The organism is Mesorhizobium sp. M0698, from assembly GCF_040320455.1.
In the GTDB taxonomy this organism is placed as follows: domain Bacteria; phylum Pseudomonadota; class Alphaproteobacteria; order Rhizobiales; family Rhizobiaceae; genus Mesorhizobium.
In genome coordinates, this window is record NZ_JAMYPQ010000017.1 from 1 (window position 1) to 112,548 (window position 112,548).

Genomic DNA, 112,548 nt, shown 5'->3' on the forward strand with positions numbered 1-112,548 from the left:
CCCCCTCTTTTTTTTCACCCACCCCACCCCCCCACCCCCCCTGGGCGTTTGGGGGGGGGGCTCGTTTTTTTTAAAAACCCCCCGCCATACCCCCCCCCCCGGGGGGGGGGGGGGTATCCCCGCCCCCACCTTTTTTGTCCGAGCAGCGGATTGCCAAAACCGCTTTGGCCTTGGGTCCGCTACTCCTGGAATGACCGGAGACAATCATGTCGCGCATCGGAATCCACTCATTCGTCTGGTCGGCGAGCTCGGCGCAGGGCGACCTCGAGTGGACGCTGGCCAACACCAGGGAGGCCGGCTTCGACCTGATCGAATTCTCCTATCTCGACCCCGCCAATGTCGACATTGACGGATTGGCCAAGCGGATCGCCGATCTCGGCCTCGGCGTTGCGATCAGCATCGGACTGCCGGCCGACGGCGATATTTCGAGCGCCGACAAAACGATTGCGGCGCACGGCGTCGAAATCCTGGAACGTACGATCGCGCTGACCCGCGATCTCGGCGGCCAGAAGGTTGCCGGCATCCTCAGCACCAGCCACGGCTTGCAGAGCGAGGCGCCGACGCGTGACCAGTGGAACCGCAGCGCCGGCACGCTGGCCGAGGTGGCGGACATGGCAAAATCAGCCGGCGTCACCCTCAACCTCGAAATCGTCAACCGCTTCGAAAGCAATCTGCTCAACACCGCCGCGCAAGGCATGGCCTTCATCGCGGACAGCGGCTCCGACAATATCTTCCTGCATCTCGACAGCTTCCACATGAACATCGAGGAGGCCGATGTCGGCTTGGCCATTCGCAATGCGGTCGGGAAGATCGGCTATGTCCATATCGGCGAGAGCCATCGCGGTTTCCTCGGCACCGGCAATATCGATTTTGCCGCGATATTCGATGCGCTGACCGCCATCGGCTACAGCGACGACCTCAGCTTCGAATCCTTCTCCTCGGAAATCGTCGACGAGAACCTGTCGCGGAAAACCGCGATCTGGCGCAATCTGTGGACCGACAATATGGAGCTGGCCAAACATGCGCGCCGCTTCATTGCGCTGGGACTGGAGACGGCACGGCGCAAGGCCGAGCTTGTTTCCGCAACGCACCGGCCCTGAGCCCTCGCAGTTCCGAAATCGATCTGGTTAGGCCAGAGGCGCTATATTAGCCGGCAAAACGCGGCCCAAGTTCCTCGATGCGGCGGATCATCGCCTGGAAATCCTCCAAAATGCGCTGGTGCAAGTGAACCGCCAGTTCCGGGTATTCCTCGAGGATGCGGCGGAACATCTTGCGGCTGAGCCGCAGCACTTCCGAATCGATTTCGGCGGAGGCGCTGGTCAGCCGGTTGGTGTCGGCGATCAGCGCCAGTTCGCTGAGTATGGTGCCGGGGCCGGCGGTGCCGATCGGGATGCGCTCGCCATCGTGCTCGCGGTAGAGCACGATGCGGCCGCTGACCACGATGTAGGCCGAATCAGCCTCGTCGTCCTCGCGGTAAAGCTTGTGGTCGGCTTTCAACATGGTGGTTTCGGCGCCGAAGGCGAGCAGACGCAGCTGTTCCTGCGTAAAGCCCTCGAAGAGCCTCACGGTGGACAGGATGCGGATGTCGTCATCCAGCGCCATCTAGCTATGTCCCCGAACCGTCAGTCCGACTCCTCCCCTACGAGGCCGATCCAAAACCACCTCCAGCCTCAGGACCGTACCCGAAAAGCGCCCCGCCCGGATCGCTTATTTGAATAATGAAATGTTTAAGGAACCAGCTTGTAGCCGCCGCTTTCTGTCACGAGAATTTCCGCGTTGGAAGGATCGCGCTCGATCTTCTGGCGCAGCCGGTAGACGTGAGTTTCGAGCGTATGCGTGGTGACGCCGGAATTGTAGCCCCAGACTTCCTCCAGCAGCACGTCGCGGGTCACCACCTTCTGGTCGGCACGGTAGAGATATTTGATGATCGAGGCTTCCTTTTCGGTCAACCGCACCTTGGCGCCGCGCGGGTCGATCAGAAGCTTCTGGCTGGGCTTGAACGTGTAGGGGCCGACCGAGAAAGTGGCGTCCTCGCTCTGTTCGTGCTGGCGCAACTGCGCGCGGATGCGGGCCAGCAGCACGGCAAAACGGAACGGCTTCGTCACATAGTCGTTGGCGCCGGCCTCGAGGCCAAGGATGGTGTCGGAATCGGTATCATGGCCGGTCAGCATGATGATCGGCGCCTTGTAGCCGCCCTTGCGCAATATCTTTACCGCCTCGCGGCCATCCATGTCGGGCAGGCCGACATCCATGATGAGCAGGTCGATGAGCCCGCCACGCGCCGTGGCGACGCCTTTGGCGGCGGTCGCTTCCTGCAGGACATCGAATTCCTCATAAAGCGACAATTGCTCGACAAGGGTGCCGCGCAGGTCGTCATCGTCGTCGACGATCAGAATGGTGCGTGAAGTCATGGATCAATCCGTTGTTTTGAAAAGAGATTTCAGTTGACCGCTGCCTGTTTATGCGGAAGCTGACCGGCACAACAGCCGTTCACAGTGATTTGTTCCGTGGCACGATCATACAAGAAAAAACACGATCGCAATGCAGTCGGCGCAATTTTGCCGAAAGGGCTCACCGTGCTCACCGTGCGCGCGCGCCCCGGCCATGCCAGCCAGGGCTTTCTGCAGGCCGGCAAACTGGTGTTTCCATGTGCGCTGGGGCATGGCGGCATCTCGGCCGGCAAGCGCGAGGGCGACGGCGCCACGCCGCTTGCCTCGATGCGGATATTGTCGGGATATTTTCGCGGCGACCGTTTTGCCGGCGGCCGCCGGACGCCGCTGGCGATGACGCCGATCGGCCGCGACCTCGGCTGGTGCGAAGTGCCTGGGGACCGCAACTACAACCGCCCGGTCAAAATCCCCTATGGCGCCAGCCATGAGCGGATGCTGCGCACCGACGATCTCTATGACGCCTGCCTGGTGCTGGACTGGAACATTGTGCCGCGCCGGCGCGGGCGCGGCAGCGCCATCTTCTTCCACCTGGCGCGCCCCGGCTTCACGCCGACGCAAGGCTGCGTCGCGGTAACGGCCCGCACCATGGCACGGCTGCTGCCGCTGCTGTCGGAGCGGACGGTGGTGAGGGTGGTAAGGTAAGGGAGTAGGGGAATAAGGGGGTAGGGGAATAGGGCAGTAAGGGTAAGACAGGCGCGGGCGCGCCGCTTAGCTTTCCTACTCCCCTACTCCCCTACTCCTTTGCCACCCGATGTCGAGAAGCCCGAGCCGGCCGAGTTCGCGGTCCATGGCGCGTGCGATGTCCTTGCGTTCGCCGCCGATGTCGCGAAGCTGGCGATCGGAGAGATCCTCGACATTTTGGTAGGGAAGATTGACCGCGATTTTTGCGTGCCGAAGCCAGTCAAGCACGGCGCGCAGCCAGGCCGGGCGGAGGGTTACCGAGCGCAAGGCGATGTCAGACATGGTGCAATCCGCTTCTCCGGACATCAAATCCGGTTTGATGTTTCTTCGATGCTCAGAGCATGGCGGATTGAAATTCAAACGGGAAACGAGTAGTTTTTTCTGCATCTTCAAGTTCTTTTTGATGATTGGAATGCTCGACCGAACCCTCGACCGAACCCTCCTCGTCTGGCACTGATGGCGCGCCTGCTGCCTGGAACCCGTGCGCTGCGGACGCTGGAGGCAGCGGCACGGCACCTCAATTTCACCCGCGCCGCCGACGAGCTCGGCCTGACGCCGGCAGCGGTCAGCCATCAGATCAAGGAAATCGAGGATCAGCTCGGCATCGTGCTGTTCACACGCACCAGCCGCACGATCCGGCTGACCGAGGCGGGCGCGGTGCTGTTCGAAGCTTCGACCGATGCGCTCGACCTGCTTGGCCGGGCCGTCTCACGGGCGCAGAAGACGGCGCGCGGATCGGCGCTGCTGAAGGTCACCCTCGATGCGCAATTCGCGACGAAGTGGCTGATGCGGCGCGTCGACGATTTTCGCAAGCAGCATCCGGCAATCGAGCTGCGTTTCGACATCAGTTACGAGGTGCGCGACTTCGATCGCGACGACGTCGATCTCGGCATCCGTTTCGGCACCGGCAAATATCCGGGGCTTCGCTCGCACCGGCTGTTCGAAAACGTCATCATCCCCGTCTGCAGCCCGGCCTTGCTGCGGTCAGGGCCGCCGCTCAAGGAGCCGCGCGACCTGTTCCATCATACGCTGGCCCATATCGAGTGGTCGCGCCAGGGCGTCACCTGGCCCAACTGGAGCATGTGGATGGCGGCGGCGGGCGTCGACGATTTCGACGACAGCCGGACCATCGTGTTCGGCAATTCGACGGATGCCGTCCAGGCCGCGCTCGACGGCAACGCGGTCGCGCTCGCCGATTTCGCCATGGTGGCAAACGACCTTTCGGAAGGTAGGCTGATCCGGCCGTTCGAACTCGGCATCAAGGTCGCGCCCGAATTCGCCTATTTCCTAGTCTATCCGGAGACCGCGGCGAATGATGCGCGCATCGTCGCCTTTCGCGATTGGCTTCTCGAGGAAATCGCCAGGACCCCGAGCTGACGGTCAGCCCGCCGCCGCGCCGAACCAGCCGATCACCGCGCCGATGAGAAGCAGCACGCCGAGCCAGTGACCAACATCGATGAGCGTCAGATCCCAGCCGAAACCTTCGTAGCGATGGTTGACCGAAAGCGTGGTGGCGACGAACCCCAGCCAGAGAACGAAGCCGAAGATCACCCCGGCAAGCAGGCTCGGCTCGCCGCCGGTCACCGCGCCGATGATCAGCGACATGACGAGCGCCATGACGAGCTCCGCGATGAAGGAGACGACGAAGGGTAGCATCGATTTGCTCATCGTCGCCGGATCAAGCTTGGCGGCCTTCAGCCACGGCTTGCTCAAGCCCATGTACCAGGCCGCGCCGAACAGCCACGCCACGACGGCGGCGACGATTACCGCCAGCCAATTGATTGCTGAAAAATCCATGGTTCCCTCCGGTCGATTGCGCGATGGAACGCCTGTTCGGCGATGCCGTCAAGCAAGGCGCCAGACGGTGGTGCGCTTGACCTCGGCGTCCTCCAGCGCCCGGGTCACCGCCACTTCATAGACGGCAAGCGGTTCCAGTCCCGCCCTCGGCAGATAGGAACGGCCGGGATCGCCGACGAGGATGTCGGCGCCGCGCGCCTTCAATGCCGCGAACCACGGCATCAGCCTGTCGGCGAAAGTTTTGTCGTAGAAGACGTCGCCGGCCAGCACCAAGTCCCAGCCGGCATCGCTGCCGATGCAGTCGCCGATGAGGAATTTTATTTCGGTCCCATTTGCCTCGGCATTGAGGCGGATCGCGGTCGCGCAGAATGGGTCGATATCGGCGGCGATCACCTCGGCAGCTCCGGCCTTCGCCGCGGCAATGGCGACAAGGCCGGAGCCGGAGGCGAAGTCCAGCACGCGCTTGCCGCGCACCGCCGCCGGATTGTCGAGGATGTAGCGGGCAAGGCCTTGGCCGCCGGCCCAGGCAAAAGCCCAGAAGGGCGGCGGCAGGCCGATTTCGGTCAGCTCGTCCTCGGTCCGCCGCCACAGTTCGTGCGCCTCGTCGGCCAGGTGCAGGCGGATCTCCGGCACATGTGGCGGCGCCATCAGCGCCGTGTTGTCGAGGATGAATTTCCTGGCGCTGTCCGGCGTCAGCGCCGTCATGGCGCCGGCGTCAGGCCGCCCATGCGACAAACCTCTTGCCATTCGGCCGGCGTCACCGGCTGCACAGACAGCCGCCCGAGCCGCACCAGCGCCATGTCGGCCAGCTTTTGATTGGCCTTGGCCTGCTCCAGCGTCACCGGCTTCGGCATGGCCTTGAAGGCGCGGATGTCGACGCACTCCCAGCGGGGATCGTCGGTGGTGCTGTCCTGATGGGCCAGAGCGCAGACTTCGGCGATGCCGACGATGTCCAGCCCGTCATTGGAATGGTAGAAGAAGCCGAGATCGCCGATCTGCATCGCCTTCATGTTGTTGCGCGCCGCATAATTGCGCACGCCGTCCCATTGCGTGCCGGCCTTGCCCTTGGCCTTGAGGTCCTCGAAGGAGAAGACCGAAGGTTCGGATTTGAACAGCCAGTAGTTCATTGTGTTGCTCCTCCTCAGGGTGCCGCCGCGACTAAAAGCGCGTCGCGTTCGACCGGCCTCATGCGACGCGCTTTAGGTTCTTGTTGTATGCATGTCGTTATCACAAAACCGCTGCACACTTTTGCGCGACATGCATCAGATATCCGCCGGCTTGTTGAAGCTCCAGTTCCACTGCCGGATTTCGACGCTTTCGAACAGCCCTGCCTTGGTATAGGGATCGGCCGCCGACAGGGCTTTTGCCGCAGCCAGATCGGGCGCCTCGACAACGGCGAGAGTGCCGTTCGGCTTGCCGTCGGCGTCGAGGAACGGGCCGGCGAAGGCCAATTTCTTGTCGCCGTTCAGCCCTTCCAGGAAGGCAAGGTGCTTGGGCCGCGTATCGAGCCGCACCTGCAGCCTTCCTGGCTTGTCCTTGCAAATCAACGCAAACAGCATCTTCCATCTCCGCAATCGTTCGCGATTACATGTCGGTTTCGGTCTTGAGTGGCCTTGTCATCAACGCCGACACAGCCTGGTCTATGGTTATGGTGCCGTCCAGTATGGCGGCGACGGCGGCGATTATCGGCGCGTCGATCCGGCGCTCGCCGGCGATGCGGGCGGCGATTGCCGCCGTCGGCACGCCTTCGGCCAAAGGCAGGCCGGCTAGCGGCTTGCCTTGCCCCAGCGCCAGCCCATAGGCGAAATTGCGCGACTGCGCGGACGAGCAGGTGAGCAGCAGGTCGCCGAGGCCGGAAAGCCCCATCAGCGTCTCCGGCCTGGCGCCAAAGGCGGCGCCGATGCGGCGCAATTCGACGAAGCCGCGCGTCACCATCGCCGCCTGGGCGCTGGCACCGAGCCCGGCGCCGGTGACGGCACCCGCGGCAATGGCAAAGACGTTCTTCAGCGCGCCGCCGATCTCGACGCCGATTAGATCGTCGCTCGAATAACAGCGCAGATTTTCCGCCGAAAAGCGGGCGGCAAGGTCGGTGGCAAGAGCCTCGTCGCGGGCGGCGACCACGACGGCCGTCGGCAGGCCCCTGGCGACGTCGGTGGCAAAGCTTGGGCCGGACAAAGCGGCGACCGGATTTGCCGGCAGTATTTCCTCGGTGATGGACGATAGCAGCGCGCCGGTGTCGCGCTCGATGCCCTTGGCGCAGAGGACCAGCGGGACGCCTTTCGGCATATGGCTGGACGCGGCCGTCAGCATAATCCGCAACGATTGCGCCGGCGCTACCGCCAGAACGCAGTCGGCACCGTCGAGCGCCGCCTCGATGTCGCTCGTCGCCACGATGCCGGGATCGAGCGCGATGCCCGGCAGATAGCGCGGATTTTCGCCACGGTCGACCGCCGCGACGGTCTCCGGGTCGCGCGCATAGAGGCGGACGAAATGACCGGCGCGCAGCGTGGCAAGCGCCAGCGCCGTGCCCCAGGCGCCGCCGCCGAGCACGGCGACGCGCCAGCCGCTTGGCGCCTTGTGCCCGCTGCCGGTCATGCCTTGGCCCCACGCCGGCCCGAGCCGACCATCGGGGCCGAGACGCTGTCCAGCGGCCAGCGCGAGCGCGGCACGAAATCGGCGGCGTTTTCACCTGATATGCCGGCGCGCAAGCGCTCGATGCCGGCCCAGGCGATCATCGCCGCATTGTCGGTGCAGAGGTTAAGCGGCGGCGCGACGAAGCTGAACCCGGCCTGCTCGCACAGGCCCTGCAATGTCGCCTTGATGGTCCGATTGGCGGCCACGCCGCCGGCGACAACCAATGCAGGCTCGGCCTTGTCCGGGAATTGCTGACGGAACCGGGTCAGCGCCCGCGCAACACGGTCGCCCAGCGCATCCGCCACCGCCGCCTGGAACGAGGCGCAGATATCGGCAACATCCTGGTCGCTCAGCGGGGCGATCGCGGTGGCTGCCTGGCGGACCGCGGTCTTGAGGCCGGAGAAGGAAAAATCGGGCTGCACCGAGCCCTTCATCGGGCGCGGAAAGGCAAAACGGGCCGCATTGCCATTTGCCGCCGCCTTCTCGACATTCGGTCCGCCCGGATAGGGCAGGCCGAGCATCTTGGCCGTCTTGTCGAAGGCCTCGCCAAGCGCGTCATCGATGGTCGTCGCCCAGCGCTGGTAGTCGCCGACGCCGCGTACGGCGACGATCTGGGTATGGCCGCCGGAGACCAGCAGCAAGAGGTAGGGAAAGTCGAGCCCATCGGTCAATCTGGCCGTCAGCGCGTGGCCTTCGAGATGGTTGATGGCGATCAGAGGTTTTTTGGCTGCCGCGGCGATTGCTTTTGCCGTCATCAGGCCGACGATCAGCCCGCCGACAAGACCGGGACCGGCGGTGGCGGCAATCGCATCGATGTCGGCGAGGTCGACGCCGGAATCGGCGAGCGCTGCCTCGATGATGCCGTCGAGCGCCTCGACATGGGCGCGCGCGGCGATCTCCGGCACGACGCCGCCGAAAGCGGCATGCTCCTCGATCTGGCTGAGCACGATGTTCGACAGGATTTGCGGCGTGCTGCGACCGTCCAGCGCCACCACGCTGGCGGCGGTCTCGTCGCAACTCGTCTCGATGCCCAGAACGCGGATCAATTCGTCGCTGTCCAAAAATCGTACAGATTGTACTGTCGGCCTTTCCCCGATAGGAGAAAACCCGAAAACCTGCCGGGGGTTATCACGGACGGCGCGTCATGCAAACAACCTTGAAAATCGGAACACGCGGCAGCCCGCTGGCGCTGGCGCAGGCGCATGAAACGCAGGCGCGACTGATGGCGGCGCATGGCATGCCGGCGGAAGCTTTCGAGGTGGTCGTCATCTCGACCAGCGGCGACCGCATCCAGGACCGACCGCTGTCGGAAGCCGGCGGCAAGGGCCTGTTCACCAAGGAGATCGAGGAGGCGCTGCTGGCGCGCCGCATCGACATCGCCGTGCATTCGTCGAAGGACATGCCGACGCTGTTGCCCGAGGGGCTGGAACTGTCCGCGTTCCTGCCGCGCGAGGACGCGCGCGATGCCTTCATCGGCAAGGCGGCGCGAACGATTGCCGGCCTGCCGCAAGGCGCCAGGGTCGGTTCGTCGTCGCTGCGGCGCCAGGCGCTGATCCGGCGGATGCGGCCGGACGTCGAAGTGGTGATGTTTCGCGGCAATGTGCAGACGCGGCTGCGCAAGCTCGAAGACGGCATCGCCGACGGCACCATCCTCGCCTATGCCGGGCTGAAGCGGCTCGGGCTCGAAGACGTCGTCACCGACCTGATGCCGCTCGAGGTCTTTCCGCCGGCGCCGGGGCAAGGCGCGATCTGCATCGAAAGCCGCATCGGAGACCTCGACGTGGAACAGATGCTGGCAGCGATCCACGACGGGCCGACCGGCGAGGCGCTGGCCTGCGAGCGCGCCTTCCTGGCGGCGCTCGACGGGTCCTGCCGCACGCCGATCGCCGGACATGCGACGATATCGGGCGGAACGGTTTCCTTTGCCGGGCTGATCATCTCGCCCGATGGCACGCAGTCGCATGAAGTCAGGCTGCAAGGGCCGGCGCAGGAGGCGGCGCGCATTGGCGCGGAAGCCGCGGCGACCGTTCGGGCCAAGGCCGGCGAAACATTCTTCGATGGCTGGACCTGACATGCTCCGCGTCCTTGTGACGAGGCCCGAACCGGGCGCGTCGCGCACGGGGCGCCGGCTTGCGGATGCCGGCTTTCAGCCGATCCTGCTGCCATTGACCGGAACCGTGGCGCTGCCGGTCGATGCCGGCGCGCCCGCTGACGCCGCGGCGGTCGCGGTCACCAGCGCCAATGCCGTTCGCCATGCGCCGAAAGAGGTCATCGCGGCGCTCGCCGGCTTGCCGTGCCACGCCGTCGGCAGGAAGACGGCGGAAGCCGCCCGCGCTGCCGGGTTTCTGTCGGTCAGCGAAGGCCCCGGCAATGCCGAGGCGCTGGCCGATGCGCTTGCTGGCGGTTACGCGGGGCAGACGATCGTCTATCTCTGCGGGCGGGTGCGATTTCCCGACTTCGAGGAAGGGCTGTTGGCGTCGGGCGTTCAGGTCCGCGCCGTCGAGAGCTACGACACCGTTGTCCTGGATTACTCCGACGAGGCCGTTCTTGCGCGCCTGTCCGCCCGGCCGGTCGAGGCGGTGCTGCTCTATTCGGCCAAGGCGGCCACCGCTATGCAGGCCCTGGCTAGCCGGCCGGTGCTGCGCGGTGTTTTTGAAAAAACGCGCTTTTTCGGATTATCGGGGCGCATCGCCGCGGCCTTGGGCGATGTCGCCGAGATCCGGATTGCGCCTGAGCCCAGCGAGGACGCGCTGCTGGGACTTTTGCAGGCGTCGCGCTGACCGGCATCCGCCGCTGCTCTGTGCCAGCTTGTTCCAAAGGTTGGCGCCGCCCCTCACCTGCCTGCCGGCATCGTCTCCCCGTATAGTGACGGGGAGAGGGTGCCTTCGCCGAGGATTTCGCCAACCTCCAGCGTTGCAGAAGAAGCGTCTGGACTCGTGAGAGCCCTTCTCCCCGTCACTATACGGGGAGAAGTGCCCGGCAGGGTGATGAGGGGCAGTGCCAACGTGGATGACTGCGCTCGGGCACATTTTGTTCTTGCTTTGTGCCGGCAGCTATGCTACTAATCTAGTTATGGTGCTAATTGGCTCCAACGACCCGCCCGCCGAGGCGGGTTTTTTGTGTGCCGAGCATGGGCCTTGGCTTGAAACGTGGATTCGGCCCTGCGGCGTTTTGCCAAAACTGAACTCCAGGCCGTGGCGTCATCACGCCGCCCCTTTTCACCGCTTGGTGATGTGCTAGACCCTTCAAACCATCCCGAAGCGAATTTTGCGGAGCCCGAGCATGGTCAAGACGCCGAAGATGCGGCATTCCAAGAGCCGCCGTGAGCCGGTGACCATCGAGCTTGAGCCTGGCGCCGTCTCGCGAGTCGCCGACGAACAGGATGCCGTGACCTCGCAGACCGACGAGGCGCGGGCCGAGGAAGCGGCGAACGCCTCGCAGCCGGAGCCACCTGAAGAGCCGGTGCATGCGGACCAGACCGATCTCGAGCCATGGGAACATGCCGACGCAGCCGCGCCGGCCGGCACGCAAGAGCCGGCGGATGCCGGCGTCGATTCTGCCAGGGAAGCGGAAACCCCTTATCCCGCCGGTTCGGATGCGCCGGCCGGGCGCTCCACGGTTTCCGACTACAGTTTCGAAGATGCATCCAGCGGAACCGGGGCCAACGAACCGGGGATCCCAGGTTCCGGCGAGAAGACAGCTGAGACGAGGGACGACCATATGGCAGCGCTGCCGAAGCGAAGCGGCATCAACGGCATCGCCGCCGGTATTATCGGCGGCGTCATCGCCCTCGCCGCGGCCGGCGGGCTGCAATTTGCCGGCCTGCTCGGTGCGCCGGGGTCGGGCGGCGTGTCGCTCGACGCGGTCAATGGTGAGATCGTTTCGCTGAAACGCGAGGTCGCGGACCTCAGACAGGCGGGCGCCAACAATGACGCATCGGCCAAGGTGGACGGGCTGTCGTCGGCGCTGGATCAGGTCAGGGCGGACGTTGCGACGTTGAAGTCGGCGGTCGAGCAAGGCGGTTCCGGCGACAATGCCGGCCTGGCAGCACTTGGCGACAAGGTAAGGCAGATCGAGACGGCGGTTGCGGCCCTCGGCAAGGCCGGCGGTACGGCGCCGGTCGATCTCGGCCCGCTCAACGAAAGGCTGGCCGCGCTCGATGCGCTGGTGAAATCGGCCGGCGAGACGACAAAGGCGCAGGACAGCCGGCTTGCGGCCCTGGAACAGTCGGTTTCACAGATCTCGGGCAAGGTCGATGCACAGGCTTCGCAGCCGAAGATCGCACTGGCCATTGCCGCTTCGGCGCTCAAGGCAGCGCTCGACCGCGGTGCACCGTTCGCCGCCGAGCTCGAAACCTTTGCCGCGATCTCACCCGATGCACCCGAGATCGCGACGTTGCGCACCTATGCCGAAAAGGGCGTCCCGATGCGCTCCGAGATCGCCGCCGAAGCGGACGGCGCCGCCAACGCGATGGTCGCTGCCGCGACGCCCATCGACCAGAATGCCGGCATCCTGCAGAAGCTGCTGTCCAGCGCCGAATCGCTGGTCAAGGTCAGGCCGATCGGCGCCGTCGAAGGCACCGGCGTTCCGGAAACCGTCGCGCGCATGGAGGTCGCGGTCAACCAGGGCGACTACGCCAAGGCGCTCAGCGAATACGAAACCCTGCCTGAGGCGGCCAAGGCCGCCGGCGCCGACTTTGCCGGCAAGCTGAAAGCGCGGATGGAGGTCGAGACGCAGATCGATTCGCTCATCGCCGGCGCGATGAAGGCGTGAGGAACCCAATGATCCGCATCCTCGCCTTCCTTGCCGCCGTCTTTGCGCTCGGGCTCGGCTTCGCCTGGCTGGCCGACCGGCCGGGCGAAATGCTCGTCACCTTCAACGGCTATCAATACCAGGTCAGCCTGATGGTCGCGGCGGTGGCGGTCGTTGCCGTGGTTGCCGCGGTGATGATCGTCTGGTGGCTGGTCAAGGCGCTGTGGAACAGCCCCTATACGATCTCGCGCTATTTCCGCGTGCGTCGCCGCGACCGCGGCTACCAGGCGCTGTCGACCGGGATGATCGCCGCCGGCGCCGGTGACGGCGCGCTCGCCCGCAAGAAGACCAAGGAAGCGGCAAAGCTGATCCGCTCCGATCAGGAGCCACTGATCCAGCTGCTCGACGCGCAGGCCTCGCTGCTCGAAGGCGACCATGAAGGCGCCCGCGAAAAGTTCGAGACCATGCTCGATGATCCCGAAATGCGGCTGCTCGGCCTGCGCGGGCTTTATCTCGAGGCCGAGCGGCTCGGCGACCGCAACGCAGCCCGCCACTATGCCGGCCGTGCCGCGGCGGTGGCGCCGCAACTGGCCTGGGCGGCCGAATCGACGCTGGAAGACCTGACCGGACGCGGCGACTGGGATGGCGCGCTGAAACTGGTCGACGCCCAGAAGTCGACCCGGCAGATCGAGCGTGACGCCGCCAACCGGCGCCGCGCCGTGCTGCTTACCGCCAAGGCGCAGGCGCTGATCGACAGCGATGCTAATGCCGCCCGGACGGCGGCTCTGGAAGGCAACCGGCTGCGGCCGGATTTCGCGCCGGCGGCGGTCGTCGCGGCGAAATTGCTGTTTCGGCAGAACGACGTGCGCAAGGGCTCGAAAATCCTCGAGGCGGCGTGGAAGGCCGAGCCCCATCCGGAGATCGCCGAACTCTACATTCATGCCAGGCCGGGCGATGCCGTGCTCGACCGGCTGAACCGGGCAAAGAAGCTGCAGGAACTGAAGAAGAACCATGCCGAGGCCTCGCTGGCCGTGGCGCGCGCCGCGCTCGATGCCCAGGAGTTTTCAACCGCCCGTCGGGAGGCTGAAGCCGCCATCCGCATCGATCGCCGCGAAGGCGCCTATCTGCTGCTGGCCGATATCGAGGAGGCCGAAACCGCCGACCAGGGCAAGGTGCGGCAGTTGCTGTCGAAAGCGGTGAGAGCGCCGCGCGACCCGGCCTGGGTCGCCGACGGCGTCGTCTCCGAGCGCTGGGCTCCGATATCGCCGATCACCGGCAGGCTCGACGCATTCGAATGGCGGGCGCCGATGGAGCGGCTCGGACAGTTGATCGACGGTCATGAGGATACGCCGGAGGCGCCGGTGCCGGCCATCGCGGCTCCAGCCAGGCCGGTACAGGAAAGAGCCGGGACGATCGAGCACACGGCGGAGACACCGGGCACAGCGACCGAGGAGAAGACGGACGACCGTGCCGGCGAGGATCATGTGACACCAATCACCGCGGCGGCGTTTGCCCAAGTGCCGGAAGATGCCGAGGCCGTCGAGCCGGCGCAGGAGCTGACGCGGCTGCCCGACGACCCCGGCGTCGATCCAGACGACGCGGCGGATAAATCGACGCGCCGGTTTCGTTTGTTCTGATCAGGGTCGAGTGGACCCGGGCTTATTGGGAATGATTTGATGTTCGAACGCGTTTTGTCGTTTCTAAGGGATCTGCCGTCCGGTGGTGGCGCCAGCCCCAGCGCCGACGATCCGCGCATTGCCGCGTCCGCCCTGCTTTTCCACGTGATGAACGCCGACGGGGTGCGCCAGGATACCGAATGGGAACGGTTCAAGAAGGTGCTGGCGGAAAGCTACTCGATCAGCGGCGACGAACTCGACGCATTGGCGGCTGCCGGCGAGCGGGCCGACAATGAGGCGATCGACCTCTACGCTTTCACCAGCGTGCTCAAGCGCCATCTCGACGCCGAGGCGCGAAAGGCCTTCATCGGCCTGATGTGGGAGATCGTCTATGCCGATGGCGAGCTGCACGAGCTCGAGGACAATACCGTGTGGCGGGTCGCCGAGCTGATCGGCGTCGAACGTCGCGACCGTGTCGAGGCGCGCCTCAAGGCGGCCGCCGCGGCTCCTGGTGCTGCCGGAACCTCAAGCGACGAATAGACAGGATCCCGCCTTCCAATGCCGCCCAAGCCAAGTCCGAGACCAAAGATCCTGATCGTGCTGCATCAGGAGCATTCGAGCCCCGGACGGGTCGGCCATATGCTTATCGAGGAAGGCTTCGATCTCGACATCCGCCGACCGCCGCTCGGCGAGGCCTTGCCGCAGACGCTGGATGGCCATGCCGGCGCCGTGGTGTTCGGCGGGCCGATGAGCGCCAATGACGGCGACGAGTTCGTCCGCCGCGAGACCGACTGGCTCAAAATTCCGCTCAACGAGAACCGGCCGCTGCTTGGCATCTGCCTCGGCGCGCAAATGCTGGTCAAGCATCTCGGCGGCAGGGTCGAGGGCCATGGCGAGGGCCTCGTCGAAATCGGCTGGTATCCGCTGAAGGCGACCGAAGCGGGCAGCAGGCTGATGCATTGGCCGGAGATGGTCTATCAGTTCCATCGCGAAGGCTTTTCGCTGCCGAAGGACGCGACGCTTTTGGCGACGGCCGAAACCTATCCCAACCAGGCCTTCCGCTATGGCGACAATGCCTGGGGCATTCAGTTCCATGGCGAATTGACCCGGGCGATGATGCAGCGCTGGGTGGTGCGCGGCGCGCACCGCTTCGAACTGCCCGGCGCGCAGCCCGGTCGCGACCATCTCGGCGGCCGGCTGATCTGGGACATGCACCTCAAGCGCTGGCTCGGCGAGTTCCTGCCGATGATTTTCGGCAAGCCGGCGCTGCGGTAATCAGTTTCGCCCCCTGAGATGACGCACCTTGCGCAGCTGCGGGAACAGCACCGCCCACAGGCCGGCAACAGCGATCGCCCCGACACCCCCGACCACCACGGCCGGAACCGTGCCGATCAACGCCGCCATGGTACCGGCGCGGAATTCGCCGAGCTCATTGGAAGCGCCGACAAACACCTGGTTGACAGCGTTGACGCGGCCGCGAACGTCGTCCGGCGTCCACAGCTGGATCAGCGTCTCGCGGATATAGACGCTGAACATGTCGGTGGCGCCGAGCAGCGCAAGGGCCGCAATCGACAGCCAGGTGATGGTCGAGAGGCCGAACAGAACCGTGAACGCGCCGAACAGCGCGACGAAGCCGAGCATGACAAGGCCGGCATGGTTGCGGATCGGGTGTCCGGCCAGCCAGATGGCGACGCAGATGGCGCCGACGCCGGGCGCCGAGCGCAACAGGCCGAGCCCCCATGGGCCGAGTTCGAGGATATCGCGCGCGTAGACCGGCAGCAGCGCCGAGGCGCCGGACAGGAGCACCGCAAACAGATCGAGCGAAATCGCGCCGAGCACGATCTTTTCGCTCCAGATATAGCCGAAGCCGGCGAACAGGGTCTGTACCGTCGGCCTGTCGGTCCGGCTGCGCTGGGCAGGCTTAGGGATGGTGAAGATCAGCACGGCGGCAACCAGCATCAGCACGGCGGCGGTGGTGTACGCGGCTTCGGCTGAAAGCCCGTAGAGCAGGCCGCCGGCGACCGGCCCGACGATGGTTGCCGTCTGCCAGGCGGACGAGTTCCAGGCGATGGCGTTGGCGAAATCCTCGGGCGGCACCAGATTGGCGAACAGCGATGAGGAGGCCGGCCCGAAGAAGGCGCGCGCGATGCCGAACATGGCGAGCACGATGAAGACCGGCATCGGCCCGGAGAGGCCGCGTAGCGTCAGCAGCAGCAGGGCCAAGGCGCAGCCCGCCTCGACCAGCACCGCCAGCGCCATGATCAGCCGGCGCCCGAAACGATCGGCAACGTCGCCGGTGACCAGCACCAGCAGCAGCGAAGGCAGGAACTGCACGATGCCGACAAGGCCGAGGTCGAACGGGTCGCGGGTGAGATCGTAGATCTGCCAGCCGACGGCGACCGACACGATCTGGGTGGAGAATGTCGAGAGGAAGCGCGCCGCCCAGTAGCTCAGGAACGGCCGATGGCGAAAGGCGGCATAGCGCTGGTCGGATGGTACTTGGGATTCTGTGGTCATGGAATAAGGCCCCGTGGCGGCGATGTCGGCCGGCGGGGCACTTCCACGATGGGCGCTGGTCCGGCCAAAAGAGCCTTTAGCGCAGTTCGGCCGGAGGCGCGCGCAAAAATCCGGCCTGGATCAACAATTTCGTCCTGGCAGATAACAAGCGCATGGCAAATTGCAAACCTTCGAGACTAGCCGAAACACCTCTCGCTTCGTCATCCCAGGGCGGAGCAAGGAGCGAAGCGACGCGGCGCAGACCCTGGGATCCATGCCGTTACCTCAGTCGAAGAATGCAGCGGTTCAGAACGGCACTTGTGTCGGCATTGGCGTCAGCTACCCTTCAACCATGACCGGCTATGTCTACATGACCGCGAGCCAGAAGCGCGGCACGATCTATATCGGCGTTACCAACGATCTCGGCCGCCGCATGCCGGAGCACAAGACCGGCCAAGGCTCGCGCTTCACCAGCCGTTACGGCGTGCAGCGTCTGGTCTGGTACGAGGAACATTTCGACATTCGCGACGCCATCCAGCGCGAGAAGTCGCTGAAGCGCTGGCCACGCCAGTGGAAGATCGAGCTGATCGAGAAGACCAACCCTGAGTGGTTCGAGCTTTTTCGCGGGACGGGGTGGTAGCGTACGGTTCTGGTCCGCAGGCGCACTGCCGCGAGGTAACGGCATGGATCCCAGGGTCTGCGCCGCGTCGCTTCGCTCCTTGCTCCGCCCTGGGATGACGAAGTGGAGGGGTGTTCGGCCAATCTCGAGAGCTTGTAATTCGCCATCAATCGTCGTCCGATACACCGGACGCGCTGCCACTCTCCGATATCAGCGATTAGCCTTCAGCCATCCTACCTTCGTCCTAGGGCGGAGCAAGGAGCGAAGCGACGCGGCGCAGACCCTAGGATGCTATGCCGTTAGCTTCGAGCGTCGCAGCTTCCGCTGAACACCAACAGACCGATCAGCAGAACGCGTTCAATGTGCATCCCGCTCGATCCAATGGTATCAAGCCGGCGCCTTGGCCTTCCTGCCCCGGCCCTTGACGGGCGCGGGCGGGGGGGCTTTGCGGCCGAGGCCGATCGCCTTGGCCAGCTGCGAACGCGAGGCTGCGTAGTTGGGGGCGACCATCGGGTAGTCCGACGGCAGGCCCCATTTGGCGCGATAGGCGTCGGGCGTCAGCCCGAAATGAACGCCGATATGGCGCTTCAAGGATTTGAACTTCTTGCCGTCCTCGAGACAGATGATGTAGTCCGGCGTCACCGATTTCTTGGGATTGACGGCAGGCGTCAGCGGCGCGGCGACCGGCACAGCCGGTTGCCCGAGGCCGCCTATGGAAGCGCTGACGCTGGCGATGAGATCGCCGAGGCCGGAAGCCGGCAAGCGGTTCTTCTCGACGTATGCGGAGACGATATGGGCGGTCAGCTCGAGCAGGTCGATGTGTTTGCGAGCGTTGTTGTTGTCGTCGGTCAATCTATCTCTCCGTCCATGGGGGTCGCAGAAATTCCTAGTCGGCAAATCTGCGCAATGCAATGACGCCGCACCACGTCACACATTATTTTGAATAATAATACTAACGGCAGCGCGGGATTAACAACCCTGAGCCGGTGCTCGATAATATCAGACAATCAGCAATATCAAATAATCAGGGATTTGTCGCGCCATAGTCGAAATCCGCCCTCGAAGGCGCGTGTGTTGTCGCCGCGTCTGCAATCGGCGGGCAAGTCGGTGAGTTCGTCGACATTGCCGCCGCCGATGACCACGTAATCCGGCTGCATGGCGGCGCGAAGCCGGTCGACCACGTCGAAGACGTGTTTGCGCCATTTCTTCTTGCCGCGCTTTTGCAGGCCGCGTTCGCCGACATAGTCTTCGAAACTGCCGCGCTTCTTGTAGGGAAGATGGGCAAGCTCCATCGGCTGGGCAACGTTATCAACGATCATCGCGGCCCCCAGGCCGGTGCCGAGGCCAAGGAACAGCATGCGGCCGCCCTCATAACTGCCGATGGCCTGCATGAGCGCATCGTTAACGACCTTGACCGGTTTGCCGAACTCGGCGGCGAAATCGCAGCCGACCCAGCCCTTGCCGAGATTGGCGGGTTCGGTCAGCGGCCGGTTGTGGTGCACCGGGCCCGGATAGCCCATCGAGACGACATCGTAGTGCAGCCCTTCGGCGAGCGTCTTCACCGCCGCGACCATCTGCTGCGGCGTAAGCTCCGGTCCGGAAGCGGTCTTGCGCTCGTCGCCGCCGGCGCTGGTGCGGATCTTGACGTGCGAGCCGCCGATATCGATCGCAAGCACGATCTTTTCTTCCTCCGATGCCGGTTGCTTCACCGCCTTGGCCATCGCTTTCGCCTCCCAGAAATCATTTCGCTGGATTGATCCAGCCGTTCGGCGGCCCGAATCCAGCCATGGCTTCGGCCGGCCCCCACGTCTTTGGCGCGTAGACAGGGGGCGGCGTGGTGTCGCCGAGCACCGGGCCGACGATGCGCCAGGCGAGCTCGCTGGCGTCCTGGCGGGTGAACAGCTGGCCGTTGCCGTTCATGGCGTCGCCGATCAACCGCTCGTAAGGCGGCATGTCGCCCTTCGAATCGTCGAGCGCGGTGAGCTCGACCTGCTCACCGACCATGTCATCGCCGGGTGCCTTGCGCCGGGCGCCGATCGAGATCGCCACCTGCGGATCGATGCGGAAGCGCACGTGATTGCAGTCGCCGGGCTTGATCGGATCGAAGACGTCGAGCGGCGGCCGCTTCAGCCGCACGATGACCTCGGTGGCGTGCACCGGCAGGGATTTGCCGGCGCGAATGAAGAACGGCACATCCTGCCAGCGCCAGGTATCGACGAAAAAGCGCACCGCCGCGAAGGTCTCGACCGGCGAGTTCGGCGCCACGCCCGGCTCGTTGAGATAGCCGTCGAACTGGCCGCGCACCACATCGTCCCTGGTCAGCGTCCGGATCGCCCGCAGGACCTGCACCTTCTCGTCGATGAGATCGTCGGCCGAGCGGCCGACCGGCGGTTCCATGGCGAGCAGCAAGAGGATGTTGAGCAGATGGTTTTCGATGACGTCGCGAATGCAGCCGACCTCGTCATAGAAGCGGCCGCGGCCCTCGACGCCGAAATCCTCGGCCATGGTGATCTGCACGCTCTCGACGTAATTGCGGTTCCAAATCGGCTCGAGGAAGGAATTGGCGAAGCGGAAATAGAGCAGGTTCTGGATCGCCTCCTTGCCGAGATAATGGTCGATGCGGAAGATCGACTTTTCGTCGAAGACCAGATGCAGCACCCGGTTCAGCCAGCGCGCCGATTGCAGATCGTGACCGAACGGCTTTTCCACCATCAGGCGCGCGCCCTGGGCGGCGCCCGACTGCTCCAGCCCCTGGACGACCACCTCGAACATCGCCGGCGGCACCGCCAGATAGTGCAGCGGCCGCTCAGCGCTGCCGAGCGCGGTCTTCAGCTTCTCGAAGGTCGCAGGCGCCCGATAGTCGCCGCTGACATAGCGCAGCAGCGATGCAAGCCTGGCAAAGATCTTGTCGTCGATGCTGCCCAAGGCGTTGACGATGCCGTCGCGGGCGCGCGCCTGCAGCTTGGCGAGGTCCCAGGGGTCGAAGGCGACGCCGATCACCGGCTCGTTTAGCGTCCCTTTGGCCACCATGGCGTAAAGGGCGGGGAAGATCTTCTTGTGGGCGAGATCGCCGGTGGCGCCGAAAAGCACCAGCGTGTCAGATCGTTCCTGGCTCATGGGCGTGCCTCCCTGTCGTCCGTCACGAGCCGGCCTTGGGTTTTTCGACATGGCCGCCAAAGGCATAGCGCATGGCGGACAGAAGCTTGTCGGCGAATTCGGATTCGCCTTGCGAGGAGAACCTGTCGAACAGCGCCGAGGACAGCACCGGCGCCGGCACGCCGGTGTCGATCGCCGCCTTCAGCGTCCAGCGGCCTTCGCCGGAATCCGAGACCCGCCCGCCGAACTGCGTCAACGACGAATCGGCCTTCAGTACGCCGGCCGTCAGGTCGAGCAGCCACGAGCCGATGACGCTGCCGTGCCGCCAGACCTCGGCCACTTCAGCGATGTCGATGTCGAACTGGTAATATTGCGGGTTTTCCAGCGGGCTGGTTTCGGCATCGGCGGTGCGCTGCCGTTTGCCGGCATTCGCCGACTTCAGGATGTTCATGCCTTCGGCATAGGCGGCCATGACGCCATATTCGATACCGTTATGGACCATCTTGACGAAATGGCCGGCGCCGCTTGGTCCGCAGTGGAGATAGCCGAAGGGAGCGGTTCCGGCATCCTTGGCAGGGGCGGGCGAAGCGGCGTCGGCGCCCGGCGCCAGCGTTGCGAAGACCGGATCGAGATGCTGGACCGCGCTGTCGGGGCCGCCGATCATCAGGCAGTAGCCGCGCTCGAGGCCCCAGACGCCGCCGCTGGTGCCGACATCGACATAGCTCAAGCCTTTCAAGGCGAGGCGCGCGGCGTGGTCGACGGCCTCGTGATAATAGGAATTGCCGCCGTCTATGATGATGTCGCCCGGCTCCATCAGGGCAGCCACCTGGTCGACGATCTTGCCGGTGATCGCCGCAGGCAGCATCAGCCAGGCGCTGCGCGGCTTCGCCAGCTTGCCGACGAACTCCTCCATCGAGGCGGCTCCGACCGCGCCGGCGCTCACAAGCGCGGCGACGCTCGCCGGGTTGATATCGTAGACGACGCATTCGTGGCCATCACGCAGCAGGCGCCGAACCATGTTGGCGCCCATCCGGCCCAGTCCCATCATTCCTATCTGCATAGTCTCGTCCTGCCTTACTTGAGGGATCGATGATCTAGTGGCGCTGTGATTGAAGCATGATCTTTTCCGAAAACCGGTCTCCACTTTGCGGGATCATGCTCTATCCGGTATCGCCGATGCCGACAGAAAAGTCAGCATTCTCCCAATGGCCGCTATCGGGCCAGAAGAAAGTGAAGACAATGCTATTGCCCGGGCTATTGCCCGGAGCAATCTCGGCAACCGGCAATTCCGCAAGATGGATGCCGAAAGCATTCGCGGTGGTCTCGGTGTCATGGACGGTTGCCCAATTGTCGCTGCTCCAATGAACCAGCGCCCGGGCCAGAAGTTCGATGCGCAGCGCCTTGCCTGCCGGGATGGTACGGATCTTGTGGTTGAAGCGCCATGCCCTGAAGCGCGACACCGTCCTGCCCTCGATATAGCGCTTGACGCCTTGCGGCGGCATGTCGAACACCGTGCCGTCGCGCAGCGACCGCAGCAGCTTGATGTGCTCGGAATGCGCCCAGACCAGCGGCTTGGCGCTGCCGGAGGGCCCGCCATGCCGCAATTCGCGCTCCGGCATGTCGGGACCGTCCCAGACCTGCTCCGGTAGCAGGCCGCCCGATCCGGCAGAGTTCTCGAACGTCCTGAGCAGGCTTGCCGCACTATCCCTGCGGCCTGCCGCCAGCTCGTAATGAGCGCGCTCGCCGACCAGCAGCGGCCAGGGCCGGCCCCGGCCGGTTCCATCGAAGGGCGCGCCGTCGGCATGCTCGCCATAGCCATCGCCATTGTAGCGGTACCAGAGCGGGCCCTGCGGCAGTTCGCAGCGCAATTGCGCGTCGATGACCTTGACCGTGTCGAGGATGCGCGGATCGTCGGCTGCCCGCAAGCCGAAGCGGACCAGCGCCAGCGCATCGGGGCTGACGATCGCCTCGGCCGGCCGGTCCGTATCCGCCGGCGGGCGGTTCTTGATCGGGACGTAGCCGTCTTTCGGCGATGCCGCGCCGGCTTTGTCGGGCGGCGCAATGCGGACATAGTGGCCCTCGACGCCGGCTTCATCGCCTGAGGAGCTACCGGCGACGTAGGTCCAGCGTTCGATCTGATCGTTCCAGACATCGGCGGTTTCGCGCAGATAGTTTGCCGGCTCTGTTTTGCCGGCGGCATCGAAGATGTCCGCAGCCGCTAGCAATGCGGCGATCTCGACGGCAAGCGTGAACGGGCTGTAGCCGGCGTCTTCCTCCCAGCGGTCCTCGCCGGTGACGGGGCCGTTGCGCACGACATAGGCGGCAGCGCGCTCGATCATCGGCATGAAGGAGGAGAGTGCGGCAGGCGGCAAATGGCCGGCGCGGCGCAGTGCGTCGGCAAGCAGCAGCGGGAAGGCGCATTCGTCCATCTGGATGCCCGGCCAATAGGCCGATCCGTCGAGCCAGGCGTTCTGCGGCCAACGGCCGTCCGGCTCCTGGATCGCGCGCAGATAGCCAAGGATGCGCAAGGCTTCCGCCGGGTCGCCGGCGGCGAGGAAGCCGCCGGCGGTTTCGACCAGATCGCGCGGCCAGACCAGGTGATAGCCGCCGAGGTCGTCGTCGCCCTTGTTGAAGCCCCACGGGATCGACAGGCTGGCAACGGCTGCTCCGGCAGACGAGCGGTGTGCCGCCAGCACCGCCGTGCTGAGGCGGTAGCTGTTGAGGCCGGACGCCGCATGCCGGTCCAGCGGCAGCAATCCGGCCTGCCATTTGCGCCATTTGTCGACGTAGGATCTGGCTGCGGGCCCACAACCTTGCTTCAGGCTGGCGAAAGCAGTTTCCGCCGCCTGTTGCGGCGTCGTGCCGAAGCCCAGTGCCAGCAATATTTTGGGGTTCGCAGCCGAAAAGGCGATCTCGCCGGTCAGCGCGACATTGCCGTCCTCGGCCCTGCGGCAGGCCGGATCGAGCCGGCCGCCTTGACGAAGCTGCTGCCAGCCGTCGGAGACGCCGACATAGCCGGCCGAGCACACCTTCCACGGCAGCGACGAGGCGAGCGCCAGGCAGGTGCCGCGTCCCGATGCAAACAGGACAGGCTGTCCTTCATGGTCGTCGATCCAGGCGGTGTTGCCCATGCCGGCGTTGACGAGGTGCGGTGCCAGCAGCGCGTAGACGCGGTAGTCGGCGCCCGCGCCTTTGAGCGGCGTGAACATGATCTCCTGCAGCAAGACGGGACGTTCCGGATCCGTCAGGATGCGCTTGTCGATCCTGTAGGTTCCATCGCTTGCGGTGTTGACCAGCCGGTAGGCAGGCACCCCGTCCGCCAGGGGTTCGATACTGTGTTCGGCGTCGCGTTTTTCTTCCGAGAAATAGCCGTCGGGTCCGGTGACGATCAGCCCCAGGTCGCGGGTGCAGGCGCTATCGAGGCGCGGGTAGTAGATCTCGTTGAGGATACCGTGGCTGATGGTGAACCAGATCGGGCAGGCCGGCGACAGCGCGGTGCCGACGCCGCTCTTGGCGCTCGAGGTCCAGCGCGCCGGAATGCCGGGTGCACCCGGGGCAAGGTTCGTTGCCATTCGATCGGTCTCCAGTGCCATCCCTAGACCAGGAGCCGAACCGGTTTACAATGATTGCACCGCAAGTTGATCGCCGGCCATGGATTGCTGTTGACAGCTTGCCGCCTATCTGCATTTGTCTGATAATAGATAAAAAACAAGATTGTGAGCGTATCAGCCAATACCCACCAGCCAGCCATTAACCACCAGTAAGACAGCAACTCACGGGAGGAGTATGACATGAGGAAAATATTCGTTTTGGGGGCTCTTGCGGCGATGCTCGCCGCAGGTACAGCGCTTGCCGACACCAGCGGCAAGAAAATCGCCTTCTCCAACAATTACGCCGGCAATTCCTGGCGGCAGGCGATGCTGGACAGCTACGCCATCGTTACCAAGAAGGCGGTTGCCGACAAGGTGGTCGGCGCCGCGGACGTCTTCACGACGGCCGACAAGGAAGTGCCGACGCAAGCAGCCCAGGTGCAGAACCTGATCCTGCAGGGCTATGACGCGATCGTCATCAACGCGGCGTCTCCGGATGCGCTCAACGGCGCCATCAAGCAGGCCTGCGACGCCGGCATCGTCGTCGTCTCCTTCGACGGCATCGTCACCGAACCCTGCGCCTACCGCGTCGTTGTCGACTTCAAGGACATGGGCAAGCAGGAAGTCGAGCAGATGGCCAAGTTCCAGCCCAAGGGCGGCAACCTGCTGGAAATCCGCGGCCTCGCCGGCACCTCGATCGACGATGCCATCCATGCCGGCATCCTCGAAGGCGTCGCTGCCCATCCCGAGTTCAAGATCGTCGGCTCGGTGACCGGCGACTGGGACCAGACCACGGCACAGAAAGCCGTAGCGACGATCCTGCCTTCGCTGCCGGATGTTGTCGGGGTCGTCGACCAGGGCGGTGACGGCTACGGCGCGGCGCAGGCTTTCGCCGCCGCCGGCAAGCCACGCCCGACCATCATCATGGGCAATCGCCAGGACGAGTTGCAGTGGTGGAAGGAGCAGAAGGAAAAGGACGGTTACCAGACCTGGTCGGCATCGATCGCACCGGGCGTATCGACGCTTGCCTTCTGGGTGGCGCAGCAGGTGCTCGACGGCCGCACCGACGTGCCGCACGACCTGCTGGTGCCCTATCTTGCCTTCACCCAGGACGATTTCGAGGCCGCGCTGCCGAAGATTCCGAAGGGCGGCGTCGCCAGCCACGAATACACGCAGGAAGACGCCATCGCGGCGATCAAGGCCAACATCAAGTGAGCATGGCACTATTGTTGCCGCCACGGATAAACGGGTATCGTTGAGGGATGCCCGAGGCCAATGCAGACATCATCATGCCGGACGGCGCCGAAAAGCTTTTCGGCGCCGTCAGTTTGGACATCATAAGACTGGACGGAGCCGAAAAACATTTCGGCGCCGTCAGGGCGCTCGCCGGTGTCGATTTCAGCGTTTGTGCCGGAGAATGCGTCGGTCTCGTCGGCCATAACGGCGCCGGAAAATCGACGCTCATGCATATGGTGGCGGGCACGCTTGCCCCCGACAGCGGGCAGATCGCAGTCCGCGGCGGTGTCGAGGCAAGTTATTCGGTGCCGCGCGCGCAGCAGCTCGGCATACGCTGTGTGTTCCAGGAGCTGTCGCTCTGCCCGAACCTCAGCGTCGCCGAGAACACGCGGATCAACCACGCGTCGCTGCATGGCTTCGGCTGGCGGCGCAAGGCGGCCGATCTGATCGCCGCCAAGCTCGACGAGATCTTCCCCGGCCACAGCATCTCGGCATCCGACATCGTCGGTGATCTTTCCATCACCAGCCGGCAGATGGTGGAGGTGGCGCGCGCCTTCACGGTCACGCAGGAGCCGCTCGAGCTGGTTATCCTCGACGAGCCGACATCCTCGCTCGACGCGCATACCGCCGGCCAGCTGCTGGCGTTCGTGCGCCGCTTCATCGCCGCCGGCAAGAGCTGCATCCTGATCTCGCATGTGTTGGGCGAAGTGCTCGGAAATGCCGACCGCATCGTGGTGATGCGCGACGGCAAGGTGGTCGCCGCCGGGCAGGCCGACGCCTTCGACCGCGACAGGCTGGTGACGGCGATGGGCGGAGCGGAGGCGCGCGAGAAGACCGCCGCAGAGATTGCGAGCGGCAAGCCGGAGCCCGGCCCGCTGCGGGTCCGGGCGCGTCCGGCGCGACAGCAGGACGGCAACGAGCTTGTCGCCCGTGCAGGTGAAATCATCGGCCTTGCCGGGCTTGCCGGGCATGGGCAGACGGACCTTTTGCTGGCGATCTTTGCCGCGGCTTCCCGTGCCAAGACCGGCATCGAGGTCACCGCGCCGGTGGCGCTGGTTGCCGGCGACCGCCAGTCGGACGGGATTTTTCCGCAATGGTCGATTGCCGAGAACATTGGCATCCGTTCGCTGGCGCGATTGCGCAACGGCCTCTTGATCTCGCCGCAGCGCGAAGCCGAGCTCGCCGAGTTGTGGCAGCGGAAAATCGGCATCCGTACGCCCGACATGAACAACAACATCTTCTCGCTGTCCGGCGGCAACCAGCAGAAGGCGCTGTTCGCGCGGGCGCTCGGCTCCGACGCCAAGATCGTGCTGATGGACGATCCGATGCGCGGCGTCGACATCGGCACCAAGCTCGAAGTCTACGACCTGGTGCGCGAGGAGGCTCGCCATGGCCGCACTTTCCTCTGGTACACCACCGAAACCGAAGAGCTCGACAATTGCGACCACATCTATGTGTTCAAGAACGGCCGGATCGTCGCCAACCTTCGTCGCGACGAACTGACGGAGGAAAAGATCATCCAGTCGTCGTTCGGCGATGCGGCCTGAGATGACAGCGGTATCCGTCGAGAATGGGCTAAAATCTTCGGCTCGCGCCACCAGGCGGGCGCGCATGCTGCGCAGCCTGCTGCCGGCACTGTCGCTGGCGCTGGTGCTCATCGCCATCGCCTGGCTCAACCCGCGCGCCATCAGCTATTTCGGTTTCAGCCTGATGCTCAATCTGGCGATCCCGATCGCTCTGGCGACGATCGCGCAGATGTTCGTCATCGCCGGCAACGAGCTCGATCTGTCGATTGGCACCTTTGTCGGCTTCGTCGGCTGCGTGACGGCGACATGGCTGAAGGACGCGCCGCTGCTCGGCGTCGTGATCCTGCTCGGGTCGATCGGCGTCTACGCGCTGCTCGGCGCGCTGATCCATCTGCGCAACCTGCCCTCTATCGTGGTGACGCTCGGCATGAGTTTTGTCTGGCAGGGCATGGCCATCCTCATCCTGCCCAAGCCCGGCGGCAAGGCGCCGGACTGGCTGCTGGCGCTGATGGCCTTCAAGCCACCCTTCATTCCGTTCCCGATCATCGCGGCATTGCTGATCGCAGCCGTCGTCCACTTTGGCCTGATGCGCACCTCCTACGGCGTCATCCTGCGTGGATCGGGCGGCAATTCAGCCGCACTCAAGCGCGCCGGCTGGTCGCTGCTGCGCACCAAGATCGCGCTGTTTGCGCTGACCGGCCTGTTCGGCGTTTTGTCCGGCATGGCGCTGATCGGCATCACCACCTCGGCCGATGCCAATATCGGCAATGGCTATACGCTGCTTTCGATCGCCGGCGTCATCCTCGGCGGCGGTGAGTTCGTCGGCGGCCGGGTGTCGCCGATCGGCGCCGTCATCGGCGCGCTGACGCTGGCGCTGGCGGCATCGCCCCTCTTGACGTTCATGCACATTCCGCCCGACTGGCAGGTCGCCGCCAATGGCGCCATCCTGATCATCGTGCTGGCGGCGCGGGTGCTGATCAGCCGCAGGGAGAGGTGAGCATGGCATCGCTGCGGACACTGCTTGCCAGACCCTGGATCTGGTCGTTCTTCGGGGCGCTGCTGGTGTGGCTGGCGACCATCGCCTTCACCGGCGGCTACGGCGGCGGCGGCATGATCACGGCGGCGCTGTCGCTCGCCGTCTTCACGGTCATCGTCGGCGTCGGGCAGATGTTCGTCATCACGCTCGGGCCGGGCAATGTCGACCTGTCGCTGCCGGCCAATATCGGCCTTGCCAGCGCCGTCGCCATGAAGGTCATGGACGGCAATGATGCGATGATCGCGGTCGGCCTGCTGGCAGCGCTTGCCTGCGGCATGGCGATCGGCGCCGTCAACTATCTGCTGATCTGGGCGCTGCGCATTCCGCCGATCATCGCGACGCTGTCGGCCAGCTTCGTCATCCAGTCGGTCGATATCAGCTATGGGCGGGGCCTGCAGATCAAGCCGCCGCCGGGCTTTGCCGATTTCACCAACTGGCAGGTCTTCGGCATCCCGGTGCTGGCGATCCTCACCGTGCTGTTCACCATCGGCGCCGGCATCGTTTTGCAGCGCATGATCTACGGCCGCTCGGTGCTGGCGATCGGCCAGAACATCCGCGCTGCCTGGCTGGCCGGCGTCAATGTCGGCCGCACCCGCTTCCTCACCTACACGCTGTCGGGCGCGCTCGGCGGCCTCGACGGCGCACTGCTCGCCGGCTATTTCCGCGGCGCCAATGTCGATATCGGCAATGAATATCTGCTGGCCTCAATCGCGGTCGTCGTCATCGGCGGCACGTCGGTGGCGGGCGGCAAGGCCAATGTGCCGGGGGTCTGGGGCGCGGCGCTGTTCCTGGTGCTGCTGTTGACCATGCTCAACACATTCGGCGTCAGCGTCGGCGTCCGCCTGGTGCTGACAGGGCTGATCATCGTCGGCGTCATCACCGCCGCCGGTGGGCAGAAGGCGCTGCGCTAAGGCAAGGCCACCCGGCGGCGAGGGGATATCGATCCGGCCCGCAAAACACGTGGTTCCCATCCGCATGCCAGCGCTGTAAATCCCGTCGCGCTATTGGCCAACATCATTGCGTGAGGTTTGCGTGTCCGATTTCGTCAGCACTACAAGGCACGGCAACGTCGCGGTGGTGAGCATCGACAATCCGCCGGTCAACGCGCTGAGCTTCCATGTGCGCGAGCCGCTGATGCAGGCGCTCGTTTCCCTGCGCGACGAGCCGTCGGTCCGAGCAATCGTGATAGCATGTGCCGGGCGGACCTTCGTCGCCGGCGCCGACATCACCGAATTCGGCAAGCCGGCGCGGCAACCGGACCTGGGCGCCCTAGTCGCCATGCTGGAAACCATCGCCAAGCCGACGGTCGCGGCCATTCACGGCACTGCGCTCGGCGGCGGCCTGGAACTGGCGCTCGGCTGCCATTTCCGTGTTGCCGACCGAACGGCAAGGCTCGGCCTGCCGGAAGTCAAGCTCGGCCTGCTGCCGGGCGGCGGCGGCACGGTTCGCCTGCCGCGCTTGGTTGGTCCGCTGAAGGCACTCAGCATGATCGTTTCGGGAACGCCGATCGGTGCGGCCGAGGCGCTCGCCGCCGGCCTGGTGGATGCCGTCTTCGATGGCGACCTGACCGCGCAAGCGGTGAATTTCGCCAACGAAACGGCCGCGAAAGGCGGTCCGTTCACGCCGGTGCGCGACCGCAATGATCGCCTCGACCAGGCCGACTTGCCGGCGTTCGACAAGGAAGCGGCAGTGCTTGCCGGCAAAGCACGCGGCCTCGAGGCGCCGATCGCCTGTGCGCAGTCGATCCGCAACGCCCTGACGCTGCCCTTCGACGAAGCGCTGGCGGCGGAGCGCGACCTGTTCGTCAAGCTTGTCGCCGGGGACCAATCACGCGCGCAGCGGCATTTGTTCTTCGCTGAACGTGAGGCGGCAAAGATTGCCGGCAAGGACGTCGTCAGGCGCAAGATCGCCCGGGTCGGCGTCATCGGCGCCGGCACGATGGGCGGCGGCATCGCCATGGCGTTCGCCAACGGCGGCGTCCCCGTGACCTTGCTGGAAGCGACACACGAGGCCTTGCAGCGCGGGCTGGCGACGATCAACAAGAATTATGCCGTTTCCGTCATCCGCGGCTCGCTGAGCGAAGACGCCAAGCGCCAACGGCTTGGGTTGTTCAAGGGTTCCACCGACTATGCCGATCTTGCCGATTGCGACCTGATCGTCGAGGCCGTGTTCGAGGAGATGGTGGTCAAGAAGGATGTCTTCGGCAGGCTCGATGCCGTGGCCAAACCGGGCGCGATCCTCGCCACCAACACCTCCTATCTCGACGTCAACGAAATCGCCGGTTCGACGTCGCGGCCGCAAGATCTCCTCGGCATGCATTTCTTTTCGCCGGCTAACGTCATGAAGCTTTTGGAAATCGTCCGCGCCGACAAGACTTCGCCCGACGTGCTGGCGACCATCGTCGATCTGGCACGGCGGATCGGCAAGGTGCCGGTCGTTGTCGGCGTCTGCCACGGCTTCGTCGGCAACCGCATGCTGGCGGCGCGCGGTGCGGAACTGGAGACGCTTCTGCTGGAAGGCGCAATGCCGCGCCAGGTCGACCAGGTGTTCACCGATTTCGGCTGGCCGATGGGGCCGTTCGAGATGAGCGATCTCGCCGGCCTCGACATAGGCTGGCGCAACCGCAAGGCGCGTGGCCAGACGGCCGTGATCGCCGATGCGTTGTGCGAACAGGGACATTTCGGCCAGAAGACCGGCAGCGGCTTCTATCGCTACGAAGGCGGTTCGCGCACGCCGCTGCCCGATCCCGATGTCGAGGCGCTGATCCGCAACAAGGCTGCCGAGCGCGATATTGCACCGCGCGCGATCGGCGCCGAGGAGATCATCGAGCGGACGCTCTATCCGATGATCAACGAGGGCGCCAAAATCCTCAAGGAAAAGATTGCCGCCCGCGCCTCCGATATCGACGTCGTCTGGGTCAACGGCTACGGCTTCCCGGTCGGCAAGGGCGGGCCGATGTTCTGGGCGAGCCTCGAAGGCGTGGACAAGATCATCCGGCGGCTGGATCACTGGCACCAGCAGACCGGCAAGGATGTCTTTCGAGTGGCACCCCGGCTCAGGCAGATGGCCGAAACCGGTTCCTGGGACGGCGCTGCCGGCTGAACTTGGGACTACCGAATCCGTGCGTCCATGATCTCGACAAAACGCGCGAACAGACCCGCCTGCGACTTTATCTTGAGCTTGCGGTAAATGTTGCGGCGATGAACTTTTACGGTTCCCGGCACGATGCGCATCGCCCTGGCAATCGATTCCGTGGAATGGCCCTGAAGCACCAGATCGACGACATGCTGTTCGCGCGGCGTGAGTGAAAGGCTCTTCCAGATGTGAGCACGTTCGAAGTCACTGACCGGAGCAATCGCCTCGTCTTGCTTCGTCCCAACCGGTCCGTCAGCCGGAAGGGTAGGCCAGCGCAGCCTGACGAGGCTGATCACCGCAGGCGCCATGTCGCGCAGCAACCTGGCATCGGCGGTTCCGAACGGCCCCGAAGCGCGCAATCGCATTAGCGAGACCACCAGCGCGTCCTTTCCCGGCAGCGGCACGAAAAAGCCGACCTCCTCCGCAAGCCTGGTCTGGCTGTAATAGGAGCGGTAATATTCGCTGGCATAGAAGCGATCCGGCGCCAATTCGCGCATGCGCCAAAAGCCTTCCTTGCGCTCGACTGCCGCATGGTGGAACGGATCGAGCAGATAAGGCCCTTCCTGATAGAGCGCGACGAAGACGTGGCTTTCGGCCGGCGAGAATGTCTCGAACAGCAGCGGCGGGCGTGAGGCGCCGCGATAGCCGAAGATCACGCAATGATCGAAACTGACATGCTGGCGGAGCCAGGCGACCATCGCCTTGCCGAAAAGCTCGCCGCTCGTCTCCCGCGTCGCTGCGATGAGCGCAGCGAGCCGGCTGTATTCATCGCTGCGTGAAACGCCCAATTCATACCCCTCCAGACGAGAAAATAGACGAAATATACCACCTGGGAGGTATATACTAGCCGCCATTGGCTCTGATAGCGTTTCGAGACCAACTAGCCGCTGGAGCCCGCAGCTTTGACCGCAGTGCCCGACATCGAGTTTCGCGGGGTCACCAAACGCTACGGCAGCGTGATCGCGGTCAGCGGCATCGATCTTGCCATCCCGCCGTCTGCCTTTGTCGCGTTGCTCGGGCCGTCCGGCTGCGGCAAGACAACCTGTTTGCGCATGATCGGCGGTTTCGAACAGCCAAGCGAAGGTGTGGTATTCATCCGTGGCCGCGACATGGCCGGCACGCCGCCCTATCGGCGGCCGGTCAACATGGTGTTCCAGCAATATGCGTTGTTTCCGCATCTGGATGTGGCGGACAACGTCGCCTATGGCCTACGCCAGGCGCGGCCGCGCCTGTCGTCGCGGGAGATCAGCCTGAAGGCAGGCGAGGCGCTCGCCATGGTTCGGCTCGCCGGCTATGGACGCCGCAAGATCCATGAGCTTTCCGGCGGCCAGCAGCAGCGTGTCGCCCTGGCGCGGGCGCTGGTCAACAAGCCGGCGGTGCTGCTGCTCGACGAGCCCCTGGCGGCGCTCGACAAGAAGCTGCGCACCGACATGCAGATAGAGCTGCAGAACCTGCAGCGCGAGATCGGCATCACCTTCGTCCTGGTCACCCACGATCAGGAAGAGGCACTGTCGATGAGCGATTTCGTCTGCGTCATGAATGGCGGGCGCATCGTCCAGCTTGGGCAGCCGAGCGAAATCTACGACGAACCCGCCGACCTCTTCGTCGCCGATTTCGTCGGCAAGACCAATCTCTTGAGCGGCAAGGTCGTCGGGCTCTCGGGCAAGCTCGTCGAGGTAGCGCTTGCCGACGGCACCGTCATCGCCGCGCGCAAGCGCACTTCGCTAGCCCAGGGCGAAGCCGTCTCGGTCAGCCTGCGTCCTGAATCCTTAAGTCTCGGCGCGCCCGGAAGCGGCCGGCTGAACGGGCTTGTCCGCAACCGGATCTTTCTCGGTTCCACCGCGGAATATGCAATCGAGGTCCAAGGCATCGGGACACTGCTCGCCAAGGCCGACCATCTGGTTGGCGGTGGAAATCTCTTCAAGCCGGGTGAACCCGTCGCCGTCGGCTTTACAGCCGGAACGCCGCTGGCGTTTCCGGAGAATAACGGGACCAACCAGAGGGAAAACAAAAATGTCGAAATCGTATCGTGACGGACTGCCGATAAGCCCTGAAAAATTCATCGACCAGTTGATGCGCCTCAAGCGCGGTTCCATCGGCCGCCGCGAGTTCCTTGGCCTCACCGGCCTAGGCATCGCAACGGCAGTAATGGCCCGCGAACTCGGCATCATGCCGTCGCCGGCCTTCGCCCAGGAGGGGCTTGGCGACCGCATGTCGATTGCCACCTGGCCCAATTATCACGACCCGGCGACGTTCGAGAATTTCAAGGCCGAAACCGGCGTTGCCGTCGAGGTGAACGTGTTCGGGTCAAACGAGGAGATGCTGGCCAAGCTGCAGGCCGGCGCCTCGGGCTGGAGCCTTTTCGTTCCGACCAACTACACGATCTCGACTTACAAGAAGCTTGGCATCATCGAAGCGCTGGATATGGCCAAGCTTGCCAATTATGACGGCTCGCAAGAAGACCCGCGCTTCACTGGGGAAGGCACCATCGACGGGGTGACCTACGCTGTGCCGAAGAATTGGGGCACCACCGGATTTGCCGTCAACACCAAGAAACTGACCAAGCCGATGACGAGCTGGAAGGAATTCTGGGACACGGCCATGGCGGAGGGTGACGGCCGGACCATGGTTCATGATTACCAACTGACCACGATCGGCAACGCGCTGAAATATTTCGGCTTCTCGTTCAACTCGCTGAAGCCGGACGAACTCGCCAAGGCGGAGGAATTGCTGCTGAAGGTCAAGCCGCATCTGTTCGCGGTCTCCAGCGACTACCAGCCGTCGATGCGTGCCGGCGACGCCTGGATGACGATGTGCTGGACCAATGACGGGGCGCAGCTCCACCGCGACATCCCCGAAATCGCCTACGTGCTTGGCAAGGAAGGCGGCGAGATCTGGACCGACTTCTACGCAATACCCAAGGATGCGCCGAACAAGCCTGCCGGCTATGCCTTGCTCAACTATTTGATGAACCCGAAAGTCGCGGTCAAGGAGCACCTGGCCAACGGTGCGCCTTCCACCGATGCGCGGGTCAATGCGCTGCTGCCCAAGGAGGTGCTGGACAATCCGATCCTCTATCCGGCGGCGGATCTGCTGAAGCCGCTCGAATTCGGTGCGGCTGCAACGCTAACCGATCCGGGCCGGGCCGAATTGATGGCACGCTTCAAGTCGGCTTGAACCGGGCAGGCCACAGGCTCGATGCAGGCAACTCACCCGGCGGGCAGATGTCCGCCGGCACCGGGGCGGCTTTTTCAATGCGCAGCAATGTCCTTCGTCACAATCTCCTGACCGCCCTGCTGCTCGGTCCAGCAACGGCGTGGCTGGTGGTGTTTTTAGTTTTGCCGTTCGTGGCGATCGCCGTTTTCAGCGTCGGCGAGCGGGCGCCGGAAGGCGGCTATCAGGCCGCTTTCACCTTGGCGCAGTATGCCAATCTTCCGGCGCGGGCGACTGCCTTCTGGAACACCATGGTGCTGGCGCCGGCGGGCGCACTGGCCTGTCTTCTCGTTGCCTATCCGGTCGCCTATTACCTCGCTTTGCGCGCGCCGGAACGGTGGCGGCTGATCCTGCTGGCGCTTGTCGTCATCCCGTTCTGGACCAGCCTGCTGATGCGAACCTATGCCTGGATGTATGTGCTTGGCGGGCGCGGCATCCCAGCTCTGCTGGCCTATGTCGGGCTGGAGGACGTGCGGCTGATCAACACGCCGGGAGCGGTTCTGCTCGGTATCGTCTATGGTTATCTGCCGCTGATGATCCTGCCGATCTATGTCAGCCTCGAGCGGCTCGACCGCCGGCTACTGGAGGCCTCCGCCGATCTCGGCGCGACGCCGATCTCGACATTCCTCGGCGTGACGCTGCGGCTGTCGCTGCCAGGTGTGATGACCGGCTTCTCGCTGGTCATGATCCTGCTGCTCGGCGAATATCTGATCCCGACGCTACTCGGCGGCGGCAAGGTCTTCTTCATCGGCAACGCGCTGGTCGATCTGTTCCTGCAATCGCGCAACTGGCCATTTGGATCGGCAATCGCCATCACACTTGTGGCGGTTTCAGTGGTCGTGCTGCTTGCCGCGAACCGCATTTCGACCCGGCTTTCGGGTGCCCGCCGGGTGGACCTGATCTGATGCGTGCCTTCGTCGTTGCGGTCTTTGCCTTTCTCTACCTGCCGATCGCGCTGGTGGTGCTGTTTTCGTTTAACGCCGGCCACCACGCCAGCGAGTTCACTGGCTTCTCGGTGCAATGGTACGGCAAGGCCCTGGCAAACCCGTTCCTGGTCGAAGCGCTGAAGAACAGCCTGTTCATCGCCACGACCAGCGCCTTGCTGGCGGCGCTGTGCGGCACGGCGGCCGCGCTTGGCCTGGCGCGTGTCGGCGCGCGGACGCGAGCCGTCTTCGATGCGCTTTTGGGTGCTGCGATCGTCGTTCCTGGCGTCGTCATCGGCATCTCGACGCTGGTCGCGCTGGTCCAGCTATTCGGGGTGGTCAACCCGTTTGTCGCTTCGCTGTGGCCGAACGACCAGCCACCGCGCCTGGCGCTCGGCTATGGCTCGATCATCGCCGCGCACGGGCTGTTTTCGATGGCGCTGGTGGCGATGATTGTCGGCACGCGCCTCGGCAGCCTCGACCGCAATCTGGTCGAGGCCTCGAGCGATCTTTACGCTACCCCGCTGACGACGTTCCGCAGCATCGTGTTGCCGCAGATCATGCCGGCGGTGATCGCCGGCTTCCTGCTCGCCTTCACATTCTCCTTCGACGATTTCATTGTCGCTTTCTTCGTCGCCGGCGCACAGACGACATTGCCGATCTATGTCTTCGCCTCGATCCGGCGCGGGGTCACGCCGGAGATCAATGCCATCGCGACGATCGTGCTCGTCGCCTCCGTTTTGCTCGTGGTGCTTGCCCAATGGCAACTGCGCCAACGAAAACCATCACACTGAAAGATAAAAAAACATGATTCTGAGAGATCGCATCGCCGTGGTGACGGGTGCCGGGTCGGGGATCGGGCGTGCCGGCGCCATGATGATGGCCAGGGAAGGCGCGCTCGTGGTGATCGCCGACAGGGACCAGGCGGCGGGGGAAGCAACCGCTTCCGACATTCGTGCGGCCGGCGGTCGGGCCGAGGCCGTCGCCACCGACGTCGGCGAGGATGCGGCGGTCGAGCAGCTCATTGCGGGAACGCTGGGCCGGCATCGGCGGATCGACATCCTGCACAATCATGCCGGGATCCAGGTCGGCGGCACGCTGACCGAAGTCGGCGCCGACGGCATGGATGCCTCCTGGCGGATCAATGTGCGGGCGCAGTTCCTCGCGGCCAGGCTGGTCATGCCGTCGATGATCGCGCAAGGCGGCGGGGTGATCCTGAATACCGCCTCGAATTCGGGTGTGTTCTACGACCGCGAAATGATCGCCTACGCAACGTCAAAACATGCAGTGGTGGCGATGACCCGGCAGATGTCGCTCGACTATGCCAAACACAATGTCCGCATCAACGCGCTGTGCCCCGGCTGGGTCGATACGCCCTTCAACGAGCCGTTCATCGCGCAGATGGGCGGGCGGGCGGCGATCGAGAACTATGTCCGCACCAAAATTCCCATGCAGCGCTGGGCCAGCGCGGAGGAAATCGCCGAAGCGATCCTGTTCCTCGTCTCCGACCGCTCGTCCTTCATGACCGGTCAGGCGCTGGTGATCGACGGTGGAGAAAGCATCGGCTGATCCGCCGCTCCCGGCGGGCGGCAGCTGAAATTCTCTTTGGCCTAACGGCCGGCGGCGAGATGTGCTTTCGTCTCAAGGAGAATGCGGTCAACATGGCTGGGTCGGGAGCAGAAATCATCAGCGCAAACGGGAAGGCTGCATAATGGCCGAGGCCTATATCTGCGACTACATCCGCACGCCGATCGGACGCTTCGGCGGTTCGTTGTCGGCGGTCCGTGCCGACGATCTCGGCGCGATACCTCTGAGGGCGTTGGTCGAGCGAAATTCGGGCATCGACTGGGCCGCCATCGACGATGTCGTCTATGGCTGCGCCAACCAGGCCGGCGAGGACAATCGTAATGTGGCGCGCATGGCGCTGCTGCTGGCCGGCCTGCCCAAGGAGGTTTCGGGCTCGACCGTCAACCGTCTCTGCGGTTCGGGCATGGATGCGGTGATGATTGCTGCCCGCGCCATCAAGGCCGGCGAGGCGGAGCTGATGATATCAGGCGGCGTCGAATCGATGAGCCGCGCTCCGTTCGTGCTGCCGAAGGCAGAGACCGCCTTTTCGCGCAATGCCGAGATTTACGACACCACGATCGGCTGGCGCTTCATCAATCCGCTGATGAAGAAGCAATACGGCGTCGATTCGATGCCGGAGACCGGCGAGAACGTGGCGGAAGAGTTCGCTGTCTCCCGCGCCGACCAGGACGCATTTGCCGTGCGCAGCCAGGACAAGGCTTTAGCCGCACAAGCCAATGGCCGGCTGGCAAAGGAAATCACGCCGGTGACGATCGCGCAGCGCAAGGGCGATCCGGTCGTTGTCGACAGAGATGAGCATCCCCGCGGGGGCACGTCGATCGAAGCGTTGGCCAAGTTGCCGACGCCGTTCCGGCAAGGCGGCACGGTTACGGCCGGCAATGCTTCGGGCGTCAATGACGGCGCCGCGGCGCTGATCGTCGCCTCGGAAGCAGCCGCGAAAAGATACGGGTTGACGCCGATCGCCCGTATTCTGGGCGGTGCCACCGCCGGCGTCGCTCCGCGCATCATGGGCATCGGTCCGGTGCCGGCCACGCAGAAGCTGTGTGCCCGGCTCGGCCTGGAGCCGCAACAGTTCGACGTCGTCGAGCTCAACGAGGCCTTCGCCTCGCAAGGCATCGCCGTGCTGCGCCAGCTCGGCATTGCCGAGGATGCGGAGCACGTCAACCCGAATGGCGGTGCCATCGCGCTCGGCCATCCGCTCGGCATGTCGGGTGCGCGCATATCAGGCACGGCGGCGCTGGAGCTGCGTGAACGCGGCGCCAGATACGCGCTCGCCACCATGTGCATCGGTGTCGGCCAGGGCATCGCCGTGGCGCTCGAACGCGTTTGATCTTTTGGCCGCCCTGGGGCAGAGCCCTGGCGCCGCCTATCTCGTTTGCCCGATATGCGAAAGACGCTCTGGTCAATGGGCGATCCTTGCGAAATGATGGACACCGTTGCGCCTAGGCCGGGAAAGTGTGGCCCTTGCAAGAAAGCTGTTTGAATTGAGCGATCCTCAACCCATTACCAACGATACAATCCTCATAATTCTGCATTATGTTCTCGTCGAAATTCGAGGGACTGACAAACCGGAAAAGGCACGGATGCTCGCGGACGCCTTTCACAACGCGCCGAGCTTGATCGCAAATGGCCATGAACCGCAAAAAACGTGGGAAAGCATTCTTTCAACCGCGCGAAGGCTTGAAATAGAGCCTTACGTCCTTCGGCTATTGCGGCACGTTCAATCGCGTCAAATTTCAAACTGAGACATTACCCGAAATTTGACCATGTGGACAAAGGTCCGGCGTCGTTCCATAGTTCCCTGTCTTTATATTTTCCGAACAGCCGGCTCGACATGGCTGTCGAACAGAGGGGCATGCAATGGACAACAAAAAGAGCAGAATCCAATCGAAACGCGAAGGGCTTTCGCGCCGCAACGTGCTGGAGTTGGGCGCGCTCGGCCTGGCGGCGGCGATGCTGCCGGGCAGCGCCTTTGCCAAGACCAAGAAGCTGAAAGTGGCGGCGATCTTCGCCACGCCGATCGAGGAGCCGTGGGACAACCAGATCCACGTTGCCCTGCAGAAGGCCGAGAAGGAACTCGGCATCGAATACAAATGGTCGGAGAAGGTGCAGACGGCCGATTTCAGCCGCGTCATGCGCGAATATGCGCAGGGCGGCTATGAGCTGGTGCTGGGCGATGCCTTCGCCGCCGAGCGCGAATCGCGCAGGACCGCCAAGCAGTTCCCGAAGACCGCCTTCCTGTTCGGCTCCGGCGCCGGGCCGGCCGAGCCGAATTTCGGCGTCTTCGACAACTGGATTCACGAGCCGGCCTATCTGTCCGGCATGATCGCCGGAAAGATGTCGAAGTCAGGCACGGTCGGCGCCGTCGCGGCGATGGGCATTCCGGAAGTGAACCGGCTGGTCAACGCTTTCTTTGCCGGCGCCAGGGAGGTCAATCCCGACATCAAGAAGAAGGTCGCCTTCATCGGCTCGTTCTTCGATCCGCCAAAAGCAAAGGAAGCGGCCGTCGCCCAGATCGATGCCGGCGTCGACGTCATCTATGCCGAGCGCTTCGGCGTCATCGAAGCGGCGGCGGAGAAGAAGATCCTCGCCATCTCCAACATGTCGGACCAGTCGAGCCTCGGCCCCGACACGGTGATCACCGGGCCGGTCTGGGACATGTATCCGACCGTCGAGCAGGCGATCAAGCTGGTCAAGGCCGGCGTCTTCACCGCGCAGGATTACGGCGATTTCTCGCGCATGGCCAAGGGCGGCTCCTACCTCGCGCCCTACCACAAGTTCGACAAGACGCTGCCGGCCGAGGTCAAGGAACTGGTCGAGAAGAAGAAGGCAGAGATCCTCGACGGCAATTTCCGCGTCGACGTCGATGAGAATACGCCGGTCTCGGATTAGGGCTCTGTCTTTTGGGGTTGGTGCTTGTCGCACCCCCCTCTGGCCAGCCGGCCATCTCCCCCTCAAGGGGGGAGATTAGCAGCTTCGCCGACAGCACCTCGTCTTCAGCGCTGACGATTTGCGAAAGCCGAAGTGACATCCGATCTCCCCCCTTGAGGGGGAGATGGCCGGCAGGCCAGAGGGGGGTGCAGCGCATTCCCGTCGATCAAAGCTGAATCGTAAGCCAATTCCGATCGGGAGCACCCTTGTCAACGCCTGCCCCTCTCATCGAAATGCGCGGCATCTCCAAGAGCTTTGGCGCCGTCAAGGCGAACGAGGCCGTCGATCTCAGCGTCGCGCCGGGTGAAATCCTCGGGCTGCTCGGCGAAAACGGCGCCGGCAAGACGACGCTGATGAATGTGCTGTTCGGCGCCTATGCGCCCGATGCCGGCGAGATCCTGGTGCAGGGCCGGTCGGTGGCGATCAACAGTTCGGCCGATGCGCTGGCCGCCGGCATCGGCATGGTGCACCAGCATTTTCATCTCGCACCGCGGCTTTCGGTGCTGGAGAACCTCTTGATCGGCATTCCCGGCAGATCGGGCCGGATCGACCGCGCCGGCGGGCTGGCGCGGCTCGCCGAGATCGGCCGCCAGCACGGGCTGACGCTCGACCCGGACCTCCCCGTCTCGGCGCTGTCGGTCGGCGAGCAACAGCGGCTCGAAATCGTCAAGGCGCTGTTTCGCGGCGCAAGGCTGCTGATCCTCGACGAGCCGACGGCGGTGTTGGCACCAACCGAGGTCGACGGGCTGTTTTCGGCGCTGCGCTCGATGGCGGCACAAGGGCTCGGCATCATCTTCATCTCGCATAAGCTCAACGAGGTGCGAGCGCTGACGCATCGCTGCGTCGTGCTCCGGCATGGGCGCGTTGCCGGCCGCGTCGATGCGCCGGCCAGCACCACCTCCTCGGAGATGGCGCGGCTGATGTGCGGCCACGAGATCGTGCCGCCGGCCAGAGGACCGTCGATGCCCGGTGCGGCCGTGCTGACCCTCGACGGTATCTCGACATCTCATCATTCCGGCATGGCGCTGCGCGATGTTTCGCTGTCGGTTCGTGGCGGCGAGATCCTTGGCATCGCCGGCGTCTCCGGCAATGGCCAGCGCGCGCTTGCCGAGGTCATCTCCGGCGTGCGTGCGCCCGATGCCGGGAAGATGACCATAGCCGGCAAAACGGTTTCGCGGTTCTCGCCGAGCACAGTGCAGGCGCTCGGCCTCGGCCGCATCCCGGAAGACCGCATGACGACCGGGCTGGTCACCAATCTGCCGCTTGCCGATTCGATGGTGCTGCCGCGCATCGGCACGGCGGCGTTCAGCCGCAACGGCCTGATCAAGCCGGATGCGATCCGCGCCTTCGCCGAGGCGCAGATCAAGGCCTACGATATACGTTGCCCCGGGCCAATGACGCGCGCCGGGGCGCTTTCCGGCGGCAACCTGCAAAAGGCGCTTCTGGCGCGCGAACTCGCTTTCGATCCAAAGGTGCTGATCGTTTCGCAGCCGACTCGCGGCCTCGACATCGGCGCCGCGCGCTTCATCCACGAAAAATTCCTCGACATGCGCGCCAAGGGCTGCAGCATCATCGTCATCGGCGAGGATCTGGAAGAGTTGCTGATGCTCTCGGATCGTATCGCGGTGATGTATGAGGGCCGCATCGTCGGCACGCTGGACAGCGCCGACGCCAGCATCGCCAGACTCGGGTTGATGATGACCGGAGCGGAGGGCCATGCCTGATGTTCCGTCTCGAGGCCCGCACCTCAACGCCCGCCTGGTTCAATCTGGCGCTGCCGCTGCTCGCAATCGGCGCGACGCTGATCCTGTGCAGCGGCCTCATCGCACTGGCTGGCGCCGGCGTCGTCGAGGCTTATGGCGTTATGTTTTCGGCGTCTTTGGGCGACAGCTACGCCATCACCGAAACGCTGGTGCGTGCCGCGCCGATGATCTTCACCGGACTGGCCGTGGCGGTCGCCTTCCGCGCCAAATTCTGGAACATCGGCGCCGAAGGGCAATTGCTGGCTGGTGCGGTGGCGAGCTGTGCCGTCGGTGCAATCCCGATGCCGGGGCCGCTCGCCATGCTGCTGATGGCGCTGGCGGGCGCTGCCGCTGGCGCGGCCGTCGCCCTGATCCCCGCCACACTGCGGGTAAAATTCAGGGTCGATGACGTGGTCAGCTCACTGCTGCTCAACTCGGTCTTTTTCTATGCACTGATGGCGCTGATCGAGGGGCCATGGAAGGACAGTTTCAGCGGCTACCCGATCTCGCCGCCGATCGAGGATACGGCCAATTTTCCGGTGCTGCTCGAAGGCACGCGGCTGCATCTCGGGGTCGTCGCGGCGCTGGTCGCCGCACCGGTCATCTGGTTCGTGGTCGCGCGTACGACGCTCGGCTTCCGCATCAGGGTCACCGGCGAAAACCCCGAGGCGGCGCGCTATGGCGGCATCAATGTCGAGCGGGTGCTGATTTCGACGGCGCTGCTGTCTGGCGCATTGGCCGGCCTTGCGGGCGTCGGCGAGGTCGGCGGCGTGCATTTCCAGGTGATGAGCGACATCTCGCCGGGCTATGGCTATTCCGGCATCGTCGTCGCCATGCTGGCGAGGCTCAATCCGCTCGGCGTCGTGCCGGCGGCGATCTTCCTTGCCGCGGTGATGACCGGCGCCGAGGCGATGTCGCGGGCGACCGGCGTTCCGGCCTTCCTCAGCGATGTCATCCAGGGAACTGCGCTGCTCGCCATGCTGGCGGCGCTGCTGTTCACCGCCTATCGCATTCGCCGCGTCGGAGCCACCAAATGAGCGTGGTACTGGAGCAGATATTCCAGGTCGGCTTCCTGGCCGCGATCATCCGCATCGCCACGCCCCTGGCCTTTGCGACGCTGGGCGAAATGTTCTCCGAGCGCGCCGGTGTGCTCAATCTCGGCATCGAAGGCATCATGCTTTTGTCGGCCATGACCGGCTTCACCGCGGCGAGCCTCAGCGGCAGCCTTTGGCTTGGCGTGCTCGCGGCGGTGCTGACCGGGGCGCTGATGGGCGCCGTGCACGCGCTGTTCACTGTAGCGCTCGGCCTCAGCCAGCATGTCTGCGGCATCGGCGTGACGCTGTTCTCGTCGGGCCTTGCCTATTTCCTCTACCGGCTGATCTTCGGACAGCAATCGGTGCCACCGAACATCAAGGGGTTCGAGACGCTGCCGATCCCGATCCTATCCGACATACCGGTGCTTGGGCCGGCGGTGTTCAACCAGTTTTCGCTGGTCTACATGGCGATGCTGGCCATACCGCTGGCCGCCTTCGTGCTCTACCGCACGCCTTGGGGCCTAGCGGTGCGCATGGTCGGCGAAAACCCGCGTGCCGCCGATTCTGCCGGCGTCAGCGTCATTGCAACACGCTTCCAGGCGGTGATCCTCGGCGGTGCCTTGATGGGGTTGGCCGGTGCCTTCCTGTCGATGGCGCAATTCAACGCCTTCACCTTCGGCGTGGTTTCGGGGCGTGGCTGGGTGGCAATCGCGCTCGTCGTTTTCGGCCGCTGGGATCCGTGGCGATCGGCAGGTGCTGCATTGCTGTTTGCCTTCGTCGACGCCTTGCAGTTGCGCATGCAGGCGAGCGGGCTTGGCCATATCCCCTACGAGGCGTTCCTGATGCTGCCGTTCATCTTCACCATCGTCGCTATGGCGGTGATGTCGCGCAATGCGGTGGCCCCGTCGGCGCTGCTCAAGCCGTTCCGGCGCGAAGAGCGGTAGCGGCGCTTCGCCCTTCACATCGCGGTAAAGCCGTTATCGACGAACAGATGGGCGCCGTTGACGAAGCTGGCCTCGTCGCTGGCCAGGAACAGGGCTGCCTTCGCGACCTCTTCCGGCTCGCCGATCCGCCCTTGTTGCGCCGCCATTGCCGCGTCGGAGACATCGACGCCGAGTTTGTCGAGATCGGCGACCTCGCGCAGGCCATGCGGTGTCCTGATGAAGCCTGGACAGACCGCATTGCAGCGGATGTTGCGGTCGCGGAACTCGACGGCGATGGCACGCGCGAACATATGGCAGGCGCCCTTGGTGGTGTCGTAAAGCACCTCCATCGGCGTCGCCGCCACCGCCGAGATCGACGAGGTGCAGACGATGGAACCGCCGCCGGCGGCGATCATGCCGGGCAGCACGGCACGCGTCATCAGGAACATCGAACGCACATTGACGGCATGCAGCCAGTCCCATTCCTGCAGCGTGGTCTCCAGGAAGGGTTTGATGACGAGGGTGCCGGCGTGGTTGAACAGAACCGTGACCGGGCCGAATTTTTCCGTCGCGCCCTTCACCGCCGCTTCGACCTGCGCCTCATCCGATACGTCGGCGACCCAGTGCTCGGCGACATGGCCGCGTTGCCTGATTGCCGCTGCGGTGGCCGCCGCCGCTTCGCCGTTGCGGTCGACGATCGCCACCTTGGCGCCCTCGGCCGCGAAAAGCTCCGAGGCCGCACCGCCCATTCCCGTCGCGCCGCCCGAAATGATGGCGACCTTGCCGGCCAGTCTTGTGCCCATGGTTTGCTCCCTGCTGCCTTGCCGTGACGTCGCGGCTTTCCGCTGAAGCGATGCTATCCCTCATCCATTGGATGGCCAAGGAGCCACAGACACATGGACCTGACGTTTCCTGCCGTCACCCCGGCATGCCGCAAAAGGCAGCGCTAAGCAGTAAAAGCACTAATGTGTCTATCATTTGGAGAAAATTGTTCTAAGGGTCGCGCGAAAATAGCACTCGACAAAGTCTACTGATTTTATAGATTAAGCGCCGAGACGGAGGTCGATATGTCCTATAGCCAGAACGCTCAGACTGCCCGCAAAGGCCAAAGGCTGGGTTCCGACCAGGTGTGGCGGCCGGCCTATGCCGGCGCTTTCGCCTATCTCGTCTTTGCCCTTGCGTTTGTATTCACCGGGGCAGTGGTACTGGGGCTGATCCCCTGATTGTCAAGGCTCTGATCATCGAGGCTTCCTCGGGATAGCGGCCTGCCGTTTGCAGAAATTCCGGAGTTGATGAACCGAATGCCGGTGCGCTTTTGCGCGCCCTGATTCCAACGTGATGGAGGAGATGGCAATGCCAATCGAGTTCACGCATGTTCCCGGTAAGATCCACGCTGCCGACGCCAGCTTTTTCTATGACTTTGTCGAGACCGCGACGAAGCTGTCACTGATCGAGGATGCCGGATTCCAGAGGATCGTCATCGACGACCAGGCCGGGCTGCTGACCAATATGGACCTTGCCGCCCAGACGCTGGACCGGACCTCGTCCCTGGAGGTCGTGCTCACGCATTGGGCAGGCGTGATCGAACCAACCGTGGCGGCGCGGCAGCTCGCTGCCCTCGACGCGAGAAGCGGTGGCCGGCTGTCGCTCAGGATGCTCAGCGAGCCGCTGAGCGACGACGATGCCGAGGCACGTCCGGCCGGCCATACGGTGGTCTGGCAACGCATCGACGAATATCTGGTGCTGCTGAAGCGGTTGTGGTCGAACGACAGGCCGTTCGACCATGAAGGCGCCTTTTACAGCATCAAAGGCGGCTATGTGCCGCGCAAGGGGCCGCATGGTGCCGATGTGACCATCCGCATGGGCGGGCAGTCGGGCACTGCGCTCAGGGTCGCGGGCAGGCATGCGGATGTGTTCGAGTTGGCGCCGGGCTCGCTTGCAGAAATCCGCCAGTCAATGGAGCGCGTACGCGGCGCCGCCGCCGAACACGGCCGGGCCGGCAAGCTGCATTTCGCGCTTCCCGTCCGAATCCGTTCGGAAGACAAACCGGCCGCTTCCTGCCAGAAGGCGCTCGAACTTGCCGGGCCGCCGGCGCAGGTCGCGCTTTCGCTGCTTTCCTACGCCGCTTTGGGGATCAAGGAGTTCATGATCGTCGGCGTCGACAGGCCACGCGAGATTGCGACCGCCGGCCGCGAGGCGATCGCGCTCTTGCGCAATTCGCTGGCACGGCGCGAGGCCGATGTCCCTCAGCCGGGGGCGTTTGCGTCACGCGCGACACAGGGAGCACGCGCCGGCTGCTGAAGAGCCTCCGTCGTCCCGCGCCTTGGTGACGGGTCTACCACCATTCCGGGAAAGCCGCGTGAGCCGCCCTGGCCAGCGTCGGTATTTCCTGATCGGGAACGGAGCTGTAGGGCCAGAGCAGTCGTGGGCCGAGCGGCGCCCAGCCGCCGGCCGCCGCCATCGCCTTGTCGAGTGCTGCATCACCGACATTGTAACGGGTGCGAAACGGTAGGACATGTGCGGCGAGGAAGGCCTGTATGCGGGCCTCGACCTCGGCAGCGGCGGCCATGTCGGTGCGGATTATCTGCCACCACATCATCGCGCCCTTCGGGTTGAGGCAGGCAACGTTGGAATAGCTGCCATGGGCCCCTCCAGCATAGCCTGCTGCCAGCGTGTGGCCGGGGACGAAGACGGAAAATCCGTCCAGTTTGCGGCGCATGTCGGCATACCAGCCGGCGTCGCCGCCCGGCAGCTTGGCGCCGACCAGCGATGGCACGGCCGCACGCAGACTGGCGATGCCGTCGAGCGTCAGGTGGCGCTTGGCGTGCGGCGGATTGTAGAGCACCAGCGGCGTTTCAGGCGCGGCGTCGCACAGGCCGCCGGCAAAGCGCATGACCTCGTCGTCGCTGGGCGGCCACCAGTCGGGCAGCGTGAACTGCACCGCCGCCGGGCGAAGTCCGGCGACCCGCGTCAGTCGCTCCAGCGCAACGCGCGGATTGGACTGGCTGATGCCGATCTGGAAAGGAAGGCGCGCGCGGCCGGCTATGGTTGCGACCAACTCACAAAGCCGGTCGAATTCGGGCTCGGTCTGGCAATGGAATTCGCAGGCCGTGCCATTGGAATAGACGCCGTCGACGCCTGAGGCGCAGAGTCGGGCGATCGTCTCTTCCGTCGCCTGCCAGTCGATCGCTCCGCGATCGTCGATGGCCAGCATCACCGCGCCCCAGATGCCGCGCGGTGCGTGTGCGGGCAAGCGGGCCAGATGGTCGTCGAGGTCAGCGTCCACCGGCGATCTCGTGTTCGCGGCGGGTTTCGTTCGACGCGAAGGCAGCCTCGATAATAGCGATGATCTTGCGCGCATAGATGCCGTCGACCGGGACAGGCGTGTCATCGGCAATGGCATCGCGCATTGCGTTCCATTCGCGCACCAGCGCGTTATGCATCCAGTTCGGCTCAAAGGAACCGGGCAGCTCGGTCCAGACCGTCTCGCGGCCAAGCATGGTGCCGCGGTCCATGTCGATGCGCAGCGTTCCCCGCTCGCAGACCAGATCCATGGCATAGGTGGTGGCGCCGGTGCGATAGCCGACGCTCTGCACCTGGCCGATGCCGCCGCCGGCGAAGCGCAATCCGAGCAGAGCGCTGTCGTCTGCTTCCTGGTCATGGAACTTGGCGCCGAGCATGCCGCTCACCGACACGACATCGTCATCCATCAGCCAGACCAGGCGATCGACCGCGTGGATGCCGGCCGTCAACAGCATGCCGCCGCCGGTCGCCTTGCGCAGATGCCAGTCGCGGCGATTGTGCTCCATCCACAGCTTGATGATCCAGCTCGATCCGGCGAGCGGCCGGCCGAGCTCGCCTTCCTCCAGAATTTGCCTGGCCGCCATGCAGGGCAGGGCGAAATGCATGAGGTGGGCGACCATCAGCTTGATGCCACCCTTGGCCACGGCGGCGTTGATCGCATCGCAGGCAGCCACCGTCGGCGCCATCGGTTTTTCGAGCAGGATATGCTTGCCGGCCTTTGCCGCGCCGATGGCCATTTCGGCATGGAGATGGTGCGGGCTGGCAATGAGGACCGCATCGACCTCCTTGTCGTCCAGCAGCCTTCGCCAGTCCGCGTAGCCGCGGCCGCCATGTTCAGCGGTGAATTGCTGCAGTGCGTCGGCATTTCCTCGAGAGGCGGCGACGAGGCGAATATTTCCAACCTCGCGGATTGCCCGCGCATGGGCTGCGCCGAAATCGCCGGCGCCGATAATTCCTATTCCAATCATGGTCCTGCCTTTTGATAAGCGGCGTCGATCAGCGACATCGCCGCAACATAATCTTCGATGGACACCGGCGGAGGCGCCTTTCTGGCCAGCCGGTCAAGCGTATCGCGCATGAACAGACGATAGCGCGTTGCCGGCAGTTCGACCGGCAAGTCGACGATTGCCGCGTCGTCGAGCGTTGCGCAGATAACATGGTCGCCATGATCGATGAGGGTGGCATTGGCACTGACGATGCGCCACTCGAAGTCACCGCCGGGGCGCATCGAAGCAAAGGTGTAACCGGCCTCGACGATGAACAGCGCGCCGGCCTCGTCTTCCAGCACCAGAAGTGCGTGATCCTCGACCGGGCCGGGATGGATGCGGTTCGCGATCGAAACGCTTTTCAGGCCGAGCTTGCCGGTTGCGAGGCTGAGTGCCGCGTCGACGCCGTGTATGCCGAGATTCCTCAACGCACCCCCGCCACCAACCGCCGGGTCGAGCACCCAGGCGACACCGTCGGCGATGTAGCGTTGCGGCGGGCCGTTGACCAGCCGGAACTGGCAATGCGCCACGGGGCCGGCGCGACCTTGCCGGCGCAGCCGTTCAAGGCCGGCAACGGCCGGCCCGAAACGGTTGGGCAGGGGAACAGCGACAAAAGCCTGGTGCTGCCTGGCAAGGTCGCGCAGCGCCATCAGTTCCCTCGTATGGCTGGCCGCCGGCTTCTCCAGGATCAGCGGTATCCTTGCCGCGATGATCGCACGTGCCCGCGCCGGCACCATCGAAGGGTGCCCCATCAACAGGATCACATCCGGCGGGCTGGAGAGTATCTCCTTGAAATCTTCGATAAACGGCAGGTCGTGATGCGCGGCGAACGCTTGCGCTTGGCCAGGATCCTCGTCCCAGATACCGGTGATCTCCGTGCCGTAAAAGCGTGCGGCGTCGAGGTGTATTTCGGCGTGCCAGTGGCTCGAGCCGGCGAGGGTAATCTTCATTCGGAGGCAGCAGCTTTGTTATGGGCTTGCAGGATATCCTACAAGTGGCTATACGACAAGCGGCGGGCAAGCTTCAGCGGATGATGAAGGCAGTGGGATGGCGGAACTGAAGTCGATCGAACCGTTGAGCAGACCGCCGCTGCTTCACGTCACCGTGCAGGAAAGCCTCAGGGCCTATATCGAAAGCAACCAGCTCAAGGCAGGCGATCCCCTGCCGCCGGAGACGTTCCTGGCGCAGCGGCTCGGCGTCGGCCGCAACTCCGTGCGGGAAGCCATCAAGGCGCTGGAATCGATCGGCATCCTGGAGACGCGACGCGGCATCGGCGTGTTCGTCAAGGAGTTCTCGTTCAAGCCGCTGCTGGATAACCTGGCCTACGGTTTGCAGGATTCGCTGCGCGATGTCGAAGAGCTGCGCGAAATCCGTCGCGTGCTGGAAACCGGCCTCATCGCCAAGACGATCGAGATGATCAGTGCCGAGGACATCGAGGCGCTGCGCCAGTTGACCGAGCGCATGCGGCAACGTGCCGAGCGCCATGAGAGCTTCGCCGAAGAGGACCAGCAATTCCATCAGCTGCTGTTCCGCTGCCAGAACAATCACATGCTGAGCGCGCTGATCGACATCTTCTGGACGGCGTTCAACAAGGCCTCGAATTTCACCAATCTCGATAATCCGACGCCGCTGGCGACATGGCGCGACCATCACGAGATCGTCGAGGCTGTCGCCGCCAAGGACGTCGACCAGGCGCGTCGGCGGCTCGACGACCATTACCGGGGGATCCAGCAGGTTATCGCAAAAAACCGAACAAGCTGAAGAACAACCTGACTATGCCAAGGGAGGAAACCATGCGTATCAGGACCATCGCATTCTCAGTCGCCGGGCTGCTGCTCGCCAGCATTGCCCCATTGACCAGTGTCCAGGCACAAAGCGCCAAGACCATTGCGGGCGGCTTCGACGTCGGTCCCGGCGGTTTTCCCAAGAACTTCAACCCGCTGGTGGCGACCGGCGGCTACACCTGGATCAGCACCTATTTTGAACCGCTGGTCATCTACAATGCCGGGCTGGCCGATATCGAAGGCGACCTCGCCAAGGACTACAAGATCAGCGACGACCAGCTGAGCTATACGTTCAACCTGGTCAACGAGACCTGGCATGACGGCAAACCGTTCACCTCGAAGGACGTCAAGTTCACCCTCGAGCTTGCCAAGAACAAGGCCTCCGGCAGCCTGTTTGCCGCCCGCCTCGCCAACATCGCCTCGGTCGATGCCCCGGATGACCACACCGCAGTGGTGAAGCTATCGAAACCGAACGGCTCGTTTCTATCCATCCTCTCGCAGCTGATGATCCTGCCGGAGCATGCCCTGGCCGCTCTGCCGCCGGAATCGCTGGCGACAAGCACCTGGTGGTCGACCACTCCGGTCGGCACCGGCCCGTTCAAGTTCAAGCGCTACGTGACCGACCAATATGTCGAACTGGCAGCCGATGACGATTATCGCGGCGGCAAGCCGAAGGTAGACGTGCTCATCAACCGCTATTTCGAGTCGCCGGCGGCGGCCGTTGCCGCGCTCCGTGCCGGCGAAATCCAGTTCACCTATGTCGAGCCCGACGATGCGGCATCGTTCAAGAGCGACAGCAATTTCAAGGTGATCGAAGGTGCCTCGTACGTGGTCAACTATATCGGCCTGAACCAGAAGGTCGACCTGTTTAGGGATATCCGTGTCCGCCAGGCGATCATGTACGCGATCGATCGCAACGCAATCATCGACAGCCTCTACGGCGGTGCCGCCGAGCCAGCCAATTGCGGCTATGTCGCGCCGCATCTCGTTCCCGCAGGCCTCGAACCCTATGCCTACGATCCGGCAAAGGCCAAGGCGCTGCTGAGCGAGGCCGGCTGGGACAAGATCAACGGCGACAAGCCGATCACCTTGCTGACCTATTACGGCTCGCCGCAAGCGGCCAATGTGATGGCCGCTGTCCAGTCGATGCTGGCCGAGGTCGGCATCAATGTGGTGCCGCGGGTCGTCGATACGCCGACCTACAACGGCATCGTCTACAAGCAAGGCACGCCGGACTGGAACGCCTTTCCGATGGTCTATGCCGGCCTGCAGAACGGCCCCAACCCGGCCGGCCTCAATCCCGGCCTCAACAAGTCGCAGATCCCGCCGGCAGGCTTCAACACCATGCGCATCGAGTTCGACGATCTGAGCACCGCATTGGACGCCGCGCTAGGCCAAACCGATCCGGCCAAGCTCGATCAATCCTGGCAGGGGGTCTGCAAGGTGATGAACAAGGAGCTACCCTGGGCCACGTTGTGGGTGGCCAACCGCTATGGCGTAGCCTCCAACAAGCTGCATGACTTCGTCTGGACGCCGGCGCCGGGCGGCGGCCCCTACGCAGCTCACCCCGAGCGCTGGGACATCCAGTAAGAAACCCGCAACCAAGCGAGCAGGCGGGACCACTTTGGCGCCGCCTGCCACCGCCACGGAAAGCCCATGTTGAGCTTCATCGCCCGCCGCAGCGCCACAGGATTGCTGATGCTGGTCGCGCTCAGCGTCCTCATCTTCATCCTGTTGCGGCTGGCGCCGGGCGATCCGATCGACGCCTATATCAACCCATCGGTCCCCATGTCGGCTTCCGACCTCGAGGGCCTGCGCGAACGGCTCGGGCTCGATCGGCCGCTTCCCGTGCAATATCTCGCCTGGCTGCGCGCGGCGCTGAGCGGTGACTTCGGCTATTCGATTCAGCGCAGCGGCGTTGCCGTGCTGCCACTGGTCATGGAACGCATCGGCCCGACGGCGCTGCTGATGGGTACGGGCCTGGCGATCGCCATCGTGCTCGGCATTTCCGCCGGCATTTTCAGCGCGGTGCGCCGTAACGAACCATCCGACATCGCGCTGTCGGTGCTGTCGTTTATCGGTATCTCCAGCCCGGCTTTTCTGACAGCGCTGCTCGGTCTCTATTTCTTCTCGGTGCTGCTGCGCTGGGCGCCGTCCGGCGGCATGCAGACCGCGGGTGCGCCGTTCTCGGCGACGGATGTGCTTGCGCACCTCGTCCTGCCCGCCTGCCTGCTGTCCGTCGGCCATGCCGCGCTGATCATGCGTTACATGCGCGCCTCGCTGCTGGAAGTGCTCAACCAGGATTACGTGCGGACGGCGCGTGCCAAGGGCGTGCGCGAGTTCTGGGTGATCATCAAGCATGCAACCCGCAATGCGCTCTTGCCGGTCATTACCTTGATCGGCTCGACTGTCGGCATCGCCATCGGCGGCGCCATCTTCCTGGAAAGCGTGTTCAACTGGCCGGGCATGGGACTGCTTCTGGTCAACGCCGTCGGCACCCGCGATTACCCGGTGATCATGGGCGCTACCCTGGTGATCGGCGTTTGCGTCATCCTGGTCAACCTCTTGACCGACGTCGTCTATGCCGTCGTCGACCCGCGCATTCAGGTGGCATGATGGCAATCACTGCGCCGGACCCAACGGTCGACCCGACAGCCGTGCCGCAAACCAAAGGCCCGCTTCGCCGCGCGTTCGACCGCTTTTTTGAAAACCGCGCGGCGCGTGCCGGGCTTTTGATCGTCATCCCGATCCTGCTGGCTGTTTCGACCTATCCTTTGTGGTGGCCGTTCGGTCCTAACACCATCGACCTCCGAGCAATGAACAAGGCGCCGTCGGCCATTCATTGGCTGGGCAGCGACGGCGTCGGGCGCGACGTCATGGCCCGGTTGCTGCAAGGCGGGCGGATCTCATTGCTGGTCGCCGTCTGCTCGGTCGCCATATCGACCGTCATCGGCTTCCTGGTCGGCGCCGTCGCCAGCTTTGGCGGGCGTCTTGTCGACGGCACGGTGATGCGCCTGGTCGACCTGGCGATGACGCTGCCGCCGGTGATCTTCCTGCTGGTGCTGGCTTCGATCGCCGGCACCGGTATCGCCCCGACCATCCTGGTGATCTCGCTGCTCTCCTGGCCGGTGCTGTCGCGCATGGTGCGCGCCCGGCTGCTCGAACTGCGCGAGCGCGATTTTGTCGTCGCTGCCCGCGGCATGGGGGCAGGGCTGCCGCATCTCTTGTTCCGGCACGGCCTGCCCAACTGCATCGATATCCTGGTCGTCTACGCCACCTTGCAGATCGCCAACGCCATCCTGCTCGAGGCCGGCCTGTCCTTCCTGGGCCTCGGCATCGCACCGCCCGAAGCCAGCTGGGGCAACATGCTCAATCTCGCCCGCTCCACCGTCGTGCTTGAAAATTACCCCTGGCAATGGATGTTCCCGGGCGCCGCACTGGTGCTCACCGTGCTCGCCATCAATTTCATCGGCGACGGCTTGCGCGACGCATTCGACCCTCGCTCCGATCTCAACTGACCTCAAAGGTTCATCAAAATGCCCCTGTTTACCGGCGTCGTGCCACCTGTCGTCACCCCGCTCAATGCCGATTTCAGCATCGACTTCCCGTCGTTCACCCGCACTATCGAGAACCTGCTCGACGGTGGTGTTCACGGGCTGTTTGTGCTCGGCTCGACCAGCGAGGTGGTCTTCCACGACGAGGCGGGCCGCAGGGCCGTCCTCGAGCACGCGGTCAAGGTCAATAACGGCCGGGTTCCGATCTTCGCCGGGGTCATCGACCCGACGACCGACCGCGTCATCAACCACGCCCGGATCGCCAGATCGGCCGGCGCCGACGCCATCGTCGTCACCGCGCCGTTTTATACCCGCACCAGCCAGCCGGAGATCGGCGACCACTTCCGCTATATCAAGGATGCGATCGACATTCCGGTCATCGCCTACGACATCCCGGTCTGCGTCCACGTCAAGCTGGAGCGCAAGACCACGGTCGGCCTCGCCAGGGAAGGCGCCATCGCGGGCATCAAGGATTCCAGCGGCGATGACGGCAATCTGCGTTACGTGCTCAAGGACATGGCCGACGACCCCGGCTTCTTCGGCATGACCGGCTCCGAGATACTGGTCGATAGCGTGCTGGCGATGGGTGCGCATGGCGTCGTGCCGGGGCTCGCCAATGTCGACCCGCATGGTTATGTCAGGCTGTGGAAGCTGACGCAGGCGGGCCAGCATGCCGAAGCCCGCCTGGAGCAGGAGCGGTTGTTGAAACTGTTCGAGATCGTCTGGATCTCGCTCGGCAGGACCAGCGCCGGCTCGGCCGGCGTCGGCGCCTTCAAGGCGGCGATGAAGAGCCTCGGCATCATCGCCTCGAACACCATGGCGCGGCCGCAGCGCAGCCTGAACGACGAGGAAACCGCAAAGATCGACATGATCCTTCGCGATGTGGGGCTGCTCCGCTGAGTGCCGCGCCGATCCTCTCGATTTCCGGCCTCCGCTCGGTGTTCCGCATCGCGGGGCGCGACATCGCGGCGGTAACGGATGTCGACCTGACGATCGGCTCCGGCGAGACGGTGGCGCTCGTCGGCGAATCCGGATCCGGCAAATCCGTCACCAGCCTGTCGATCATCGGCCTGTTGCCGAAAAGGGTCGGACATATTGCCGAGGGATCGATCGCGCTGCGGCGCAAGAACGGCACGGTCACCGAGCTGACCAGCCTCGATGCCGAGTCGCTGCGCAAGATACGCGGCAATGAGATCGGCATGGTGTTCCAGGAGCCGATGACCAGCCTCAACCCGGTCTACACGATCGGCGAGCAGATCGCCGAACCGATCCGCATCCATCTCGGCAAATCGCACCGCGAGGCAGCAGCGGACGCGGTGCGGCTGCTGGAACAGGTCGGCATTCCCGATCCGAAGCAGCGGGCGCGGCAATATCCACACGAACTTTCGGGCGGGATGCGCCAGCGCGCCACCATCGCCATGGCGCTGTCCTGCGATCCGGGCTTGCTGATCGCCGACGAGCCGACAACCGCATTGGATGTCACCATACAGGCCCAGATACTCGATCTTTTGGCCGAGCTGCAGGCGCAGCGCGGCATGGGCATCCTGTTCGTCACCCACAATCTCGGCGTCGTCGCCGAAATCGCCGACCGGGTAGCGGTGATGTATGCGGGGCGTATCGTCGAAACAGGTCCGGTGAGCGAAGTGTTCACCCGTCCGCGTCATCCCTACACCGCCGGGTTGATGCGCTCGGTGCCGCGGCTCGGACAGGCCACGGCGCTGAAGGCGGCGGGAACGCCGCTGCCGACCATTGCCGGAAATGTTCCGTCGCTCGCCTTGCTGCCCAAGGGCTGTTCCTTCGCGCCGCGTTGCCCGATGGCTATCGCTGCCTGCCGCGCCGCGGTCCCGCCATTGTTTGGGGCGACGCCGACCCAGCAAAGCCGCTGCCTGCGCTGGGAGGAGCTCTGATGGCCGACGCCCCTTTCCTCGCTGTCAAAAACCTGACCAAGCATTTTGCGCCGACAGCGTTCTCGCGCGGACCCGTCGTAAGGGCGTTGGAGGATATTTCCTTCGATATCAGGCGTGGCCAGGTGGTCGGCCTGGTCGGCGAATCCGGGTCCGGCAAGACGACGATCGGCCGCTCGGTGCTGCGTCTGATCGAGCCGACATCCGGCCAAATCAACTATGACGGCACCGACATCACCAGGCTGGGTGCCGCCCAGTTGCGCCGCCAGCGCCGCAAGATGCAGTATATTTTCCAGGATCCCTTCGCCAGCCTGTCGCCGCGCATGACGATAGGGCAGATCCTCACCGAAGGCCTGGACATTCAAGGCATCGGCAAGAAGTCCGAACGGCGGGCGAAGGCCGAGGAGGCACTTGCCGCGGTCGAGTTGCCGGTCGACGCCTATGACCGCTACGCCCATGAATTTTCGGGCGGCCAGCGCCAGCGCATCGGCATCGCCCGGGCGCTGACGCTCGAGCCGGAATTCATCGTCGCCGACGAGCCGGTCTCGGCGCTCGACGTCTCGATCCAGGCGCAAATCATCAATCTGTTGCGCAACCTGCAGCTCCGGCTCGGGCTGACCATGCTGTTCATTTCGCACGATCTGGCTGTCGTCGAGTACATCTGCGACACGGTCATCGTGCTCTATCTCGGGCGCATCATGGAGGTTGCGCCGGCGGCCGAGCTTTATGCCCGGCCGCAGCATCCCTACACGCGCGCGCTGCTGTCAGCCATTCCGTCGCTCGATCCGCTGGCCAGGCAAGGCCGGCAGGTGCTCAAGGGCGATATTCCAAGCCCGGCAAACCCGCCGTCGGGCTGCGTTTTCCGAACCCGTTGCCCGTTTGCGCTGGAGGCTTGCGCCGGGGCTGTACCGCCGCTGAGGGCGACAGCCGAGGGCCATCTGAAGGCCTGCATTCGCGACGACATCGCTTAGGTTTTTTGCCCTGTGCCTACGGGAGAACTTGGGCGAGATGGACAAGGTCGTCGGCCACAAAGTCCCAGCTCTCAAGAGGCGAGAGATCGGTCGTCTGCGCCGGGCCATGCTCTTTTGGCCGAGCAATAAAGGCGGTTCCGAGACCGCACCTTCGTGCCGCAGCCAGGTCGTCATTATGCGCGGCGACCAACACGGCCTCCGCAGGTCGCACCCCCAGGATCTCCACTGCGCGGAGATAAGCCTGCGGCGCAGGCTTATAGGTGCCGAACACATCCGAGCCAAGGACGGTGTCCCAAGGCAGGCCGGCGCGCTTGGCCATATCCAGCAACAGCCGGGTGTTGCCTCCCGACAAGGGCGCGATGATGAAGCGCTCCCTTAGCCTCGCAAGGCCTTTCAGCGAATCGGGCCACGGCTCCAGCCGGTGCCAGGCGAGGTTGAGTTCCTCAAGTTCGGCGGTCGGCAGCTCGGACGGGGCCAGCCCGAACTGGACGAGGGTGGCGTCCAGATTCTCCCTGTTGATCACGTCAAGTGAAACGAAAGGCCGGTGCCCCGTCCGCACCGCCTCGGTCGAGGCGTCATAGCGCGACGCCCACGCATCGGCGAATTCACCGGGATCGACCTGCTGTACACCATTTCGCGCGAGGAAGGCGCCGGCCTCCCTTGCGATACCGCTGCGCCAATCAACGACGGTTCCCAGAACATCGAAGAATAGGACTCGAGTGGCGGTCATATTGAGCTTTCCGGTCGGGTTGCGGTGGGTGTCCTGCCGCATCAGTCGCGATAGGACGGATCGACGTCGTCGAGCTGCTGATCAGATAGTCGAAATGTTTAAAAGCCTGATCGCGAAGGTGGTTCCCCCGGGCTCATTGAAACGTCGTCGACACCAACCCATATGCAATGCGCGTCGGATGTTTCCTCCCATTCGTCCGGCGCGTTCCCCTCTGAAGGTTTTCGACCTTCACATCTGGCCGGGCTTTGCAGCCCGGCCTTTTTTTGCGGGGTAAGTGAGCGAGCCGAGATCATGGCGCAGGGGTGCCCAGCGTATCGATGCGTTTCGCCAGCGCCGCGGGATCGCCAAGCACGCGCAGCGTCTTCAGCCGAGCTGTGCCGCCGGCGGCGATCGAGACGGCCGATGCCGGCACGCCAAGCGCCTTAGCTACCAGCCTTTCCAGCGCTCGATTGGCGGCTCCGTTTTCCGGCACGGCGCGGACGCGGGCTTTTAGATAGCTTCGCCCATCCACCGATGTTTCGATGCCCTCCAGCCTGTCCATCGCCGCTTTCGGCGTCAGCCGGACGAACAGGTCGATGCCGTCGGCGCGCGTGCGGAACGGCGCACTCATGGACGCCCTGGGCTCAGACGACCAGCGAAAGCACGGTGGTGAGCAGGAACTGCCGGATGAAGAACAGGATCAGCAGCAGGATGATCGGCGAGATGTCGATGCCGCCGAGGTCGGGCATGAAGCGGCGGATCGGCCGAAGCGCCGGCTCGGTCAGCCGATAGAGCATGTTGCTGATGGTGTCGACGAACTGGTTGCGCGAGTTGACGACGTTGAAGGCGTAGAGCCAGGAAAATATCGCCGAGGCGATGATGATCCACCAGTAAAGGTCAAGCGCCATGACAATGGTCTGAATGAGGGCGATCATGCCGGTCTCCGATTGTTGCCGACATGTAGCCACTGTAGGTGAAAGCGGCAAGAGCCGCCTTCCGCCGCATGGCGAAGCCGGACGAACGGCCGAACGGCATTTCGGCAGCACGCGCAGCCTTGACAGGAAACCGCAGCGGCCGATAAAAGCCCCATCCGCTGGACGGGGCTGTAGCTCAGCTGGGAGAGCGCGTCGTTCGCAATGACGAGGTCAGGAGTTCGATCCTCCTCAGCTCCACCAGCGGATTTTTTCGCACCCTTTGCCTGGATGAATTCCAAGGAAATCCTCCTTGGCTTCACGGCGTCTCTCAGATGAAGCTCGCGAACGCATTGCAGCCTGCTGGCGGCTTGGCACTATCGTTGCCGGGTGGATTCACATCGGCGACGTAAAGACCCTCTACACCAGTAGCGTATGCGGCCTATTGCCACTGCGCCTCGTCCTTGCCAGACTTGGTCCGTCTTCAAAACCGAGGGGAATTCACCATGACCAGCGCGACAAGGCGTGATTTTGTAGGTCTTACAGGAATGGCAGCGACTGCCCTGGCCGGTGCTGTTGCAACACGAGCTACCGCTGCGGAAAGCGACGTATCGCCATCGTTCGATGAGGTTCTTCAAGAGTACAATCAAAACAACACAGAAAGGACTAGATCAAAGCTGGCGATCTATGTGGTGCTTTCTCATCTGCACGCCAGCCTCGAGGACGAATTTAGTGACCTTGGGCTAGAGCTGCCTTTAGGAAAAAAGGCCTTGCCATCGAATCTGCCGGCCAATTTCGAGGACGCGCAGGTTGCACCCCTTCCTTGGCTCTTCAAGCCCTCGGAAGTTACCGACCACGAACGAAACGGCTATGCGGCGATTGCAATGCGAATGAACGCAGTGATGGCAAGACACACCGCCGACGTGAGTGTCGGGGTTTCGCATATCATGTCGCACAAGGGATAACCGCGACCTTGCCGGCGAGCACGGCACGTCAGGCGAGCACAACGCCGGCCGGCGATTTGTTGTTGCGGGCGAACCGATTACCTGTTTTCGCGAGGCGACTGCGCTGCGAGAGTCCTCACAATGGATAAATCCTTCCGGGACGCGCCGCGCGAGATAGCAAAGCTCTCGGCACCCCGGCCAGTGGGAATTGTCAGCCGTCCGCGCGTAGTGGCGCTGCTTTCGCAGGCCCTCGACAGTGGTGCATGCTGGCTGGCTGCGCCTGGTGGATACGGCAAGACGACCGCGGTGATCGACTTTCTGGAACACGGCGGGCTGGAACAAGGCGGCCTGAAGCAAGGCGAATCGGCGTATAACTGGTATCGGGTCGACACCGAGGACCAGGACGTTGCGCGCCTTTTCCACTATCTGACGCTGTCACTCGACGGCAGGCATGCCGGCATGCCGGTCTTTGGTCCGGAATATGCCGACAATTCCGACGATTTCGCGCGGCTGTTCTTCCGCACCTATTTCTCGCGGCTTGATCCGGGCACGATCCTGGTCCTCGACGATCTGCATCGTGCCGATGCGCCAGGCTTTCGCCAGACGCTGGCGATCCTGTTGCGCGAACGCCCCAACACCGTCCGCTGCATCTGCACATCGCGGATGCTGCCCGAGGGCGATGTCGCCGACCTCGTGCTGTCGGGACAGTTGCCGGTGCTCAACCAAACGCTGCTGGAGTTTTCGCCTGCGGAGGCTCGCAACCTCGTCACCGCCCGCTCGCAATCGCCGTCCGAGGTCGGCGACATTTCGGAGGCGCGCGGCTGGGCGGTGGGCCTTCTCCTGCTGGCCAACGCCGGAATGTACTACCCGCTTTCGCAGACCGGCCTTGCCGGAGGCGCCGGCCTTCGGGAGATTGTCGGACGTTATTTCCTGCGCGACATCGCGCCGGAGGACCAGGATCTGCTTATCAGGCTCAACGTTCTGCCGGAGATCAGCACGGAGCTTGCCGATGCGTTCCTGGGCTCGCCGCAGGCTGCTCGCCTGCTGGTGCGGCTGCAGCATCGCCAGCTGCTGATCACGCGCGACGGTCCGGGCGGCGCCGCCTTCCAGCTGCATGACTTGTTGCGCGAATACCTTGCCGGCCTACTGGACCGGCGCGTGACGGAAGCGGACCGTTCCAGGCTGCGCGAGCAGGCAGCAAAGGTCCTGCACGAGGCAGACAAAACCGACGCGGCAATCGTGCTGGCGTTGCAGGCGGGCGCCTGGCCGCTGGCACGCCAGCTCATTCTGGAGTGCGCTAACGGCGTTCTCTCGCAAGGGCGCAGGGCCAGCTTCGTCGAATGGTGCAACAGGCTGCCCCCCGACCAGATGGACGGGTGGGTCCATTATTGGCTGGGCGTCGCCTTCGCATCGGACGATGCGAAGGCCGAACCGCACTTCTCCAAGGCATGGCAAGCATTCGAGAACACCGACATGCGCGGCCAATGCCTGACGGTCGCGCGGGCGGTCGTAGTCAAGACCGCCAGCTGGCGTACGCATGAGGGGCTGGCGGATTGGACGCGCCGAGCCTCACAGGTTCTTGCCAAGGGATTGCCGGAGTTGGATCCGGAGGAACTCATGATGGTCAGGCTCGGCATCCTGCGGGCCGTCGATTTCGCCGAACCTGGCGAATTCGACGCCCATGACGCGAAGCGCCTCGTGAATGATATCCAGCAGCGCCTGACACATCTGCCGATCGAGGATTCGGTCGAGTTGCGCCTGCTGGCAAGCGAAGCGCTCATCGACTACGCAACCTCGTCGGGGCAGCGCGACATTTTTGCCAATGCCGTGGACAGCGTTGCCGCCGATCTCGAACATCCGGATATCCCACCGCTGGTGCTCGGCATGTGGCTGGTGTCCTTTGGCTCGGCCAGCGGCCGTTACTTCCCGTATTCGCGGCGCGGTTTTGTCTATGCCTCGGCCGAGGATGCGTTGCGACGCGCAACGGCGATAGGCGAGCAGCACGCCTTACGGGGCGTCGAGTTCAGCGCCCTCTATCAGCTTCAATTGCTGATGAAGCTTCACAACAGGTTCTCGGAATTCAATGCGCTTGTCTCCCGGCTGGGCGAGATCGCGGACAGCAGGTTCACAACCCAGGTCGCTGTAGTCGCCGACTGCCACGCGGCGATGCACACCCGCAACGGCGACTTCGTCAAGGCTTATCTCGACTGCGATGCCTTCATGGATGCGATCGAGCGGGCGAATGAGCCGATGATCGAACGCTGGCCGCATTACGTTACCAAATACCAGGTCCTGGTGGCCGATCGGCGTCCAGCGGAGGCCATTGCGCTACTCCAGGAGATCGTCGAAAGGCTGAGCGGCGGCCCTCGCCAGCGCGTCGAACTCAACATTCTGGCCGCTCAGGCCCTGGAGCAGAAGTGGAACGGCGGCGCGTCCTATGGCAGTCGTCTGGCTGAATTCATGGAGGCGTTGCGCCAGGTCAACCCCTCCGCAATCCTGCTCAACCTGCCGGACCTATTGGCCGATCTGGTCGCCGATGCGCTGGAGCGAAAGATCGACATCGATCTCTGCCGCCGCGTCGTTCGGGCGCGATATCTGGTCCCGCCCGCTGGCCGACCCGCCCAGTGGCCTTGGCCGCTCAGGATCCACTTGATGGGAGGCTTTCGCCTCGAAATCGATGGCGCCGAGGTCGCGCCCGGTGCCAAACCTACCCGCGCGCTCGACATATTGCGCATTATCTGCCTGTCGAGGGACCAGGTCTGTTCGGTGGAAACCCTGCAGGATTGGCTCTGGCCCGACCTCGACGGCGACCAGGCCAAAGCGGCCTTGGAGCAGGCGCTGCATCGTCTGCGCAAATTGCTCGGGCAAGGCGAACTCGTGACGCTGAGAGAAGGCCGTTTGCGGCTCGCTGCCGACAAGGTCTGGATCGATCTGCAGGATTGGGAAGACCGGCTGAAACCCGTTCTGTCGGGCCAAAGAGACAGCGCAATCGAGGAGCAGGAGATGCTGCTGGAAAGCTTTGTCGGCCCGCTTTTCTCGAATGGCCCGACGCCCGCCTGGTCGAACGCCGCGGCCGACCGGGTGCGGGACGGGTTGGTGGAGCTTGCCGTGCGGATCGCCAAACACTGGCAGAGCCAAGGCAACGCAGATCGGGCACGCCAGGCGTGCCGGCGTGCGCTCGATTTCTACCCGGAATCGGCCAAACTCCATGGCACGCTCATCCAGGAGAGCCTCTCCAGGAACGACCATGCCGGCGCCATCGAGGATTACCGGCGCTATGAACGCGCGCTCGCTTCGACCGGCGATGACGAGCCCTCGCCTTTGCTGCGTTCGCTCGTGCGCCCGTTTCTCTAGACCGGTTCATCGTTTCACGGAAACGCCGAACCGCTCTATCTCTTTATTTTTGCGCAATTCCGGACGGAAAACCGTTCCACACTTTTCCTGGAATTGCTCTGGCGCAGCTCGGAACTCCGTAAGCCGTCCGTAAGTCGCGGTCTGGGAACCTCGGCCCGTCGATCAAAACCGATCGCCGGAGGCCTGAAGCCCCCGATACCAACACTCACAGGAAGGAAAAGGTCATGCCGTATACTGCCAGAGCAACTTCGAGAGTGCGTGCCGGCACCATCCGCGCTGGAGCCACAAGACTTTCCGACCAGCTCAGGATCGGGCCTTGGTCGCTCCTCTCGCCCGAAGCTGTCATACAGCAAAAGTACAACTCCCTTGGAGGCGCCGGCTTCGCCGAGATCGACAGGAAGGACACTGGAAAAGCCTGGTATCTCAAGAACGGCTCATGCATTTGCTACAACGATGCCATGCACAACGCCTTTGAGATCCATGGCGAAATCTACAGGAAGTGGATTGCGCTTGGCGGTCTCGCGTGGGGCATTCCCTGCACCGACGAAACCGGAACTCCCGACGGCGTCGGCCGATACAATCACTTCAACAACAATACCGCTTCGATCTACTGGACACCGAACACCGGTGCTCAAGCGATTTGGGGGGCAATTCGCGGCAAATGGGCAGCAATGGGCTGGGAGCGCTCGGTTCTCGGCTATCCGGTCACCGACGAAACCGGAACTCCCGACGGCGTCGGGCGCTACAACCATTTTGCCAATGCCGGCTCGATCTACTGGACACCGAACACAGGAGCCAACGTGGTGTACGGCGACATTCGAAAGAAGTGGGAAAGCTTGGGCTGGGAACAGTCATATCTGGGGTACCCAACGACCGACGAGACCGAATTTGCCGACGGTGGCCGTGCCAATCTGTTTGAAAACGGCGGCATATACTGGTGGCCCGACACCGGCGCGATCGACCTTCGAGACGTCGTCGTCCACTATACCGGCCTCCATTGCTTCGGCGAGACCGACTGGGATCAGGGGCCGGGTGGTGCGGACGAGCCCTATGTCATCGTCAGCGTGGCAACGCCGCAGATCGCCGACACCAAGCGCAGCCAGGTCTATGGCGACGTCGATGCGGGAGATACGAGACCCGACCTGATGGAGGTCTATCGAGGCAAGCCCTACGGCATCAATATCGGTACGGTGCTGATGGAAAATGATTTCGGCGATCCGAACAAGTACAAGGACGAAGTGCAGAAGGTCGTGATGGGCGTCCATACGGCGGGTACGCTGGCTTTGGGCCTCATTCCGGTGGCAGGACCTATCATTGCCGCCATAGCCGGCCCGGCCCTGGAAACCTTGATGCCATCGATCGGCGGCGCCATCAGCGATCTCTTCGATTGGGGCGATGACAGGATCGGGAGCGCGACAGTGACCATCTCCGCAAAGCAGATGGTGTTGCTCGCGGCACGTACGAACAATACCACCTTCAGCGGGATTGGGTTCAAAGTGGAAACGCCCCTGATTTCCGGCGACGGGGCGTCCTACAAAGCCTATTTTGGCTTTGTGCCTGCCTAGGCCAGTCGGCTCGGCAAAAACCTTCGCCGAGACAATCAAACTTACCAGCCCCGCCTTCCATTGGCGGGGCTGCCACTTCGCGACTGAGAGTTTCCGTAGCGGTCGTCGCAAGGCGCGATCCGGATGCGGCAGCGGCCGATCAGCATAGCGGGCAAGCTGTCGTTGCCTACCCCGCACAGCCCGTAGCGCCGACATGAACGCGGCTCCTTCGGCCGGAACGATGGAGACCGCATTAAGTGCAGTCACCTCAACGACGCGGCCGCAGCCAACGAGGCCGAGCGGGACCGGCGGAAACCGGATCAGGCGGTGCGCAACCCGCCGCCATGACAGCCGAGATCAATCAGGATGGAAAGAGAACGGTGACAAGAGCGGGCATGCATCACACCAGCCCGCGCTTGGCCATCATTGCTTCCGGTGAAGGCATCTTGCCGCGGAAGGCGGTGTAAAGTTCTTCGGGGTCCTTCGAGCCGCCGGCGGCGTAGATGTTCTTGCGCAGCCGCTCGGCCAGCGCCGGGTTGAAGGGATCGCCTGTTTCCTCGAAGGCGGCGAACGCGTCGGCGTCGAGAACTTCCGACCACATGTAGGAATAGTAGCCGGCCGAATAGCCATCGCCGGCAAAGATATGGCCGAAATGCGGGGTGCGGTGACGCATGGCGATGGTGTCAGGCATGTTGAGTTTTTCGAGCGTTTCGCCTTCGAAACGAAGCGGCTGGTCCGGTGCATCCGGCCGGGCGTGGTAGGCCATGTCGACCAAAGCCGAGGCGGTGAACTCGACGGTGGCGAAGCCGGCGCCGAAGGTGCGCGCCGCCAGCATCTTGTCGACCAGCGCCTTTGGCATCGGCTTGCCGGTCTTGACGTGCAGCGCATGCTTTTCCAGCACCGCCGGCACCGTCAGCCAGTGTTCGTAGAGCTGCGAGGGCAGCTCGACGAAATCGCGGCTGACCGAGGTGCCAGCGACCGATGGCCAGGTAACGTCGGTTAGCATGCCGTGCAGCGCGTGACCGAATTCGTGGAACAGGGTCTTGGCCTCGTCGACCGACAGCAAGGCTGCCTCGCCGGCCGGCGGCTTGGCGAAATTCATGATGTTGTAGATGACCGGCTTGGAGCCATCGCCAAGCTTGTAGCCGGATTTCAGCGCGCTCATCCAGGCGCCGGAGCGCTTCGAGGGCCGCGCGAAATAGTCGGCGAGGAACAGGCCGCGCTCGCTGCCGTCGGCATTCTTCACGACGAAAACACGTGAGTCCGGATGCCAGGTGGCAATGCCCTTCTTTTCTTCGAAAGAAATGCCGAACAATCGTGTTGCCACGTCGAAACAGGCGTCGATGATGCGGTCGAGCTGCAGGTACGGCTTCAGCTCGGCCTCGTCGAAGGCGAATTTCTCTGCGCGCAGCTTCTCCTGATAGAAGCGCCAGTCCCAGGCGGCGAATTTCTCGTTGCTGCCGGCCTCGGCCGCCAGCCGCTGCAATTCGGCCTGGTCGCTTGCGGCCTTTTCCACCGCCTTTTCCCAGACTGGATCGAGCAGCGCGTGCACCGCCTCCGGCGCCTTGGCCATGGTGTCGTCGAGCTTCAACGCGGCGTAGGAAGCGTAACCGAGCAGCTTCGCCTTTTCGGCGCGCAGGCGCAGCATGTCGCGCACCACGTCGGTGTTGTCGGTAGCGCCGCCATTCTGGCCACGCATGATGAAGGCGCGGAACGCTGTCTCGCGCAGGTCGCGGCGCTCTGAGAAGGTCGAGAACGGCTCGTAGATCGAACGCGACAGAGTGACGGCGTAGCGGCCCTTCTGGCCGCGCATCTCGGCGGCTTCCGCCATCGAGCTTTTCAGGAATTCCGGCAGGCCGGCCAGGTCTGCGTCGTCGAGGAACAACGCCCAGTCGCGCTCGTCGGCAAGCACGTTCTGGCCGAAATTGGTGCCGAGCGACGACAATTCCTCGTTGATCGATGCAAGCCGCTTCTTGCCTTCGGCGTCGAGCCTGGCGCCGGAGCGGACGAAATTTTTCCAGGTCTTTTCCAGCACCCGCAGCGTTTCGGCATCGAGCTTCAAAGCCTCGCGGCGCTGATAGAGATCGTCGATGCGGGCAAACAGTCGCTCATTCATCGAAATCGCCGAGTAATGCCGCGACATCTTTGGCGAGATGTCGCGCTCCAGCGCCTGGATCGCTTCATTGGTGTGGGCGCCGGCGCGGCACCAGAAGATCGAGGAGACATGGTCGAGCGCCTCGCCGGCAAGCTCGAGCGAGGCAAGCGTGTTTTCGATCGTCGGTGTCCCGGTGTTGCCGGCAATCGCCTCGATCTCGGCCTCATGCGCCTTGAGGGCCTCATCGAAGACCGGAGAAAAATCACCGTCGCCGATGCGCGTGAAATCGGGCAGGCCGAGCGGCCCTTGCCATGCGGTCAGCGGATGAGCGGCGAGGTCGACGGTGGACGGCATGGGCAAACTTTCGCTGAGTGGCGGGAGAAGATGGATCGTCACCGATGTAAGGCGCCGGCCGGTTGCGCGCAACAGCGGGTCCCGTTCATGGTTCCGTCAGTAGCCGTCGCAGTTTTCGGCGATCGCGGCTTGCGAACTGGCGGTGATCTGGTCGTTGGCGACCGCAAAGGTCTCCTGCATCAGCATGTCGTTGCTGGGAAAATCATAGCAGGCGATGACAGTGGTGACGCCGCCCTCCGTCTTCTCGATCCGGTGGCGGATTTCGGCCCCGGCGACGGCGCCCTGCCACTCGGCGATCGAGGCGATGAATTCCTGCTTGCTTTGCACGACGCCGAGGTCGTCGAGCTTGATGCGGACGTTGTCGGCAAGCAGGTCCGACAATTCGGTGCGGTCGGCGACGAGCAGTGCCGAATACCAGCGGTCTATGATCGCGCTATCGTCGGCACGGGCGACATTTGCCGAGCATAGCAGTGCCGCCGCCGCGAGCGCGAACCGAGCTCGCATCATGCCTCGTCTCCTACTCCGTCTCCGGCCGCTCGAAATCGCTGGTTTCCTTGTTCATCACCCAAAGCTCGCCGGTCGAAATATCGAACCAGGCACCGTGCAGCGATAGCCGCCCCTTGCCTTCGAGGATCGAAACACAAGGGAAGGTGCGCAGATTGGCAATGGAATAACGGATCGAGATGCGCTCCAGCGCCGTCTGGCGCTCGGTCGCCGTCATGAAGGTGCTGGACGATACGGTCTCGGCCGCAGGTGCGATCAGGCTCATCCATCTGCCGATGAAATCGCCCGGCGACAAGGGTGCGGCCGTGGTGTCGAGTGCCGCGCGGATGCCGCCGCAGCGGCCGTGGCCCATCACCACGATGTTCTTGACCTTGAGGCTCTGCACGGCAAATTCGAGCGCCGCCGATGTCGAGTGGAACTGATCGTCGGGCGCATAGGGCGGCACCAGATTGCCGACATTGCGCAGCACGAACAGCTCGCCGGGCCCGGCATCGAAGATCGCTTCGGGCGCGGCCCGCGAATCGCAGCAGGCGACGATCATCGTTTCCGGTGCCTGGCCCTCCCGCGCCAGCGAGCGATAACGGCCGCTTTCGGTGAGATAGCGGCCGCTCATGAAACTGCGGTAGCCGGTGAGAAGATGCTCGGGAAGATGGGGCATGGGCAGCGGTGGGAGCCTTTCCGGGTTGAAGGCAGCTCGGTTCAATCCCGAAAGGCTCTAGCGCATCGGCCCGAAAATCGGAACCGATTTTCGGAAGGCGAGGCGTGGTTTCAACGTGCCAGCCCGTACTTTGACACAGGTGAACGAACGCCGCCATTAATCGGGTTCAGAACCGCAGATTGGCGCCGGCACGCAGCAGAAGCCAGTAGAACAGGCCGGTCGCGCCAGCCGCCAGCAGCATCGCCAGGAAGAAGCCGCTGGGACTCTCGGCAAATGGCAGTCCGCCTGTGTTCATGCCGAAAATGCCGACGATCAGCGTGCCCGGCAAAAGCAGCGCGCTCATCACCGCCAGCGCCTTGAGGCTACGGTTCGATTCGTCGGCAAGCTCGGCGGCAAGCTCCTCCTGCAGCAGCCCTGCCCGGTCGTTGATCATGACGACCTCGCGGTCGAGCCGTTCAAGGCGCGCAGCAAGCCGGCGCAGAACTTCATGTGCGTCGGCGGAAAGGTTCCAGGCGGAACGGTCTTCACCCTGGAAAAGCGCTGCCAGGGCCGCGATCGGCCGATGCAGGGATACGGCAAGGCGGCGCACATCCTTCAGCTGCCGTCTTTCGTTGGCAAGCCGCTCGGTCACGAGATGATCCTCGACTGCATCGAGCCGCTTCGTCGCTGTAGCGAGCCGCAGGCTGGTGGTCTTGCAAAAAGCCATGACCAGCATTTCGAACAGCTCGAATGCCGTGGCCGGCCGCAGTCCCGCGGCAAGGGCAGTGTGCACTTCCTCCACCGCCGCCAGCGGATGCCGGCGGCCGGTGACCAGCAGCCGCTCGGAGACCGCAAAATGCAATCTGCCGATGGTCGTCGACTGATGGGCGATCTCGCCGTGCAAGTCGGCCGAAATGCCGTGGACGACGCCATTCTCATGCGCCAGCACTAGGCTGTCCTCATGTCCTTCGAGGATTGCATGAGCCGACGCCGGCAGCGCGCAGGCATGGCTGACCCAGGAATGGGCGCGCCGGTCGACAAGGTCGACATGCAGCCAGACCCAGCCGTCCGCTGAGGCGAGCGCGGCCTCTATGTCTCGGGGCGCCAGTGGTTCGGGAGCTTTGCCGGGAGCAGCATGATAGGCCCAGACCAGCCCGGGAGCATGATGCTGGTCGTCCGCGGCAAGCAATGTCAGATGCGATGCGTCATTCATGGCCGCCGCCGAAATAATGCACGTTCAGGCGATCAGGGCCGCGCCGGGGCCGGTGCCGCGACATTCTGGTCAAACCCTGCCCCCGCTCAGAACACCTGGCGGAAGATGACGAACAACACGAAGGCAAGACAGATCGAGACCGGAAGGGTCAGTATCCAGGCCATCAGCATGTTGCGCACCGTCGACCATTGCAGGCCAGAGCCGTTCGCCGCCATGGTGCCGGCAACGCCCGAGGACAGCACATGGGTGGTCGAGACCGGCAGGCCGAGATAGTCGGCCGATGCGATCGTCGCCATCGCGACAAGCTCGGCGGACGCACCCTGACCGTAGGTCAAATGGCTTTTGCCGATCTTCTCGCCGACGGTGACGACGATGCGCTTCCAGCCGACCATGGTGCCGAGGCCGAGCGCCAGCGCGATGGCGACCTTGACCCAGAGCGGGATGAACTTCGTCGCGTTGTCGACCGCCTTATGGTAGGTTGTCACCGCCTTCAGGTCGTCTGCCTCCATCGGCAGCAGCTTCTTCCTGTCGATCAGCTTCAGCGCATCACCGATAAGATAGATGTTGTTGCGGGCGTTGCTGACCAGAGTTGTCGGCAGCTTTTCCACGGACGGATAGGGCGACAACATGGCGCTGGTGTCGTGGATGAAGCTCCGCAGGGCAGGCGTGGTCTCGTCCTTCCAGGTCTTGGTGCGAACGGCGTCGCCGACCACGATTGCCGCATCGGTCACGGCGATGCCGGGCTTGACGTATTTGCCGAGTACCGTTTCGACCTGCGTCGCCGCCGATTTGTAAGCTTCGAGATAGTTCACGTCCGGTGTGCGGTTGAGCGCGAAGGCGGTCGGCACGACGCCGATCAGGATGAGCATGATGAGGCCCATGCCCTTTTGCCCGTCATGGAGCCGTGGGCAAAGCTGACGCCGGTGCAGGTGAAGATAAGCAACGCCCGGATCCACAGCGGCGGCGGCGCGCTCGACTTGGGCGCCTCGTAGAGCTCGCGGTTCCTGACCAGCAGCTTCATCACCAGAAGCAGCAGTGCAGCCAGGCCAAAACCGACCAGCGGCGAGATCAGGAGCGACAGGCCGACATTGGACGCCTGCGACCAGTCGACGCCGCTGGTGACGGAGCCGGCCGGGGCCATGAACTGGTTGGCGAGACCGACGCCGATGATCGAGCCGATCAGTGTGTGCGAGCTCGAGGCAGGCAGGCCGAGATACCAAGTTCCGAGATTCCACATGATCGCCGCAACCAGCAGCGCGAAGACCATGGCCAGTCCGGAGCTCGATCCGACCTGAAGGATCAGCTCGACCGGCAGCAGCGATATGATGCCGAAGGCGACCGCTCCGCTGGCGGTGAGCACGCCCAGAAAGTTGAAGAAGCCGGACCACATCACTGCAAGCTCGGCCGGCATGGAATGCGTGTAGATCACCGTTGCCACCGCATTGGCAGTGTCGTGAAAACCGTTGACGAATTCGAAGCCGAGCGCGATCAGCAGCGCCAGCCCAAGCAGGATCCACGGCACCGCGACGGTGCTGGTCAGGTCCTGGCTGAGCGCGTAGCCGACATAGGCAAGGCCGCCCAGAATGATGACGGCAAAGGCCGGCAGAAACCATTTACCGGTGCCGTTTGGCCGGTCAAGCGGATGCTCCGGCCTTGGAATTCCTGCCTCGCTTGAAACAATATCGACCATACCCCACTCCTCCTGCGTTGCAGCAAAGAATGGGAGGACGCTATGTCGGCACGATGAAGCCTGTGTGACGGCGGGCACTTTGGGTTGACGCAACGGGCGATCGACGCGACCGAGGCAATTGAACCCGGCCGGCGTAGACTATTCCGCGATCTCCAGCAGGGTCGATATCAGCAGCCGGCGCTCTTCGGCGGAGAGAATGTCCGAATCGAACAGGTTCATGCTGCGAAGCCCTTCGATGGCGAGATAGCAGACCAGCAGCGCCTTGAGGTTCGGCGTTTCCTGCTTCAGCCGCTCGAACAGCTGCCGCCTGAACGATTTTATCGGCGTCAGGAAATCGGGATCCTCGGCAATCGCCGAAAATATCCAGGACGCCGACGGTTTCGATTCCTCGGCATGCTCGGCCGACAGCTTGATATAAGTTGCAAGCGGGCTTTCGCCGTTGATGCCGGCCGTGCGGGCGGACTGCAGTGCCTGCTCGAAGGCGCGCAGATAATCCTCCACCAGCGCCTGCATCAATTTCGCCTTGGTCGGGAAATTGTAGAGAAGACCACCCTTCGACACGCCGGCACGGCTGGCGACCGCATCCAGCGACAGGCTGCCAGGGCCTGTCTCGCGCGCCACGGCGGCGGCGGCGGCGAGAATTTTTTCGCGCGAATTTGCTCTGCGGACCTTCATCAAGCGTTCCCCATTCATTAGCTTAGGCGGAATTGACAAGACCGTCCAGACGGTACAGTAAGATCGCCGTCATTTGAAATTGGGACCAGTCACAGGTATGTGTTCCGGTCATCCGACTGTTATGCTGGGCCATGGCCGAGGGACTGTTCGTGATCAAGCGCTTCATCATCGCCTTCATTCTGCTCGTGCTGGTGTGCGGCGGCATCGTCGGCTTCAACCTGTTTCGCGACAATGCGATCAAACAGTTCTTCGCCACCATGAAGCCGCCGGCCGCGACCGTGTCGACGGTCATCGTCAAACCGATGTCGTGGACGCCCGGCATCGAGGCGATCGGCACTGTCAGTGCCGTACGCGGCGTCGACCTGACGGTCGAAACTGCTGGCATCGTCAAGGACATCCTGTTCCATGCCAATCAGAAGGTCGCCGCCAACGCCGTGCTGCTGCAGCTCGACGATGAAGTCGAGCGAGCCGACCTCGTGGCATCGAAGGCGCAAGCCACATCCGACCAGACGACGCTGATGCGCGCTCTTGAGCTGCAGAAGCGCGGGGTCGGCACCGACGCTACGCTCGACACGGCGCAGGCAGCAGCATCGGTCTCCGCAGCGCAGGTAAACAAGCTGCAAGCGGTGCTCGACCAAAAGCAGTTGACGGCCCCTTTCAAGGGTACCGTCGGTATTCCGAAAATCGACCTTGGCCAGTATCTCACACCCGGCACCGCTGTGGTGACCTTGCAGGACATGGATACGATGCGTGTCGATTTCACCGTGCCGGAGCAGCAGCTTCCGCAGCTGAAGATCGGACAGACGGTGCGGTTGGGCGTCGGCGGCGGCGACATGCCGTTCACCGGCAGCATCCGCGGCATCGATCCGAAGATCGACCCGACCAGCCGGCTGGTGACGGTGAGAGCGGAGGTCGGCAATCCCGAAGGCAAGCTGACGCCCGGTCAGTTCGTCCAGGTGCGCGTCGAACTGCCCGAGGAGAACGACGTGCTGGCGCTGCCGCAGACGGCGCTGACTTCCAGCCTGTACGGCGACTTCGTCTTCGTGGTGCGCCCGGCCAAATCCGCCGAAGCCAACGGCGCGGCGCCCGAGGCAAAGCCGGAAGACAAGCCGGCTGCAGATGCTGCCAAGCCCGCAGCCGAAGCACCCGCGGCAAAACCCGACGAAAAGTCGGCTGCTACCCCAGCCAAACCGGCAGCGGAAGAACAGAAGCCGCAGCTCGTGCTAGCCCAGGTGTTCGTCAAGCCAGGCCGCCGCAACGCCGGCCTGGTCGAGATTCTGGAGGGCATCGCGCCCGGCGACGAAGTCGTTACCGCCGGCCAGAACCGGCTCTCCAACGGCATGTCCGTTGCCGTCGACAACACGATCGATCCGAGCAAGCCAGGGAACCAGCAGGCAGCCCAGCAATGAGCTTTTCCGACCTCTTCATCCGCCGCCCGGTCCTTTCGACCGTGCTTGCCTGCATGATCCTGCTTCTGGGTTTCCAAGGCATCTTCAACCTTTCGATCCGGCAGTATCCAGAGGTTGAAGAAACGGCCATCACCATCACCACTGCCTATCCCGGCGCCAGCGCCGACCTGATCCAGGGGTTCATTTCCGCGCCGATCGCGCGTGCCGTCGCGTCGACCGAAAACATCGATTATGTGACATCGGCGAGCCGGCCGTCATCCAGCACCGTGACAGTGCAGATGAAGCTCGGCTCCGACCCCGACGTCGCGCTGAACGAAGTCTTGTCGAAGGTGCAGAGCGTTCGCGGCGATCTGCCGGACGAAACCAAGGACCCGGTGATCGTCAAGGGCACCGGCCAGCAGTTCGCGATGATGTACATCTCGATGCAGAACCCGAACATGACGCCGGAACAGCTCACCGAATATATCGAGCGCGTCGTGCGGCCGCGTATCTCGACGGTCGAAGGCGTCGCCGACGTGCAGATCTTCGGTGCAGCCGAATATTCGATGCGGGTCTGGATCGACCCGATCAAACTGGCGGCGCGCGGCGTGACGGCGGCGGAAGTGCTGGCCGCCATCAACGAATCGAATTTCCTTTCCGCGCCCGGCGACACCGAAAACGAATATGTGGTTTCTTCGATCACCGTTCGCTCGACGCTGCAGACGCCGGAGGCTTTCGCCGCCCTTCCACTCCGGTCGAAGGACGGCAATGTGGTGAGACTGCGCGACGTGGCCCGCGTCGAACTCGCCGCGGCGAACACCGACACCAGGGTCAGCTTCAACGGCAAGCCCGGCATCTTTCTCGCTATCTTTCCGACGCCGGCCGCCAATCCGCTGACCACCGCGGCGGCAATCCACAAGATTGTGCCGACCATCCAGGAGACGCTGCCGCTCGGCATGACGATGGAGATCGTCTACGACTCAACCGAGCAGATCAGCGCGTCGATCGAGGAGGTATTCAAGACCATCGGCGAGGCGGTCGCCATCGTCATCGTCGTCATCCTGCTCTTCCTCGGCTCGTTCCGCTCGGTGCTGATGCCGATCGTGACCATTCCGCTGTCGCTGATTGGCGTCTGTTTCCTGCTGTTTTCAGTGGGCTATTCGATCAATCTTTTGTCGTTGCTGGCCATGGTGCTGGCGATCGGACTTGTCGTCGACGATGCCATCGTGGTGGTGGAAAACATCCACCGCCACATGGAGGAAGACGGCTTGTCGCCGATGCAGGCGGCGTTCAACGGCATGCGCGAGATCTCGTCCGCCGTCGTCGCCATGACGATAACATTGGCCGCCGTGTTCGCGCCGCTGGCCTTCACCGGCGGCCTGACAGGCGCACTGTTTCGCGAATTCGCGGTGACGCTTGCCGGCTCGGTGGTGCTTTCGGGTGTCGTCGCCCTCACCATCACACCGATGATGTCGGCACGTATCCTGAGGTCCGGCTCGCACAGCCGCTTCCAGCGCATTGTCGACAATACGTTCGGGCGCGTCGAACACATCTATGAGCGGCTCGTCACCGGTTCGTTGAACTATCGCCCGGTGACGCTGATGATCGTCCTCGCGCTGGTCGCCACGACCGGTTTCATGTTCACCAAGACCTCGAGCGAACTGGCGCCGGAAGAGGACCAGGGTTTCCTGCTTTCGCTGGTGACCGCGCCACGGTACGCGACGTCGGACTATACCGAAACCTACGTCAATCAGATACTCGGCCTGGTCAAGGATCTGCCTGAGACGCGGGCACAGTTCTCCGCGGTCGCCTTCGGTGGTGGCCAGACAAACAGCGCTTTCGTCGGCTTTGCGTTCAAGGACTGGGCTGACCGCACGCGCAACTCGAAGGAAATCCAGCAAGACATTACGGGCCGCCTGAGCAAGGTGGCGGGCGTCGAAGCTTTCGTCTTCGCGCCGCCGACGCTGCCCGGCTCCGGCGGCGGCCTGCCGATAACGATGGTCGTGCGCTCGACCGGCGACGCCTCGCAGGTGTACGAGGCGGCCGAAGACATCAAGAACAAGGCGCAGGCCTCCGGCCGCTTCATCGTCGTGCAGAATTCGATGACCTTCGACGCGCCGCAAGTGACAGTGACGATCGACCGCGATCGCGCCGCCGCGCTCAACCTGCCGATAGCCGACATCGGCCGGACGCTGACGCTCCTGGTCGGTGGCGCCGAAGTGGCGCAATTCGACCGCGAATCCAATAGCTACGACATCATTCCGCAGGTGCCGCAGCAATTCCGCGACAATCCCGAAAAACTGGGCGAGTATTTCGTGCGCAGCGTATCGGGCGAGATGGTGCCGCTCTCGGCGGTGGTGAAGATCTCGACCAACGCGTCGCCGGCCGCCATCGAGCAGTTCAACCAGCTCAACTCGGCGACGATCTCTGCCTTGCCGCGGCCCGGCATCACCACCGGGGATGGGCTACAGGCGATCGAGGACATTGCCAAGCAGAGCCTGCCCGACACCTTCTTCATCGACTATACCGGTCAATCGCGGCAGGAGAAGGAACAGGGCTACACGATCATCATCGCCTTCGCGGCGGCGGTGCTCGTCATCTATCTGGTGCTGGCGGCGCAATTCGAAAGTTTCCGCGATCCGCTGATCATCATGATGGCGGTGCCGCTGTCCATCTTCGGCGCGATCGTGCCGCTTAATGTCGGGCTCGGCACGCTCAACATCTACACGCAGGTCGGCTTGATCACGCTGATCGGCCTGATCACCAAGCACGGCATCCTTCTGGTCGAGTTCGCCAACCAGCAGCGTGAAATGCACGGCATGCGGCGGCGCGATGCGATCATCGCCTCGGCCAGGGTGCGGCTGCGGCCGATCCTGATGACGACGGCGGCGATGGCGCTCGGCGTGGTGCCGCTGATCATCTCCAGCGGCGCTGGTGCCGCGGCACGCTATTCGATGGGCCTGGTGATCTTCACCGGCATCCTGGTCGGAACCATGTTCACGCTGTTCGTGGTGCCGATGTTCTACACCTTTATCGCCAGCAAGGACCTGCCGCATCACGCCGAAAAGCCGGATCCGAAGCTGATGCCGGTAATGCCGGATTAGACTGCGCTAATTTCCGGCCCTTTCCTGGGAGCGACGAGAAGCATCGCTCATTTAACGATGACGATGCTGGTGTTGGCCGGGCCGAAGACCTCGACGAGCTGGTAGAAATCGGCGGCGTTGTCCGGATGCAGACGCACGCAGCCATGCGAGGCCGGCTGGCCGAGGCGCTTGATGGCGCTTGTCGCATGTACGGCGTAGCCGCCGCTGAAGAACACCGAATGCGGCATCGGGGCGTTGTCGTATTTCTTCGAGTACCACATTTCATGCATGCGGGTCGGCTTGAACGAACCGGTCGGCGTGACGTGCGTCCTGTCGCCGGTCGAGACCTTCCAGGCGAATGTCGGCCGGCCGTCGACCAGGATTTCCATGGTCTGCTGTGACAGTGATACACGCGCGACGATCTTGTTGGCGGCGGCGTGGGCTGCGCTGTTGCCGGCACTGACAAGCAAGGCAGTACCGGTGATCACGGCGGCAGCGATGTTGATGAGCTTGGCGGAAATGGCAGTGTACATGATGTCTCCCCTATTCTGCCGGTCGGGGCCGGCTCAATTCGATGACCGGCTTATCGGGGCGTCATGTTTCCAGCCGATTTCGCTACGTGCTCGTTTGTGTTTCGATTCTGTTTCCCCTGGTTAACAGAAAAGGTCCGTGCAAAGCAGCTTGCAGTTGCACGACGTCGTCATGACGGTGGCGTGTTTGCCTAGGCGGATCGGCCAAACCGCGGCGCGAATACGCGATTGCCTTTCGTTTGATAGGAATTCACCTGACTCCGAAACCGAGCTGCAACAAAGCGCAGCCTCGGCGGCATGATCCGGATACAGCGAACAGGGTAAGTTGACCTAACGAAAACAGCGGTCAACGAACGATCGGAAGCCAACACTGTTTTCGCTACGGTCTGGATTGGTCTGGACAGTTTCCAGCCTGCGCGTCGACCTGCTCAAGCCCCTCTGGCGGGGGCGGCTTAGGGCCGTTGAGGATGCGCGGCGCCTCCGGCAACTTGCAGCCGAGAGGACCGAAGGCCCGCGCCGCAACGGGGGGCTCCGCTGGCGGCGCGGGCGCTTCGGGGGTTCCCCTGAAGTGCCCGTAAATTCCAATTTTGAGGAACGAACAGGATGAAAACGAAATTCGCCGCTTCCATGCTTTCCGCGCTGCTTTACGTGCAGGGGCTGCTCGGCATTGCCGGCCTCGCCACCGTCCTGCTGAAGGAACGTGCCCATGCCGGCGAGGTCAGCACGAACAGTGACATGCTGTCCGGCCCGTCGCTTCTCGTGGTGCGCTGAAGAGCATCGGACCCCAAAGTGGAACGGTTTTGGGAAAATCGATGCTCAAGACAAAAGGGTGGCCGTCCTGCCTTCAATCGGTGAATTGCGTGGGCGGATCGAACCGGTAGCCCGCACCCCGTATGGTGGTGATGGTTTCGGTATCGAGCTTGCGACGCAGCCGCACGATGCGCGAATCGATCGACCGATCGAAGGCTTCGGCATTTTCGGCGGGCGCGGCGGCGATGATGTCGTCCCGCGTCAGCACCTTGCGCGGGCTGGCCAGGAACAGCCTGAGCAGCGCCACCTGCCCGGGGGACAGCTGTTCTTCCGTGCCCGAGCGGTGCATGACGATGGCCGATCGGAGATCGACGGTCGCGTTCTCCAGCACGATCAGTTCCCCGGCGCTCCTGCCGCGCCGAGCCAGAAGGCCGCCTACGCGAGCGGCAAGCTCCCTGACATTGAGCGGGCTTTCGACGACGTCGGCGGCGCCGAGTTCGAGCGCCAAAACCTTGTCGACCAGATCGGCCGGGCGGCAGATCAGGATGAAATCCGGTCCACCTTCGCCGCCATGTCGCCTGAGCAGGTCGCGCCCCTCTGCCTGGCTGACGCTGTCGCCGACAACCACGACATCGATACCCTTTTCCGAAAGCAGCGATTCGGCCTCCCACGGCTGTCGCGCCGCGCGGACGTCATGACCGCGCCGCTCGAGATGATCGGCGAGATCGGTCGCAATTACTTCAGCGACGGAAACAAGCGCGATAACGGATCGTGCAGCCATGTTTTTCTACTCCGCATACGGCAACCCAAGAAGAGTGCTGGACATCATGTTTATACCCAATCTACTTTCCGCTGAAAGCGGGAGCGAAAGCATCGTGCGGGCACGAATTGTCATTGTCGAGGACGAGCCCGACCTGAGGGATGCGGTCGCCGAGTATCTCGGCGCCAGCGGCTATGATGTGGCCACGGCCGAAAGTGCGGCGGCGGCGCGCGACCTTTTGGAAACCCAGTCCTTCCATCTGGCCATTCTCGACATCGCCATGCCGGGCGAGGACGGCCTGTCGCTCGGCCGCTGGATGCGGTCGAAAATGCCGATCGGCATCATCTATGCGACGGCGGCCGGTACCGCGCTGGACCGCATCGTCGGACTGGAGCTCGGCGCTGACGACTACATCGTCAAGCCTTACGAATTGCGCGAAGTGCTGGCCAGGGTGCGCAGCGTGCTGCGCCGCGTTCCGGAGCCGACCGAGCCACAAAAGGCCAAGGCTGAAACATCCGGCGGCCGCCGGTCCGTGAGCTTCGGACCCTTTCACGCCGATCTCGACGGCAGGCTCGTCACCGGCGCCAACGGCGCGGTCATCGACATGGCCAAGAGCGAGTTCGACGTGCTGGAGGTGTTCCTGACGCGCGCCAACCGGCTGTTGACGCGGGCGGCGATCTCCGAGGCGATCGGTTTCGTCGAGGACCCGGAGTCGTCCCGCGCCGTCGACATCCGCATCATGCGGCTGAGAAAGAAGATCGAGGCGGATCCGGCCAATCCGAAATTCCTGCGCACGGTGCGCGGCGAAGGCTATATCTTCTCGCTGCCAGTCGGGGAAAACAACTAAGGCCCGGCGGCTTGAGCAAGCCACGGCCAGGAAATGACGGCTGACCATGACGGCTGAAACAACACGCGCGGACATGCAGGGCGCCAGGCAGGGCGCGGCGATGGCGGCCGTGCATGTGGTTCGCCGGCTGCGCGAAGCCGGCGACTGGCAACGCGAAATGGAGGGTATTCTCCAGACGCTTTGCGAAGCCATGGATTGTCACCGCGGCATCCTGTTTCGCCTGCGCGAACTGCCCGGCCAGGGCTTCGCCCAGTCGGTCGCCGCTTATTGGATCGCTCCCCGGTTTGGCGGCGAACTGGCGTCACCGACCGTCATCATGCAGTCGGTCGTCGATTCGGACCCATTGCTGGAACGGCTGGCGGAGGACGAGCGTCAAGGCAAGATCTTCGCCGGGCACACACGCGATCTCGAAGGCTTTCTGCGGACCGATTTCGAAAAGCAGAACATCAAGTCATTCCTGTCGGTGTCGGTCTTTTCGCACGGCAATTTGTGGGGCACGCTGGCGGTCAACGACTGCATCCACGAACGCGAATGGACCGACCAGGAAGAGGCGGCGCTGCACATGGTGGCACTCGCCATCGGCGATGCCATCGAACGGTCGCCCTCCGACGCGCATGCCAGCGACGTCATTCGCCGCACCATGCTGCAGGCCTCTCTCGACGCCATCATCGTCATCGACGAGACCGGCTCGATCATCGAATTCAATCCGGCCGCCGAAAAGATGTTCGGCTATCGGCGCAGCGATATCCTCGGCAAGGACCTGCTCGACACGGTCGTGCCGGAATATTACCGCAAGGGCTATGCGTCCGGCGCCGAATACATGTCGGGCCGCGGCGCGCCGATGGTCGGCCAGCGGCTCGAAACGGTCACCCAGAACGCCGCCGGCGAGGTTTTTCCGATCGAGCTGACGGCAACCGAGATGCGGGTCGCCGATCGCCAGCTGATCTTCGGCTCTATCCGCGACCTGCGCGACAGATTGCGCGCCGAGGAGGAAATCAACCGCCAGCGCGAAAAACTGCACCAGAACGAGAAGATGGCGGCAATGGGCTCGCTGCTTGCCGGCGTTTCGCACGAGCTCAACAATCCGCTGGCCGTGGTTGTCGCCCAGTCGACGCTGCTGCACGAATTCGCCGCCGATCCGCAGACCAAGGTGCGCGCCGAAAAGGTGCGTGCCGCTGCCGAGCGCTGCGGCCGTATCGTCAAGAGCTTCCTGTCGATGGTCCGCCTGCACCCGGCCGCACAGGCCGAAACCGACCTCAACCAGGTGATCCGCGCCGCACTCGAAGTGACCGCCTATGGCGCACGGTCGAGCGGCATCATCATCGACACCGATTTCGCCAGCGGCCCGCTGCTGGCCATGGCAGATGCCGACCACGTGACGCAGGTGGCCGCCAACTTCCTCATCAACAGCCAGCACGCCTTGGCCGGCGTTGCCGGCGACCGTCGGATCAAGGTCCGGACGTTTCGCAGCGACCGCGGCAATCCCGGATTCTCGGTCGAGGACAACGGGCCAGGCGTGCCGGAAGCGATACGCTCACGCATATTCGAATCCTATTTCACCACCAAGCCGGTCGGTGTCGGTACCGGCATCGGCCTGTCGATCTCGAAATCGATCATCGAGCGGCACAATGGCAATATCTGGTTCGAGGAGGTTTCGCCGAGAGGTGTGCGTTTTGTCGTGCAGCTGCCGGCGATCGCTGCCGGCGCGGCCGCCGCCGGCGAAGCTCCGTCGCGGTCGAGCGGCTTGCGTCACGCGCTGATCATAGACGATGAGCCGGATGTCGCCGCGTCGCTGTCCGATATTCTGGAGCTGATGGGCATCAAGTCGCGGGTCGTGCCGGCCTGGGTCTCGGCCGCCGCGACGCTGAGCGGCCATGTGCCGCCGGACATCGTGTTTTCCGATTTGCGCATGCCCGGCACCAGCGGCATAGCCGCCTATCGCGAGCTACTCGCCGAAATGCCGGGTGTGGCGCGGCGCTTCGTGCTTGTCACCGGCGATCTGATCGGCGCGAAAGGCGAGATCGAAGCGCTGCCGGCGCAGCAGCGACCGCCGATCCTCGAAAAACCGTTCAGCACGCTGGATGTGCGCGGCGTGCTCTCGGCCATTGCCGAGCAGGCCGCTCTGGGCGGCTAGACTCCGCGATCTCGCCCCGGAAGAAAAAGGCTCCCGGCCGACATTGCGGCGGGAGCCTGACTGGAGTGCTGGAGGGCGCTCGCAAAAAAATCAAAAAACGTTCGGCGTATCAGCCAGCGGGGCGGCATTGGCGATCATGCGGACCGGTCGTGCCTTGCCCGACTGGGCAGCGATGACGCGTAGGCATTCCAGGCTCTCGGCGCCCCAGGCCTGCCCCTTGCAGGCAAAATCGATCTCCGGCATCGGCAGGCGCGCCGTCTTGGTGGTGGTCGTCGCGCCATCGATGAGGTTGGCCGGCGGGTTCAGTGAGGCGAAGGCCGGACCGACCGTCGGCGTCAACGCCATGCCGGCAAATGCGGCAGCCGCCAGCAGCATGAACATCGCCATTGGATGATCACTGGCGCGCTGGCGCAGCGCCAGCTTCGGGCGCCGGTCGTTACGCTGGGGACCCTGCTGGCGAAGGTCGGTATCGGTGATCTGGATTTTCGTACGCATCGTCGTTTCCTTCGGTCTTCTTCTTTTCTCTGTTGAAACGAACCTAATCGTACCTTGTAACCGGCCAACGATGATGAATTAACGATTGTGTAACCGGCATGAAACCAAGCCCGCAGCCATTCCTGGGCAAACCGATCAGGCGTAGCTGGCAGCACCGGTGGCATTCTCGTTTTCCGCTACCCACGGCACCAGATCCACGTCGCTTTTCCAGGCCCACAGAGCGTCGGGCGCTCAACACGTGTAAGGGGATTAACGTCTGGAATTCCCGGGATTTTCCCGGCTTCGATCATTCGGACTGGGCTCTCGAATCCCGCTCGATTTCCCGTAAAGAATTCGCCCCAGTTTCCCAAGCCATTGCATTTCAACGGAAAATATGCTTTTATTGAACGAGCATTCAATAAATAAAGAGCCTTTTATGAACCCGCATCTGCGTGACGTGGCAATCCCCAACGATTGGGATCGGCGGGGGCTGCCGGGCTGGAGCTATCATTCCGACGCCTTGCTCGAACTCGAGAAAGAGCACGTCTTCCGCAACCATTGGCAGATCGCCGGCCATGTCTGCGACGTGCCGAACGCCGGCGACTATCTGACGATGGATGTGGTCGGCGAGCGGGCGCTGATCGTGCGCGGCAAGGATGGCGTTGTGCGCGCCTTCAACAATATGTGCCGCCACCGCGGCAGTCGCGTCGTTGCCGACAGCCAGGGCACTTGCAAGAATGCGCTGGTCTGCCCCTTTCATGGCTGGGTCTACAATCTCGACGGCACGCTGCGCGGTGCTGCCCGCCCCCGTTCCTTCCCCGACCTCGACAAGACCGAATTCGGCCTGATGCCGCTCGAGCTCGAAATCTGGATGGGCTTCATCTTCATCCGTTTCCGCAAGGGTGGGCCGCAGCCATCGGTGGCCGAGCTGTTGAAGCCGATCGAAGCCGAGATTGCCCATTACGGCGTCGCCGAGATGGTGCCGTCCTGGGGCATCTGGACCCAAAAGACGCCGGTCAACTGGAAATCGGTGCGCGATGTCGACAATGAAGGCTACCACGTCGCCATGGCGCATCCGGCGCTGCAGGACCTTTACGGTGCGACCTATTTCGACGAGCCGTTCGTCAACGGCGTGTCGCGCTCGTTCGCCACCTACAATCCGTATGCCGGACGGCGCTGGAGCGTCGCGCAATACATCAAGCTCGCACCCGAGGCGAAGCACCTGCCGGAACACCTGCGCAAGGCCTGGATCTACTACGGCATCTTCCCGAACAACGCGCTGTCGATCATGCCGGAATCGGTGCAGTTCTATCAGGAATTTCCGCTGTCGACGGGTGAGACGCTGCTGCGCGGCGCCATCTACCGCTATAGCGACGAGACCAGGCGACAGGCGGCAGCCCGCTACCTATCCTACCGCATCGACCGCGACACGTTGGCCGAGGACGTACAGCTTTCGATATGGTCCAACGAATCCATGCTGTCCGAAGCCTTCGGAGGTTTTTACCTCTCCGATCTCGAATATGGCGTGCGCACCCACCACGACCATTTGCGCAAGCAAGTTCCCGTGCTCGGATTGGAGACCGCGCCCGAGGAGAAGGATATGTGGGCACTCAACGAGGCGCTCAGATCACGCTCCTGACGCATGCCGCCCAAAATGTTGGCCCTGGTCCTCAGGCCCAGATGGCGACGGGAATGCCGAAACGATCGGCGAGGGGCGGATCCGGAAACGGCATTGCCTCGCCTTTGACGATGCGGCCGGCAACCAGCATCATCGCAGCGGCATCGAGGAAATCGTCGGCGGCCGCGCCGCGCGGCGGCGTCTGGTCGAGAAAATCCTCGCTATAGCCATGCCGGGCAAGCAGCGCCTTGCGTTCGGCCATGCCGGCCGGATTGATGTTGCCCCTGATCTTCTTTGGCAGGCGCATCGCCCGGTCGCCGTTCAGTTTGCAGAAGGCAACTTCCGGATGCGATTCGAACACGCGGCTGCGTAGTTCGGGGCGCGCGATCAGCAGCGAATCGATCTCACGGATCTTGGCGAAGATGCCGAAGGCCTGGATCGAGACACCGCGCGGCGGATCTGAGGTCGTCTTGGCTACCTCACTTGCCTTGCGATGTGCGGCGTACCAGGCGTCGACCGTGGTGAAGGCTTCGATCTCCGCGTAGAGCGCGGCGCGGGAGGGGATGGCAAAGACACTGGACTGCCGGGCCCCAAGCAGCGGCCGCACCAGCGCCTCCGGGCCGCGACCGCCTCTTTGGGAGAAATCGGGCAGGCCGATTGGCATATCGACCGCTACCAACGAGTCGGCGGGCAGTCGGTCGAGCAACGCCGCGAAGCTTGGGAAAACGGCTGTCGACGGTGCCGCACCGGGATCGCGGCGGACGGCTATCCAGCCGGCCTTGCAACCGTCGACGCCGACAAGCACAACACCCCAGGGCATAACATCGTCGGGCGCAGCATCCTTGGGCGCATCATCCTGGGGCACGGCGTCTTCGGCCTGCTTCACGCCCGGCGGTCCCGTTCCGGATGCAGGAGATGGCGAAGCTGCACCATCGCCATCGGGTGCGACAGGCTCTGGGCATCGGTCTCGAGCTGCAACTCGTCGCCGCCGCGCTTGGCGGTCCGCGCCAGGATCTCGTAGACCGCCGCCGTGGTCGATTGCAGCGCCTTGGCGGCTGGCTGGCCGGACAGGATCCGCGCCAGGTAGACGGCCGCCGTTAGGTCGCCGAGCCCATTCGGCGGCTTGTCGATGAGCCGGTGTTCGGCAAGCAGTGCCTCTCTGCCGGCGAGCAGTAAATTGCCGGTGCCGCCGGCCATCGTCGCCGGCGCCGATGTGACCAGCATAGCCGGTGGGCCGGCCTGCAGGGCCGCAGCCATTGCCGATTTCAGGTCGGGCAGCGGCGCTCCGGCCATCCATTCCAGCTCGTAGCGGTTGGGCGTGGCGATATCGGCGATCGGCATCAGCCGGTCGCGCATGGCGATTGCGGTCGGCTCAGGTACGTAGAGCCCGCCCGAATCGCCCATCACCGGATCGCAGATATAGAGGGCGTCCGGCGTCTTCGCCTTCACTGCGCCGACCAGCGAAGCGACGGCTTCGGCCTGGCCAGCCTCGCCGAGATAGCCGGACAGCACGGCGCCGACCTCGCCCAGCCACGGCGCGCGCTCAAGGTCGGCCATCAGCGCCTTGAACTGGTCCAGCGGCGGCACGATGCGGGTGGCCCGGCCATGGCCCGGATGCCAGGGCAGGATGACGGTCGGTACCGCCCAAACCGGAAAGCCGAGCGTCTCCAGCGCAAAGACAGCGGCACGGTTGCCGACCGAGCCACGGGCGACATGGCTGGAGACGACGATGACCGCGCGCGGCGCCTCGGTTTTTTCGGCACTCATTGATTTTCCTAACTACCCCTGGTGACGAAAAGCACGAGCCAGATCAACAGGCCGATGGCAATAAGCAAGCCCGCTGCCCGACCGATGCGGGTGCCCCAATATTCGATCGGGTCCGACCGGTCGGCATCGGCCGCGGTGACGTGGTCGCGCGCGCCTTTAGTGGTTCGTGCAAGGAACGAGGTGCCCCCCGGGTCGGTCTCGCGCGCCACCCGTTCGATGATGCGGCGCGATTCCGCGTCGCTGTCGTGGCGTTTCGCCATGGTGATGTCCCGTTTTATGCCGAGCTTAACCCGTTCGCCTCGTCTGTCACAGGGCCCGACGGCGAATGGCAGAAACCAGTAACACTTCTCGGCCGAAGTCATTTTCTTACGCAAGGATTGTGCTAATGCTTCGCCTGCCAATGCTATCGAGGGGACTTATCATGCTTGCCCAGCGCCTTTCTTCGCCGCCAATCTTTCGTAATCTAGCTGCGTTCCTGGTCATGGCCGTCATGCTGCCGCTGCTTGCCGGCTGCGGCTACAACACCATTCCGACGGCTGAGGAAAACGCCAAAGCCGCATGGAGCGAGGTGTTGAATCAATACCAGCGCCGCGCCGATCTCATCCCCAATCTGGTCAACACGGTCAAGGGCTACGCCGCGCACGAGAAGGACACGCTCGATGCCGTGGTCGAAGCGCGCGCCAAGGCGACGCAGGTGACCGTGACGCCGGAAACGCTGAACAATCCGGAAGCCTTCAAGAAATTCCAGGACAGCCAGGCCGGCCTGACCAGCGCGCTGTCGCGCCTGCTGGCGGTGGTGGAGAACTATCCCGATCTCAAGGCCAACCAGAACTTTCTGGCGCTGCAAGCACAACTCGAAGGCACCGAGAACCGGATCACGGTCGCCCGCCGCGACTATATCCAGGCAGTGAGAGAGTACAATCTGACGCTGAGGACCTTCCCGTCGGTGATCTGGGCGACCTTTTGGTTCCGCGGCAACCAGCCGTTTGCGAATTTCACCATCGAGGAGGATAAGATGCAGCCGCCGAAGGTCGATTTCGGCACCAACACCACGCAAGGCGGGTGAAGAACAGCCGGTGAGCGTGGTCCCTATTGGCCTTGCACTCCGTAGCGCCCCCCTCTGCCCTACCGGGCATCTCCCCCTCAAGGGGGGAGATTGGCAGCTTTGGCCTCACCGCCCATCCTGCAACGTTGGAGATTGGCGAAAACAGCCGTGACAGCCGATCTCCCCCCTCGAGGGGGAGATGTCCGGCAGGACAGAGGGGGGCGCGACAGAACGCCTGCCTGGCCTTCCTGCTCGTCTTCCAAAGCCTTCTCCTCCTCCTCCCTGTCATCGCCTTCGCCGCCGACCTGCCAACCCTCACCGGACGGGTCGTCGACAATGCCGGCATCATCGATGCCGCGACCGAGGCGGCGCTGACGCAGAAGCTTGCCGAGTTCGAGACCAAAGGGTCCGACCAGATCGTCGTCGCGACCATCCCCAGCCTCGACGGCGAGGAGATCGAGCCTTACGCCAACCGGCTGTTCCGCGCCTGGAAACTGGGCCAGGCGAAGGAGAACAACGGCGTCCTGCTTCTGGTGGCGCCGAACGACCGCAAGATGCGCATCGAGGTCGGCTATGGGCTGGAAGGCACGCTGACCGACCTGCACACCAAGCTGATTATCGAAAACGACATGGTGCCGGCCTTCCGTGCCGGCGATTTCTCAGGCGGCATCAGCAAGGCCGTCGACGACATGATCATGGTGCTGGAAGGCAATCCCGAAGAACTGGAGGCGCGCGGCGAACGCAACCAGCAGCCGCCGTTCAACAGCGACGATCTGTTCTTCACGATCTTCATAGCCATCTGGGCAATCATCTTTTTCGGCGGCCTCGCAGCCTCCATCCTGCCGCCGATCTTCGGCCAGAAGATCGGTCCCGGCCGCTATCGCTGGCTGGGCATGACCTTCGAGCCAAACCGGCGGTCGTCCGGCGGCTGGTCGGGAGGTTCCGGCGGGGGATGGTCGTCGGGTTCAAGCGGTGGCGGGTTTTCCGGCGGCGGCGGTTCGTCCGGCGGCGGCGGCTCCTCGGGAAGTTGGTGACGAGATGACAAGACACGCCATCAGCCCGGTGAAATCCGGCCGTTTCATCAAAATGATCGGCACCGCGCTGTTGGCCATGGCGGTGCTGCTGGTCGGCTTCGCGGCCTTCGCCGCCGCACTGCCGGTGCTGACCGGACGGGTCGTTGACAATGCCGGCATCATCGATGCCGCGACCGAGGCGGCGCTGACGCAGAAGCTTGCCGAGTTCGAGACCAAAGGGTCCGACCAGATCGTCGTCGCGACCATCCCCAGCCTCGACGGCGAGGAGATCGAGCCTTACGCCAACCGGCTGTTCCGCGCCTGGAGACTCGGCCAGGCGAAGGAGAACAACGGCGTCCTGCTTCTGGTGGCGCCGAACGACCGCAAGATGCGCATCGAAGTCGGCTATGGGCTGGAAGGCACGCTGACCGACCTGCACACCAAGCTGATCATCGAAAACGACATGGTGCCGGCCTTCCGTGCCGGCGATTTCTCAGGCGGCATCAGCAAGGCCGTCGACGACATGATCATGGTGCTGGAAGGCAATCCCGAAGAACTGGAGGCGCGCGGCAAGCGCAACCCGGCGAATGACAATCCTGTCGATCCCATCTTCATGCTGTTCATTGTCCTGTGGGCGACGATGTTCTTCGGCGGCTTGGCAATGGCGTTCCTGCCGCCGATCTTCGGCACGAAACTGTCGCCGGGCGTGTACAAGTGGCTGGGCATGACGTTTCGCTACGGCCGTGGGCCAGCTTCGTCATCCTCCGGTGGCGGTGGCTGGACGTCTGGGACCTCGTCCGGCAGTGGCTGGTCGTCTGGAAGTTCCGGCAGCGGTTGGTCGTCTGGAAGTTCCGGCGGCGGGTTTTCAGGCGGTGGCGGTTCGTCCGGCGGCGGCGGTTCTTCAGGAAGCTGGTGAGACATCAATCATGGCAACACCACCGATCAGCCCCGAGGATCATGAGCGCATCGCCGATGCGATCCGCGCTGCCGAATCAAAGACCGACGGCGAGATCTACTGCGTCGTGGCGCATGCCAGCGACGGCTATTTCTTTCCGGCCGCTTTCATGGCGATGCTCGGCATGCTCGTCGTCAGCCTCGGCGTCGGTTATGGGCTGGAAGCCTGGTGGCTGTCGATCCGCTTGCCGCATTTCGTCATCGCCGAGCTTCTGGCGCTTGCCAGTGTGCTCATCCTGTTGTGGGCATTGCCGGCATTGCGCATCCATTTGGTGCCGAGGCGGCTGCGCTACCAGGCCGCCCACGCCAATGCGATGAAGCAGTTCCTCGCCCGCAACGTCCACCGCACCACGGCGCGCACTGGCGTGCTGGTGTTCGTCTCGATTGCCGAGCGCTACGCCGAGGTGGTCGCCGACAGCGGGATCGATTCTCGTGTCGGCCAGCATGTCTGGGACGGTGTCGTCCGCGACCTTACGGCGCATGCCGGCGACGATCGGCTTGCCGAGGGGTTCGTCAAGGCGATCCAAGCAGTCGGTGCGGTACTGGCCGAGCATTTTCCGGTCTCGACCGGCGACAGCAACGAACTGGACGACCATCTGGTCGAGATTTGATCTCGCCAAAAGCGGTTTCGCAGCGTCTCAAGGACGCACCGTCCGGCTGTGTGAAAGCATCGCGGCGGTTGACCGGACTCTTGCAATCGGGCGCGGCGGGTTTATGGTTAACCAATCATGAATACGCTGAGCATCGACATCAGGAAAGCCGAACCGCGCGATGCAGCCGCCATCGCCGACGTGCATCTCGAGGCCTGGCGCGGCGCCTATTCGGGCATCATCCCGCACCGCACGCTGACATCGATGATCAACCGCCGCGGCGCCGACTGGTGGGCGAATGCCATTCGCCGCGCTGCCACCGTCCTGGTCGTCGAAATCGGCGGCAAAATTGCCGGCTATGCGACGATCGGCAAGAACCGCGCCCGCGAACTCAGGCAGCAGGGCGAGATCTACGAACTTTACCTGCGGCCGGAATATCAAGGCATCGGGCTCGGCAGCCGGCTGTTCTCGGCCGCGCGGGCACGGCTGGCCGACCATGGCCTGAAAGGCATGGTGGTCTGGGCGCTGGAAGACAATCAGAACGCACTTGCCTTCTATGCCGGCGCCGGCGGCCGCGATGTTGCCGAGGGCGTCGAGATCTTCGAGCAGAAGGCGCTGAAGAAGGTCGCTTTCGTCTGGGAATGACGGCCAGCGCATGATCCGGCCGGTTTTCGGTTCGGACGATCTCCCCGTACCATTCGCCGCATTGCACCATTCGCCGTCGCCCGCTATCGATCTCCAATCGAGAGAGGGATAAAGCGATGCGTATCGAAGCGATTGCCAGCGGAAAGAACCCGCCCGAGGACGTCAACGTCATAATCGAGGTGCCGATCGGCGGCGAGCCGATCAAGTACGAGATGGACAAGGAAGCCGGCACCCTGTTCGTCGACCGCTTCCTGCACACGTCGATGCGTTATCCCGGCAATTACGGTTTCGTACCGCATACGCTGTCGGGCGACGGCGACCCGATCGACGTGCTGGTCTGCAACACGCGCGCGCTGGTGCCAGGCTGCGTCATCAATGTGCGGCCGATCGGCGTGCTGGTGATGGAGGACAATGCGGGCCAGGACGAGAAGGTGATCGCGGTGCCTTCACCCAAGCTGACCTTGCGTTACGAGGACGTCCACGAATACACGCAATTGCCCGACATCACCCGCCAGCAAGTGCAGCACTTTTTCGAGCACTACAAGGATCTCGAACCCGGCAAATGGGTCAAGATCGAAGGCTGGTACGATGCGGCCTATGCCAAGAAGATGATCGTCGAGGCAATCGAGCGGGCCAGGCGCAAGTAATTGTCGGGCGCAAATAATCAGTTGTCGACGCGGCCGAAAGCGGGCGCGTCGCCAAGCACCTCACGCTTGTCCTTGCCGCAGGCGAAGGTGCGTGCCTTCTCGTCGGCAAGCTTGCGCGCCTGATCGTTGGCGGCGGGATTGCCGGTGGCGAGCACAAGGCCGATCGTGCAGCCTTCGTGGGCGTCAGGCTGGGCAACCTTGGCGACGATCAGCACTTCCGTCGACTTGTTCTCGCCCTCGGTATCGCTGATCGAGCGACGATGAATGACGGCGAAGGGAATGGCAGTTTTGCCGTTGGTTTCGATCCGCCATTCGACTTTGGGTCCAGCCGAATTGAGGCCGGAAAAGCTTTCCCAGACCGTGGTCATATCGCCAGGTGGAAAGCCGTAGAACAGCGATTCCCGCGCATCGTCGTAGGAAACCAGCACCGGGTAACCGCGGTAGCCCGAACAGGCGAGATCGGCCCAGTCCCCGTCGCCTTCTTCCGCTTGGGCATAGGTGACGCAGTCCTTCTCCCAATCGAGATCGGTATAGACGCTGGATATGTCGCCGGCCCGGGCCGCCTGGCAGAAACCGGCGAGGGCAAGCGGGATCAAGAGAGCGCGCATGGCGGAACAACTCAGTTCGGGGGGCGCAGCGTACCGTCAAATTTAGCAGCAGCCTAGAGGAAGTCAGGCTGCGCACAGTGGTCTGGTAAAACGGAACACTATTTCTTCAAACTTGCCTCTATCAGAAGATCGGCGTTGCGGGCCACCGACTGCGCCGGTCCGCCGGCACCGAACAGCTGGCCGCTAATATAGGCGCCCTCGATCAGCAGCAGCAGCCCGTCGCCCAGCGTCTCGGCGTCGCCGGCGCCCATCGCCGCCGCCATGGCACGCAAGCGCCGGCGCAATTCCTGCTTGTTGGCCTCACTCACGACGCGGGCCGGATGGCCAGGTTCGGGATATTCGACCGCGGCATTGGTCATGCCGCAGCCGCGATAGTCGGGCTTTTGCGTGCGCTTGCCGACGCGGGTCAGGAAAGCGACGATCTGCGCGCGCGGATCGCCGGGATGGGCATCCACCGCCTCGTCGAAACGCTCCCAGAATTCGAGGTCATAGTGCCGGAGGTAGGATGCGGCCAGCTCATCCTTGGACGGAAAGCTGCGGTAGAGGCTGGGCTTGGTGACGCCGGCACGCCGCACGATCTCGTCGACGCCGATCGCCCTGATGCCTTGCCGGTAGAACAGGTCTCGCGCCACCTGGAGAATCCGTTCGGCGGCGCGAGGCGGGGGTGCGTCATTCGCCTTGATCGTTGGTTCAATGCTTTTCATGCCTGGTCTGCCGGTTAGCTGGTTGACAATGTTACCGGTCGGTACGTATGTTTCGCGCTCCCGCAACGTACCGGTCAGTAACATGATAGCTCAATCCCGCCCGTTTGGCCAGCGCTACGCTTTCGTAGTGGTCGCCGTCATCTTCCTTTGCCTGCTGATCGCAGCGGGCCTGCGTTCGGCGCCGGCAGTCATGATGCTGCCGCTGGAGAACAGTTTCGGCTGGCGGCGCGACGTGGTGTCGCTGGCGGCGGCCACCGGCATCTTCCTCTATGGCCTGACCGGGCCGTTTGCCGCGGCGCTGATGGAGCGGATCGGGCTGCGCCGCACCTTGCTTGCCGCGCTGCTGTTGATGTCGGGATCGACCGCGCTCAGCCTGTTGATGACCAAACCGTGGCATCTGCTCCTCACCTGGGGCGTGTTTTCCGGCGTCAGCTCGGGCGCCGTCGCCACCGTGCTCGGCGCGACCATCGTCAACCGCTGGTTCAAGACCAATCGCGGCTTGGTGATGGGACTGATGTCGGCGTCCAGTGCCACCGGGCTGCTGGTCTTCCTGCCGCTGCTCGCCTCGCTCGCCCAGTCGGGCGGCTGGAGGCCGGTTGTCATCGCGGTCTCGGTTGCCACCGCCTGCCTGCTGCCGCTGGTCTATATGCTGGTGCCGGAGCGCCCGGCGTCGATCGGCATGGTCCGCTATGGCGCCGATGCCGACGACGTGCCGCCGGTGCCGCCAGCCTCGCAAGGCAATTTCCTTTCGCACACGCTGAGCACGCTGCGCCGCGCCGCCGGCACGCGCGTGTTCTGGTATCTGTTCGCCACTTTCTTCGTCTGCGGCTTCACCACCAACGGGTTGGTCGGCACTCACCTGATCGCCTTTTGCGGCGATATGGGCATTGGCGAAGTGCAGGCTGCAGGCCTGCTCTCGATGATGGGCATCTTCGATCTTATCGGCACGACGCTGTCGGGCTGGCTCACCGACCGTTTCGACCCGCGCAAGCTGCTCGGCGTCTATTACGGTATTCGCGGCCTGTCGCTGATCTATTTGCCCTATTCCGGCTTCTCGGCGACCAGCCTGATCATCTTCGCCGTGTTTTACGGACTGGACTGGATCGCCACGGTGCCGCCGACGCTCAGGCTTTCCAACGAGGCGTTCGGCGACCGCAGCGGGCCGATCGTCTTCGGCTGGATCGTCGCTGGCCATCAGGTGGGTGCGGCAACCGCCGCCTTCTTCGGCGGCACCATGCGCGAACTGCAAGGCAATTATGAACTGGCCTTCATGATAGCAGGCATGACGGCAATAGCCGCCGCCTGCATCTCGCTGCTGATCAACACCAGCCGCCCGGCGTTTGATCCGGAACCGCAGGCGGCGTAGGGCGCGATCGGCCGTGCTAATCTCCCCCCTTGAGGGGGAGATGGCCGCGAAGCGGCCAGAGGGGGTCGGTCCGACTGGGCTCGGCCCCTTATCGCCGATGCAGGAGGCCGGCGCTCCGCGCGAGACGACCCCCTCTGTCGCCTTCGGCGACATCTCCCCCTCGAGGAGGGAGATTCGCCAGCCTGTTCACTGTTACGAAACCTTCATCGTTTCGAAATGTGCCTGAAACATTGAAGCTGGAGCTTGGCGGCGACGTTCAATGCCATCCAGGAGACAGCCATGAACAAGATTTCGATGACGCGGCGCGCTTTCGTCACGTCGGCCAGCGCCGTTGGCCTGGTCGGCGCCTCGGGCCTCGCCCTTCCCTATTACTCGCGCGCCAATCAGCGCCCGGCGTTCACCCATGGCATCCAGTCCGGCGACGTCGACGCCACCAGCGGCATGGTCTGGACACGCACCGACCGGCCGTCACGCGTCATGTTCGAGGTGTCGCCGACCGAAAGCTTCACCAATGCCGTCCGCCTGGCGCCGCTCGATACCTCGCCGGCCAGCGATTATACGGTGAAGCGGCTGCTTACCGATCTCGCCTCCGACCAGGACATCTTCTACCGCATGGTCGCGGCCGATCTTGCCGACATCAACGCCGTTTCCGAGCCGGTCGTCGGCCGCTTTCGCACGGCACCTGCCTCGAAGCGCGACATTCGCTTTGCCTGGTCGGGCGACACCGCCGGCCAAGGTTGGGGCATCGACGAGACCGGCATGAAGACCTACGCCACCATTGCCAAGCACACGCCCGACTTCTTCCTGCATTCGGGCGATACGATCTATGCCGATGGTGCGATGAAGGACGAGGTCGACCTGCCCAACGGCGGCAAGTGGAAAAACAAAGTGCTGATCGACGAGAAGCGCAAGGTTGCCGAGACGCTGGACGAATACCGGGCGCAGTGGAAATACAACATGATGGACAGGCATGTGCTGGCGCTCAGCGCCATCTGTCCGACCTTCTATCAGTGGGATGACCACGAGGTGCTGAACAACTGGTCGGAATCGAAGGACCTGAGCGCCGACGATCGCTACACTGAAAAATCCATCCATGTGCTGGCGGCACGTGCGGCGCGCGCCTTCCACGAAATGACGACGATCCGTTACGAGCCGTCGGAGCCGGGCCGCGTCTACCGCAAGATCGCCTATGGTCCGCTGCTCGACGTGTTCTTCCTCGACATGCGTTCCTACCGCGGCCCCAACGGTCCGGATATGCAGGAGACGATGACGCCGCAATCGCGCATCCTCGGTGAACAGCAGATCAAGTGGCTGAAGCGTGAACTGGCGAATTCCAACGCAACCTGGAAAATCATCGCCGCCGACATGCCGCTCGGCCTCGTCGTCTGGAACGACGGCACCAAGAAGGTAGGGGCCGAGGCGGTCAGCAATGGCGACAATGGCCCGGCCAAAGGGCGTGAGCTGGAAATTGCCGACCTTCTTCGCTATATAAAGAATGCGGGTATCAGCAACACTGTCTGGCTCACCGCAGACGTGCATTACACAGCCGCGCATTACTACAATCCGGACAAGGCGCAGTTCCAGGACTTCAATCCGTTTTGGGAATTCGTTTCGGGTCCGATCCATTCCGGCACGTTCGGGCCTAATGGTTTCGATATGACATTCGGCCCGGAGCTGAAGTTCATAAAGGCACCAACTGCCGAACAGGGTCAAAACCTGGCGCCTTCGGCCGGCCTGCAGTTCTTCGGGCTCGTCGAAATCGATGGCGCCACCGAGCAGTTGACGGTGCGGCTGATGGATCGCGACGACAGCGAACTCTACAAGGTCACGCTCGATCCGGTGCGGTCGGCGTGAGCGACGGCGCCACTACCCTCGGGCCAGCCCGAGGGTAGGACGTATATCAATCGGGATAGCAGACGACGGGAATGTTGGGCCAGACGGCGCTGTCGCATCCGGCATTTTGCTGCCGCTGCTTGAAGGCGGCGCTGACCGGCCCGGTCACCACCGGATCGACGCCATCGGGAGCATCGGCAAAAAGCTGCTCCGCCGACGGCTTGTCGGACGGCAAAGCAGACCGCGTCTCCTTGAACGACGCCGCCGACTGCGCCGCGCCGGCCGCGAGGAGGACGGCGAGCGCGGTACATGCCAAAATCGGCCGGAGTTTGATGCCTATCTCGATCATGAAATTCGAACTGTCCGGACCATGAAAGGTTCCGCCTTGGTTAATAATTCCACTTCACACCAAGACATTTAAGATTTGGTGACTTTATTTGGTGGCTCGCCTCCTCTTTCGCAATTGCGAAAAACCCTGTATGAGCCGCCCAACCGAAAGAGGCAGCGCCTTTTGGCCTGCTGCCTGCAACGCTCCCGAGACCGAAACATGAAAATCCGCAATATCGCGATCATCGCGCACGTCGACCATGGAAAAACCACCCTCGTCGACCAGCTTCTGAAACAGTCCGGCTCGTTCCGCGACAACCAGCGCGTCGCCGAGCGCGCCATGGATTCGAACGACCTCGAAAAGGAACGCGGCATCACCATCCTGGCCAAGGCGACCTCGGTCGACTGGAAGGACACCCGAATCAACATCGTCGACACGCCCGGCCACGCCGACTTCGGCGGCGAGGTCGAGCGCATTCTGTCGATGGTGGATTCGGCCATCGTGCTGGTCGACGCCGCAGAGGGGCCGATGCCGCAGACCAAATTCGTGGTCGGCAAGGCACTCAAGGTTGGACTGAAGCCGATCGTCGTCATCAACAAGATCGACCGGCCAGATGCCCGCCACGTCGAAGTGGTCAACGAGGTGTTCGATCTTTTTGCAGCACTTGACGCTACCGACGAGCAGCTCGACTTCCCTATCCTTTATGGTTCAGGCCGCGACGGCTGGGTTTCGGAAAACCCCGAAGGTCCGAAGGACCAGGCTCTGGCGCCGCTGTTCGACCTCGTCATCAAGCACGTGCCGGCGCCGACCGTTCATCCCGGCCCGTTCCGCATGATCGGTACCATCCTGGAAGCCAATCCGTTCCTCGGCCGCATCATCACCGGCCGTATCGAATCCGGCACGCTGAAATCCAACCAGGCGGTCAAGGTGCTGCACCATGACGGCACCCAGGTCGAAACCGGCCGAATCTCGAAGATCCTCGCTTTCCGAGGGCTCGAGCGCCAGCCCATCGACGAGGCGCAGGCGGGCGACATCGTCGCTATTGCCGGCCTGTCGAAGGGCACCGTCGCCGACACGTTCTGCGACCCGTCGGTGACCGAACCGCTGCATGCGCAGCCGATCGATCCGCCGACCGTGACGATGTCGTTCCTGGTCAATGATTCCCCGCTGGCCGGCACCGAAGGCGACAAGGTGACCAGCCGCGTCATCCGCGACCGCCTGCTGCGCGAGGCTGAAGGCAATGTCGCGCTGAAGATCGAGGAATCGCCGGACAAGGATTCGTTCTTCGTCTCCGGCCGCGGCGAATTGCAGTTGGCCGTGCTGATCGAGACGATGCGCCGCGAAGGTTTTGAGATCGCCGTGTCGCGGCCGCGCGTCGTCATGCAGAAGGGCGACAGCGGCGAATTACTGGAGCCGGTCGAGGAAGTCGTCATCGACGTCGACGAGGAGCATGCCGGCGTCGTCGTGCAGAAGATGTCGGAGCGCAAGGCCGAGATGGTCGAGCTTCGCCCTTCGGGCGGCAATCGCCAGCGCATCGTCTTCCACGCACCGACGCGCGGCCTGATCGGCTACCAGTCGGAACTGTTGACCGACACGCGCGGCACCGCTGTGATGAACCGGCTGTTCCATGCCTATGAACCTTACAAGGGTGAGCTGCCGGGCCGTACCAACGGCGTGCTGATCTCCAATGAACAGGGTGAATCGGTGGCGTACGCCATGTGGAACCTGGAAGACCGCGGCCCGATGGTCATCGACCCCGGCGTCAAGGTCTATCAGGGCATGATCATCGGCATCCATTCCAGGGACAACGACCTCGAAGTCAACGTGCTCAAGGGCAAGAAGCTGACCAACATCCGCGCCGCCGGCAAGGACGAGGCGGTGAAGCTGACACCGCCGATCCGCATGACGCTGGAACGCGCGCTGGCCTGGATCCAGGACGACGAGCTGGTCGAAGTGACGCCGAAGACCATCCGCCTGCGCAAGCTCTATCTCGATCCGAACGAGCGCAAGCGTTTTGAGAAGTCGGCGAAAGTGGTCGGCGCGGCGTAAAAGGCAATACCGCGCAATGAGCGGTAAACTCGTCACGGCTGTCATATACGACAATCGACCCGAGGCCGAAGTTTGCGTGTCGATGCTCGACGCGTATGGAATTTATGCTCTCGCGAATTATCTTCTCGACACGGGCAGGCTTGGCTTGATCCATGTGCAAGTCGCCGACAGCGATCTCGATGCGGCCAAGGGTTTGATTGGCTCGGCCTCCAAAGAGGGCGACTGACCCTTGGCCGTAACTGTCTCTGATTACGGATTCCCTTGCCGTCGCCTCATCCACCTGCAGCCGAAATGATTTCGTCCCGGTCTGGTTCGCCAGACAGGTGGATCCGGATCGCCGTTCCCGCCCGCGCCGGCCGGCGCAAGGCTTTGGCCCCGTCCGGACCAATGACCAGCAATCGTTTCTCTTCCCAAACCTGAAGCCGCGATCGCGAGACACCGAGTTCGCTGGCCAGCAACCGATCGAGCCGCAGCGTTGTCGGCATTTCGAGCCAGAGCTGAAGTTCGAGAGCGCTGGTATTTCCCGGCCTGTCCCCGAGCACCTGCTTATGAACGATGGCTTCAGGAAACTCCTCGACGCGCCCGATCCTGCTTCGCAATGCGGCAACATCGAAAGCATGGCGCCGCGCCAGGACCGGATCATTGCTTTCGAGCGCCTGCAATATTGCCGGTTCGATATCGCGGCGGCTGCAGCGCTCCAGAATGCCGAAATTCCAGGAATTGTCGCAGTCGATGCAGCGGTAGATCAACCAGGCGTCAATGCGCTTGCCGTTGGCATTGACCCGGAATTTGCCGCTGCAGCGATAGGCTTTCAGGCCGCCGCAGCGATTGCAGTTGAGGTGAGGTCGAGGTGCGGTCTTGGGTGTGATCGCCCAGCGGATACGCAGTATCGAAGGCATGCCGAAAAGCCCTTCCCGTCGGGAAGTTCGTCAGATCGGCGATATCGAGAACCCTTGCGGGCACGGCGTGGCGAGAGACTGCGGCAGTTGGAAATCAGGTGTCGCGGGTGGTTATGCGCGACAGCGGTTCAGCAGTGCCAAACCGGCCTCGAACCGCCACCCGAGGAACACATGATGTGAAAACAGGCATCGCGGCTGCGACGCCCTGCTCTGTGTTGGGGGAGTTGACGAGACCGGCGGTTACGCAGGCAAAGTGAAGCTCGGAAAGGATTTCGGAACGACATCTCTAGCCGTGAGGTGCCTGGCCGACAAGCCTTCTTTCGGTAGACGCTACCGTCGCCGGAACAGTTGGGTTATGTTGAACGACCCAAACATTTCAAACGAGACCGCGTCATGCATTTCACGTCGCTGCTGATTTTTGCCGGCGCCCTGCTTGTTGCAGCCGGCTCGCCCGGCCCATCGATCGCCGCTCTTGTGGCGCGGGTCATCTCGAAAGGGTTTCGCGACGTGTTTCCGTTCCTGCTTGCCATGTGGATCGGCGAAGCGATCTGGCTGTCCCTGGCGGTGTTTGGCCTCGCCGTGGTGGCGCAGACGTTCCATTTTGCCTTTGTCGTCGTGAAGTGGGTCGGCGTCGCCTATCTCGCCTGGCTGGCCTGGAAGATGTGGACCGCGCCGGTCGAGGCAAAAGAAGGTTCGCTGCCGCGCGAAGATTCGCCCACCAAGCTGTTCTTTGCCGGCATGGCGGTGACGCTCGGCAACCCGAAGATCATGATGTTCTACCTGGCGCTGCTGCCGACCATCATCGACCTCGGTTCGGTCAGCATGATCGGCTGGGTCGAGCTGACCGCGACCATGGCCGTTGTCCTGGTCGCTATCGATTTGACCTGGGTGCTCGCCGCATCACAGGCGCGCAAGCTGCTCAAAAGCAAGCGGGCGATGAAGATCGCCAACCGCGTCAGCGCCGGAACCATGGCCGGCGCTGCGGCGGCTATCGCGGCGCGGTCCTGAGCCGGCGCGTCAACCCATTTCGATTATCGGCGCAATCTCGACGCTGAAACCCGGGTCCGTCAGGATAGGACAATCCTTGGCTTTGCCGACGGCATCGTCGATGTCTTTCGCTTCGATGATGGTGTAACCGGCGGTCGGATTGCTACCGCCATTGTTCTCGACCTTGCCGCCGGGCAGCAGGGTCTTCGACATGCCGACTGGATTGCCACCGTCGACCACGGCTGAGCCAAGCTTGCCGTACCAGCCGTTCCAGGCATCCATCGCTGCCTTCCGTTCGGCCTCCTCGGTCGGCATCTTGCCCGAGCCATGATAGACGTAGAGAAATTTCGCCATGTTCTCCTCCTTTGATCGGCGGCATCGAACCGGCATGCGGTCATGCCGCATGCCGATCATCGGACCAAACCGGCAAACAAGCAACGAGAATGCGAAGTAGCTAATATAATGTGCGGTTGGCTCGCAACGGCGGTGCCCTATCGCGCCATCGCATGGTATTCATCGTTCGGCCGCATGTCGATTGCCGATGCAAGCCGGTTCGACATGTTGAAGAACGCCGCGGTCGAGGCGACGTCCCAGATGTCGCGGTCGGAAAAGCCGACTTGCCGCAGCGCCGCCCGGTCCGCTTCGACGATCTTTGCCGGCTGCCCGGTCAGCTTCACCGCGAATTCGAGCATGGCGCGTTGCCTGTCCGACAGCTCGGCGGCGCGAAAATTCATCACCATCATCTCGCCGAAGGCCGGGTCGCCGGAAAGCTGGCGCACCGCCGCGCCATGCGCGACCAGGCAATAGTAGCAATGGTTGACCGACGAGACGGCCACCGCGATCATCTCGCGCTCGAGTTTCGACAGGCCGGATTCACCCAGCATCAAATCATTGTACATGTCGGTGAAAGCGCGCAGCTTCTTCTCGTCGAAGGCATAGGCGAGCAGCACATTGGGAACGAGGCCGAGCTTCTCCCGGCACTTGGCGAAATAGGCCTTGGTCGCGTCGCTCAGCTCCGCCGGTGCCAGGTCAAGCGCGGTAATTTTCTCCGTCATGGCGGATTTCTCCTCGTTTTCGCCAGGCTGCCGGTGAATTCCGACATTTCGTCGCAAGCCGTCAAACCTTTGTCGCCAAATACCCGTCATCTGTTAGCATAGCCGCAAAAACATGTGACGGGAGGGACTCATGGCCAGCGTAAAGTCAGCGAGCCGGTTGAAAAAAGCCGGCGTGACGAGGGGTGAAGCCGCGGGTGGCGAAAAGCCCGGCAGGCTTGCCGACTACCTGCTGGCCCGAGCTCCGGCCGAAGATGTCGCCGCCTACGACGTCATCGATCTCGAACGCGCTGCCGAACTCGCCGGCCGCGCAGTGTCCAGGCACAAGAAGGACGACTGCGTCGTTGCCATAGACGTCGATTCCGGTGTCGTCCGCCAGGGCCGGCCGATGACGGTGATCACCGTCGTCAACGACAACATGCCGTTCCTGTTCGATTCCGTCCTCGGCGAGATTACAGAAAGCGCCGGCGAGCCGCTGCTGGTTACCCATCCGGTCATAGTCGTCAGGCACGGCAAGAACGGCGTCGACGAAATCCTCGGCGATGGCGGTTATGCCAAGGGCGACCACAGCCATGACCGACTGAGCGTCATCCATGTCCATATCGGCCGCCTTTCGGCCGAGCAGGCCGAAGGCCTGGCCGCACGCCTGACGAAGCTGCTCGGCCAGGTGCGAGCCGCCGTCACCGACTGGAAGCCGATGCTTGCCCGCCTCGACCAGGCGATCTCGGAATTCCGCTACTCGCCAGTGCCGCTCGACAAGGCCCATGTCACCGAGGCGATCGCCTTCCTCGAATGGCTGCGCGACGACAATTTCACCTTTCTCGGCATGCGCGAATTCAACTACACTGGCGGCGAGACGAGCGGCATGCTCGAGCGCGCCGAAAAGCCCGGCCTCGGCATCCTTTCCGATCCCGACGTGCTGGTGCTCAGGCGCGGCACCGAAGCGGTGAGCACGACGCCGGAAATCCGTGCCTTCCTGCATGGGCCGGAACCGCTGATCGTCACCAAGGCCAACGCCAAGTCATCGGTGCACCGCCGCATCTACCTCGACTACATTGGCGTCAAGACCTACACCGGCAAAGGCGTGCTTTCAGGCGAGCTCCGTATCGTCGGCCTGTTCACCTCGACTGCCTATACGCGCTCGGTGATGAAAATCCCCTACCTGCGCTCGAAGGCGGAAACCGTCATTGCCAAATCCGGCTTCAATCCAAGCGACCATTCCGGCAAAGCTTTGATCAACGTGCTGGAGAGCTATCCGCGCGACGAGCTGTTCCAGGTTCCGGTGCCGATCCTGCGCAAGCATGCCGAAGCCATACTGGGCTTGATCGAGCGACCGCGCGTCAGGGCATTGGTGCGTGTCGACCAGTTCGACCGCTTCGTCTCCGTGCTCGTCTTCGTGCCGCGCGACCGCTACGACAGCGTCGTGCGCGAGAAGATCGGCACCTATCTGAAGACCGTCTTCGAAGGCCGGCTGTCGGCCTATTATCCGGCCTTCCCGGAAGGCGGGCTGGCGCGCGTCCATTTCATCATCGGCCGCTCCGGCGGCAAGACGCCGAAGGTCGAGCAGGCGACGATCGAGGCGGCGATCCGCGACATCGTACGGACGTGGGACGATGCACTGCGCGGGACCGCGACAGAGACCGGCGCCGATGCGAGACTCACGGCCATCGCCTCGCGTTTTTCGGAAAGTTATCGCGACAGTTTTCCGCCGGCCGTGGCGCTGGCCGATGCCGGGCGCATCGCCAAGCTCGATGCGTCAAATCCGATCGCCATCGACTATTACCGTCACACCGTCCAGAAGCCGCATCAGGCGGCGCTGAAGATCTATCACCATGGCAGCCCGGTGGCGCTGTCGCGGCGCGTGCCCGTGCTGGAAAACATCGGTTTCCGCGTCATCAGCGAGCGCACTTTCGAGGTCGGCGACATTCAATCCGGCATGGTCTTCATCCACGACATGGAACTCGAGAACAGCTACGGCAGGCCGATCGACCTCGGCAATGGCGGCGCGCTGTTCGAGGATGCGTTCCTTTCCGTCTGGCGCGGCGATGTCGACAATGACGGCTATAACGGCCTTGCCCAGACCGCCGGCCTGTGGTCGGGCGAGATCACCGTCCTGCGCGCCTATGGCCGCTATCTGCAGCAGGCCGGCATCCCGCAGAGCCAGGATTTCATCGCCGCCGCACTCAACCGTTATCCCGAGATCGCCCGCGGCCTGCATGCGCTGTTTGTCGCCCGCCTCAGCCCGACGGCCGAGACGGAAGGCGTCGTTCAGGCCAAACATCTGAAAGCCAAGATCACGGATGCGCTGGAAGACGTTCCCAACATTGACGACGACACCATCATCCGCCGTTATCTGAATCTGATCGAAGCCTCGCTGCGCACCAATCATTTCGTTGCCGATACGAAACGGAAAGGCCAATCGCTGGCGATCAAGCTCGATTCGCAATCGGTCGACGGGCTGCCGGCGCCGCGGCCATGGCGGGAGATCTTCGTCTACGGCTCCGAGGTCGAGGGTGTGCATCTGCGCTTCGGCCCGGTCGCGCGCGGCGGCCTGCGCTGGTCGGACCGTGCGCAGGACTATCGCACCGAGGTGCTCGGCCTGGTCAAGGCACAGCAGGTCAAGAATGCGGTGATCGTGCCGGTTGGCGCCAAGGGCGGCTTCTACCCGAAAAAGCTGCCGATGAGCGCCGGGCGCGACGCAATTTTCGAGGCCGGCACGGCCGCCTACAAGAATTACGTTTCCAGCCTGTTGTCGATCACCGACAATATCGGGCTGGACGGCGTCATCCCGCCAGCCGGCGTCGTGCGGCGCGATCAGGATGATCCGTATTTCGTCGTCGCCGCGGACAAGGGCACGGCGACCTTCTCGGACATTGCCAACGCCATCAGCGAAAGGCACGGCTTCTGGCTCGACGACGCTTTCGCCAGCGGCGGTTCGGCCGGCTACGACCACAAGAAGATGGGCATCACCGCCAAGGGCGCCTGGGAAGCGGTCAAGCGGCATTTCCGCGAGATGAACCGCGACATCCAAACCACGCCGTTCACCGCCATCGGCGTTGGCGACATGTCAGGTGACGTGTTCGGCAACGGCATGCTGCTGTCGGAGCAGACCCGGCTGATCGCCGCCTTCGATCATCGCGACATCTTCATCGATCCCGATCCCGACATGGCGGCTTCGATGGCCGAGCGCCGGCGTATGTTCGCTCTCGCCCGCTCAAGCTGGCAGGATTACGACAAGACGAAGCTGTCCGAAGGCGGCATCATCGTCTCGCGCAGCCAGAAGTCGATCACCTTGCCGGCCGCCGCGGCTGCAGCTATCGGCCTCGGCAAGACAACGGCCACGCCGGTCGAGATCATGAGTGCCATCCTCAAGGCGCCGGCAGATCTTTTGTGGTTCGGCGGCATCGGCACCTATGTCAGGGCATCGGGCGAGACCAACCAGGACGTCGGCGACCGTGCCAATGACGCGATCCGCATCACCGCGCTCGACCTGCGTGCCAAGGTCATCGGTGAAGGCGCCAATCTCGGCGTCACGCAGCGGGCGCGCATCGAATTCGGATTGAATGGCGGCCGCTGCAACTCAGATGCGATCGACAATTCGGGCGGCGTGAACTGCTCAGACGTCGAGGTCAACATCAAGATCGCGCTGGCTTCCGCCATGCGAAAGGGATCGCTGACGCGGCCGTCGCGCAACAAATTGCTGGCCGAGATGACCGACGAGGTCAGCGCCCTGGTGCTGTCCAACAATTACCAGCAGACGCTGGCGCTGTCCCTTGCTCGCAAGCGCGGCCTTGCCGACATTGCCCATCAGAGCCGCTTCATGGAGGCGCTCGAGGCGCGCGGGCTGCTCGACCGTGCCGTCGAGACGCTGCCGTCGCCGGCGGCTGTTGCCGAGCGCGAAGCGCGCGGCGAGCCGCTCACCCGGGCCGAGCTCGGCGTGCTGCTTGCCTATGCCAAGATCGTGCTGTTTTCCGATATCGTCGCCAGCGACGTGCCGGACGATCCGCATTTCGACCGCGACCTGATGGGTTACTTTCCCGACGGCATGGCAAAGAAATATGCGGCGGAAATCCACGGCCATCGCCTGCGCCGCGAGATCATCGCCCGTGTCGTCGCCAATGATCTGGTCAATCGCGGCGGCCCGTCCTTCGTCAACAGGCTGCAGGAAGCGACCGGGCGCAGTGCCGCCGATGTCGTGCGCACCTTCGCCGTGGTGCGGGATGGCTTTGCACTGCCGGCGCTCTATCGCCAGATCGACGCGCTCGACAACCAGATCGACGGACAGATCCAGCTCGACCTCTATCAGGCGGTCAGCCGGCTGATCTATGTGACGAGCGGCTGGTACCTGAAGAACGATGCCGGCACTGCACTGCTCGGGCAGCGGATTGCCGAGTTGCAGGATGCGCGCAAGGCGCTTGAGCCGAAGCTCGTTTCGCTGCTGCCGGCCTTCTCGCGCGAGCGGATCGAGGAGCGGCGGCACAGCCTGTCGAAGGGCGGCGCGCCCGAGAGCCTTGCCGAGCAACTGGCGTTGACCGATGTGGCGGAACTCATCCCCGACATAGCGCTGACGGCGCGGACGGCAAATGCCGGCATCGTCGCTGCCGCCAAGGCGTTTTTTGCAGTCAGTGATGTCTTCCGCATACCGCGCGTCGAAGATGCGGCACGCTCGATCACGCCCTCGGATTATTACGATCAACTGGCGCTTTCCCGCGCCACCGACACGATCGGCGCGGCCAGGCGCGGCATCGCCGTGGCGGCACTCACCAGTCATGCCGAGGCGGCGGATCCGGTGTCGGCATGGTTGGAGGCCGGCGGCGAACGGGTCGGACGCATCCGCGAGCGGTTGCAGGCGCTGACCGAGGGCGGCGACATCACCGTGTCGCGGCTGTCGGTGGCATCCGGCCTGATGAGTGATCTGACGCAGCTGTGAGACGTCTTCCATATCGCGCGGGATTGCCGGGAAGAACTGCGCTATAGAGCGAACGGCGCCCTGCTTTGGGGGGCGCCGGAGCATGATCCCAAAAAGTGACGATCGGCTTTTGGACAAGATCGTGCTCAACAAGAAGACGGAGCGTCATTCCGATTCGATCGGCATGGAGCAAGCTCCAGCGGAGGGGACATGGCTGAGATGGCAGTGCAGCGGGCATCGGGACGCGGCATCTGGGGATGGATGCTGTTCGACTGGGCGGCACAGCCGTTTTTCACGGTCGTTACCACCTTCATCTTCGGTCCTTATTTCGTCTCGCGCATGGCCAGCAATCCGGAGACCGGGCAAGCGGCCTGGGGCTACGGCATTGCCGCCGCCGGCCTCGTCATTGCCGTTTTGTCGCCGGTCCTCGGCTCGATCGCCGATCAGACCGGACCACGCAAACCGTGGATAGCCCTCTTCGCCGCGGTTAAAATCACCTGCCTCACCCTGCTGTGGTTCGCCGCGCCCGGCTCTAATCTTTTTCTGGTCGTGGCGTTGTTCTCGCTGGCGTCGGTCGCGGCGGAATTCTCGACTGTGTTCAATGATTCGATGATGCCCCGCCTGGTGCCGAAGAGCGACATCGGCAGGATCTCGAACATGGCCTGGGGACTCGGCTATCTCGGCGGCATGATCGCACTGATCTTCGTCGTTACCGTCATGGCCGGCTCGCCTGAAACCGGCAAGACCGTCGTTGGGCTCGACCCGATCTTCGGCCTCGACCCCAGGCTCGGCGAGGACGCGCGCGCTACCGGGCCGTTGTCGGCGGCCTGGTATTTCCTGTTCATCCTGCCGATGTTCCTCTTCACGCCTGATGCGATCAAAGGCATTCCAATCGGGCCGGCGGTGCGCGAGGGACTATCGGAACTGAAATCGACGCTGGCCGAAGTGCGCAAGCGCAGCGGCATTTTTCGCTTTCTCGTCGCCCGTATGATCTATCAGGACGGCGTCAACGCACTGCTGGCGCTGGGCGGAACGTTTGCGGCGGCAATGTTCCATTGGTCGATTACCGAGATCGGCCTGTTCGGTATCATCCTCAACGTCGTTGCCATCGTCGGCTGCCTGGTTGCCGCACGCCTCGACACAGCGCTGGGTTCCAAGACCATAGTGATGATTTCGCTGGTCATGCTGAGCATTGCCACGATCGGCATCGTTTCGACCGGCCCGGGCTATACGCTGTTCGGCGCCTGGGTGATGCCCGGACTGGACGGCGGCGGATTGTTCGGCACGGCGGCGGAAAAAGCCTACATTTTCTACGGCCTGCTGATCGGGCTTGCCTTCGGGCCGGTGCAGGCATCGTCGCGCTCCTACATGGCGCGCAGCGTCACCGCAGCCGAATCGGGGCGCTATTTCGGCATCTATGCGCTGGCTGGCCGGGCAACCAGTTTTGCCGCACCCTTCATGGTGGCCACGATCACCCTGGCCAGCGGCTCGGCGCGGCTCGGCATGGCGGCGATCGTGCTGTTCCTTGGCGCCGGCATGGCGATCCTGATCGGGACGCCCTATCCGGCGGATCGGCCGGCGGAGTGAGCTGCTCTTGCCTTCTCCCACAGCGGGAGGGTAACGCGTTCAATGCCGGAAATGCCTCACTCCGGTGAAGACCATGGCAATGCCGTGAGCGTCGGCGGCGGCGATGACATCGTCGTCGCGCATCGAGCCGCCGGGCTGGATGACGGCTGTGGCGCCGGCTTCGATTGCCGACAAAAGCCCATCCGCGAACGGGAAAAAGGCATCCGAGGCGACGACCGAGCCCCTGGTCAAAGGCTCCGTCAGGCCGGCAGCCTCGGCGGCGTCGAGCGCCTTGCGCGCCGCGATGCGCGAGGAATCGACCCGGCTCATCTGGCCAGCGCCGATGCCGACCGTAGCGCCATCCCTGGCATAGACGATGGCGTTCGACTTGACGTGCTTTGCCACGCGAAAAGCGAATTTCAGATCGGCCAATTCGGCCGGCGTCGGAGCGCGCCTGGTCACCACTTTCAGCTCGAGGTCATCCACCACCGCGTTGTCGCGGCCCTGGACCAGCAAACCGCCAGCAACCGATTTCAAGCCAAGGCCCGCCGCGCGCGGGTCGGGCAGGCCGCCGGTGACCAGCAGGCGTAGGTTCTTCTTGGCGGCAATGATGCGGACTGCTTGTTCGGACGCCTCCGGTGCGATGATCACTTCGGTAAAGGTCTTGACGATCTCTTCGGCGGTTCCGGCATCGAGGATGCGGTTCATGGCGACGATGCCGCCGAAGGCCGAGACCGGGTCGCAGGCCAGCGCCTTGGCATAGGCCGCCTGCAGCGAAGCGTCCTCAGCGACGCCGCACGGGTTGGCGTGCTTGATGATGGCAATTGCTGCGGAGCGCGACGGGTCGAACTCGCCGACCAGCTCGAAGGCAGCGTCGGTGTCGTTGATGTTGTTGTAGGAAAGCTGCTTGCCCTGAAGCTGGCGCGCCGTGGCGACGCCCGGCCGCCTGTCGCCGTTGACATAGAAGCCGGCGCCCTGATGCGGGTTTTCGCCATAGCGCATCACCGACTGCAGCTTGCCGCCGAAGGCGCGCCATGTCGGATGCTCGATCTCAAGCGCCTCGGCGAACCATCCCGAGATCGCCGCATCGTAGGTGGCGGTGCGGGCAAAGGCCTTGGCTGCCAGCTTCTTGCGGAAATCCAGCGACAACGACCCGAAATTCATCTCCAGCGCGTTGAGCACCGAGGCATAGTCATCGGGATCGGTGACGATGCCGACATAGGCGTGGTTCTTGGCCGAGGCACGGATCATCGCCGGGCCGCCGATGTCGATGTTCTCGACGATCGCCGCGTAGTCGGCGCCGGAGCGACGCACCTCTTCGAACGGATAGAGATTGGAGACGACGAGATCGATCGGCTCGATGCCGTGGTCGCGCATCGCTGCGGCGTGCTCGGGATCGTCGCGCACGCCAAGCAGTGCGCCATGCACCGACGGGTGCAGCGTCTTGACGCGGCCGTCCATGATCTCGGGAAAGCCGGTGAGCTCGGACACGTCGCGCACCGCCATGCCGGCCTCGGCAAGGGCCCTCGCGGTGCCGCCGGTCGAGACTAGCTCGACGCCGGCCGAAGCCAGCGCCCTGGCGAAATCGATCAGGCCGGTCTTATCAAAGACGGAAAGGAGCGCGCGACGGATGGGTACAAGGTCGGGCGCGGGAATGTTCTTGGCGGCGACGGCCATGGGCTGGCGGCCTTTCCAGTTCTGGTTGGAGAGCGTCCGCGGGCCGTAGCATATGAGGCCCGGAAATCAAGCCGCAAGACTTGATCAGTGTCTGCCGTTGCCACCGGCTTCAGCTTTTTCCGGACGGCCGGCGATAATGGTGCGCGTCAATTGCCAGTGGACCTCGGAAATTTCCGAGGCCTTGAACGCAAGCACGATCTGGCGGCTGCGGCGCGGGCCGCCAAGCCCTGCGAAATAGATCGATTCCTCGACCTCGGGCACCACTTCGGTAGAGGTAAACACCCAGGTGTCGGCATGGTCGGCGGCCAGCACCAGACGGTCATGCTCATCCTGGAGCAGCCTTATATCGGGATGGACATGGAAACGCACCGTGACGAAGTCACGGCCATTGTTGCGGATAGAAGCGCCGCCCGGGCGCAGGAAACATTCCTTGCCGGCAAGCACATTGCCTTCGGTCGATAATTTCAGCTCGCGCTCATGCAGGAAGCCGAAGCGCGCCACATAGCCGTCATGGCGGGCGATGAAGCCCTGGCTGCCCTTCTGGTCGGTGCGCTTGCAAGGCACATGCTGCGGCCCGCCGATCAAAGGCGTGCCGAGCAGGTCGTTGACGCGCAAGGAGTGATTGAAGCGCGCCGACGACGTGTCGTTGATGGTGGCGGTCGAGTGGGCGGCGGTGGCGCGGGCAAGCGGCCGGAACTCGGCGGCGCCATAAGTATCTATTCCGGCGTTGACGATATAGTGCTGGCGGCCCGACGACAATTCGAAGGCGAGGCATCCGGCGTGAGCGGCATTGGATACGTCGACGGGGGGCGGCGGGCCGGTATCGGCGATCACAGTGACACCGCCCATCGACAGGCGCTCATAACCCGAATGCGGCGCGTGCAGCAACGGTGCGCCGGCGGTGTCGTCGTGATGCAGGATGCTGGCGATACGGTCGTGAATGGTGGCGCCCATGCCGTTGAAGCGGGCAAGGCTGCCGTCCTGATGGCGAAAGAAGCGCAGTGCCGGCAGCATCCGGTCGATGGCTCCGATCAGGGCGGCCGGCGGCGTCTCGGCCTGATTGGCGTATGTCTGGCGCAACGGCAGAAGGTCGGCGAGGATTTCAAGCACGGTCATCGGATTACGCGAGATATGGCCGCCGTCAGGCAGGATCTGGCGGTCGAGCTCCTCGGCGAGATTGCGGGTAGCACCGCGTAGCGCCGAGGCCGGCGCCGGCAGCGACAAAGCGGCAAAGGCCAGCGCAATGCGGGCGCGCAGCCTGTCCTTGCCGTCCGGCATCTCGCGCACCATGGCGCGCAGATAGCGGATCTGGACGGCGAGCGATTTCAAGAACGCGCGGTAGAACGGAAATTCGGCGCCCTGCAACACGATCGAGGAATGCTGCAGCCAGGCAATGACACGCTTGGCCGTCGTGCCGGGCTCCCAGGCGACGCCGGAAATATGGCTGCCATGGATTGCAATCCAGTCGGAAACCAACGCCCGCGCGTTGGCGGCGGCGAGCTCGGTACCGGCGGCACGCATATGGCGCAGCCAGCGAAAGCCATGCAGCGTTTTTTGCCAGCCGGGATTGGGCACGTCGATCTGGAAGGGCGATTTGCCGCCGGTCTCGACCAGATGCCCCGAAAGCGGATAGCGGCCGTAATAGATCTCGAGCGCGATCTGAGGATCGGCGAGCCGCAGGTCCGGTGGGGCGATCAGGACGCGCTCCGGCGTGCGGCCTGAGTAGCGCCAGCGATAGAGTGGCCCGGCGCGCAAGCGCCGGCGCGTCTTGCGCCAGAACTCCCTCGCGACAAGCGTCCACAGACGCGTCGTGTTACCGGCAGCGATTGCCAAAACCCCTCCTGATCGTCCTCACCCAAGCACAAGTTTATATGATTCAAGAACTTGTGCGAAGGCGAATTCCGCGGCAGTGGGGCCGTTCAGCCTGTTTTCCATGCCTCCTCGCCCCATGAAGCCGGACGGCACTTCAAGATCGGCCCTTAGCCGGCTCTGCGCATGCGGGCGGCGAAGAAGCCGTCCAGCCCGGAGCGGCCCGGCGAGCCTAGCTCCAGATCGGCAGGCGTGGTGCGCAACGTGCCTTGCGGCGTCAGAAACGGGTCGATGCCGGCGATCTCACCCGGCCGAAGCGGGTCGTCGACAATCTCCGCATTGCCGGCGAGAAAGTCGCGATAGAGCTCTTCGCCTTCCAGCGGATCGAGCGAACAGTTGGAAAAGACGATGCGTCCACCAGGCTTGACCAGGGTGACGGCGCGGGCAAGCAGCCGGCGTTGCAGGTCGGCCAGTTTTTCGACGTCGGCCGCCGTCTTCGTCCAGGGAACGTCGGGATGCCGCCGCACCGTCCCGGTCGAAGAGCATGGTGGGTCGAGGAGGACGGCGTCGAAGAGGTCCTTCGGCTCGTATTTGAGCAGATCGGCCTGGACGATCTCGGCGGCCAGACCGAGCCGTTCGAGGTTCTGCGTCAGCCGTGCCAGCCGCGTTTTGGACATGTCGAGCGCGGTGACGTGGGCGCCGGCGAGGATCAGCTGGGCGGTCTTGCCGCCCGGCGCGGCACAGAGGTCGGCGATTCGCAAACCATTGATGTCGCCGAACAGCCGGGCCGGCAGGCTGGCCGCTGCATCCTGAACCCACCAGGCGCCTTCCCCAAAGCCGGGCAGTTCGGTCACGGAAGCGCTGAGCTTTTCCACCCGCACCGTGCCGGTCGGCAAGACAAAGCCGCCGAGCCGTTCGGCCCACAGCGCCGGGTCCGACTTGACCGAGAAATCGACCGGTGCCTCATGGCGATGGGCGAGCAGTATCTGCCTGGCCTTGTCGAGGCCGTAGACCGTTTTCAAACGGTCGGAAAACCATTTTGGCGCCTCGTCGGTAGCGGCACGTGCTGCGGCGAGCTCGTCCTGCTTGGCCCGCGCCAGCGTGCGCAGCACGCCGTTGACGAGGCCGGAAAAGCGCGCCGTGCGCGGATCGGACTTGGCGTGTGTCACGGCGAGGTCGACGGCGGCGCTGTCGGGAACATCGAGGAACAGGATCTGCGCTGCCGCCACATGCAAAATGTGCGAAAGCGCCGTGGCGTTGGGCGGCAGCGGCTTTTCCAGGCGACGGGCCAAAAGGCCTGATATGGTCATGCGGTAGCGCAGGGCGGTGACCAGAATGGCGCGCACCAAGGCGCGGTCGCGCAGGTCGAGCGCCTTGTACTGCGGATGGCCGTTCTCTTGGTCGGTCAGCCCGTCGAGCGGCGTCCTCGCGTCTATAACCGCGGCAAGCAGGCGGGCGGCGGCCTGGCGCGGGGCGAGGCCGGCTACGGCCGCGCCGCTCGAATTGTGTTCACGATCGCCTGAAATTCCGTGCCGGCGCTTCGCTGAACTCACGACCACGGACCTTTGGGGCCGGTCGGATTGCGTCCCCAGGGATTGGGTCTCGGCTTGGCCGGCTCAGCCGGCCTCTCGGGCCGCGCGGCCCTGTCCCACGGACCAGACGGCTGCTGCCCGGTCCCTTCCGGCGCCGGCCTTGGCGTCGCGGCCGCTTCGGGTGCGCCGGCCATTTCGCTCGCCATCCTCTGCAACGCGGCGATGCGGTTTTCTGTGCTCGGGTGAGTGGAAAACAAACTGTCCATGCGCTCGCCGGAAAGAGGATTGATGATGAAGAGATGGGCGGTTGCCGGATTGCGCTCGGCATCCGGGTTGCGGATGCGTTCGGCGCCCCGCGCGATCTTGTCAAGTGCCGAGGCGAGCCACAGCGGGTGTCCACAGATTTCGGCACCGCGCCGGTCGGCCTCATATTCGCGGGTGCGGCTCACCGCCATCTGCACGATCATGGCGGCCAGGGGCGCGACTATCATCGCCACCAGCACGCCGACGATGCCAAAGGAATTGTTATTGTCGCGGTTGCCGCCGAAAAAGAAGGCGAAATTGCCGAGCATCGAAATTGCGCCGGCAAAGGTGGCGACGATCGTCATGGTCAGCGTATCGCGGTGCTGCACATGGGCGAGCTCGTGTGCCATCACCGCCGCGACTTCTTCATGCGATAGCCGCTCGAGCAGGCCGGTGCTGGCGGCGACAGCGGCATTTTGCGGATTGCGGCCGGTGGCGAAGGCATTGGGCTGCGGATTGTCGATGAGATAGGTTCTCGGCATCGGCAGGCCGGCACGTTGCGCGAGACCCTTCACGATGGCGTAATATTCAGGCGCGTTGCGTTCGTCGACTTCGATCGCACGGTGCATCGACAGCACCATCTTGTCGGCGTTCCAATAGCTGAACAAATTGGTGCCGGCGGCGATCAGCAACGCGATCATCATGCCGCCGGATCCGCCGATGAGATAGCCGACACCCATGAACAGGGCCGTCATTGCGGCCAAAAGCATGGCGGTGCGAAGGGTGTTCATCGTCTGCTCCGTTCTGGCCCAACAAAGGGGTCGATCCTTGTGGGCCCATCGCTATATGATGGGAAACAGCGGTTCCCGTTTCAATCGGGGCCTGTTTCAATCTAGCGGAAGATCGCATGATCGACAAAACCAGCCAAACGCATGCTAACGGCTCGCCGCAAAAGCCGCTGACCCCGGCAGCCAGGCGCGCCTTGGTCGAGGCCGAGGCCCGGCGGGAGAAATATCGCGAGCAGGAAGCCACGCTGCCGAGGGAGATGGGCGGGCGCGGCGGCAAGGAGCCTGGCCGCTATGGCGACTGGGAGGTCAAGGGCCTGACCAGCGACTTTTAGCCCAGGCAGGGTGCTAGTCAAACAGGCAGCGCGGCCCGCTCCACTCCGATGGCAATCCAGCCGCTGGAATCGACGGCGATGCCGATCGCGTCATAGCCGGCGATGGTGGCATGCGGCGTCTCCAACGGATGCCGGTGCGTGGCGCTGATCACCACGACCGCAGCGCCCGCGGCTTCGGCCGCCGCTATGCCGGCCGGCGCGTCCTCGAAGACGAGGCAGTCGCCCACATCGACGCCGAGCCGTTCGGCCGCCAGCCGGAAGCAGTCGGGCGCCGGCTTGCCGCGCGATACATCCTCCGCCGCAACAATCACGGCGGGAGCCGGAATACCCGCGGCCTGCAGGCGCAGCAGGGCGAGCTCGCGCGGTGCCGAAGTGGCGATCGCCCAGCTTCCAGGCGGCAGCGACGCCAGGAAGGCCGCGGCGCCGGCAATCGGGCGAATGCCCTCGACATCGGCCGCCTCGGCCTGCAAAAGCGAATCGGCTTCGCGGGCAGGATCGACGCCTGGGAGCGCCAGCCGGCCGATGGTCTCGATCGCCCGCACGCCGTGGATGGTCGGCAGGAATGCGGCGACGTCAAGACCTTGCCGATGCGCCCACGCTGCCCAGACCCTTTCCGCTGCGGCGATCGAATTGAGAATCGTGCCGTCCATATCGAACAGGAAGGCCGCGAATTTTCTGCCTGCAAACATCGGTTTCCCGGGGTCATCTTGGAGGGATTATTTCGAAAGACGCGTGTCAATCGACCGTAACGTTGCCGCGTCCGTATGGGAAGCCGCGAGGCGTCGTTTTTGACGACCACAAGGAACCGCCACGCACTGTCCCGCGTTGATCGGCACTATCTTCCATGACGATCGCAGGGGAGGGCGATGCTGATTCGGCTCGGCTATGAAATTGCCATTGAATGCGTTGCAGCAACGCCGGTCGTTTCATTGCTCGATATCCACGGGGATCGCCAGGCCGACATCAAGCGGCAGACGCGCGTGCTGACCTCGCCGTCGGTCCCGACCAGGGTCTACCACGACCTTTTCGGCAATAGCTGCCGCCGCTTCACGGCGCCGGCCGGAAGCTTTCGCATCCTTTATGACGCGGTGGTCGAGGACAGCGGCGAGACGGACGAAGTCAACACGCTGGCGAGAGAAGTCCCGGTTGCCGAATTGCCGGACGAGGTGCTCGGCTATCTGCTCGGCAGCCGTTACTGCGAGACCGACCATCTCGGCGACCTGGCCTGGCAACTTTTCGGCCAGCTTCCACCGGGCTGGGCGCGGGTGCAGGCCATCGTCGACTATGTCCACAACCGCCTGTCCTTCGGCTACGGCTATGCGCGCTCGACCCGCACGGCGGCGCAGGCGCATGAGGAACGCGTCGGCGTCTGCCGCGACTTTGCCCATCTGGCGATCACGCTCTGCCGCTGCATGAACATCCCGGCCCGCTACGTGAACGGCTATCTCGGCGATATCGGCGTGCCCGCCGAT

Annotated in this window: 103 protein-coding genes, 1 tRNA gene and 1 pseudogene (1 of these 105 only partly in view); 59 read left to right on the forward strand and 46 right to left on the reverse strand. The window is 63.7% G+C overall.

Annotated elements, in window-relative coordinates:
* Positions 1-206: 206 nt before the first annotated feature.
* Positions 207-1,100, forward strand: a complete 894-nt coding sequence (locus NKI16_RS25975; RefSeq protein ID WP_352456305.1) for a sugar phosphate isomerase/epimerase family protein — start codon at positions 207-209, stop codon at positions 1,098-1,100.
* A gap of 46 nt (positions 1,101-1,146) precedes the next feature.
* Here the strand turns inward: NKI16_RS25975 and NKI16_RS25980 are convergent, their stop codons facing one another.
* Positions 1,147-1,602: a Crp/Fnr family transcriptional regulator gene (locus NKI16_RS25980; protein WP_023680480.1), complete on the reverse strand. Its 456-nt coding sequence runs from the start codon at positions 1,600-1,602 to the stop codon at positions 1,147-1,149.
* 125 nt (positions 1,603-1,727) lie between these two features.
* Positions 1,728-2,411: a response regulator transcription factor gene (locus NKI16_RS25985; protein ID WP_023680479.1), complete on the reverse strand. Its 684-nt coding sequence runs from the start codon at positions 2,409-2,411 to the stop codon at positions 1,728-1,730.
* Between the two features lie 144 nt (positions 2,412-2,555).
* On the opposite strand from NKI16_RS25985, the gene NKI16_RS25990 reads away from it, so the two are divergent.
* Positions 2,556-3,092: a L,D-transpeptidase family protein gene (locus tag NKI16_RS25990; RefSeq protein ID WP_352623034.1), complete on the forward strand. Its 537-nt coding sequence runs from the start codon at positions 2,556-2,558 to the stop codon at positions 3,090-3,092.
* Between the two features lie 75 nt (positions 3,093-3,167).
* Here NKI16_RS25990 and NKI16_RS25995 read toward each other — a convergent pair whose 3' ends face one another.
* Positions 3,168-3,413: a hypothetical protein gene (locus NKI16_RS25995; protein WP_352451326.1), complete on the reverse strand. Its 246-nt coding sequence runs from the start codon at positions 3,411-3,413 to the stop codon at positions 3,168-3,170.
* Between the two features lie 174 nt (positions 3,414-3,587).
* Here NKI16_RS25995 and gcvA point away from each other — a divergent pair, with 174 nt between their 5' ends.
* The gene (gene gcvA, locus NKI16_RS26000; RefSeq protein ID WP_352623008.1) at positions 3,588-4,508 is read left to right on the forward strand and encodes a transcriptional regulator GcvA; all 921 of its coding nucleotides are present in this window, start codon (positions 3,588-3,590) and stop codon (positions 4,506-4,508) included.
* A 3-nt stretch (positions 4,509-4,511) separates the two neighbouring features.
* Here gcvA and NKI16_RS26005 read toward each other — a convergent pair whose 3' ends face one another.
* The 6 genes from NKI16_RS26005 to tsaD all read right to left on the reverse strand — a co-directional run bounded on the left by NKI16_RS26005 (position 4,512) and on the right by tsaD (position 8,605).
* Complete coding sequence (locus NKI16_RS26005; RefSeq protein ID WP_023680475.1) at positions 4,512-4,928, reverse strand: DUF1761 domain-containing protein; 417 nt, start codon at positions 4,926-4,928, stop codon at positions 4,512-4,514.
* A gap of 48 nt (positions 4,929-4,976) precedes the next feature.
* A complete protein-coding gene (locus tag NKI16_RS26010) occupies positions 4,977-5,633 on the reverse strand; it encodes a class I SAM-dependent methyltransferase (protein ID WP_352623009.1) in 657 nt (218 codons plus the stop codon).
* Positions 5,630-6,055 carry an EVE domain-containing protein gene (locus tag NKI16_RS26015; protein WP_352456302.1) on the reverse strand — a complete coding sequence of 142 codons (426 nt, stop codon included), beginning with the start codon at positions 6,053-6,055 and terminating at the stop codon, positions 5,630-5,632. Before NKI16_RS26015 ends, NKI16_RS26010 begins: the two co-directional genes overlap by 4 nt.
* A gap of 135 nt (positions 6,056-6,190) precedes the next feature.
* Entirely contained in the window at positions 6,191-6,487 is a 297-nt protein-coding gene (locus NKI16_RS26020; protein WP_352509118.1) for a YciI-like protein, read from the reverse strand.
* A gap of 25 nt (positions 6,488-6,512) precedes the next feature.
* On the reverse strand, positions 6,513-7,523 hold the full coding sequence (locus NKI16_RS26025; protein ID WP_352623010.1) for an NAD(P)H-dependent glycerol-3-phosphate dehydrogenase: 1,011 nt from the start codon (positions 7,521-7,523) through the stop codon (positions 6,513-6,515).
* The gene (gene tsaD, locus NKI16_RS26030) at positions 7,520-8,605 is read right to left on the reverse strand and encodes a tRNA (adenosine(37)-N6)-threonylcarbamoyltransferase complex transferase subunit TsaD (protein WP_352623035.1); all 1,086 of its coding nucleotides are present in this window, start codon (positions 8,603-8,605) and stop codon (positions 7,520-7,522) included. Before tsaD ends, NKI16_RS26025 begins: the two co-directional genes overlap by 4 nt.
* Positions 8,606-8,706: 101 nt before the next feature.
* On the opposite strand from tsaD, the gene hemC reads away from it, so the two are divergent.
* The 6 genes from hemC to NKI16_RS26060 all read left to right on the forward strand — a co-directional run bounded on the left by hemC (position 8,707) and on the right by NKI16_RS26060 (position 15,205).
* Positions 8,707-9,633 (forward strand): hydroxymethylbilane synthase, encoded by a 927-nt coding sequence (hemC, locus tag NKI16_RS26035; protein WP_352578129.1) that lies wholly within the window; start codon positions 8,707-8,709, stop codon positions 9,631-9,633.
* A gap of 1 nt (position 9,634) precedes the next feature.
* Entirely contained in the window at positions 9,635-10,342 is a 708-nt protein-coding gene (locus NKI16_RS26040) for a uroporphyrinogen-III synthase (protein ID WP_352578130.1), read from the forward strand.
* 502 nt (positions 10,343-10,844) lie between these two features.
* Positions 10,845-12,335 (forward strand): COG4223 family protein, encoded by a 1,491-nt coding sequence (locus NKI16_RS26045; RefSeq protein ID WP_352696953.1) that lies wholly within the window; start codon positions 10,845-10,847, stop codon positions 12,333-12,335.
* An 8-nt stretch (positions 12,336-12,343) separates the two neighbouring features.
* The gene (locus NKI16_RS26050; RefSeq protein ID WP_352578132.1) at positions 12,344-13,951 is read left to right on the forward strand and encodes a heme biosynthesis protein HemY; all 1,608 of its coding nucleotides are present in this window, start codon (positions 12,344-12,346) and stop codon (positions 13,949-13,951) included.
* A 39-nt stretch (positions 13,952-13,990) separates the two neighbouring features.
* Positions 13,991-14,470 (forward strand): tellurite resistance TerB family protein, encoded by a 480-nt coding sequence (locus NKI16_RS26055; RefSeq protein ID WP_023678200.1) that lies wholly within the window; start codon positions 13,991-13,993, stop codon positions 14,468-14,470.
* Between the two features lie 18 nt (positions 14,471-14,488).
* Entirely contained in the window at positions 14,489-15,205 is a 717-nt protein-coding gene (locus tag NKI16_RS26060) for a glutamine amidotransferase (protein ID WP_292657163.1), read from the forward strand.
* On the opposite strand, the gene NKI16_RS26065 is transcribed toward NKI16_RS26060, so the two are convergent.
* Positions 15,206-16,447 carry an MFS transporter gene (locus NKI16_RS26065; RefSeq protein WP_023678198.1) on the reverse strand — a complete coding sequence of 414 codons (1,242 nt, stop codon included), beginning with the start codon at positions 16,445-16,447 and terminating at the stop codon, positions 15,206-15,208.
* 331 nt (positions 16,448-16,778) lie between these two features.
* Here NKI16_RS26065 and NKI16_RS26070 point away from each other — a divergent pair, with 331 nt between their 5' ends.
* On the forward strand, positions 16,779-17,066 hold the full coding sequence (locus tag NKI16_RS26070) for a GIY-YIG nuclease family protein (protein WP_352456363.1): 288 nt from the start codon (positions 16,779-16,781) through the stop codon (positions 17,064-17,066).
* Between the two features lie 366 nt (positions 17,067-17,432).
* Here the strand turns inward: NKI16_RS26070 and NKI16_RS26075 are convergent, their stop codons facing one another.
* The 5 genes from NKI16_RS26075 to NKI16_RS26095 form a co-directional block, all read right to left on the reverse strand.
* Positions 17,433-17,897 carry a Ros/MucR family transcriptional regulator gene (locus NKI16_RS26075; protein WP_352640955.1) on the reverse strand — a complete coding sequence of 155 codons (465 nt, stop codon included), beginning with the start codon at positions 17,895-17,897 and terminating at the stop codon, positions 17,433-17,435.
* Positions 17,898-18,061: 164 nt separating this feature from the next.
* Complete coding sequence (locus tag NKI16_RS26080) at positions 18,062-18,766, reverse strand: ROK family protein (RefSeq protein WP_352623014.1); 705 nt, start codon at positions 18,764-18,766, stop codon at positions 18,062-18,064.
* A 19-nt stretch (positions 18,767-18,785) separates the two neighbouring features.
* Positions 18,786-20,162 (reverse strand): glucose-6-phosphate dehydrogenase, encoded by a 1,377-nt coding sequence (zwf, locus tag NKI16_RS26085; protein WP_352451309.1) that lies wholly within the window; start codon positions 20,160-20,162, stop codon positions 18,786-18,788.
* Between the two features lie 22 nt (positions 20,163-20,184).
* Positions 20,185-21,201 carry a phosphogluconate dehydrogenase (NAD(+)-dependent, decarboxylating) gene (gene gnd / locus NKI16_RS26090; protein ID WP_023678194.1) on the reverse strand — a complete coding sequence of 339 codons (1,017 nt, stop codon included), beginning with the start codon at positions 21,199-21,201 and terminating at the stop codon, positions 20,185-20,187.
* Positions 21,202-21,301: 100 nt separating this feature from the next.
* Positions 21,302-23,713 carry a glucan 1,4-alpha-glucosidase gene (locus tag NKI16_RS26095; protein WP_352623015.1) on the reverse strand — a complete coding sequence of 804 codons (2,412 nt, stop codon included), beginning with the start codon at positions 23,711-23,713 and terminating at the stop codon, positions 21,302-21,304.
* Positions 23,714-23,932: 219 nt separating this feature from the next.
* Between NKI16_RS26095 and NKI16_RS26100 the strand changes: the two genes are divergently transcribed.
* The 5 genes from NKI16_RS26100 to NKI16_RS26120 all read left to right on the forward strand — a co-directional run bounded on the left by NKI16_RS26100 (position 23,933) and on the right by NKI16_RS26120 (position 30,631).
* The gene (locus NKI16_RS26100) at positions 23,933-24,946 is read left to right on the forward strand and encodes an ABC transporter substrate-binding protein (RefSeq protein WP_352574532.1); all 1,014 of its coding nucleotides are present in this window, start codon (positions 23,933-23,935) and stop codon (positions 24,944-24,946) included.
* A 74-nt stretch (positions 24,947-25,020) separates the two neighbouring features.
* Positions 25,021-26,514, forward strand: coding sequence for a sugar ABC transporter ATP-binding protein (locus NKI16_RS26105; protein WP_352574915.1), 1,494 nt, complete (start codon positions 25,021-25,023; stop codon positions 26,512-26,514).
* Between the two features lies 1 nt (position 26,515).
* A complete protein-coding gene (locus tag NKI16_RS26110; protein ID WP_023678190.1) occupies positions 26,516-27,490 on the forward strand; it encodes an ABC transporter permease in 975 nt (324 codons plus the stop codon).
* A gap of 2 nt (positions 27,491-27,492) precedes the next feature.
* Positions 27,493-28,440: an ABC transporter permease gene (locus NKI16_RS26115; protein ID WP_023678189.1), complete on the forward strand. Its 948-nt coding sequence runs from the start codon at positions 27,493-27,495 to the stop codon at positions 28,438-28,440.
* Positions 28,441-28,561: 121 nt separating this feature from the next.
* Complete coding sequence (locus NKI16_RS26120; protein WP_352782337.1) at positions 28,562-30,631, forward strand: 3-hydroxyacyl-CoA dehydrogenase NAD-binding domain-containing protein; 2,070 nt, start codon at positions 28,562-28,564, stop codon at positions 30,629-30,631.
* Between the two features lie 8 nt (positions 30,632-30,639).
* Here the strand turns inward: NKI16_RS26120 and NKI16_RS26125 are convergent, their stop codons facing one another.
* The gene (locus tag NKI16_RS26125) at positions 30,640-31,452 is read right to left on the reverse strand and encodes a helix-turn-helix domain-containing protein (RefSeq protein WP_023678188.1); all 813 of its coding nucleotides are present in this window, start codon (positions 31,450-31,452) and stop codon (positions 30,640-30,642) included.
* Positions 31,453-31,566: 114 nt separating this feature from the next.
* Between NKI16_RS26125 and NKI16_RS26130 the strand changes: the two genes are divergently transcribed.
* The 10 genes from NKI16_RS26130 to NKI16_RS26175 all read left to right on the forward strand — a co-directional run bounded on the left by NKI16_RS26130 (position 31,567) and on the right by NKI16_RS26175 (position 43,038).
* Positions 31,567-32,697, forward strand: coding sequence for an ABC transporter ATP-binding protein (locus tag NKI16_RS26130; protein ID WP_023678187.1), 1,131 nt, complete (start codon positions 31,567-31,569; stop codon positions 32,695-32,697).
* On the forward strand, positions 32,678-33,841 hold the full coding sequence (locus tag NKI16_RS26135; protein ID WP_023678186.1) for an ABC transporter substrate-binding protein: 1,164 nt from the start codon (positions 32,678-32,680) through the stop codon (positions 33,839-33,841). Before NKI16_RS26130 ends, NKI16_RS26135 begins: the two co-directional genes overlap by 20 nt.
* A 77-nt stretch (positions 33,842-33,918) precedes the next feature.
* Positions 33,919-34,782 (forward strand): ABC transporter permease, encoded by an 864-nt coding sequence (locus NKI16_RS26140; protein WP_023678185.1) that lies wholly within the window; start codon positions 33,919-33,921, stop codon positions 34,780-34,782.
* A complete protein-coding gene (locus NKI16_RS26145; RefSeq protein ID WP_292657203.1) occupies positions 34,782-35,594 on the forward strand; it encodes an ABC transporter permease in 813 nt (270 codons plus the stop codon). The genes NKI16_RS26140 and NKI16_RS26145 overlap by 1 nt, the downstream gene beginning before the upstream one ends.
* Positions 35,595-35,607: 13 nt before the next feature.
* Positions 35,608-36,369 carry an SDR family NAD(P)-dependent oxidoreductase gene (locus tag NKI16_RS26150; protein WP_023678183.1) on the forward strand — a complete coding sequence of 254 codons (762 nt, stop codon included), beginning with the start codon at positions 35,608-35,610 and terminating at the stop codon, positions 36,367-36,369.
* A 142-nt stretch (positions 36,370-36,511) separates the two neighbouring features.
* On the forward strand, positions 36,512-37,717 hold the full coding sequence (pcaF, locus tag NKI16_RS26155; protein WP_352623018.1) for a 3-oxoadipyl-CoA thiolase: 1,206 nt from the start codon (positions 36,512-36,514) through the stop codon (positions 37,715-37,717).
* 530 nt (positions 37,718-38,247) lie between these two features.
* Positions 38,248-39,279 (forward strand): BMP family protein, encoded by a 1,032-nt coding sequence (locus NKI16_RS26160; protein WP_023678180.1) that lies wholly within the window; start codon positions 38,248-38,250, stop codon positions 39,277-39,279.
* 272 nt (positions 39,280-39,551) lie between these two features.
* The gene (locus NKI16_RS26165; protein ID WP_051406163.1) at positions 39,552-41,042 is read left to right on the forward strand and encodes an ABC transporter ATP-binding protein; all 1,491 of its coding nucleotides are present in this window, start codon (positions 39,552-39,554) and stop codon (positions 41,040-41,042) included.
* On the forward strand, positions 41,042-42,097 hold the full coding sequence (locus tag NKI16_RS26170; RefSeq protein ID WP_023678178.1) for an ABC transporter permease: 1,056 nt from the start codon (positions 41,042-41,044) through the stop codon (positions 42,095-42,097). Before NKI16_RS26165 ends, NKI16_RS26170 begins: the two co-directional genes overlap by 1 nt.
* Positions 42,094-43,038, forward strand: a complete 945-nt coding sequence (locus NKI16_RS26175; protein ID WP_023678177.1) for an ABC transporter permease — start codon at positions 42,094-42,096, stop codon at positions 43,036-43,038. The genes NKI16_RS26170 and NKI16_RS26175 overlap by 4 nt, the downstream gene beginning before the upstream one ends.
* A gap of 14 nt (positions 43,039-43,052) precedes the next feature.
* On the opposite strand, the gene NKI16_RS26180 is transcribed toward NKI16_RS26175, so the two are convergent.
* A complete protein-coding gene (locus NKI16_RS26180; RefSeq protein WP_352470743.1) occupies positions 43,053-43,820 on the reverse strand; it encodes an SDR family NAD(P)-dependent oxidoreductase in 768 nt (255 codons plus the stop codon).
* A 264-nt stretch (positions 43,821-44,084) separates the two neighbouring features.
* On the opposite strand from NKI16_RS26180, the gene NKI16_RS26185 reads away from it, so the two are divergent.
* Both NKI16_RS26185 and NKI16_RS26190 read left to right on the forward strand, forming a co-directional pair.
* Positions 44,085-44,240 carry a hypothetical protein gene (locus NKI16_RS26185; RefSeq protein WP_023678176.1) on the forward strand — a complete coding sequence of 52 codons (156 nt, stop codon included), beginning with the start codon at positions 44,085-44,087 and terminating at the stop codon, positions 44,238-44,240.
* A gap of 130 nt (positions 44,241-44,370) precedes the next feature.
* Positions 44,371-45,318: an LLM class flavin-dependent oxidoreductase gene (locus tag NKI16_RS26190; protein WP_352623021.1), complete on the forward strand. Its 948-nt coding sequence runs from the start codon at positions 44,371-44,373 to the stop codon at positions 45,316-45,318.
* A gap of 34 nt (positions 45,319-45,352) precedes the next feature.
* On the opposite strand, the gene NKI16_RS26195 is transcribed toward NKI16_RS26190, so the two are convergent.
* The 3 genes from NKI16_RS26195 to NKI16_RS26205 are packed head-to-tail and all read right to left on the reverse strand — an operon-like array spanning position 45,353 to position 48,256.
* Positions 45,353-46,303: a dihydrodipicolinate synthase family protein gene (locus NKI16_RS26195; RefSeq protein WP_280952108.1), complete on the reverse strand. Its 951-nt coding sequence runs from the start codon at positions 46,301-46,303 to the stop codon at positions 45,353-45,355.
* Positions 46,293-47,288 (reverse strand): Gfo/Idh/MocA family protein, encoded by a 996-nt coding sequence (locus NKI16_RS26200; RefSeq protein WP_023678173.1) that lies wholly within the window; start codon positions 47,286-47,288, stop codon positions 46,293-46,295. Before NKI16_RS26200 ends, NKI16_RS26195 begins: the two co-directional genes overlap by 11 nt.
* The gene (locus NKI16_RS26205; protein WP_031212079.1) at positions 47,285-48,256 is read right to left on the reverse strand and encodes a Gfo/Idh/MocA family protein; all 972 of its coding nucleotides are present in this window, start codon (positions 48,254-48,256) and stop codon (positions 47,285-47,287) included. The genes NKI16_RS26200 and NKI16_RS26205 overlap by 4 nt, the downstream gene beginning before the upstream one ends.
* 97 nt (positions 48,257-48,353) lie before the next feature.
* Between NKI16_RS26205 and NKI16_RS26210 the strand changes: the two genes are divergently transcribed.
* The 7 genes from NKI16_RS26210 (at position 48,354) to NKI16_RS26240 (ending at position 55,519) form a co-directional block, all read left to right on the forward strand.
* Complete coding sequence (locus NKI16_RS26210; RefSeq protein ID WP_031212077.1) at positions 48,354-49,067, forward strand: FadR/GntR family transcriptional regulator; 714 nt, start codon at positions 48,354-48,356, stop codon at positions 49,065-49,067.
* Positions 49,068-49,099: 32 nt separating this feature from the next.
* Positions 49,100-50,680 carry an ABC transporter substrate-binding protein gene (locus NKI16_RS26215; protein ID WP_352569474.1) on the forward strand — a complete coding sequence of 527 codons (1,581 nt, stop codon included), beginning with the start codon at positions 49,100-49,102 and terminating at the stop codon, positions 50,678-50,680.
* A gap of 66 nt (positions 50,681-50,746) precedes the next feature.
* On the forward strand, positions 50,747-51,706 hold the full coding sequence (locus NKI16_RS26220; RefSeq protein WP_023678169.1) for an ABC transporter permease: 960 nt from the start codon (positions 50,747-50,749) through the stop codon (positions 51,704-51,706).
* Complete coding sequence (locus tag NKI16_RS26225; protein ID WP_502897626.1) at positions 51,703-52,608, forward strand: ABC transporter permease; 906 nt, start codon at positions 51,703-51,705, stop codon at positions 52,606-52,608. The genes NKI16_RS26220 and NKI16_RS26225 overlap by 4 nt, the downstream gene beginning before the upstream one ends.
* 18 nt (positions 52,609-52,626) lie before the next feature.
* Complete coding sequence (locus NKI16_RS26230) at positions 52,627-53,544, forward strand: dihydrodipicolinate synthase family protein (protein ID WP_352451273.1); 918 nt, start codon at positions 52,627-52,629, stop codon at positions 53,542-53,544.
* Positions 53,541-54,551 (forward strand): ABC transporter ATP-binding protein, encoded by a 1,011-nt coding sequence (locus tag NKI16_RS26235; protein WP_352782354.1) that lies wholly within the window; start codon positions 53,541-53,543, stop codon positions 54,549-54,551. Before NKI16_RS26230 ends, NKI16_RS26235 begins: the two co-directional genes overlap by 4 nt.
* Positions 54,551-55,519, forward strand: coding sequence for an ABC transporter ATP-binding protein (locus tag NKI16_RS26240; protein WP_352923877.1), 969 nt, complete (start codon positions 54,551-54,553; stop codon positions 55,517-55,519). Before NKI16_RS26235 ends, NKI16_RS26240 begins: the two co-directional genes overlap by 1 nt.
* A 16-nt stretch (positions 55,520-55,535) precedes the next feature.
* Here NKI16_RS26240 and NKI16_RS26245 read toward each other — a convergent pair whose 3' ends face one another.
* From NKI16_RS26245 to NKI16_RS26255, 3 genes are all read right to left on the reverse strand, one after another.
* Positions 55,536-56,249: a haloacid dehalogenase type II gene (locus NKI16_RS26245; protein WP_352840055.1), complete on the reverse strand. Its 714-nt coding sequence runs from the start codon at positions 56,247-56,249 to the stop codon at positions 55,536-55,538.
* A 289-nt stretch (positions 56,250-56,538) separates the two neighbouring features.
* Positions 56,539-56,859, reverse strand: coding sequence for a DUF167 family protein (locus NKI16_RS26250; RefSeq protein WP_352704910.1), 321 nt, complete (start codon positions 56,857-56,859; stop codon positions 56,539-56,541).
* A 13-nt stretch (positions 56,860-56,872) separates the two neighbouring features.
* On the reverse strand, positions 56,873-57,163 hold the full coding sequence (locus NKI16_RS26255; protein ID WP_023678162.1) for a YggT family protein: 291 nt from the start codon (positions 57,161-57,163) through the stop codon (positions 56,873-56,875).
* Positions 57,164-57,327: 164 nt separating this feature from the next.
* On the opposite strand from NKI16_RS26255, the gene NKI16_RS26260 reads away from it, so the two are divergent.
* From NKI16_RS26260 to NKI16_RS26275, 4 genes are all read left to right on the forward strand, one after another.
* Positions 57,328-57,403: transfer RNA gene (locus NKI16_RS26260), tRNA-Ala, on the forward strand.
* A 242-nt stretch (positions 57,404-57,645) separates the two neighbouring features.
* On the forward strand, positions 57,646-58,104 hold the full coding sequence (locus tag NKI16_RS26265; RefSeq protein ID WP_352782342.1) for a hypothetical protein: 459 nt from the start codon (positions 57,646-57,648) through the stop codon (positions 58,102-58,104).
* A 120-nt stretch (positions 58,105-58,224) separates the two neighbouring features.
* On the forward strand, positions 58,225-61,437 hold the full coding sequence (locus NKI16_RS26270; RefSeq protein WP_352782344.1) for an AfsR/SARP family transcriptional regulator: 3,213 nt from the start codon (positions 58,225-58,227) through the stop codon (positions 61,435-61,437).
* A 224-nt stretch (positions 61,438-61,661) separates the two neighbouring features.
* Entirely contained in the window at positions 61,662-63,002 is a 1,341-nt protein-coding gene (locus NKI16_RS26275) for an LGFP repeat-containing protein (protein ID WP_084641302.1), read from the forward strand.
* Positions 63,003-63,381: 379 nt separating this feature from the next.
* Here NKI16_RS26275 and NKI16_RS26280 read toward each other — a convergent pair whose 3' ends face one another.
* The 6 genes and pseudogenes from NKI16_RS26280 to NKI16_RS26305 form a co-directional block, all read right to left on the reverse strand.
* Positions 63,382-65,436 carry a M3 family metallopeptidase gene (locus NKI16_RS26280; RefSeq protein ID WP_023678158.1) on the reverse strand — a complete coding sequence of 685 codons (2,055 nt, stop codon included), beginning with the start codon at positions 65,434-65,436 and terminating at the stop codon, positions 63,382-63,384.
* 90 nt (positions 65,437-65,526) lie between these two features.
* The gene (locus NKI16_RS26285; protein ID WP_198023581.1) at positions 65,527-65,934 is read right to left on the reverse strand and encodes a nuclear transport factor 2 family protein; all 408 of its coding nucleotides are present in this window, start codon (positions 65,932-65,934) and stop codon (positions 65,527-65,529) included.
* Positions 65,935-65,947: 13 nt separating this feature from the next.
* Complete coding sequence (locus NKI16_RS26290) at positions 65,948-66,592, reverse strand: carbonic anhydrase (RefSeq protein WP_352923880.1); 645 nt, start codon at positions 66,590-66,592, stop codon at positions 65,948-65,950.
* Positions 66,593-66,758: 166 nt separating this feature from the next.
* Positions 66,759-67,784, reverse strand: coding sequence for a transporter (locus NKI16_RS26295; protein ID WP_023678155.1), 1,026 nt, complete (start codon positions 67,782-67,784; stop codon positions 66,759-66,761).
* 86 nt (positions 67,785-67,870) lie between these two features.
* Positions 67,871-69,474, reverse strand: a pseudogene (locus NKI16_RS26300) (inorganic phosphate transporter).
* 138 nt (positions 69,475-69,612) lie between these two features.
* Complete coding sequence (locus NKI16_RS26305) at positions 69,613-70,149, reverse strand: TetR/AcrR family transcriptional regulator (protein WP_023678154.1); 537 nt, start codon at positions 70,147-70,149, stop codon at positions 69,613-69,615.
* A 131-nt stretch (positions 70,150-70,280) separates the two neighbouring features.
* Between NKI16_RS26305 and NKI16_RS26310 the strand changes: the two genes are divergently transcribed.
* On the forward strand, positions 70,281-71,558 hold the full coding sequence (locus tag NKI16_RS26310; protein ID WP_031212073.1) for an efflux RND transporter periplasmic adaptor subunit: 1,278 nt from the start codon (positions 70,281-70,283) through the stop codon (positions 71,556-71,558).
* Positions 71,555-74,641 carry an efflux RND transporter permease subunit gene (locus NKI16_RS26315; RefSeq protein WP_023678152.1) on the forward strand — a complete coding sequence of 1,029 codons (3,087 nt, stop codon included), beginning with the start codon at positions 71,555-71,557 and terminating at the stop codon, positions 74,639-74,641. The genes NKI16_RS26310 and NKI16_RS26315 overlap by 4 nt, the downstream gene beginning before the upstream one ends.
* Before the next feature lie 47 nt (positions 74,642-74,688).
* On the opposite strand, the gene NKI16_RS26320 is transcribed toward NKI16_RS26315, so the two are convergent.
* Positions 74,689-75,153: a L,D-transpeptidase gene (locus NKI16_RS26320; protein WP_023678151.1), complete on the reverse strand. Its 465-nt coding sequence runs from the start codon at positions 75,151-75,153 to the stop codon at positions 74,689-74,691.
* 600 nt (positions 75,154-75,753) lie between these two features.
* On the opposite strand from NKI16_RS26320, the gene NKI16_RS26325 reads away from it, so the two are divergent.
* The gene (locus NKI16_RS26325) at positions 75,754-75,921 is read left to right on the forward strand and encodes a hypothetical protein (RefSeq protein WP_023678150.1); all 168 of its coding nucleotides are present in this window, start codon (positions 75,754-75,756) and stop codon (positions 75,919-75,921) included.
* Between the two features lie 73 nt (positions 75,922-75,994).
* Here the strand turns inward: NKI16_RS26325 and NKI16_RS26330 are convergent, their stop codons facing one another.
* Entirely contained in the window at positions 75,995-76,681 is a 687-nt protein-coding gene (locus NKI16_RS26330; protein WP_023678149.1) for a response regulator transcription factor, read from the reverse strand.
* Positions 76,682-76,727: 46 nt separating this feature from the next.
* Here NKI16_RS26330 and NKI16_RS26335 point away from each other — a divergent pair, with 46 nt between their 5' ends.
* Positions 76,728-77,507, forward strand: coding sequence for a response regulator (locus tag NKI16_RS26335; RefSeq protein WP_198023578.1), 780 nt, complete (start codon positions 76,728-76,730; stop codon positions 77,505-77,507).
* Between the two features lie 46 nt (positions 77,508-77,553).
* Positions 77,554-79,641 (forward strand): PAS domain S-box protein, encoded by a 2,088-nt coding sequence (locus tag NKI16_RS26340; RefSeq protein ID WP_352623023.1) that lies wholly within the window; start codon positions 77,554-77,556, stop codon positions 79,639-79,641.
* A 90-nt stretch (positions 79,642-79,731) separates the two neighbouring features.
* On the opposite strand, the gene NKI16_RS26345 is transcribed toward NKI16_RS26340, so the two are convergent.
* Positions 79,732-80,136, reverse strand: a complete 405-nt coding sequence (locus NKI16_RS26345) for a hypothetical protein (RefSeq protein ID WP_352623024.1) — start codon at positions 80,134-80,136, stop codon at positions 79,732-79,734.
* Between the two features lie 415 nt (positions 80,137-80,551).
* Between NKI16_RS26345 and NKI16_RS26350 the strand changes: the two genes are divergently transcribed.
* A complete protein-coding gene (locus NKI16_RS26350) occupies positions 80,552-81,754 on the forward strand; it encodes an aromatic ring-hydroxylating oxygenase subunit alpha (RefSeq protein ID WP_352594103.1) in 1,203 nt (400 codons plus the stop codon).
* 31 nt (positions 81,755-81,785) lie between these two features.
* On the opposite strand, the gene NKI16_RS26355 is transcribed toward NKI16_RS26350, so the two are convergent.
* From NKI16_RS26355 to NKI16_RS26365, 3 genes are all read right to left on the reverse strand, one after another.
* The gene (locus NKI16_RS26355; RefSeq protein WP_352623036.1) at positions 81,786-82,553 is read right to left on the reverse strand and encodes a DUF429 domain-containing protein; all 768 of its coding nucleotides are present in this window, start codon (positions 82,551-82,553) and stop codon (positions 81,786-81,788) included.
* 62 nt (positions 82,554-82,615) lie between these two features.
* The gene (pdxY, locus tag NKI16_RS26360; RefSeq protein WP_352623025.1) at positions 82,616-83,500 is read right to left on the reverse strand and encodes a pyridoxal kinase PdxY; all 885 of its coding nucleotides are present in this window, start codon (positions 83,498-83,500) and stop codon (positions 82,616-82,618) included.
* A gap of 8 nt (positions 83,501-83,508) precedes the next feature.
* Complete coding sequence (locus NKI16_RS26365; RefSeq protein ID WP_023678142.1) at positions 83,509-83,760, reverse strand: hypothetical protein; 252 nt, start codon at positions 83,758-83,760, stop codon at positions 83,509-83,511.
* 161 nt (positions 83,761-83,921) lie between these two features.
* Here NKI16_RS26365 and NKI16_RS26370 point away from each other — a divergent pair, with 161 nt between their 5' ends.
* The 6 genes from NKI16_RS26370 to ppa all read left to right on the forward strand — a co-directional run bounded on the left by NKI16_RS26370 (position 83,922) and on the right by ppa (position 88,394).
* On the forward strand, positions 83,922-84,566 hold the full coding sequence (locus NKI16_RS26370) for a LemA family protein (RefSeq protein ID WP_023678141.1): 645 nt from the start codon (positions 83,922-83,924) through the stop codon (positions 84,564-84,566).
* Between the two features lie 218 nt (positions 84,567-84,784).
* A complete protein-coding gene (locus NKI16_RS26375) occupies positions 84,785-85,579 on the forward strand; it encodes a TPM domain-containing protein (protein WP_352574927.1) in 795 nt (264 codons plus the stop codon).
* 52 nt (positions 85,580-85,631) lie between these two features.
* On the forward strand, positions 85,632-86,474 hold the full coding sequence (locus NKI16_RS26380; protein WP_352782355.1) for a TPM domain-containing protein: 843 nt from the start codon (positions 85,632-85,634) through the stop codon (positions 86,472-86,474).
* A 10-nt stretch (positions 86,475-86,484) separates the two neighbouring features.
* Positions 86,485-87,123 (forward strand): TPM domain-containing protein, encoded by a 639-nt coding sequence (locus NKI16_RS26385; RefSeq protein WP_352623026.1) that lies wholly within the window; start codon positions 86,485-86,487, stop codon positions 87,121-87,123.
* A 117-nt stretch (positions 87,124-87,240) separates the two neighbouring features.
* On the forward strand, positions 87,241-87,747 hold the full coding sequence (locus tag NKI16_RS26390; protein WP_023678138.1) for a GNAT family N-acetyltransferase: 507 nt from the start codon (positions 87,241-87,243) through the stop codon (positions 87,745-87,747).
* A 116-nt stretch (positions 87,748-87,863) separates the two neighbouring features.
* Positions 87,864-88,394, forward strand: a complete 531-nt coding sequence (gene ppa / locus NKI16_RS26395; RefSeq protein WP_352451245.1) for an inorganic diphosphatase — start codon at positions 87,864-87,866, stop codon at positions 88,392-88,394.
* Positions 88,395-88,411: 17 nt separating this feature from the next.
* Here the strand turns inward: ppa and NKI16_RS26400 are convergent, their stop codons facing one another.
* A complete protein-coding gene (locus NKI16_RS26400; protein WP_352569497.1) occupies positions 88,412-89,002 on the reverse strand; it encodes a hypothetical protein in 591 nt (196 codons plus the stop codon).
* 98 nt (positions 89,003-89,100) lie between these two features.
* Positions 89,101-89,706 carry a TetR/AcrR family transcriptional regulator gene (locus tag NKI16_RS26405; RefSeq protein WP_352623027.1) on the reverse strand — a complete coding sequence of 202 codons (606 nt, stop codon included), beginning with the start codon at positions 89,704-89,706 and terminating at the stop codon, positions 89,101-89,103.
* An 82-nt stretch (positions 89,707-89,788) separates the two neighbouring features.
* Here NKI16_RS26405 and NKI16_RS26410 point away from each other — a divergent pair, with 82 nt between their 5' ends.
* Positions 89,789-91,072 carry an MFS transporter gene (locus NKI16_RS26410; RefSeq protein WP_352623028.1) on the forward strand — a complete coding sequence of 428 codons (1,284 nt, stop codon included), beginning with the start codon at positions 89,789-89,791 and terminating at the stop codon, positions 91,070-91,072.
* 279 nt (positions 91,073-91,351) lie between these two features.
* On the forward strand, positions 91,352-92,926 hold the full coding sequence (locus NKI16_RS26415; RefSeq protein WP_352594381.1) for an alkaline phosphatase D family protein: 1,575 nt from the start codon (positions 91,352-91,354) through the stop codon (positions 92,924-92,926).
* A gap of 46 nt (positions 92,927-92,972) precedes the next feature.
* Here NKI16_RS26415 and NKI16_RS26420 read toward each other — a convergent pair whose 3' ends face one another.
* A complete protein-coding gene (locus NKI16_RS26420; protein WP_352451242.1) occupies positions 92,973-93,254 on the reverse strand; it encodes a hypothetical protein in 282 nt (93 codons plus the stop codon).
* A 198-nt stretch (positions 93,255-93,452) separates the two neighbouring features.
* Here NKI16_RS26420 and typA point away from each other — a divergent pair, with 198 nt between their 5' ends.
* Both typA and NKI16_RS26430 read left to right on the forward strand, forming a co-directional pair.
* Positions 93,453-95,282 (forward strand): translational GTPase TypA, encoded by a 1,830-nt coding sequence (typA, locus tag NKI16_RS26425; protein ID WP_023678130.1) that lies wholly within the window; start codon positions 93,453-93,455, stop codon positions 95,280-95,282.
* Positions 95,283-95,298: 16 nt separating this feature from the next.
* The gene (locus NKI16_RS26430; protein WP_352474675.1) at positions 95,299-95,508 is read left to right on the forward strand and encodes a hypothetical protein; all 210 of its coding nucleotides are present in this window, start codon (positions 95,299-95,301) and stop codon (positions 95,506-95,508) included.
* A gap of 46 nt (positions 95,509-95,554) precedes the next feature.
* Here the strand turns inward: NKI16_RS26430 and NKI16_RS26435 are convergent, their stop codons facing one another.
* The gene (locus NKI16_RS26435) at positions 95,555-96,181 is read right to left on the reverse strand and encodes a DUF1062 domain-containing protein (RefSeq protein ID WP_352474673.1); all 627 of its coding nucleotides are present in this window, start codon (positions 96,179-96,181) and stop codon (positions 95,555-95,557) included.
* A gap of 393 nt (positions 96,182-96,574) precedes the next feature.
* Here NKI16_RS26435 and NKI16_RS26440 point away from each other — a divergent pair, with 393 nt between their 5' ends.
* On the forward strand, positions 96,575-97,189 hold the full coding sequence (locus NKI16_RS26440; RefSeq protein WP_352458079.1) for a LysE family translocator: 615 nt from the start codon (positions 96,575-96,577) through the stop codon (positions 97,187-97,189).
* Between the two features lie 9 nt (positions 97,190-97,198).
* Here NKI16_RS26440 and NKI16_RS26445 read toward each other — a convergent pair whose 3' ends face one another.
* Positions 97,199-97,522 (reverse strand): YciI family protein, encoded by a 324-nt coding sequence (locus tag NKI16_RS26445; RefSeq protein ID WP_023678126.1) that lies wholly within the window; start codon positions 97,520-97,522, stop codon positions 97,199-97,201.
* Positions 97,523-97,659: 137 nt separating this feature from the next.
* Positions 97,660-98,223 (reverse strand): peroxidase-related enzyme, encoded by a 564-nt coding sequence (locus NKI16_RS26450; RefSeq protein ID WP_352681815.1) that lies wholly within the window; start codon positions 98,221-98,223, stop codon positions 97,660-97,662.
* 130 nt (positions 98,224-98,353) lie between these two features.
* Between NKI16_RS26450 and NKI16_RS26455 the strand changes: the two genes are divergently transcribed.
* Both NKI16_RS26455 and NKI16_RS26460 read left to right on the forward strand, forming a co-directional pair.
* Entirely contained in the window at positions 98,354-103,150 is a 4,797-nt protein-coding gene (locus NKI16_RS26455) for an NAD-glutamate dehydrogenase (protein ID WP_352782347.1), read from the forward strand.
* A 189-nt stretch (positions 103,151-103,339) separates the two neighbouring features.
* Entirely contained in the window at positions 103,340-104,716 is a 1,377-nt protein-coding gene (locus NKI16_RS26460; protein ID WP_352636913.1) for an MFS transporter, read from the forward strand.
* Positions 104,717-104,755: 39 nt separating this feature from the next.
* Here NKI16_RS26460 and purH read toward each other — a convergent pair whose 3' ends face one another.
* From purH to htpX, 4 genes are all read right to left on the reverse strand, one after another.
* On the reverse strand, positions 104,756-106,372 hold the full coding sequence (gene purH, locus NKI16_RS26465; RefSeq protein WP_352636911.1) for a bifunctional phosphoribosylaminoimidazolecarboxamide formyltransferase/IMP cyclohydrolase: 1,617 nt from the start codon (positions 106,370-106,372) through the stop codon (positions 104,756-104,758).
* Between the two features lie 84 nt (positions 106,373-106,456).
* Positions 106,457-108,205, reverse strand: a complete 1,749-nt coding sequence (locus NKI16_RS26470) for a heparinase II/III family protein (RefSeq protein ID WP_352782349.1) — start codon at positions 108,203-108,205, stop codon at positions 106,457-106,459.
* Positions 108,206-108,351: 146 nt separating this feature from the next.
* A complete protein-coding gene (locus tag NKI16_RS26475; protein ID WP_352923882.1) occupies positions 108,352-109,740 on the reverse strand; it encodes an RsmB/NOP family class I SAM-dependent RNA methyltransferase in 1,389 nt (462 codons plus the stop codon).
* The gene (gene htpX, locus NKI16_RS26480; RefSeq protein ID WP_023678119.1) at positions 109,731-110,747 is read right to left on the reverse strand and encodes a zinc metalloprotease HtpX; all 1,017 of its coding nucleotides are present in this window, start codon (positions 110,745-110,747) and stop codon (positions 109,731-109,733) included. The genes NKI16_RS26475 and htpX overlap by 10 nt, the downstream gene beginning before the upstream one ends.
* Positions 110,748-110,863: 116 nt before the next feature.
* Here htpX and NKI16_RS26485 point away from each other — a divergent pair, with 116 nt between their 5' ends.
* Positions 110,864-111,076 carry a DUF1674 domain-containing protein gene (locus NKI16_RS26485; protein ID WP_023678118.1) on the forward strand — a complete coding sequence of 71 codons (213 nt, stop codon included), beginning with the start codon at positions 110,864-110,866 and terminating at the stop codon, positions 111,074-111,076.
* Between the two features lie 17 nt (positions 111,077-111,093).
* Here the strand turns inward: NKI16_RS26485 and NKI16_RS26490 are convergent, their stop codons facing one another.
* A complete protein-coding gene (locus NKI16_RS26490) occupies positions 111,094-111,765 on the reverse strand; it encodes an HAD-IA family hydrolase (protein ID WP_023678117.1) in 672 nt (223 codons plus the stop codon).
* Positions 111,766-111,942: 177 nt separating this feature from the next.
* Here NKI16_RS26490 and NKI16_RS26495 point away from each other — a divergent pair, with 177 nt between their 5' ends.
* A protein-coding gene (locus tag NKI16_RS26495) for a transglutaminase-like domain-containing protein (RefSeq protein ID WP_023678116.1) crosses the window boundary here: on the forward strand, positions 111,943-112,548 show its 5' portion. 264 nt of this gene lie beyond the right edge of the window; the window shows 606 of its 870 coding nt (coding positions 1-606); its start codon is at positions 111,943-111,945; its stop codon lies off the right edge, out of view.

Excerpts from the sequence above, each read along its gene's own strand:
- NKI16_RS25975 (WP_352456305.1), top strand. The coding sequence starts at position 207 with ATGTCGCGCATCGGAATCCACTCATTCGTCTGGTCGGCGAGCTCGGCG.
- NKI16_RS25980 (WP_023680480.1), bottom strand. The coding sequence starts at position 1,602 with ATGGCGCTGGATGACGACATCCGCATCCTGTCCACCGTGAGGCTCTTC.
- NKI16_RS25985 (WP_023680479.1), bottom strand. The coding sequence starts at position 2,411 with ATGACTTCACGCACCATTCTGATCGTCGACGACGATGACGACCTGCGC.
- NKI16_RS25995 (WP_352451326.1), bottom strand. The coding sequence starts at position 3,413 with ATGTCTGACATCGCCTTGCGCTCGGTAACCCTCCGCCCGGCCTGGCTG.
- gcvA (WP_352623008.1), top strand. The coding sequence starts at position 3,588 with ATGGCGCGCCTGCTGCCTGGAACCCGTGCGCTGCGGACGCTGGAGGCA.
- NKI16_RS26005 (WP_023680475.1), bottom strand. The coding sequence starts at position 4,928 with ATGGATTTTTCAGCAATCAATTGGCTGGCGGTAATCGTCGCCGCCGTC.
- NKI16_RS26010 (WP_352623009.1), bottom strand. The coding sequence starts at position 5,633 with ATGACGGCGCTGACGCCGGACAGCGCCAGGAAATTCATCCTCGACAAC.
- NKI16_RS26015 (WP_352456302.1), bottom strand. The coding sequence starts at position 6,055 with ATGAACTACTGGCTGTTCAAATCCGAACCTTCGGTCTTCTCCTTCGAG.
- NKI16_RS26020 (WP_352509118.1), bottom strand. The coding sequence starts at position 6,487 with ATGCTGTTTGCGTTGATTTGCAAGGACAAGCCAGGAAGGCTGCAGGTG.
- NKI16_RS26025 (WP_352623010.1), bottom strand. The coding sequence starts at position 7,523 with ATGACCGGCAGCGGGCACAAGGCGCCAAGCGGCTGGCGCGTCGCCGTG.
- hemC (WP_352578129.1), top strand. The coding sequence starts at position 8,707 with ATGCAAACAACCTTGAAAATCGGAACACGCGGCAGCCCGCTGGCGCTG.
- NKI16_RS26040 (WP_352578130.1), top strand. The coding sequence starts at position 9,635 with ATGCTCCGCGTCCTTGTGACGAGGCCCGAACCGGGCGCGTCGCGCACG.
- NKI16_RS26045 (WP_352696953.1), top strand. The coding sequence starts at position 10,845 with ATGGTCAAGACGCCGAAGATGCGGCATTCCAAGAGCCGCCGTGAGCCG.
- NKI16_RS26050 (WP_352578132.1), top strand. The coding sequence starts at position 12,344 with ATGATCCGCATCCTCGCCTTCCTTGCCGCCGTCTTTGCGCTCGGGCTC.
- NKI16_RS26055 (WP_023678200.1), top strand. The coding sequence starts at position 13,991 with ATGTTCGAACGCGTTTTGTCGTTTCTAAGGGATCTGCCGTCCGGTGGT.
- NKI16_RS26060 (WP_292657163.1), top strand. The coding sequence starts at position 14,489 with ATGCCGCCCAAGCCAAGTCCGAGACCAAAGATCCTGATCGTGCTGCAT.
- NKI16_RS26065 (WP_023678198.1), bottom strand. The coding sequence starts at position 16,447 with ATGACCACAGAATCCCAAGTACCATCCGACCAGCGCTATGCCGCCTTT.
- NKI16_RS26070 (WP_352456363.1), top strand. The coding sequence starts at position 16,779 with ATGACCGGCTATGTCTACATGACCGCGAGCCAGAAGCGCGGCACGATC.
- NKI16_RS26080 (WP_352623014.1), bottom strand. The coding sequence starts at position 18,766 with ATGGCCAAGGCGGTGAAGCAACCGGCATCGGAGGAAGAAAAGATCGTG.
- zwf (WP_352451309.1), bottom strand. The coding sequence starts at position 20,162 with ATGAGCCAGGAACGATCTGACACGCTGGTGCTTTTCGGCGCCACCGGC.
- gnd (WP_023678194.1), bottom strand. The coding sequence starts at position 21,201 with ATGCAGATAGGAATGATGGGACTGGGCCGGATGGGCGCCAACATGGTT.
- NKI16_RS26095 (WP_352623015.1), bottom strand. The coding sequence starts at position 23,713 with ATGGCAACGAACCTTGCCCCGGGTGCACCCGGCATTCCGGCGCGCTGG.
- NKI16_RS26100 (WP_352574532.1), top strand. The coding sequence starts at position 23,933 with ATGAGGAAAATATTCGTTTTGGGGGCTCTTGCGGCGATGCTCGCCGCA.
- NKI16_RS26105 (WP_352574915.1), top strand. The coding sequence starts at position 25,021 with ATGCCGGACGGCGCCGAAAAGCTTTTCGGCGCCGTCAGTTTGGACATC.
- NKI16_RS26110 (WP_023678190.1), top strand. The coding sequence starts at position 26,516 with ATGACAGCGGTATCCGTCGAGAATGGGCTAAAATCTTCGGCTCGCGCC.
- NKI16_RS26115 (WP_023678189.1), top strand. The coding sequence starts at position 27,493 with ATGGCATCGCTGCGGACACTGCTTGCCAGACCCTGGATCTGGTCGTTC.
- NKI16_RS26135 (WP_023678186.1), top strand. The coding sequence starts at position 32,678 with ATGTCGAAATCGTATCGTGACGGACTGCCGATAAGCCCTGAAAAATTC.
- NKI16_RS26140 (WP_023678185.1), top strand. The coding sequence starts at position 33,919 with ATGCGCAGCAATGTCCTTCGTCACAATCTCCTGACCGCCCTGCTGCTC.
- NKI16_RS26145 (WP_292657203.1), top strand. The coding sequence starts at position 34,782 with ATGCGTGCCTTCGTCGTTGCGGTCTTTGCCTTTCTCTACCTGCCGATC.
- NKI16_RS26150 (WP_023678183.1), top strand. The coding sequence starts at position 35,608 with ATGATTCTGAGAGATCGCATCGCCGTGGTGACGGGTGCCGGGTCGGGG.
- pcaF (WP_352623018.1), top strand. The coding sequence starts at position 36,512 with ATGGCCGAGGCCTATATCTGCGACTACATCCGCACGCCGATCGGACGC.
- NKI16_RS26160 (WP_023678180.1), top strand. The coding sequence starts at position 38,248 with ATGGACAACAAAAAGAGCAGAATCCAATCGAAACGCGAAGGGCTTTCG.
- NKI16_RS26165 (WP_051406163.1), top strand. The coding sequence starts at position 39,552 with ATGCGCGGCATCTCCAAGAGCTTTGGCGCCGTCAAGGCGAACGAGGCC.
- NKI16_RS26170 (WP_023678178.1), top strand. The coding sequence starts at position 41,042 with ATGTTCCGTCTCGAGGCCCGCACCTCAACGCCCGCCTGGTTCAATCTG.
- NKI16_RS26175 (WP_023678177.1), top strand. The coding sequence starts at position 42,094 with ATGAGCGTGGTACTGGAGCAGATATTCCAGGTCGGCTTCCTGGCCGCG.
- NKI16_RS26180 (WP_352470743.1), bottom strand. The coding sequence starts at position 43,820 with ATGGGCACAAGACTGGCCGGCAAGGTCGCCATCATTTCGGGCGGCGCG.
- NKI16_RS26185 (WP_023678176.1), top strand. The coding sequence starts at position 44,085 with ATGTCCTATAGCCAGAACGCTCAGACTGCCCGCAAAGGCCAAAGGCTG.
- NKI16_RS26190 (WP_352623021.1), top strand. The coding sequence starts at position 44,371 with ATGCCAATCGAGTTCACGCATGTTCCCGGTAAGATCCACGCTGCCGAC.
- NKI16_RS26200 (WP_023678173.1), bottom strand. The coding sequence starts at position 47,288 with ATGATTGGAATAGGAATTATCGGCGCCGGCGATTTCGGCGCAGCCCAT.
- NKI16_RS26205 (WP_031212079.1), bottom strand. The coding sequence starts at position 48,256 with ATGAAGATTACCCTCGCCGGCTCGAGCCACTGGCACGCCGAAATACAC.
- NKI16_RS26210 (WP_031212077.1), top strand. The coding sequence starts at position 48,354 with ATGGCGGAACTGAAGTCGATCGAACCGTTGAGCAGACCGCCGCTGCTT.
- NKI16_RS26215 (WP_352569474.1), top strand. The coding sequence starts at position 49,100 with ATGCGTATCAGGACCATCGCATTCTCAGTCGCCGGGCTGCTGCTCGCC.
- NKI16_RS26220 (WP_023678169.1), top strand. The coding sequence starts at position 50,747 with ATGTTGAGCTTCATCGCCCGCCGCAGCGCCACAGGATTGCTGATGCTG.
- NKI16_RS26225 (WP_502897626.1), top strand. The coding sequence starts at position 51,703 with ATGATGGCAATCACTGCGCCGGACCCAACGGTCGACCCGACAGCCGTG.
- NKI16_RS26230 (WP_352451273.1), top strand. The coding sequence starts at position 52,627 with ATGCCCCTGTTTACCGGCGTCGTGCCACCTGTCGTCACCCCGCTCAAT.
- NKI16_RS26240 (WP_352923877.1), top strand. The coding sequence starts at position 54,551 with ATGGCCGACGCCCCTTTCCTCGCTGTCAAAAACCTGACCAAGCATTTT.
- NKI16_RS26245 (WP_352840055.1), bottom strand. The coding sequence starts at position 56,249 with ATGACCGCCACTCGAGTCCTATTCTTCGATGTTCTGGGAACCGTCGTT.
- NKI16_RS26250 (WP_352704910.1), bottom strand. The coding sequence starts at position 56,859 with ATGAGTGCGCCGTTCCGCACGCGCGCCGACGGCATCGACCTGTTCGTC.
- NKI16_RS26255 (WP_023678162.1), bottom strand. The coding sequence starts at position 57,163 with ATGATCGCCCTCATTCAGACCATTGTCATGGCGCTTGACCTTTACTGG.
- NKI16_RS26265 (WP_352782342.1), top strand. The coding sequence starts at position 57,646 with ATGACCAGCGCGACAAGGCGTGATTTTGTAGGTCTTACAGGAATGGCA.
- NKI16_RS26270 (WP_352782344.1), top strand. The coding sequence starts at position 58,225 with ATGGATAAATCCTTCCGGGACGCGCCGCGCGAGATAGCAAAGCTCTCG.
- NKI16_RS26275 (WP_084641302.1), top strand. The coding sequence starts at position 61,662 with ATGCCGTATACTGCCAGAGCAACTTCGAGAGTGCGTGCCGGCACCATC.
- NKI16_RS26285 (WP_198023581.1), bottom strand. The coding sequence starts at position 65,934 with ATGCGAGCTCGGTTCGCGCTCGCGGCGGCGGCACTGCTATGCTCGGCA.
- NKI16_RS26290 (WP_352923880.1), bottom strand. The coding sequence starts at position 66,592 with ATGCCCCATCTTCCCGAGCATCTTCTCACCGGCTACCGCAGTTTCATG.
- NKI16_RS26295 (WP_023678155.1), bottom strand. The coding sequence starts at position 67,784 with ATGAATGACGCATCGCATCTGACATTGCTTGCCGCGGACGACCAGCAT.
- NKI16_RS26305 (WP_023678154.1), bottom strand. The coding sequence starts at position 70,149 with ATGAAGGTCCGCAGAGCAAATTCGCGCGAAAAAATTCTCGCCGCCGCC.
- NKI16_RS26310 (WP_031212073.1), top strand. The coding sequence starts at position 70,281 with ATGGCCGAGGGACTGTTCGTGATCAAGCGCTTCATCATCGCCTTCATT.
- NKI16_RS26315 (WP_023678152.1), top strand. The coding sequence starts at position 71,555 with ATGAGCTTTTCCGACCTCTTCATCCGCCGCCCGGTCCTTTCGACCGTG.
- NKI16_RS26320 (WP_023678151.1), bottom strand. The coding sequence starts at position 75,153 with ATGTACACTGCCATTTCCGCCAAGCTCATCAACATCGCTGCCGCCGTG.
- NKI16_RS26325 (WP_023678150.1), top strand. The coding sequence starts at position 75,754 with ATGAAAACGAAATTCGCCGCTTCCATGCTTTCCGCGCTGCTTTACGTG.
- NKI16_RS26330 (WP_023678149.1), bottom strand. The coding sequence starts at position 76,681 with ATGGCTGCACGATCCGTTATCGCGCTTGTTTCCGTCGCTGAAGTAATT.
- NKI16_RS26335 (WP_198023578.1), top strand. The coding sequence starts at position 76,728 with ATGTTTATACCCAATCTACTTTCCGCTGAAAGCGGGAGCGAAAGCATC.
- NKI16_RS26340 (WP_352623023.1), top strand. The coding sequence starts at position 77,554 with ATGACGGCTGAAACAACACGCGCGGACATGCAGGGCGCCAGGCAGGGC.
- NKI16_RS26345 (WP_352623024.1), bottom strand. The coding sequence starts at position 80,136 with ATGCGTACGAAAATCCAGATCACCGATACCGACCTTCGCCAGCAGGGT.
- NKI16_RS26350 (WP_352594103.1), top strand. The coding sequence starts at position 80,552 with ATGAACCCGCATCTGCGTGACGTGGCAATCCCCAACGATTGGGATCGG.
- NKI16_RS26355 (WP_352623036.1), bottom strand. The coding sequence starts at position 82,553 with ATGCCCTGGGGTGTTGTGCTTGTCGGCGTCGACGGTTGCAAGGCCGGC.
- pdxY (WP_352623025.1), bottom strand. The coding sequence starts at position 83,500 with ATGAGTGCCGAAAAAACCGAGGCGCCGCGCGCGGTCATCGTCGTCTCC.
- NKI16_RS26365 (WP_023678142.1), bottom strand. The coding sequence starts at position 83,760 with ATGGCGAAACGCCACGACAGCGACGCGGAATCGCGCCGCATCATCGAA.
- NKI16_RS26370 (WP_023678141.1), top strand. The coding sequence starts at position 83,922 with ATGCTTGCCCAGCGCCTTTCTTCGCCGCCAATCTTTCGTAATCTAGCT.
- NKI16_RS26380 (WP_352782355.1), top strand. The coding sequence starts at position 85,632 with ATGATCGGCACCGCGCTGTTGGCCATGGCGGTGCTGCTGGTCGGCTTC.
- NKI16_RS26385 (WP_352623026.1), top strand. The coding sequence starts at position 86,485 with ATGGCAACACCACCGATCAGCCCCGAGGATCATGAGCGCATCGCCGAT.
- NKI16_RS26390 (WP_023678138.1), top strand. The coding sequence starts at position 87,241 with ATGAATACGCTGAGCATCGACATCAGGAAAGCCGAACCGCGCGATGCA.
- ppa (WP_352451245.1), top strand. The coding sequence starts at position 87,864 with ATGCGTATCGAAGCGATTGCCAGCGGAAAGAACCCGCCCGAGGACGTC.
- NKI16_RS26400 (WP_352569497.1), bottom strand. The coding sequence starts at position 89,002 with ATGCGCGCTCTCTTGATCCCGCTTGCCCTCGCCGGTTTCTGCCAGGCG.
- NKI16_RS26405 (WP_352623027.1), bottom strand. The coding sequence starts at position 89,706 with ATGAAAAGCATTGAACCAACGATCAAGGCGAATGACGCACCCCCGCCT.
- NKI16_RS26410 (WP_352623028.1), top strand. The coding sequence starts at position 89,789 with ATGATAGCTCAATCCCGCCCGTTTGGCCAGCGCTACGCTTTCGTAGTG.
- NKI16_RS26415 (WP_352594381.1), top strand. The coding sequence starts at position 91,352 with ATGAACAAGATTTCGATGACGCGGCGCGCTTTCGTCACGTCGGCCAGC.
- NKI16_RS26420 (WP_352451242.1), bottom strand. The coding sequence starts at position 93,254 with ATGATCGAGATAGGCATCAAACTCCGGCCGATTTTGGCATGTACCGCG.
- typA (WP_023678130.1), top strand. The coding sequence starts at position 93,453 with ATGAAAATCCGCAATATCGCGATCATCGCGCACGTCGACCATGGAAAA.
- NKI16_RS26430 (WP_352474675.1), top strand. The coding sequence starts at position 95,299 with ATGAGCGGTAAACTCGTCACGGCTGTCATATACGACAATCGACCCGAG.
- NKI16_RS26435 (WP_352474673.1), bottom strand. The coding sequence starts at position 96,181 with ATGCCTTCGATACTGCGTATCCGCTGGGCGATCACACCCAAGACCGCA.
- NKI16_RS26440 (WP_352458079.1), top strand. The coding sequence starts at position 96,575 with ATGCATTTCACGTCGCTGCTGATTTTTGCCGGCGCCCTGCTTGTTGCA.
- NKI16_RS26445 (WP_023678126.1), bottom strand. The coding sequence starts at position 97,522 with ATGGCGAAATTTCTCTACGTCTATCATGGCTCGGGCAAGATGCCGACC.
- NKI16_RS26450 (WP_352681815.1), bottom strand. The coding sequence starts at position 98,223 with ATGACGGAGAAAATTACCGCGCTTGACCTGGCACCGGCGGAGCTGAGC.
- NKI16_RS26455 (WP_352782347.1), top strand. The coding sequence starts at position 98,354 with ATGGCCAGCGTAAAGTCAGCGAGCCGGTTGAAAAAAGCCGGCGTGACG.
- NKI16_RS26460 (WP_352636913.1), top strand. The coding sequence starts at position 103,340 with ATGGCTGAGATGGCAGTGCAGCGGGCATCGGGACGCGGCATCTGGGGA.
- purH (WP_352636911.1), bottom strand. The coding sequence starts at position 106,372 with ATGGCCGTCGCCGCCAAGAACATTCCCGCGCCCGACCTTGTACCCATC.
- htpX (WP_023678119.1), bottom strand. The coding sequence starts at position 110,747 with ATGAACACCCTTCGCACCGCCATGCTTTTGGCCGCAATGACGGCCCTG.
- NKI16_RS26485 (WP_023678118.1), top strand. The coding sequence starts at position 110,864 with ATGATCGACAAAACCAGCCAAACGCATGCTAACGGCTCGCCGCAAAAG.
- NKI16_RS26490 (WP_023678117.1), bottom strand. The coding sequence starts at position 111,765 with ATGTTTGCAGGCAGAAAATTCGCGGCCTTCCTGTTCGATATGGACGGC.